The 84,679-nt window shown below is 61.7% G+C and carries 62 protein-coding genes, 4 tRNA genes and 1 riboswitch; of the genes, 20 read left to right on the forward strand and 46 right to left on the reverse strand.

Annotated elements, in window-relative coordinates; translation table 11 throughout:
* The first annotated feature begins 81 nt into the window (after positions 1-81).
* On the forward strand, positions 82-240 hold the full coding sequence (locus LPW39_RS23640; RefSeq protein ID WP_407928889.1) for a hypothetical protein: 159 nt from the start codon (positions 82-84) through the stop codon (positions 238-240).
* A gap of 413 nt (positions 241-653) precedes the next feature.
* Positions 654-2,654: a gamma-glutamyltransferase gene (gene ggt, locus LPW39_RS20315; protein WP_230779350.1), complete on the forward strand. Its 2,001-nt coding sequence runs from the start codon at positions 654-656 to the stop codon at positions 2,652-2,654.
* Positions 2,655-2,753: 99 nt separating this feature from the next.
* Here the strand turns inward: ggt and phnX are convergent, their stop codons facing one another.
* From phnX to LPW39_RS20340, 5 genes are all read right to left on the reverse strand, one after another.
* Positions 2,754-3,590, reverse strand: a complete 837-nt coding sequence (gene phnX / locus LPW39_RS20320; protein WP_230779352.1) for a phosphonoacetaldehyde hydrolase — start codon at positions 3,588-3,590, stop codon at positions 2,754-2,756.
* 84 nt (positions 3,591-3,674) lie between these two features.
* Positions 3,675-4,808, reverse strand: coding sequence for a TIGR03364 family FAD-dependent oxidoreductase (locus LPW39_RS20325; RefSeq protein WP_230779354.1), 1,134 nt, complete (start codon positions 4,806-4,808; stop codon positions 3,675-3,677).
* A 33-nt stretch (positions 4,809-4,841) separates the two neighbouring features.
* Positions 4,842-6,563: a putative 2-aminoethylphosphonate ABC transporter permease subunit gene (locus tag LPW39_RS20330; RefSeq protein ID WP_230779356.1), complete on the reverse strand. Its 1,722-nt coding sequence runs from the start codon at positions 6,561-6,563 to the stop codon at positions 4,842-4,844.
* Positions 6,564-6,644: 81 nt separating this feature from the next.
* Complete coding sequence (locus LPW39_RS20335; RefSeq protein ID WP_407928890.1) at positions 6,645-7,775, reverse strand: putative 2-aminoethylphosphonate ABC transporter ATP-binding protein; 1,131 nt, start codon at positions 7,773-7,775, stop codon at positions 6,645-6,647.
* A 101-nt stretch (positions 7,776-7,876) separates the two neighbouring features.
* Positions 7,877-8,911 carry a putative 2-aminoethylphosphonate ABC transporter substrate-binding protein gene (locus LPW39_RS20340; protein ID WP_230779358.1) on the reverse strand — a complete coding sequence of 345 codons (1,035 nt, stop codon included), beginning with the start codon at positions 8,909-8,911 and terminating at the stop codon, positions 7,877-7,879.
* 222 nt (positions 8,912-9,133) lie between these two features.
* Between LPW39_RS20340 and LPW39_RS20345 the strand changes: the two genes are divergently transcribed.
* Positions 9,134-9,580 (forward strand): ribonuclease HI family protein, encoded by a 447-nt coding sequence (locus LPW39_RS20345; RefSeq protein WP_230779360.1) that lies wholly within the window; start codon positions 9,134-9,136, stop codon positions 9,578-9,580.
* Positions 9,581-9,614: 34 nt separating this feature from the next.
* Here LPW39_RS20345 and LPW39_RS20350 read toward each other — a convergent pair whose 3' ends face one another.
* Positions 9,615-10,703, reverse strand: coding sequence for a DNA-binding protein (locus LPW39_RS20350; protein ID WP_230779363.1), 1,089 nt, complete (start codon positions 10,701-10,703; stop codon positions 9,615-9,617).
* Positions 10,704-10,896: 193 nt separating this feature from the next.
* On the opposite strand from LPW39_RS20350, the gene LPW39_RS20355 reads away from it, so the two are divergent.
* Positions 10,897-11,928, forward strand: coding sequence for a site-specific integrase (locus LPW39_RS20355; protein WP_407928887.1), 1,032 nt, complete (start codon positions 10,897-10,899; stop codon positions 11,926-11,928).
* 22 nt (positions 11,929-11,950) lie between these two features.
* Here LPW39_RS20355 and LPW39_RS20360 read toward each other — a convergent pair whose 3' ends face one another.
* From LPW39_RS20360 to LPW39_RS20385, 6 genes are all read right to left on the reverse strand, one after another.
* Positions 11,951-12,772, reverse strand: a complete 822-nt coding sequence (locus tag LPW39_RS20360) for a DUF1624 domain-containing protein (RefSeq protein ID WP_230779365.1) — start codon at positions 12,770-12,772, stop codon at positions 11,951-11,953.
* A 153-nt stretch (positions 12,773-12,925) separates the two neighbouring features.
* Positions 12,926-13,002: transfer RNA gene (locus tag LPW39_RS20365), tRNA-Pro, on the reverse strand.
* 163 nt (positions 13,003-13,165) lie between these two features.
* Positions 13,166-14,668, reverse strand: coding sequence for an efflux transporter outer membrane subunit (locus LPW39_RS20370; RefSeq protein WP_230779368.1), 1,503 nt, complete (start codon positions 14,666-14,668; stop codon positions 13,166-13,168).
* Positions 14,669-14,695: 27 nt separating this feature from the next.
* On the reverse strand, positions 14,696-17,941 hold the full coding sequence (locus LPW39_RS20375) for an efflux RND transporter permease subunit (protein WP_230779371.1): 3,246 nt from the start codon (positions 17,939-17,941) through the stop codon (positions 14,696-14,698).
* Positions 17,942-17,965: 24 nt separating this feature from the next.
* On the reverse strand, positions 17,966-19,216 hold the full coding sequence (locus tag LPW39_RS20380) for an efflux RND transporter periplasmic adaptor subunit (RefSeq protein WP_230779375.1): 1,251 nt from the start codon (positions 19,214-19,216) through the stop codon (positions 17,966-17,968).
* 381 nt (positions 19,217-19,597) lie between these two features.
* Entirely contained in the window at positions 19,598-20,449 is an 852-nt protein-coding gene (locus tag LPW39_RS20385; RefSeq protein ID WP_230779378.1) for an alpha/beta hydrolase, read from the reverse strand.
* Between the two features lie 173 nt (positions 20,450-20,622).
* Between LPW39_RS20385 and LPW39_RS20390 the strand changes: the two genes are divergently transcribed.
* Positions 20,623-21,537 (forward strand): LysR family transcriptional regulator, encoded by a 915-nt coding sequence (locus LPW39_RS20390; protein ID WP_230779381.1) that lies wholly within the window; start codon positions 20,623-20,625, stop codon positions 21,535-21,537.
* 13 nt (positions 21,538-21,550) lie between these two features.
* Here the strand turns inward: LPW39_RS20390 and LPW39_RS20395 are convergent, their stop codons facing one another.
* The 15 genes from LPW39_RS20395 to infA all read right to left on the reverse strand — a co-directional run bounded on the left by LPW39_RS20395 (position 21,551) and on the right by infA (position 39,754).
* Entirely contained in the window at positions 21,551-22,348 is a 798-nt protein-coding gene (locus LPW39_RS20395; protein ID WP_230779384.1) for a (2Fe-2S) ferredoxin domain-containing protein, read from the reverse strand.
* Positions 22,341-23,132: an ABC transporter ATP-binding protein gene (locus LPW39_RS20400; protein ID WP_230779387.1), complete on the reverse strand. Its 792-nt coding sequence runs from the start codon at positions 23,130-23,132 to the stop codon at positions 22,341-22,343. Before LPW39_RS20400 ends, LPW39_RS20395 begins: the two co-directional genes overlap by 8 nt.
* Entirely contained in the window at positions 23,129-24,262 is a 1,134-nt protein-coding gene (locus LPW39_RS20405; protein WP_230779390.1) for a FecCD family ABC transporter permease, read from the reverse strand. The genes LPW39_RS20400 and LPW39_RS20405 overlap by 4 nt, the downstream gene beginning before the upstream one ends.
* The gene (locus tag LPW39_RS20410) at positions 24,232-25,335 is read right to left on the reverse strand and encodes an ABC transporter substrate-binding protein (protein ID WP_230779394.1); all 1,104 of its coding nucleotides are present in this window, start codon (positions 25,333-25,335) and stop codon (positions 24,232-24,234) included. Before LPW39_RS20410 ends, LPW39_RS20405 begins: the two co-directional genes overlap by 31 nt.
* Before the next feature lie 13 nt (positions 25,336-25,348).
* Positions 25,349-27,379 (reverse strand): TonB-dependent receptor, encoded by a 2,031-nt coding sequence (locus tag LPW39_RS20415; protein ID WP_230779397.1) that lies wholly within the window; start codon positions 27,377-27,379, stop codon positions 25,349-25,351.
* A gap of 246 nt (positions 27,380-27,625) precedes the next feature.
* A riboswitch (cobalamin riboswitch) is annotated at positions 27,626-27,902 on the reverse strand.
* Positions 27,903-27,961: 59 nt separating this feature from the next.
* Positions 27,962-28,942: a LysR substrate-binding domain-containing protein gene (locus tag LPW39_RS20420; protein WP_230779400.1), complete on the reverse strand. Its 981-nt coding sequence runs from the start codon at positions 28,940-28,942 to the stop codon at positions 27,962-27,964.
* Between the two features lie 179 nt (positions 28,943-29,121).
* Positions 29,122-30,504 carry an MFS transporter gene (locus LPW39_RS20425; protein WP_230779402.1) on the reverse strand — a complete coding sequence of 461 codons (1,383 nt, stop codon included), beginning with the start codon at positions 30,502-30,504 and terminating at the stop codon, positions 29,122-29,124.
* 94 nt (positions 30,505-30,598) lie between these two features.
* On the reverse strand, positions 30,599-32,275 hold the full coding sequence (locus LPW39_RS20430) for a hydantoinase B/oxoprolinase family protein (protein ID WP_230779404.1): 1,677 nt from the start codon (positions 32,273-32,275) through the stop codon (positions 30,599-30,601).
* A 2-nt stretch (positions 32,276-32,277) separates the two neighbouring features.
* Entirely contained in the window at positions 32,278-34,380 is a 2,103-nt protein-coding gene (locus LPW39_RS20435) for a hydantoinase/oxoprolinase family protein (protein WP_230779406.1), read from the reverse strand.
* Positions 34,381-34,805: 425 nt separating this feature from the next.
* A complete protein-coding gene (gene yfaE / locus LPW39_RS20440) occupies positions 34,806-35,108 on the reverse strand; it encodes a class I ribonucleotide reductase maintenance protein YfaE (RefSeq protein ID WP_312988550.1) in 303 nt (100 codons plus the stop codon).
* Complete coding sequence (gene nrdB, locus LPW39_RS20445; RefSeq protein ID WP_230779408.1) at positions 35,105-36,238, reverse strand: class Ia ribonucleoside-diphosphate reductase subunit beta; 1,134 nt, start codon at positions 36,236-36,238, stop codon at positions 35,105-35,107. Before nrdB ends, yfaE begins: the two co-directional genes overlap by 4 nt.
* Before the next feature lie 14 nt (positions 36,239-36,252).
* Positions 36,253-38,514 (reverse strand): class 1a ribonucleoside-diphosphate reductase subunit alpha, encoded by a 2,262-nt coding sequence (nrdA, locus tag LPW39_RS20450; protein WP_407928888.1) that lies wholly within the window; start codon positions 38,512-38,514, stop codon positions 36,253-36,255.
* Positions 38,515-39,010: 496 nt separating this feature from the next.
* Positions 39,011-39,087: transfer RNA gene (locus tag LPW39_RS20455), tRNA-Pro, on the reverse strand.
* 262 nt (positions 39,088-39,349) lie between these two features.
* Positions 39,350-39,426, reverse strand: a tRNA-Pro gene (locus tag LPW39_RS20460).
* A 79-nt stretch (positions 39,427-39,505) separates the two neighbouring features.
* A complete protein-coding gene (infA, locus tag LPW39_RS20465; RefSeq protein ID WP_133856176.1) occupies positions 39,506-39,754 on the reverse strand; it encodes a translation initiation factor IF-1 in 249 nt (82 codons plus the stop codon).
* A gap of 471 nt (positions 39,755-40,225) precedes the next feature.
* Between infA and LPW39_RS20470 the strand changes: the two genes are divergently transcribed.
* Both LPW39_RS20470 and LPW39_RS20475 read left to right on the forward strand, forming a co-directional pair.
* Complete coding sequence (locus LPW39_RS20470) at positions 40,226-40,708, forward strand: EVE domain-containing protein (protein WP_230779412.1); 483 nt, start codon at positions 40,226-40,228, stop codon at positions 40,706-40,708.
* A gap of 139 nt (positions 40,709-40,847) precedes the next feature.
* Positions 40,848-41,162, forward strand: a complete 315-nt coding sequence (locus LPW39_RS20475; RefSeq protein WP_230779414.1) for a DUF2322 family protein — start codon at positions 40,848-40,850, stop codon at positions 41,160-41,162.
* Here the strand turns inward: LPW39_RS20475 and LPW39_RS20480 are convergent.
* The 3 genes from LPW39_RS20480 to LPW39_RS20490 form a co-directional block, all read right to left on the reverse strand.
* Positions 41,135-41,917 carry a glutamine amidotransferase gene (locus LPW39_RS20480; protein ID WP_230779416.1) on the reverse strand — a complete coding sequence of 261 codons (783 nt, stop codon included), beginning with the start codon at positions 41,915-41,917 and terminating at the stop codon, positions 41,135-41,137. The two genes, LPW39_RS20475 and LPW39_RS20480, sit on opposite strands and share 28 nt — an antisense overlap.
* Before the next feature lie 77 nt (positions 41,918-41,994).
* Positions 41,995-43,107 (reverse strand): YbdK family carboxylate-amine ligase, encoded by a 1,113-nt coding sequence (locus tag LPW39_RS20485; RefSeq protein ID WP_230779419.1) that lies wholly within the window; start codon positions 43,105-43,107, stop codon positions 41,995-41,997.
* Positions 43,097-44,380, reverse strand: a complete 1,284-nt coding sequence (locus tag LPW39_RS20490; RefSeq protein ID WP_230779423.1) for a cation:proton antiporter domain-containing protein — start codon at positions 44,378-44,380, stop codon at positions 43,097-43,099. The genes LPW39_RS20485 and LPW39_RS20490 overlap by 11 nt, the downstream gene beginning before the upstream one ends.
* Before the next feature lie 737 nt (positions 44,381-45,117).
* Between LPW39_RS20490 and panS the strand changes: the two genes are divergently transcribed.
* Complete coding sequence (gene panS, locus LPW39_RS20495; protein ID WP_230779426.1) at positions 45,118-46,071, forward strand: ketopantoate/pantoate/pantothenate transporter PanS; 954 nt, start codon at positions 45,118-45,120, stop codon at positions 46,069-46,071.
* Between the two features lie 23 nt (positions 46,072-46,094).
* Here the strand turns inward: panS and LPW39_RS20500 are convergent, their stop codons facing one another.
* The 5 genes from LPW39_RS20500 to LPW39_RS20520 all read right to left on the reverse strand — a co-directional run bounded on the left by LPW39_RS20500 (position 46,095) and on the right by LPW39_RS20520 (position 52,182).
* The gene (locus LPW39_RS20500) at positions 46,095-46,982 is read right to left on the reverse strand and encodes a TIGR03915 family putative DNA repair protein (protein ID WP_230779429.1); all 888 of its coding nucleotides are present in this window, start codon (positions 46,980-46,982) and stop codon (positions 46,095-46,097) included.
* An 11-nt stretch (positions 46,983-46,993) separates the two neighbouring features.
* Entirely contained in the window at positions 46,994-48,322 is a 1,329-nt protein-coding gene (locus LPW39_RS20505; RefSeq protein ID WP_230779432.1) for a putative DNA modification/repair radical SAM protein, read from the reverse strand.
* A gap of 196 nt (positions 48,323-48,518) precedes the next feature.
* Entirely contained in the window at positions 48,519-49,499 is a 981-nt protein-coding gene (locus LPW39_RS20510; protein ID WP_330166625.1) for a tripartite tricarboxylate transporter substrate binding protein, read from the reverse strand.
* A gap of 227 nt (positions 49,500-49,726) precedes the next feature.
* Positions 49,727-50,803: an aldo/keto reductase gene (locus LPW39_RS20515; RefSeq protein WP_230779435.1), complete on the reverse strand. Its 1,077-nt coding sequence runs from the start codon at positions 50,801-50,803 to the stop codon at positions 49,727-49,729.
* 443 nt (positions 50,804-51,246) lie between these two features.
* Positions 51,247-52,182, reverse strand: coding sequence for a tripartite tricarboxylate transporter substrate binding protein (locus LPW39_RS20520; protein ID WP_230779497.1), 936 nt, complete (start codon positions 52,180-52,182; stop codon positions 51,247-51,249).
* Between the two features lie 280 nt (positions 52,183-52,462).
* Between LPW39_RS20520 and LPW39_RS20525 the strand changes: the two genes are divergently transcribed.
* Positions 52,463-53,104 (forward strand): DUF2621 family protein, encoded by a 642-nt coding sequence (locus LPW39_RS20525; protein ID WP_230779438.1) that lies wholly within the window; start codon positions 52,463-52,465, stop codon positions 53,102-53,104.
* 50 nt (positions 53,105-53,154) lie between these two features.
* On the opposite strand, the gene LPW39_RS20530 is transcribed toward LPW39_RS20525, so the two are convergent.
* The 5 genes from LPW39_RS20530 to aceE all read right to left on the reverse strand — a co-directional run bounded on the left by LPW39_RS20530 (position 53,155) and on the right by aceE (position 63,384).
* Positions 53,155-53,334 (reverse strand): hypothetical protein, encoded by a 180-nt coding sequence (locus LPW39_RS20530; RefSeq protein WP_230779441.1) that lies wholly within the window; start codon positions 53,332-53,334, stop codon positions 53,155-53,157.
* 222 nt (positions 53,335-53,556) lie between these two features.
* A complete protein-coding gene (locus LPW39_RS20535) occupies positions 53,557-55,572 on the reverse strand; it encodes a S8 family peptidase (RefSeq protein ID WP_230779444.1) in 2,016 nt (671 codons plus the stop codon).
* Positions 55,573-57,108: 1,536 nt separating this feature from the next.
* Complete coding sequence (gene lpdA, locus LPW39_RS20540; RefSeq protein ID WP_230779447.1) at positions 57,109-58,953, reverse strand: dihydrolipoyl dehydrogenase; 1,845 nt, start codon at positions 58,951-58,953, stop codon at positions 57,109-57,111.
* 15 nt (positions 58,954-58,968) lie between these two features.
* A complete protein-coding gene (gene aceF / locus LPW39_RS20545) occupies positions 58,969-60,657 on the reverse strand; it encodes a dihydrolipoyllysine-residue acetyltransferase (RefSeq protein ID WP_230779450.1) in 1,689 nt (562 codons plus the stop codon).
* 21 nt (positions 60,658-60,678) lie between these two features.
* On the reverse strand, positions 60,679-63,384 hold the full coding sequence (gene aceE, locus LPW39_RS20550; RefSeq protein WP_133856162.1) for a pyruvate dehydrogenase (acetyl-transferring), homodimeric type: 2,706 nt from the start codon (positions 63,382-63,384) through the stop codon (positions 60,679-60,681).
* 277 nt (positions 63,385-63,661) lie between these two features.
* Here aceE and LPW39_RS20555 point away from each other — a divergent pair, with 277 nt between their 5' ends.
* The 5 genes from LPW39_RS20555 to LPW39_RS20575 all read left to right on the forward strand — a co-directional run bounded on the left by LPW39_RS20555 (position 63,662) and on the right by LPW39_RS20575 (position 70,813).
* Complete coding sequence (locus tag LPW39_RS20555) at positions 63,662-66,121, forward strand: PAS domain-containing sensor histidine kinase (protein WP_230779499.1); 2,460 nt, start codon at positions 63,662-63,664, stop codon at positions 66,119-66,121.
* Positions 66,122-66,157: 36 nt separating this feature from the next.
* Positions 66,158-66,790 carry a response regulator transcription factor gene (locus tag LPW39_RS20560; protein ID WP_133856160.1) on the forward strand — a complete coding sequence of 211 codons (633 nt, stop codon included), beginning with the start codon at positions 66,158-66,160 and terminating at the stop codon, positions 66,788-66,790.
* A 162-nt stretch (positions 66,791-66,952) separates the two neighbouring features.
* The gene (gene folD / locus LPW39_RS20565; RefSeq protein WP_230779452.1) at positions 66,953-67,801 is read left to right on the forward strand and encodes a bifunctional methylenetetrahydrofolate dehydrogenase/methenyltetrahydrofolate cyclohydrolase FolD; all 849 of its coding nucleotides are present in this window, start codon (positions 66,953-66,955) and stop codon (positions 67,799-67,801) included.
* Between the two features lie 188 nt (positions 67,802-67,989).
* A complete protein-coding gene (locus tag LPW39_RS20570) occupies positions 67,990-70,047 on the forward strand; it encodes a M3 family metallopeptidase (protein WP_230779456.1) in 2,058 nt (685 codons plus the stop codon).
* Between the two features lie 106 nt (positions 70,048-70,153).
* Entirely contained in the window at positions 70,154-70,813 is a 660-nt protein-coding gene (locus LPW39_RS20575) for a glutaredoxin domain-containing protein (RefSeq protein WP_230779459.1), read from the forward strand.
* Positions 70,814-70,891: 78 nt separating this feature from the next.
* Here LPW39_RS20575 and rpiA read toward each other — a convergent pair whose 3' ends face one another.
* Positions 70,892-71,563 (reverse strand): ribose-5-phosphate isomerase RpiA, encoded by a 672-nt coding sequence (gene rpiA / locus LPW39_RS20580; RefSeq protein ID WP_230779462.1) that lies wholly within the window; start codon positions 71,561-71,563, stop codon positions 70,892-70,894.
* Between the two features lie 54 nt (positions 71,564-71,617).
* Between rpiA and LPW39_RS20585 the strand changes: the two genes are divergently transcribed.
* Entirely contained in the window at positions 71,618-72,673 is a 1,056-nt protein-coding gene (locus tag LPW39_RS20585) for a quinone-dependent dihydroorotate dehydrogenase (protein ID WP_230779465.1), read from the forward strand.
* 85 nt (positions 72,674-72,758) lie between these two features.
* Here the strand turns inward: LPW39_RS20585 and bioB are convergent, their stop codons facing one another.
* From bioB to LPW39_RS20600, 3 genes are all read right to left on the reverse strand, one after another.
* Positions 72,759-73,787, reverse strand: coding sequence for a biotin synthase BioB (gene bioB, locus LPW39_RS20590; protein WP_230779468.1), 1,029 nt, complete (start codon positions 73,785-73,787; stop codon positions 72,759-72,761).
* 477 nt (positions 73,788-74,264) lie between these two features.
* A complete protein-coding gene (locus LPW39_RS20595; protein ID WP_230779471.1) occupies positions 74,265-74,720 on the reverse strand; it encodes a glyoxalase superfamily protein in 456 nt (151 codons plus the stop codon).
* On the reverse strand, positions 74,698-75,165 hold the full coding sequence (locus LPW39_RS20600; RefSeq protein WP_230779474.1) for a VOC family protein: 468 nt from the start codon (positions 75,163-75,165) through the stop codon (positions 74,698-74,700). The genes LPW39_RS20595 and LPW39_RS20600 overlap by 23 nt, the downstream gene beginning before the upstream one ends.
* Positions 75,166-75,572: 407 nt before the next feature.
* Between LPW39_RS20600 and LPW39_RS20605 the strand changes: the two genes are divergently transcribed.
* Together LPW39_RS20605 and LPW39_RS23540 are read left to right on the forward strand one after the other, a co-directional pair.
* Complete coding sequence (locus LPW39_RS20605) at positions 75,573-78,080, forward strand: EAL domain-containing protein (protein WP_230779478.1); 2,508 nt, start codon at positions 75,573-75,575, stop codon at positions 78,078-78,080.
* Positions 78,081-78,399: 319 nt separating this feature from the next.
* Positions 78,400-79,497, forward strand: coding sequence for a YncE family protein (locus tag LPW39_RS23540; protein WP_230779480.1), 1,098 nt, complete (start codon positions 78,400-78,402; stop codon positions 79,495-79,497).
* A gap of 107 nt (positions 79,498-79,604) precedes the next feature.
* Here LPW39_RS23540 and LPW39_RS20615 read toward each other — a convergent pair whose 3' ends face one another.
* Both LPW39_RS20615 and LPW39_RS20620 read right to left on the reverse strand, forming a co-directional pair.
* The gene (locus LPW39_RS20615; RefSeq protein ID WP_230779483.1) at positions 79,605-82,118 is read right to left on the reverse strand and encodes a YgiQ family radical SAM protein; all 2,514 of its coding nucleotides are present in this window, start codon (positions 82,116-82,118) and stop codon (positions 79,605-79,607) included.
* Between the two features lie 405 nt (positions 82,119-82,523).
* Positions 82,524-82,706 (reverse strand): hypothetical protein, encoded by a 183-nt coding sequence (locus LPW39_RS20620; RefSeq protein ID WP_021028080.1) that lies wholly within the window; start codon positions 82,704-82,706, stop codon positions 82,524-82,526.
* Positions 82,707-82,922: 216 nt separating this feature from the next.
* Here LPW39_RS20620 and LPW39_RS20625 point away from each other — a divergent pair, with 216 nt between their 5' ends.
* From LPW39_RS20625 to LPW39_RS20635, 3 genes are all read left to right on the forward strand, one after another.
* Positions 82,923-83,516 carry an IMPACT family protein gene (locus tag LPW39_RS20625; protein WP_230779486.1) on the forward strand — a complete coding sequence of 198 codons (594 nt, stop codon included), beginning with the start codon at positions 82,923-82,925 and terminating at the stop codon, positions 83,514-83,516.
* A gap of 205 nt (positions 83,517-83,721) precedes the next feature.
* Complete coding sequence (locus LPW39_RS20630; RefSeq protein ID WP_230779489.1) at positions 83,722-84,288, forward strand: GAF domain-containing protein; 567 nt, start codon at positions 83,722-83,724, stop codon at positions 84,286-84,288.
* Between the two features lie 77 nt (positions 84,289-84,365).
* A tRNA-Gly gene (locus LPW39_RS20635) sits at positions 84,366-84,439 on the forward strand.
* Positions 84,440-84,679: the final 240 nt, after the last annotated feature.

Here is an 84,679-nt window from a genome sequence, read left to right on the forward strand (position 1 = left end):
CCTTAGCCCGGTTCAATTCGAGGAGCGGCAACGTTTAAAGGGCTAGGCAAAGTGTCCGGGAAACTGGGGGAAGCCCAGGGCGTGCTTCACACCCTTGAAGAAATATTCGCCGAACACCTGAATCCGCTAAACATCCCAATCTTCGGTGGCGCACCATTCGGGCACGGACAGATGAATCGGCCCTGGCAGCTTGGTCGGGTCGCAACGATCTCGGAGTCCACACTGGTTTGGCCTGAATAGAGGCTATCAAAATTGTCTGCTTGAACGGGAACAATGCTATTCTGCAAGCGGCGCAGCCACCGGTGGCGCCGGCAGGCTACCGCTGGGTGCTGGTCAAGGATGACAAGTCGGGCGCTGACATACGGCTGGAGCGCTGAGAGACAGAGGCTGCGCCGGTCCAAGCTAGGAGGCACGGTTTGTAGCCACGATGGCTCCTCACCAGTACTTAGCTAATTGATACGATGTATATTATGTTAAGTCGTATTTCTACCTAGCCTGTACCTCTCGCCGAACAGAGGACCTCAAACCTGCCCTGCCACTTGGCAAGGCAGTCACTTTGTTGCCAAATCAAGGGTTAACCACGGCTTATCCAGCCTCTCGATGATTCGTTTTACTAAGACAATTTCCTGTCATTCGATCCAAGGAATAGTTATATGAAAAACGAAAAATCGCTGGGTGCCGTGCCGGCGCGCTACAGCATGGCCGCGTTGGCCGCCATCGTCGCGCTGACGATGACCGCTTGCGGCGGCTCCAGCCATAACGACCAGGACGATCTGGTGAGCACGGCTTGCGAGGCTGGCACGTCGGATGGTTCGGTGGTGGTGGGTTCTGGCCTGCCTGGCGATCCTTCGTTCCCTGAGCTGGCTTCGGGCTACCGCACCGGCAAGAAAGTGGTCGAAGGCCACAAGTACATGGTGGTGACGGCCAATCCTCTGGCTTCCAAGGCCGGTTGTGAAGTGCTGAAGTCCGGCGGCTCTGCCGTCGATGCAGCGGTAGCCGTGCAGATGGTGCTGGGTCTGGTGGAGCCCCAGTCCAGCGGTATTGGTGGCGGCGCCTTCATGCTGTACTACGATGCAGCGACTAAAAAAGTGACGGCTTATGACGGCCGCGAAACCGCCCCTGCGGCCGCGACGCCTGATTACCTGCGCTATATCGACAGCGGCACCCAGACCACGCCGCTGCCCAGCGCCCGTGCCAGCGGCCGCTCCATCGGCACGCCCGGCGCTGTGCGCATGCTGGACCTGGCCCACAAGGACCACGGCGCCAAGCCCTGGAAGGACCTGATCCAGCCGGGTATCGACCTGGCCACCAATGGCTTCAAGATCAGCGGCCGTATGTCGGATGCTTTGGCCGGTGCCAAGACCGCGCTGCAGGCGGATGCCGATGCGCTGGCCATTTATTTCAACGCGGACGGCTCGACCAAGGGCCTGGGTGAAACCTTCAAGAACCCTGCCTATGCCGCAACGTTGACGAAGATGGCGACTGGCGGTGCCGATGCTTTCTACACCGGATCGGTGGCTCAAGGCATTGTCGACAAGATCGCCGTGACCCAGAACGTGACCACCGGCGCGCCCATCACCCCCGGCGTGACCACGATGGCCGACCTGGCGGGTTACCAGGCCAAAAAGCGTGATGCAGTCTGCACCACCTACCGCGCCAAGTACGTGATCTGCGGCATGCCACCGCCCTCGTCCGGTGGTATTGCCGTGGCGCAGGCCATGGGCGTGCTGGAGAACTTTGACCTGGCCCCCCACAAGCCCACCGCGCTGGATCTGGAAGGCGGCAAGCCGACTGCCATGGGCGTGCACCTGGTGAGCGAAGCCGAGCGCATGGCCTATGCCGACCGCGACATGTATGTGGCCGACACCGACTTCACCCCCCTGCCCGGCCCGCTGTACAGCACCTTGCTGGACAAGAGCTACCTGAAGTCGCGCGCGGCGCTGATCTCGCCCACGCAGAGCATGGGCACTGCCAGCGCCGGCCAGTTTGGCAACACCCGTCTGGGCGTGGGCAAGGTGACCGAAGCCGGCACCACGCACATGACCATCGTCGATGGCAAGGGCAACGTGGTCAGCATGACCACGACGGTGGAAGCAGGCATGGGCTCCTACCACATGACCCAGGGCTTTATCCTGAACAACCAGCTGACCGATTTCTCTGCGGCCCCGGTGTCGGCCGATGGTCTGCCGATCGCCAACAAGGTGGAAGCGGGCAAGCGCCCTCGCAGCTCGATGGCGCCTACGCTGGTGTTTGACGCCACGGCTGATGGCCAACCCGGCGCGTTCAAGATGGCCACGGGCTCGCCCGGCGGTGCCACCATCATCCAGTTCGTGACCAAGACCCTGGTCGGCGCGCTGGACTGGGGCCTGGATGCCCAGCAAGCCACCAACCTGGTGAACTTTGGCGCCTCCAACAGCCGCACCACCAACCTGGGCGGTGAGCACCCCAACATCAACGCCACCAACGGCGGTGACAACGATCCGCTGGTGCTGGCACTGCGCGCCATGGGCCACACCGTGTCGGTCAATGCGCAATCCAGCGGCGTGGGCACCGTTATCCGCACCGCCAATGCGGCCGGCGAAGCCCGCCTGAGCGGTGGCGCCGATCCACGCCGTGAAGGTGTGGTGCTGGGCGATACCTACAAGGCCAAGTAAGCCTCGGGTTTCAGCAACATCAAAAAGCCGCTGCAGGTCGATGCCTGCAGCGGCTTTTTTTGTGCTCAGCGCCCTGCTCGGGCTTTATCGCTTATCGCATCAAGCAGCAGCTTGGGCAGGCAGCTCCTGGCGCTGCAGGTGCTGGTTGATCTGCTCGATCACCGGCAGAAGATCCGCCACGCTGTCGATCACATAATGGGCGCCGGCGCTGCGCAGCTGTTCGCTGGCGGTACTGCGGATGTCTGCTTGCTCATCCGAGCTCAGCGCCTGCCACTCGGGCAAGGACAGGCCATTGGCATTGCCGCTGACTGCCACACCGACCGTCCAGCAACCGGCGTTCAGGCCTTCGGCAATGCCGACGCCGGTGTCGTCTACCTTGACCACGGTCGAGGCTGGCCAGATGCCCAGGTCGGCAAAGCAGCGGTACATCATCAAAGGGCTGGGGCGGCCAGCGGTCAGGTCGCCGGCGCAGACGATGTTGTCGGGCGCATAGCCGGCGCGGGCCGCGATGGGTTCGAGCACATCCATGATCGGGCGGTTGTAGCCGGTGGTGCTGCCGATCTTGACACCGTCGAGGCGCAGGCGGTTGACCACTTCCAGCGCACCCGGGATGAAATCGGCAAAGTCACCGACCACGCGGGCGTTCATCGGCGTGAACACCTCGTAGAGATGGTCGATATCGCTGTTGGCGACCGGCTTGCCATAGCGGCTCTCCCACTGTGCTGCCACTTCGGGCAGTTGGCAGAGCGCCGCAATATGGTCCCATTTGGCTGAACCCATCGGGCCCCGGGCCTGGGCGATGCTGATCTCGATGCCGAAATCCTTGAACAGCTGCACAAAGGCGCCCATGGGGGCACGTGAGCCAAAGTCGACAATGGTGCCGGCCCAGTCAAAAACAACGGCTTGTACGCGTTGCGGGTTGTGAAAATTCGTCATGTTGTCCTCTGCCCGCTGGCCCGGCCAGGGCCATTTGGGGTATATCTATATAGAAGATGGGTCGTTCTTGAGGCCTGCGCGCCTTTACCAATTGGCAAAGGTGTCATGGGCCACGCCAAAACCGGTGCTGGCCCCCGTGCCGCTGGTGACGATGGCCACGCGGGTGGCGGCATCCGGTGCCTCGATAAAGCAGTCCGTCTGCGGGGCTGATGGGTAGATGCCCACCCAACGCTCGGTCACGCGGTAGTCGCCAATGTTCAAGGCCTCGCGCATGTGGCGCAGCATCAGCGCATCTACATCGTCCTGCGCAAACGGTTTGACGGAGGCGCCGTAGTGGTGCGAATCGCCCACCACCAGGCTGCCGTCGGCGCTCTGCACCACAATCAGGTGGATGCCTTGGGCAAGGCTTTCGCCCTCTTCCTGCTGTAACTGCTCCAGCAAGGCCTGCGCCTCGGGCAGCTTGCTGTAGCCGTGGTAGCGCACCAGGCTCAGGTCGCCCATCACCGATGCGTTCAGGCGCAGATCGCCAGCTGGCTGCACGCGCAGCATCTGCAGCTGGCACAGCTGCACCTGATGCTTGGCAAATAGTGCGCTGTAAAGGCCATAGATATCGGCATTGGTGCAGACCACCACCCGCTCGGCATGCAGTTGGCCATTGGCCGTCAGGACCTTGGGCGTGGCCACTTCCAGTACGGCTTCGCCAAAGCGGAACGTCACCTGCATCTGCTCGGCCAGCCAGCGGGTCAGCTGGGCAATCGCGTCGCGTGATTCAACACGCAGGTCAATGGGGCTGTGCAACACTCCCTTTGCCTGGTCCAGCCGCAGCTCGGGCGCATGGCGGGCAGCTTCTTCGGCCGTCCACAGGGCGCAGTTCACGCTCTGGGCCATGTCGGTCTGCATAAAGGCCTGCAGCACATCCAGCGCCTTGTCGCGCGTGGCCACCAGGTTCAGGCCCTGGTGCTGCACGGCAATGCCGGCCTTCGGGGCAAGCTCGGCCCAGACGTCGCGCGCATGGCGGGCGCGGCGCCAGGTGTCCCCTGCCCCCTGGCCGGTCACCGTCACAAAGCCGAAATTGCGGATCGAGGCGCTCACGCAGGCGGCATCGCGGTCCACCACGCAAACCTTCAGGCCCCGGCGTGCCGCTTCATAGGCATGGGCCAGGCCGACAATGCCAGCGCCCACCACGATCACATCAAAACTTGTGCTTCCTACCGTCATTCCTGTCTTTCCTTGTCCTATATCCACCTTCGATCAACGCTGCCGCCATGCCTGCGTGCGCTTGTTCAGCCACCAGCCCAGCGCCTGGTAGAGCACGGTCACCACGCAGCTGATCGCGGCAATCATCACGGCCATCGCGGCGGCGGCGGCCATGTCGCCGGCCTCGTCCAGGTTCAGGATGGCAACGGCGCCCAGCCGGGTCTCTGGTGAGTAGAGGAAGACGACGGCCGAGATCGTGGTCATCGCCGCCACAAAGAAGTAGCGCGACACCTCCAGCAAGGCCGGCAGGCACATGGGCAGGGTCACCTTCCACAAGGTGCGGTAGAACGGTACCTTGAGTGAGGCGCTGACCGATTCAAACTCGCCATCGATCGACTTGAGCGCTGTCACCAGGGTCATATGGCCGGTGGTGTAGTAGTGCATCACCGTGCACAGCACCATCAAGGGCATGGTCTGGTACAGAAAGTTCAGCGGGTTGCCGGGCGCGTTGAAAAAGAAGATGTAGCCCAGGCCCAGCACCAGGCCGGGCACGGCCATGGGCAGCATGGCCAGCATGCGCAGCACCGGGCGCAGCGCGGGCATGCCCTTGGTTTTTTCCAGCAGGTAGGCGCCCATGAAGACCACGATAGGCCCCGCTACGGCGGCGCTGGCGGCCATGGTCAGGCTGTTGAAGACAGCGGTATCGACGCCGGCATCGACCAGACCACTGGTGTAGTGGCTCAGGGTCAGGCCCAGCTGGTAAGGCCAGAACTGCACCAGCGAGGCAAAGATGGCCATGCCAAACATGGCCAGCATCAGCGCGGCCAGCGCCCAGCACAGCAGGCTGCAAAAACGGTCGGTCGCGGCATGGCGGCTGGGCTGCAGCACCACGGCGCGGGCGGTCAGCACGGCGGTCTGTTTTTTCTGCACCTGGCGGTCAATCGCATAGGTGATGACAGCCGGCAGCAACAGCAGCAAGGCCACGACGGCACCGCGCTGGAAATCCTGCTGGCCGATCACCAGCTTGAACACATCGGTGGCCAGCATGTTGAAATTGCCGCCGATCACCTTGGGGATGCCGAAATCGGTGATCACCAAGGTAAACACCACCAATGCGGCCGAGACCACGCCATAGCGCGCCGCCGGCAAGGTGACGGTGAAGAACTGGCGCGTGCGGCTGGCCCCGAGCGCAGTGGCGGCCTCGTACAGGCGCTGGTCACCCAGCGCAAGTGCGGTGATCAGAATCATCAGCGCATGCGGAAAGGTCGCAAAGCACTGGGCCAGCACAATGCCGGGCGCGCCGTAAATGGTGTCAAAACCCAGGCCATTGAGGACGGACTTGAGCACGCCCTGGTTGCCAAACCAGTAGATCAGCGAGATGGCGGACAGCAGCGAGGGTGCCAACAAAGGCAGCAGGCTGATGCTGCGCAGCAGACCCTTGGCGCGGATGCCCGAGCGGGTAATGGCATAGGCAAAGCCAAAGGCCAGCGGGATGACCACGGCGGTGACCACAAGCGAAACCCAGAGGCTGTTCCAGAGACTGCCCAGCAGCGCGGGCGACTGGAAATAGCGGACAAAGCGCATGAAGGCCGAGCCCTCTTCGCCCGAGGTGGGCGCAAAGGCCTGGCCCAGCAAGGCAGCCAGCGGTGCCAGCAGCCCCATCAACAACAGCGCCGTGATGGCAACCAGCGCCAGTTGCGCGATACGGTCAGTGGGCGCTGCGCGCAGGCCGGTGTGGCGGGGAAGCGCTGCAGGCGCTGAAACGGATAAGGTCATAGTGGTGTCGTAGGTCCCCAGGGTCTGGGGCATGGCCGCAAGCGGCCCCGGCCCCGGCGCTTGCCGGGGCCGGGGGAGCGCTCAGGCGGCCTGGGCAAAGATCTTCAGCTGCTGCGCATGGATGGAGAACTGCAACCAGCGGCCCGTCTGGATATCGAGCTGCAGGCATTGCGCAGGGCTCAGCTGCAGCTGCACATGGCGCTCGGGCAGGCGCTGCACATCCACGTGGACAATGCAGACCGCACCGAGAAACTCCAGCTGCTCCACCACGCCCGTCAGCACCGGCGAGCCATTGGGCGCGGGCGCGCTGGCAACAGGAGGCATGGCGGTACAGTCATGCACGCTGCAGTCTTCGGGCCGCAGATAGACATGCAGGCTTTGGCCCGGGGCAAGGCGCGGCGCCTGCGGGCAGTACAGCTTGTGGCCCGCCAGCGTGATGCCGCCATTGCCGGCGGCCAGCGCCTGCAGCTTGTTGGCCTTGCCGATGAATTCCGCCACAAACGGGGTGGCGGGGCGTTGGTAGATGTCGCGGGGCGTGCCCACCTGCTCGACCACGCCATGGTTCATCACCACCACGCGGTCGGCCATGGCCATCGCCTCCTCCTGGTCATGCGTGACCATGATGGTGGTGACATACAGGCGCTGCTGCAGCGCACGGATCTCGTTGCGCAGGTGCACGCGCACGGTCGCATCCAGGGCCGACAGCGGTTCATCGAGCAGCAGCAGCCCGGGCGACATGGCCAGCGCACGGGCCAGGGCCACGCGCTGCTGTTGGCCACCCGACAGTTGGGCCGGGTACTTGCCGCCACTGACCGACAGGCCCACGGTATCCAGCAGGCTTTGCACCTTCTGGGCCACCAGGGCCTTGGGTTGGCGCTGGCTGACCAGGCCATAGGCGACGTTGTCAGCCACCGTCAGATTGGGAAACAGCGCATACGACTGGAAGACGATCCCATAGTCCCGCTGCGAAGCGGGCAAGGCCGAGATGTTCTTGCCGTCCTGCCAGATCTCACCGCTGGTCTGGGCCTCCAGCCCCGCAATCGCGCGCAGCAAGGTGGTCTTGCCGCAGCCCGAAGGGCCCAGAAAGCACACCAGCTCGCCACGGCGAATCTGCAGGTGGATCGACCGCAACGCGGTAAAGCTGCCGTAGGACTTGTGCAGATGGCGGATCTCCAAAAAGGGCGCGCCGCCCTCTTCGTCGCCTTTGCGCAAGCCCGGCTCGGCGGACTCGAACGCATACGAGGTATCGCGCACGGCTACGGGCTGCGCCGCCTGGCCCTGCGCTGCTGGCAAACGCGCTGTCTCCCTGTCACTCACTTCTTGGCCTCGCTCTTGGCGTCGTAACGCTTGGTCCATTCGGCCAGCACGCGCTCGCGGCTGTCAGCCATCTTGGAGAAGTCCAGAGGAATCAGGCGCGACTCGTAGTCGGCAGGAATATTGGCCAGCTTGGGGGCCACGCCAGGCATGGCGGTCACGGCGAAGTTCTTGCCGTACAGCTCCATGGCTTCCTTGCTCATGGCCCAGTCCACCAGCTTTTGTGCAGCGTCGGCGTGCTTGGTGCCCTTGTAGATGCTGATGCCTTCCAGATCCCAGCCCAGGCCTTCCTTGGGGAACACCAGCTCGATCGGTGCGCCCTTGGCCTTGTTGGCGTGTGCGCGGTACTCGAACGAGATACCGGCCACGTATTCGCCTTGGGCGGCCATGTTGCAAGGCTTGGAGCCCGAGTGGGTGTACTGCGCAATGTTCTCGTGCAGGGCATCCATGTACTTCCAGCCGCCACCGTTGCCGTTGTCGTCGCCAAACAGCTGCAGCCAGGCGGCTACGTCAAAGTAACCCGTGCCGCTGGATGCGGGGTTGGGCATCACCACCTGGCCCTTGAACTCGGGCTTGGTCAGGTCTTGCCAGCTGGTGGGCATGGGGATGTTGCGCTTCTTCGCTTCCACCGTGTTGAAGCAGATGGTGGCGCCAAACACGTCCATACCCACCCAGTGGGGTGGGTTCTTGCTGTCGCGGTACTTGGCGGTGATCGCCTCCAGGCCCTTGGGCGCATAGGCTTGCAGCATGTCGTTCTTGTCGAAGATCGCCAGGCTCGATGCGGCCACGCCCATGATCACGTCGGCCTTGGGGTTGGCCTTTTCTGCCAGCAGCTTGGCGGTGATGACACCGGTGGAGTCACGCACCCACTTCAGCGCGATGTTGGGGTGGTTCTTGTTGAACGCCGTCTCATAAGCCTTGAGCTGGTCCATCTCGAGTGCCGTGTAGACCGTCAGTTCCGTTTTCTGGGCATGCACCAGGCCTGCGGCCACCATGGCGGCGGCTGCAGCCACCAGCTTCTTCCAATTCTTCATTGCAAACTCTCTCGCCGGGTTAATGGGATCGGGAGAGTATCTGGACCATTTATGACAAGCGCGTGGCGGATTCACGAATCTTGGATGACACATTCTGTCGTCGTATTGACGATCAATTTTGACTGTATCGCAGGCGCTACACGGGGCTGTTGATGCGCGATGGCGAGCGCAGCATTCCCGCTGGCGGGACGCTGGATTGGCCGCCACTTTATGCTGGGTCCCATGTCATCAGCCACCTGGATCGCCTATATCGACGGCAGCGCCCTGCCCAACCCCGGACGCATGCGCATTGGCGGCATCGCCTATGCACCCGATGGAGCCAGCCATCAGTTCAGCCAGGCGCTGCCCCATACCGGCTGCAACAACGAGGCCGAGGCGGTGGCGGCCATCCACGCCCTTACCTGGCTGCAAGGCATGGGAGCACGCGAGGTGCTGCTGCACACCGACAGCAGCATTCTGGCTGCGCAAATGGCAGAACCCGCCGCCAAACCGATTGCCCGCCTGGCTGCACTGTATGAACAGGCCCGCGCGCTGCGTGCCGGTTTTGCGCAGTTGGAGGTGCGCTGGGTACCACGCCACAAGAACACCATTGCCGATGCCTTGGCGCGGGGTGACGCCGTGCCGGGCGCTGATGCGGTGGATACATCGCCGCTAGTCAGCACCGTCTGATCAAGACCGCGTCTGCCCGCGCAGCGCAGACCCCTTAGTTCTTGCCCCGCAGGCGCGAGCCGGGCAGCTTGCGCAAAGGCCGCGCCGCCGGTTGCGTGCTGCGCATAGGTCGGCGGCTGCTGCCTGCCGCCGGGTCGGCAGCCGCGACAGCATCCCCTCCCCTGCCCGCGCTTTGTGCCCATTCCAGCTTGCACTGGGCTAACTCGCTCTCATGGCGGTGGGCTTGCAGGGCCAGAGCTTGCGCATGCGCCACTTCTGCAGTCTGCAGGCGGTGTAGCAGCTGCTGCACCTCGGTTTGAGCCTGCTGCAGCTGCACGGTTTGCTGCTCGCGTTGCTCCTGCAGCGCTTGCTTGTCCTGCTGCCATTGCGCTTCCAGCTTGGCCAGCTTTTCCTGCTCCGCGCGTTGGGCGGCCATGGCCTGCTTGGTGTCCTGGCGTGCACGGTCCAGGTCCTGCAGCGCCCGGTGCTGCTGCAGCTGGGTGCTGTGCTGCAGCTCGCGCAACTGCTCGGCATGGGCCATGTCCGCCTCATCACGGGCCTTGCGGTTGGCAAACAGCTCCTGCTCCAGCGCCTGCAGGCGCTGCTGCTGGGTGGCGGCGAACTGGTCTTTTTGCCGGCCGGCCTGCTCCAGGTCGGCCAGGCGCCCGCTTTGCATCTTGATCTGGGCATGGGCCACCGCCAGCGCCTGCTCGGTGGTGGCACGCTGCTGGGCCATCAGGGCGCGCTCCTGCTCCAGCGCTTGCTGGGCGTCTTCCAGCGCCTGCTGCTGCGCCTGCAGGTCCTCGCGCACGGGCTCCAGCAGTGCATCCGCTACTTGGGTCGCTTGCGCTTGCACCTGCTCCCAAACCTGCTGCAGCGCCTGTACCAGCAGGGGCGGCAAGCCGTTACCAGCGGCGCTATTGGCGTCGCCGGCCATGGCGTTTCCCCCTGCTCCCGCACCCAGGCGCGGGCCCAGGGTGGCAAACCAGGCTTCCAGCATGGGGCTCACGGTATTGGGCGAGCCCCGGCCAATCTTTTGGCGCACCCGCTCAATCGTGGGCCTTTTGCCCTCCAGCAGCAGCGCATCGGCCGCTTGCCAGACATCTTCTTTTTGCACGCTGCGCGTGGCACGCGAAATTTCCATTTTTTGAACCCTTTTCCGATTACCATCGATAAGAGATTGTTATCGCAAGTAATCTCCTTGTTGTATGTAATATATCATACATAGCATGTAATATTTAATCAATATGAAGTCTTACATTCCACTTTCTGCGCCTTTAGATACGGATTTGCTGCCTGCTGCGCTTCCCGGAGCCGCGCCACTGCAGCCAGAGCTGTTGTCCACGTCGGCCGAGGATGCTTTGCGCGCACTGCGGCTGGAGGCTGCTTCTGAAAACACCACCAGCAGCTACCAAAGTGCGCTGCGCTACTGGGCGGCCTGGTACTGGCTGCGCTATGGCCAAGCCATCGCCCTGCCCTTGCCGCCTAATGTGGTGCTGCAGTTTGTGGCGGACCATGGCGAGCACCTGACCGCACAGGGCGCGCAGTCGGGCCTGCCGCCCGCGCTGGATGCGCAGCTGGTGCAGCAAGGCTTCAAGGGAAAGCTGGGGCCACTGGCGCATTCCACCCTGGTGCACCGGATTGCCGTGCTCTCCAAGGCGCACAGCCACCAGGCCCTGCCCAACCCCTGCCACAGCTCGGAAGTGCGCGAGGCGCTGTCGCACCTGCGCAAGGCCTATGCGCGCCGGGGCATGCTGGAGCAAAAAAAGGCCGCCCTCACCCGCCCCTTGCTGGAGCAGTTGCTGGCCACCTGCGATGACAGCTTGAAAGGCCGGCGCGACCGCGCCTTGCTGTTGTTTGCCTGGGCCAGCGGTGGGCGGCGGAGATCCGAGGTGGCAGATGCGCGCATGGAATGGTTGCAAACCATGGGCCCAGGCCAGTACCTCTATGACCTGCGCCTATCCAAAACCAACCAGAGCGGTTCAGCCCGGCCAGAGAACTTCAAGCCCGTGGTGGGTGTGGCTGGTGCGGCACTGTCCCAGTGGCTGGAAGCCTCGGGCATTCGCGAAGGCGCCATATTTCGGCGCATTTTCAAGAACGGCCAGGTGGGCGATGCCGCTTTGAGCGCTCTGTCGGTCAACAACATCGTCAAGGAACGCTGTGCGCTGGCGGGGGTCGAGGGGGATTTTTCTGCGCACTCACTGCGCTCGGGCTTTGTGACCGAGGCCGGCCGGCAGAACATGGCCTTGGCCGACACGATGGCGATGACCGGCCACCAAAGTGCGGCAACGGTGCTGGGCTATTTCCGCGCTGAGGCGCCGTTGGCCAACAAGGCTGCGCGCCTGCTGGATGATCCGCAGGAGGAATGAGCTGGCAGCGCTGGCTTGGAGATCAATCCAGCGCCGTGGGCAGCAGCAAGACGAGCAGCATTAAGCTGCCCATCAGCACCAGCTGGTGCAGCATGTAATAAGGCAGGCTGTGGCGGCCCAACCAAGCGAGGCCACGGCTCAGTGCGTTTTGTGCAGGCTGGGCCAAATAAGCTGGCAGCCAGGCGCCTGACTTGGCGATTTGCTGGCGGCCCACCTGAAAGCCCAGCAGCATGACGCCCAACCAAGGCAGGAGCGGCACAAAATCCTCGGTGGCGGGCTTGCGCGTTACCAACCCCAGGGGGCTGAAGGGCTTGGTATTGAGAAGTTCTACCAACGAGGCGGGCAAGCCGCTCGCAACATATTGGTAGAGGCCTGGCGCGAGCAGGCAAAGCACCGCTATGGAAAACAGCACGCGGTCATTACAGCCCTGCATCAGCCGCAACAGCAGCAGCATCACCGCCATGCCATGCAGCACGCCAAAGTAGATATAGCTGTTGGGAAACACCAGATAGGAGCCCGCGCTGACCAGCAGCGCACAACCCGCCACCTGCGCCCAGCGCTTGCAAAACCGTGCAGCGCTGGTTTGCTTGCTGTGGGCAGCGGCTTGCGCCAAACCAGCGCATAGCAGGAACAGGCTGACGATGGCAGTGCGCTGCCAGGTCCAGACGGGGTTGTGGTAGAAATCCTGGCGCCAGAGCTGCAGGTAGCTGAGATCAAAGCAGAAGTGAAAAGCGGTCATCCAGACCATGGCCAGACCCCGCAGCACATCCAGACGGTCCCAGCGATCGCGCGGCGCGCGGGGCTCTGAATCGGCGTAGGTGACAGGGTGGAACTGGGTAGGCATAGATCAAACACGGGGGCTGCGCTATCGTGCCACAGCTGCGCGGTGGCCGCTGCCCGGCGTTGTTGGCAAGCAGCAATCCAGCCATCTGTTTTTTTAACAGGCGCAAGATATGAAAAAGCCTGTCGCACTCACATGCGACAGGCTTTTAAATAATGGTCGGAGCGGTGGGATTCGAACTCACGACCCTCTGCTCCCAAAGCAGATGCGCTACCAGGCTGCGCTACGCTCCGACTAAGCATCTATTGTAACCCGGTTTTGGACTGCGTTTGGAAGAATCAGAACGGGTCTTTCTATTCCGCTGCACAGACCGGGTTCCAGGCCGTGCGATTTGCACCACAGGCTTCAGGCGCGCCGCTGTCCACCGCGCCTGATTGGGCCTGGGGTGGCCGTCAATTAACCTGCTGCTTTCGGCTCTGCGCTGGCCGCCACCGGCGCACTCTCCCAGCTGCCGCCCAGTGCACGAATCAGCGCAATCGTGGCGGTGTACTGGGCGGTGCGTACCTGCAGCGCCTGGCGGCGGTTGCGCAGCTCGTTGCGGCGGGCGTCCAGCAGCTCCAGCTGGCTGACCAGGCCGTTGCGGTAGCGCACATCGGAGAGGTGGGTGGCCCGCTCGGCGGACTGCACGGCCTGGCCCAGCACGGTGGCCTGGCCTTGCAGCAGGCGCAGGCTGCTCAGCTGGTCTTCCACTTCGCGGAAGGCGCCCAGCACCTGGCCGCGTTGGGCGGCCACTGCCGCTTCCAGTCTGGCTTTGGCGCCCTCTTCCTGCGCTTCGCGCTGGCCGCCGTCAAACAGCGGCAGCGACAGCAGCGCGCCCAGGCCCCAGGAGCGGGCCGACCATTTGAACAGGTCGCCCAGGTCGGGCGATGCAAAGCCGCCATTGCCGGTCAGGGTGATGGCCGGGAACCAGGCTGCCTGCGCCACACCCACGCGGGCCTGGGCCGCCAGCACGCTGGCTTGCGCGGCAGACACATCGGGCCGGCGGGCCAGCACGGTGCCGGGAACGCCGGCCGGGATCACCGGCAGACGCACCTCGCCCTGGGCGGCGGGCAGCTTAAAGCCGGTGGCCACCTCGCCGACCAGCACCGCCAGCGCATTGCTCAAAGTGGCTTGCTGGCGTTCCAAGGCCAGGGCCTCGGATTCGGTGGCGGAGACCTCGCTTTGCATGCGCACCACTTCCAGCTCGGCGGCATCGCCGGCGTCAAAGCGGCGCTGGATCAGGCGCAAGGTGTCGCGGTAGGCGGACAGGCTTTGCTGCACCAACTGCTGCTCGGTTTGCAGCGCACGCAGCTGCAGATAGGTCTGCGCTACATCGGACTGCACCATCAGCCGCGTGCTTTGCAGCAAGGCGGCGCGTGCCTCGGCATCCAGTTGTGCAGCCTGGCTGGCCTGCGACAGGCGGCCAAACAGGTCCACCTCGTAAGACAGGTTGAGCCCGGCCGTCACCAAGGTCGCGGGCTGGAGCCCGTTGCTGGTGTTGGCTCCAGCCTGGCGCGCCGCTCCGCCAGAGACACCGACCTGCGGCATGCGCTGGGCATCGGCCGAGCGCAGCAGCGCCCGGGCCTCTGCCAGGCGGGCGGCCGCCGTCTGCACATCGGTATTGGCATCGGCCGCGCGCTCAACCAGGCGGGTCAGCTCGGCATCGCCAAAAGCGAGCCACCAGGCGCCACGGGGCTGGGCCTCGGCCGGGGCGGCCGTGGTCCAGGAGGCCTGGTCCTGCGGCGTGCTGAAGGCGGCTGGCACCGGCACGCCAGCGTTTTGCACCGGCGGTGGCAGCGCGGTAGCGCAACCGGCCAACAGCAGGGCCGCAGCCAGCGGTGTGAGCAGTTTCAAGCGCAGCGGTGCCAGCAATCGGCGCAGGCCCAGGGGCGCCTGGCCGGGTTGGGCGTTGAAAGACATCGTCGTTTCTTGCATGTTGTTCTTCTCTTATTCGTCATGTCCGCGAGCCGCGGCCAAGATGGGTTGGGCAGAGCCTGCGCCATGCACAGGTGCGGGCACCGGCGCCGTGATCGGGGCCACATGGGCGCCGTGTTGCTTGAGCGGGCGGTTGCCTGCCAGCTTGCGCAGCAGCACATAGAACACGGGGGTCAGGAACAGACCGAAGGCGGTCACACCAATCATCCCGGCGAACACGGCGATCCCCATGGCGCTGCGCATTTCTGCGCCGGCACCCTTGGACAGCACCAGCGGCAGCACACCCATGATGAAGGCCATCGAGGTCATCAGGATGGGGCGCAGACGCAGGCGGCTGGCCTCGATCGCGGCCTGGATCGGCGTGCGTCCGGCAAATTCCAGCTCACGGGCAAACTCCACAATCAGGATGGCGTTCTTCGCCGATAGCCCCACCAGCACCACCAAGCCAATCTGGGTGAAGACATTGTTGTCGCCATGCGAGAGCCAGACCCCGGTCATCGCCGCCAGCAGGCCCATCGGCACAATCAGCACAATGGCCAACGGCAGGGTCAGGCTTTCATACTGCGCAGCCAGCACCAGGAACACCAGCAAAATCGCGAGCGGGAAGACCAGCGCCGCCGAGTTGCCCGCCAGGATTTCCTGGTAGGTCAGCTCCGTCCATTCAAAGCCAATGCCCTGAGGCAAGGTCTCGCGAGCAATGCGCTCCACCGCTTCGCGGGCTTGGCCCGACGAGAAACCAGGGGCTGGGCCACCATTGACGTCGGCCGACAGGAAGCCGTTGTAGCGCATCGCACGCTCTGGGCCAAAGCTGGGTTCGAGCTTCATCAGCGCGGACAGCGGCACCATCTCACCGGTGGTCGAGCGCACCTTCAAGGCCCCCACGTCTTCAGCACGGGCACGGAAGCCCGCATCCGCCTGCACCCGCACACTGTAGGTGCGGCCAAACTTGTTGAAGTCATTGGCGTACAGGCTGCCCAGATAGATCTGCAGGGTCTCGAAAATATCGGTCACCGGCACACCCAGCTGGCGCGCCTTGGTGCGGTCGATATCGGCGTAGAGCTGCGGCACATTGACCTGCCAGCTCGAGAAGATGCCAGCCAGCTCCGGCGTCTGGTAAGCCTTGGCCATGAAGGCCTTGACCGCGCCATCCATCGCCTCGTAGCCGAGCGAGCCCCGGTCTTCAATCTGCAGCTTGAAGCCGCCTGTGGTGCCCAGGCCCGACACCGGTGGTGGCGGGAACATGGCGATAAAGGCGTCCTGGATCTGGCCAAAGGCCTGGTTCAGTTGGCCCGCCACAGCGCCACCGCTCTGGTCGGCGCGGGTCCGCTCGGCAAAGGGCTTGAGCGAGACGAACACGATGCCGGAGTTCGAGCTGTTGGTGAAGCCATTGATCGACAGGCCGGGGAAGGCGATGGCATCCTGCACATTGGGGTTCTCCTTGACGATATCGCCCATGCGCTTGATCACGTCCTCGGTGCGGTCCAGGGTCGCACCATCGGGCAGCTGGGCAAAGCCCACCAGGTACTGCTTGTCCTGCGCTGGCACAAAACCGCCGGGCACCATATGGAACAGGCCCCAGGTGGCGCCGACCAGCGCCAGGTAGACCACAAACATGCCGGCCTTGTGGCCAATCACGCGGCGCACGCCGCCACTGTAGGCTTCCGAGCCACGGTGGAACACGGCATTGAAGCGGCGGAAGAAGCCGCCCAGCACGCGGTCCATGCCACGGGTCAGCGCATCCTTGGGTTCGTCATGGCCCTTGAGCAGCAATGCAGCAAGTGCGGGCGACAGGGTCAGCGAGTTGATGGCCGAGATCACCGTGGAGATGGCAATCGTCACCGCAAACTGCTTGTAGAACTGGCCCGTCAGACCGCTGATAAAGGCCAGCGGCACAAACACGGCAACCAGCACCAGTGCAATCGCAATGATGGGGCCCGAGACCTCACGCATGGCCTGGTAGGTGGCCTCGCGCGGGCTCAGCCCGGCTTCAATGTTCCGCTCCACGTTCTCGACCACGACGATTGCATCATCGACGACGATACCGATGGCCAGCACCAGCCCGAACAGGCTGAGCGCATTGATGGAGAAGCCCAGCAGATGCAGCACCGCAAAGGTACCCACCACCGACACCGGCACCGCCAGCAGCGGAATGATCGACGCGCGCCAGGTCTGCAGAAACAGAATCACGACGATCACGACCAGCGCGATGGCTTCAAGCAAGGTGTGGATCACCGAGTCGATCGACGCCCGCACAAACTGGGTCGGGTCATAGGCAATGCGGAACTCCACGCCTTCTGGCATGTTCTTTTGCAGCTCGGCCATGGTGTTGCGCACGTTTTCCGAGATCTCCAGCGCGTTGGAGCCCGGGGCCTGGAACACGCCCATACCCACCGCAGCTTCGTTGTTCAGCAGCGAGCGCAGCGAATAATCAGCCGCGCCCAGCTCCAGGCGGGCAATGTCACGCAGGCGCGTCACCGCACCATCCGAGCCGGTCTTGACGATGATGTCGCCAAACTCCTCGGTGCTGGACAAGCGGCCTTGGGCATTGATCGACAACTGGGTATCCACGCCAGGCAGACCCGGCGATGCACCGACCACGCCGGCAGCGGCTTGCACGTTCTGGCCACGGATGGCGGCCACCACATCGCTGGCCGACAGGCCGCGTTGGGCGACCTTTTGTGGGTCCAGCCAGGCACGCATCGAGTAATCGCCACCGCCAAAGATCTGCACCTGGCCTACGCCCTGGATGCGCGCGAGGCGGTCCTTGACGTTGAGCACGGCGTAGTTGCGCAGGTAGTCGATGTCATAGCGGCCATTGGGTGAGACCATATGGACGACCATGGTGATGTCCGGCGAACTCTTGACCGTGGTCACGCCCAGGCGCCGCACTTCTTCGGGCAGGCGCGGCTCGGCCTGCGAGACGCGGTTCTGCACCAGCTGCTGCGCCTTGTCCGGGTCGGTGCCCAACTTGAAGGTCACGGTCAGGGTCATCACGCCATCGGTGGTGGCCTGGCTGCCCATATAGAGCATGCCTTCGACACCGTTGATGGACTCTTCGAGGGGCGTGGCCACGGTTTCGGCGATCACCTTGGGGTTGGCGCCGGGGTACTGGGCACGCACCACCACCGAGGGTGGCACCACCTCGGGGTACTCCGAGATGGGCAAGGCCCGCATGGCGATCAGCCCTGCCAGAAAGATCAGCAGCGACAGCACACCCGCAAATATCGGGCGGTCGATGAAAAATCGGGATAAATTCATACGCTTGGCTTTGTTGTTATCGGTTTAGGCGGCGGGTTTGGAGCCATCGTTGGCTGCCTGCTGCGCTTCACTCTTGAGCTCGGACTTGTTGGTCATGGGCACATCCTGCGGGGCCACCACGGCACCGGGGCGCACGCGCTGCAGGCCGTTGACCACAATGCGCTCGCCGGCCTTCAGGCCCGAGGTCACCAGGCGCAGGCCTTCAAACGGCGCACCCAGCTGCACTTCGCGGTACTCGGCCTTGTTGCCCTCGCCCACCACCAGCACAAACTTCTTGCTCTGGTCCGTGCCCACGGCACGCTCGTTGATCAGCAGGGCTTGCTGGCTGTGGGGCTGGCCCATGCGCACGCGGGCAAACTGGCCGGCCATCAGCGCGCCGTCGGCGTTGTCAAACACCGCACGCACCCGCACGGTGCCGCTGCGCGCATCCACCTGGTTGTCAATCAGCTGCAGGTGGCCCTTGTAAGGCGTGGCGCCGCTGGTGCCCACCCCCATCTGCACGGGAATGCTCTCGATCAGCGCACGGGCGCTCTTGCCCTGGCGCAGGCCTTGCAGCGCATTGGTCACGATCTGCTCGTCGGCATCAAAGCTGGCGTACATGGGGTTGACGGAGACCAAGGTCGTCAGCACTGGCGCGCCGGCACCGGCGCTGACCAGGTTGCCCACGGTCACATCGATGCGGCCCATCTTGCCGGCCACGGGCGCGCGCACCTGGGTGTAGCCCAGGTTGAGCTTGGCCGTTTGCAGTGCGGCCTGGGCAGCACGCAGGTTGGCGTCTGCTTCGCGGCGGGCGTTGGTACGCTCGTCCAGTTCCTTTTGTGCAATGGCGCGCTCTTCCCACAGACGGGCGGCACGTTCGGCTTCGCTTTGCGAATAGCCCATGCGTGCCTTGGCCGCCACCACCTGGGCTTCGGCACGGTCTACCTCAGCGGCGTAAGGTGCGGGATCGACCGTGAAAAGCAGATCACCCGCCTTGACCAGGGCGCCTTCCTTGAAGTGCACCGCCTGCAGCGCACCGGCTACACGGGGGCGCACATCGACGCGCTGCACGGCTTCGAGCCGGCCGGAGAATTCATCCCACAGCTGCACGTCCTGCTGCAGCACCTGCGCAACGGATACGGGCATCGCGGGCGGCGCGGCGGCCTCGGCCGGCGCACTCGCGTGCGAGCTTTGCAGGCCCACAGCCGTGCCGCCTGCAGCCACCACGGCAGCTGCCAGACCGATGGCCGTCCACCAGCGGCGTTGAGGGGAAGTCGAAGTTTTGTTGTTGCTCATGGCCAAGTCCTGATGTGTGCGTGAATAGTTTTTGAGGTTTCTTGCGGCAACGGCATGCCCCTGCGGCTACAAAAGCCGACAGAAAATCCGTGCCACAGTGGAGCCTCTGCAAAACTCCCTGCCTTGGTCTGAACGTGGTCTCGGGCGATCCGCTGCGTTGTCTTCCTTGTCAATAGCTACGGCTATTGACTGCAAAAGACGCCTTGCGGCTCATCCCGATCCACGTCCATCCCACTGGGCGAGGGTTTGGCAAAATCTCCACACGGCAATGCGTTGCGAGAAAGCGTTCTTTAAGGGTTGTGAAGGCGCAGCCGCCCGCCGCCGCTCCCCGGGCTTTACCGGAGAGTGGCGCAGCTCTTGCCTTGCGCTTCGTTCAGGGGATCAGGCTTGCGCCCGACATCGGGATGTCTCGAAGAAAAGTGCCAGTTGTTCCAGCACTGCCCCGGCACAGGGACAGGGCTCGGGAGCACGGGGCTCCAGCAATGCATCGGGCCACTGTTGCGCGACCTTGAATACATGCTGCTGCACCAGATGACCGGCTGCCTGCAGGCGGCTGGCATAGGCCAGTGCCTCGTCGTGCATCGGGTCTTTATCGCCCACCATGATGAGCGTTGCCGGTAGACCAGCCAGGCGCTGTGCCATCGCAGGCACCGCGTAGGGATGGACGCCGTCATAGGTGCAGCCCAGGAACTTGCTCCAGCCCTCGGCCCATTTGCATTCCGTCGCATCGCCATTGGCAGCGCGAAGCGATGCCGTGCCGGCGCAGGGATTGAGCATGGGTGAGAGCAGGATCTGCCCCGCCAGCGGCGGATGGCGTTGATCACGCGCCATCAGACACACGCCGGCAGCCAGGTTGGCGCCCGCCTCCTCACCAGCCACATACATCGGCGCACCTTTGCCGGCAAGGCGTGTGCGATGTTTGTAGCTCCACTGGAGCATTTCATATCCGATCTCCAATGGACGCGGAAATGGATGCTCAGGTGAGAGCGGGTATGCCACCGACACCACACGGGCCCCTGCTGTTGCCAGCAGACCCGCAACGGTGCAGCCACTGTCCAGATCGCCTTCGACAAAGGCGCCGCCATGAAAATGCAGCACCAGCGGCGAAGGCTCGCCGGACTTGCCTTTGCTACCGTACAGACGCACGGCCACCGACTCGCCCGACGCCGTCGGAGCGACGGTATCGATGAAGTCAGGAGCCGGTGAACTGGTTTTTACGGTGGTGTCAGACATAAGCTAGCCCAGTGGAAAGTAGGCATGAGTAAATGTAGTTGCGTTGCCGCAGCCGATCAATCCGCAAATTATGGCCGCACTATTTCCAAATCAGGAACAATGGCAGGATCTTTGGCATGTGAGAATCCACCTACGTTTGGCGCGCGCGTGCGCGACAGTGCAAGGAGAGGCAGATGGATCAGATACAGGCAATGCGGGTGTTCGCGCGGGTCGTGGAGTCGGGCACATTCACGCTCGCAGCCACCTCGCTGCAGCTGCCCAAGGCCAGTGTGACCAAGCATGTGCAGGCGCTGGAAGACCGGCTGCGGGTCAAGCTGCTCAACCGCACCACCCGCCGCGTGACGGTGACCACCGATGGCGCTGCCTACTACGACCGTGCCGTGCGGCTGCTGAGCGATTTTGACGAGCTAGAAGCCAGCATGAGCCAGGTGCGGGCAGCGCCACGCGGGCGCCTGCGTGTCGACGTCGGCACGTCGATCGCCCGGCTTCTGGTGATTCCGCAGCTGGCGACCTTTCAGGCGCGCTACCCCGACATCCAGATCGACCTGGGCGTGACCGACCGCACCGTGGACCTGATTGCCGACAACGTCGATTGCGTAGTGCGCGGCGGCGAGCTGCGCGACCAGTCATTGGTGGCACGCCGTGTCGGGAACGTGGAATTTTTGACGGTGGCCTCGCCCGCCTATTTGCGGCGCCAGGGCACGCCGCAGCATCCGCGCGACCTGGAAAACGGCCACAACAGTGTGATTTACTTCTCGCCAGTCACCCAGCGCCGCTATCCGCTGGAGTTCCAGCACAACGGTGAGAGCATCGAGATTGCCAACCCATCGACCTTGGCTATCAACGAGGCCAACGCCTACACCACCAGCTTGATCAGCGGCCAGGGTGTGGGCCAGATCACCAGCTACCAGGCGCGCGATTACCTCCAAAGCGGCCAGCTGGTGCAGATCCTGCCGGAATGGACCCAGCCGTTGCTGCCGGTATATGTTGTATACCCGCCCAACTCCCATTTGAGTGCCAAGGTGCGGGCCTTTGTCGATTGGGTGGTGGAGATTTTTGCGGCCGATCCCCTGCTGCAGTGCAAATAGCGCGGCGCTGCGCTTATTGATCCGATTCGCTGCAGGGCGGAAGTACCTGGAGCGTATGCACCCGGTGGGCCGCACAGGCCTCGCTGCCCTCCATATGGCTTTTGAGCACCGGCACCAGGCTGTCTTCATCGAGGTTGCCGTACCAGACGCCTTCGGGGTAGACGATCATCAGCGGCCCCTGGTTGCAGGGGTACTGGCAGCTGGTCTGCAGCAACTGCAGCTGCTGTTTGAGGGGCGCGCTTGCCTGCACCGCCTGGCTGAGCCGGGGCCATAGCGCTGCGGCACCCTTGGCCACGCAGCGCGGCCCCATGCACCACAGCACATGGCGCTGGTGGGCGGGCACCGTGCTCCAGGCCACCGGGTCGGTTTGCCAACCCTCTTCGCCCTCCTCGGCCACCACATCAGGCTGTACGGTGGCGAGTGCCAGGTGGTTCAGCAAGGCAGGCACCAGGCCATCCCACTGCAGCAGCGGCTGCGCAAATACCAGCCGGGGCCGGGCATGGCCGGGCTGGCTGGCCAGCCAGCGCCTGGCGACCTTATGCAGCCAGCGTCGCAGCGCGGGCTCGTCGGGCACCATCGTGGGCTGGATGACGATGGTCTGCAGCGCCAGATCGGCCGGCGCAAGGGCAGCGCTCAGGCTGTCAAGCGCCTCGGGCAAGGCCGGCTGGTTGCGGTCCACAAAGGCCAGTTGCATAGCCAGGTCGGGGTCTGCCTGCTGGCAGGCCTGCAGCAAGGCCTGCAATTCGTTCTTGGCAGCAGACCCCAGGCCACCCCGGCCCAGCAGCAACAAGGCATCAGGTTTTTTAGCCATGGGGCTTGTCCATCCAGTAGCTCACACGCGCCTTGTCTAGGCGCGGATGGCGGTCCACCTGCGCCTCGACCTGGAACACGCGTGCAATGGTTGCTGGCGTCAGCACCTGCTCGGGTGTGCCTTCGGCGTCGATGGCGCCGGCCTGCATCACATAGATGCGGTCACAGAACTGCGCGGCCAGGTTCAGGTCATGCACCACGATTAGCACGGTGCAGCCCGAGGCGCGCACCAGGCTGAGCAGCTCCAGCTGGAACTGGATGTCCAGGTGGTTGGTGGGCTCGTCCAGAAACAGCAGCTGCGGCTGCTGGGCCAGCGCACGGGCGAGCAGCACCCTTTGGCGCTCACCACCCGAGAGCGATGACAGCAGATGGTCGGCCAGGCGGCTGGCCCGCACCTGCGCCAGGCAGGCGCTGACGATGGCCTTGTCCTCGGCACTGTCGCGCGCCCAGCGCGACTGGTGTGGAAAGCGGCCCATCATCACCAGCTCCTGCACCGTGCAGTCAAAGCCCAGGCCCGTATCCTGGCCCAGCACCGCCGCCTGCTGCGCAAACTGCCGCGCGCTCATCTGCCAGATGTCGCGGCCCTGCAGCTGTATCTGGCCACCGGCCTCGGGCTGCAGCACACGGTAGAGCATGCGCATCAAGGTTGATTTACCGCAGCCATTGGGGCCCACCAGGCCGACACATTCGCCCTGCGCCACCTGCAGGCTGGCCTGGCGCACAATCTGCGTGGCCTGGGCGCCGTGGCCGGCGGTCCAGGACAGTTGCTTGGCCGTCAGCATCATGCGCTGCCTCCGGGGATCGCCGTGGTGCGGCGCCACAGCATCCAGATAAAGAAGGGCCCGCCAATGAGCGACGTGATGACGCCCACCGGCAGCTCGCTGGGCGAAAACCAGGTGCGGGCGGCCAGATCGACCAATACCAAAAAGCTTGCACCCATCAAGGCGCTGACGGGCAGAACGCGGCGGTGGTCACTGCCCACCAGCATGCGGGTGATGTGGGGAATGACCAGGCCGACAAAACCGATGGCACCGCTGACTGCCACCATGGTGCCCGTCAGCAAGGACACCACCACGAACAATTGCAGGCGCAGGCTGGCAGTGTTCAATCCCAGCGTGGCAGCGCCCTCGTCGCCAATCAACAAGGCATTGAGCTGGCGGGCGCAGAGCAGCAGCCACAGCAGGCCCAGGCCCAGTACGGCAGCGGGCAGGCCCAGCGCACTCCACTGGGTTGCTGCCAGGCTGCCCAGGGTCCAGGTCAGCAGCGCATTGGCCAGCTCGCGCTGGCCTGCCGTCAAGGTGATTAGGCTGGTCACACCCATTAGCATGTAGCCAATGGCCACACCGCTCAGGATCAGCCGGGTGGCATGCAGGCGCCCTTGCTGCTGGGCCAGCGCATAGACCAGCGCAGTGGCCAGCAACGCGCCAACAAAGGCGCCTGCGGTGATGGCATAGATACCTACCATCGCCAAACTGCCATAGGCCAGCACCGACACCGCCCCCACTGACGCGCCGGAGGACACACCGAGCATGTAGGGATCGGCCAGCGGGTTGCGCACCATCGCCTGCATCACCACGCCGACCACGGCCAAGCCGGCGCCCACCAGCGCTGCCAGCAGCACCCGGGGCATGCGCACCATCCAGACAATCTGGTAATGCTGCTGGCTGATGCCGCCCTGCCCTGCATCGGGCTGCCAGCCGCCGCCCAGCAACTGCTGGCTGACGACGGACCATACGGTGGAGGCATGCAGCGATGCCGAGCCCCAGGTGATGGCGGCCAGGCTGCTGGCCAGCAGCAAGACCAGCAGCAGCAACAGGCACAGCGCCAAGGACCAGGGCTTGCGCCGCTGGCGTTCATGCTGGCCGTCGCAGCCGGGCGCATGGCTCACTGCTTGGACTCCGCCGCTGGCAGCCATGGCACCGGGTCCACGGTGATGCGGCGATCCGGGTGCAAGGCAGCAGCCAGGCGCTGCGCCACGTTCACGTTGCGCGGCCCTGGCGTGGCCTCGGCATAGCTGATGACGAAAAAGCGCTGCTCGCGAATGGCCGACACCCCCGCCAGCTCCGGCTTGGCGCGCAGAAAATCGATCTTGCCCTGTGCGCTGGGCTGGCCGTAGTCGATGATGATGATCCACTCGGGGTCCCGAGTGATCACATCCTCCCAGTTGCCCTTGGGCCAGTTGCTGGCGATGTCGGCAAAGATATTGCTGCCGCCGGCCGCATCGATCATGGCCTGGGGCATGCCAAAGCCGCCCACCGTGGTGGGGATCTTCTCGCCACTGTCAAACACAAAGACGCGTGGTTGCTGGGTGTTGCCTTGCATCTGCGCAGCCAGCTGGTCGATCGAGGCCTGCAGCTTGGCCATCTGCGGCTGCGCCTGGGGCTCGATGTCAAAGATGCGCGCCACATTGCGCAGGTCCGCCAAGGTGTCGCCCAGCGCCACACGCTCGCGCTTTTGCACGTGGATGCAGGACTCGGACAGCACATAGCTGGCCACGCCATGCTGGGCCAGCAGCTCGGGCGTGATACCGCCAGGGCGGAACCCATAGCTCCAGCCGCCGAACACAAAGTCGGCGCGGGCCGCCAGCATGTTTTCCAGGTTCATGTCCTGCGACGAGAGCTTGGGCACCTGGGCCAGTTGGGCCAACACCTCGGGGCTGATCTCCTTGCGCGACGGTATCCCCGAGTAGCCGACCAGCTTGGGCCCCAGTCCCAGGAACAGGAACATCTCGGTGATGTTCACATCGTGCGTGATGGCGCGCTGCGGTACCCGGTCATAGCGCTGGGGCTGGCCGCAGACATCAATTACCAGCGGCACAGCCCGCAGGCCTGCGGGCGCGGCAGCCGCCGCGCTGGCGATGGGGACTGCTGCTGCCTGGGTTGGGCGGCTGGGCGGCTGCGGGCCGGCCGGCTGGTCACAGCCGGCCAGCACCAGGGCGGCGGCTGCCGCCAGCGCGCGCAGCGTGTGCCGGGAGGTGCTTGGTGTCATGCCTGTGCCTTGCTCAGAAACGCAGATGGGCCATCAGCTCAAAGCTGCGGCCGTTGCCCATCAGCCATTGCGAGCCGTAGGACGATGCAGCATAGCGCTTGTTGGTCAGATTGCGGCCCACCAAGTTCAAGGTGGTGCTGCGGTTCAGGTTCCAGCCCAGTACCGCATCGGCCAACGTGTAGGCAGGCAGCTGCGTAGTATTGGCATTGCTGGTGTAGCGGCTGGCGACATGGCGCAGGCCCAGCGATGCACGCCAGTCCCCCGTCTGGTAATGGGCCCAGGCATTGGCTGTGTAGCGTGGCACATTGGCGGGCTGGTTGCCGGCGCGGTCAATGGCGGTGGCGCCTTCGAGCAGCTCGTCAAACTGCGCATCCACATAGGCCAGGTTGCCCTCGAAGCGCCAGGACTGGGTCGCCCGCCAGCTACCCGCCAGCTCGATACCCTTGGACGACTGCTTGCCACCCTGGATCGACAGCGCTGGGCGGTCCGGATCGCGCGTGATGATGTCCTTCTTGCGGATGTCGAAGACCGCCAGGGTCCATTCGCCCTGGTCATTGGGCAGTTGCTGCTTGATGCCCACTTCCACCTGGCGGCCCTTGCTCAGGGTGAAGCCGGTTTGCGACTGGCTCAGCGACAGCAGGCTGGTGACCGGGTCATGGCCGGTGCTGACCTGGGCGTACACGCTGGTGTTCTGGTCCAGCTTGTGGGTCAGGCCCAGGCGCCAGGAGGTGCCGCCCAAGGTCTTGTCAAAACGGGCCTGGCTGAGCAGGTCCATGCGGTCAAAGTCATACAGGTCGCGGCGCACGCCGGCCATCAGCAGCCACTGCGTGCCCAGCTTCCAGGCGTCTTCGAGGTAGAAGGCGTTCTGGCGGATGCGCGAGGTCATGCGCGCCTTGTAGGGGTCCGGGCTGTTCCAGTAGCCACTGGTGCCACCGGTCAGCGGCACATCGGACTCGCCGGCATACGGGGAGTTGTTGAGGGCGGTGAACTTGGCCTGCGACACGTCCCAGCCCATCGCAAACTCGTGCTGGCCGGGCTTGAACACGGCGCCCAGGCGGTTGCCGCTTTGCTCCAGATCGTGGCCGATCTCCAGGTAATCGTAGCGGTGAACCGTGCGGGTGCCGGCATCGTAGTCGTAGCCTTCGATGTTCTTCCAGTGGCGGTCGGCCTTCATGTGGTAGGTCTCGTTGCGCAGCACCAGCGCGTCGCTGACGTTCCACTCGGCCTTGAGCTTGTAGCGCTCGTCCTTGTAGTGGATGTCGCTGTCGAGGACGTTGAAATTGCGGTCGCGCAGTGCCGCCACCGGCTTGCCATCAACGACCGGGGTGCCAAAGTAGCGCTCGGGCCGCTGATCGCTGACATCGGCCGTCAGGTCCAGGCGCAGGTCACTGTTGGCCTGCCAGCGGATGGCGCTCATCAGCTTCTTGCTGTCGCTGTTGCCCAGCTGGCGCTCGCCGTCCGTGCGATCACCGTAGACATCCAGGCGGTAGCTCAGGCTGTCGCTCAGTGCGCCGGTGGTGCCCAGGCCTGCACGGGCCGTGCCATGGGAGCCAGCGCCCAGCAACACTTCAGACGAGCTGGTGCGGCTGGGCTCCTTGCGTACCGCGTTGACGGTGGCGCCCATGGTGCCACTGCCATACATCAGCGATGCGGGTCCGCGCAGCACATCAAAACGCTCATAGCCCCAGCTGGAATTGGGATAGGCCACTGTGCCCGCAGCCACGCCCAGGGTCAGACCGTCTTCGGCCACGCCCACTGAGTTGACGCCGGTAAAGCCACGGCTGGAGAACGACAGGCCACCGTTGCCGGGCGTGCCGTTGACGCTCAGGCCCACGCTGCGGCCCACGGCGTCCACCACCTCGTAGTCGGCGCGCTCCTGGATCTGCACGGCCGAGACCGAGCTGACGCTGGCTGGCAGGTCCTGCAGCGGTACGGCCAGCTTGCTGGCCGAGGTGGATGGCAGCTGGAGCGCATTGGGCTCGCTGCGCTTGTCGGTCACCACCACTTCAGACAGCGATGCCTCTTGCGCATGGGCCACCGCCATGCCCAAGGCAGGCAAACACAAAACACAGGAGCTGCCAACCAGGCGCAAGGAGGAAGAGAGCCGTCCGGCTGCCAGGAGCCGGTTTTTCGGAAAAGGAACTGCAGTCATTTCAACAAAAGGCGCTAACTGCCTGATGCGGGGGCTGCACTGCACGCAGTGGCCCCAAGGACGGGGCTGCGCGCCGAACCGCCGTCCACACCCCGCAGACAGTTGAGAGAGCATCGCCCAGGCAAATAGCCCAGGACACACTACGACTATTCACAGGCCGGTCTCCGGGCTTACAGGCGGTGCGGCGGTGGCGCGCCGACCCAGCAGCCGGTCTTCCCAGGGCGCGGGCGTCTTGTTGCCTGGCAGGCAGTGACACTCTCTCAACCCCAGTGACTGGGCCCGCGTGGGAGCGGGCCGCGTCGGCTACTTTTTCCTGTCTACCGTTGCGGGGGCAGCCAAGGCATGGGGGAGCGCACTCCCGACCTTGTTCCCGTTTCACTTGTGCAATACAAGCACCTGTAGATAGGCTTTTTTCAAAGCGCAGCCAGTGTACCAGCCGCCAGCCGTTACGGCGCCATTCCGTAACGGCCTGTGTCAGCTCGGCGATACAGCGCTGGCCTCAATAGTGGATCCGCCCTGCGGCAGGCGCGAGGTGTAGCCAATAAAGTCGCTGCTGGCGAGTTTGTCCAGCAGCCATTGCCGAAAGCTCGCCTGGATCGGTCGCTCGCCCGCGCCCCGGCGGGTGTAGAGGTGGAACTTGGGTGTTCGGTCCATCGGCAGTTGGCGCAGCAGCTCTGGCCCAAAGGGCGCGAGCAGCTTGCCGCTGTGGATGTAGCTGAGCGCATCGACATAGGACAGCAGGCCCACGCCCTGCCCGCTGAGAACGGCCTGCAGCATCGCATCATGCGTGTGCAGCAGCATGGGGCTGACATGCTTGTCGCCCGGCTGCAGGCCCAGCATGGCATAGATGTCCCGCCACAGGCTGTTGTGCGTCAGCGGGGATATCAAGCGGTGGTGTGCCAGATCCTGCGCGGTCTCCACCGGGTGCTCGGCCAGCAGCTGGGGTGTGGCGACGATGACCTTGAGGTCTTCGAGCAGCGGCGTTTCATCGAGATGGTCCACCCCGCCGTAGCCCCAGACGATGGCGGCATCCAGATCGCTGGTATCGAAGGACGGCAGCTCCACGCCGATGGAGATGCGCAGATCGAGTGCCGGGTAGTCCTTGGTGAACGAGGGCAGCGAGCGGATCAGGTACTGGGTCGCAAAGTAAGGGCTGACCTGGATATGGAACTGCGCATCGTTGTGGTGGGCGCGCACCGCCTCCAGGCCCTGGCTCAGCGCATCCAGGCCCTGCTCCACATAGTGGTACAGGGTTTGGGCCTCGGCACTGGCCAGCAGGCCACGGGTACCGCGCTCGAACAGCTGCACCTCCAACGCGCTCTCCAACTGCTTGAGTTGCTGGCTGGCGGCCTGCGGGGTCAGGCACAGTTCATCAGCCGCCTTGCGGATGGAGCCGTGGCGGTAGACGGACTCGAACACGCGCAGCGGCTGCAGGGGCGGTAGCTTGTATTTCATGGAGCTGCGCTGGGCAGGAAGGAGGATGGCCCAGGCTGCCGGTGATTATAGGTCGCAGCCCGGCGCCCAGCGAGCCGGCACGCCAGCGTTCTTGTCTGCTGCGCCCTGCTCTGTCGGCGCACAAAAACGCATCCGGACGGGATGCGTTCGGGGTGCAGAGCGCTCCGCAGCGCATGGGCTTACTGCACAGGATCACCATGCATCGGCAGACCGGTACGGTCGCGGCTGCTGACCAGGGCGATGAGGCCGATGATCGCTGCGCCGATCAGGTAGTAGGCAGGTACGACAGGGTTGCCGGTGCGGGCGATCAGCCAGGAGTTGATCATCGGCGCGGTGCCGGCGAACATGGCCACGGCCACGTTGTAGCTCAGCGCCATGCCCTTGAAGCGCACGCTGGTGTGGAACATCGACGGGATGATCGAGTAGATGCTGCCCAGCAGCATGGCCAGACAGAAGTTCAGCACCATCAAGGACGAGATCTTGGCGGCGGTGCTGCCTTCGAGCAGCAGGTGAAAGCACGGCACGGCCAGCACCGCGATGGCCAGGCTGGCGGCGGTCATCATGGTCTTGCGGCTGAGCTTGTCGGCCAGCATGCCCATAAGAGGGATCATGACCACCAGAAAGAGCTGTGGGCCCAGGGACAGCTTGAGGCCGGTGGCCACATCCACATGCAGCGCGCTGACAAAGTAGGTCGGGATGTAGGTGACGACGGTGAACAAGGTGACATTGGTCACGATGATGATGCCGGCCGACTGGAACAGCTCCTTCTTGTGGGTGGCGAACAGCACCTTCCAGCTCGCCTGGGCCAGTGCATCATGCTGCTGCTTCATTGCGACAAAGGTGGGGGTTTCTTCCAGGTACTTGCGGATATAGAGGCCAATGGCGCCCAGTGGCAGTGCGATCAGAAACGGAATGCGCCAGGCCCAGTCCAGGATCTGGTCGGCGCTGAAGAACACCGTCAGGATGGCCGAGACCGAGGCACCAAAGAAGAAGCCGGCCATGCAACCCACCTCGACCCAGCTGGTGAGCAAGGTGCGGTTGCGGTCCCGGCAGTATTCGGCCACAAAGATCGCAGCGCCACTGGCCTCGCCCCCGGCGGACAGGCCCTGCATCAGGCGCAGCACGATCAGCAGCAGGGGCGCGGCGATGCCGATGCTGGCATAGCCGGGCAGCACCCCGATCAGGAAGGTGGAGATGGCCATCATGATGATGGTGATGGTCAGCACGCGTTTTCGGCCGTACTTGTCGCCCAGCGAGCCAAAGAAGATGCCGCCGATGGGCCGGGCAAAAAAGGCAATGGCAAAGGCCGCCCAGGATGCGGTGACCTGCATCGTGGGCGAGCTGCTGGCAAAGAAGACCTTGCCCAGCACTGCAGCCAGGTAGCCGTAGACGGAAAACTCGAACCATTCGACAAAGCTGCCGACCACCGAGGCCAGCACCACGCGGTTGAGCTCCTTGGACTGCACCGTGCGCGGCGCGACCGTTGATGAGGGGGACGGCCAGTCCGAAAGGCTGGCACTGGGGGCGGCAAAGCCATCTGCCGTGGGATTTTGTGTGCGCATCGGGAATCCTTGGTGTCCTGCTGTGGGAGAAAAAGAAAAGCGGGCCAGCGCGCTGGAAAGGCCAGCGGCAGCGCCGCTGGCCAGCTTCAGGCGATCAGGCCGGGGTCCGTGGTGCCGCCTGGGCGTAATCGGCCTGGGCTTGCTCGGCGCTGATGTAGCCATAGGCCACATCGCGCTGTACCAGCGCTGCCGGGCGCTGGGCCGCATCGCCGTTGCCGCCGCCGCCGGGCAGGTCCAGAATCAGACGGCGCCCGGCCGGGATCTGCTGCTTGCCCTTGCCGCGCAACGTGGTGCCGTCGTCCAGCGAGACCTGGCCCAGCGCGCCACTTTGGCCGCCGTTGTGGCCCCGGGCCGCAAAATGGACGCGGTCAAACATGGCGTTCAGGTCAAACTCGAAGCCCTCGGCCGAGCCCACCTCGATGCGCTGGCCCAGGCCGCCCCGCCAGCGGCCGGCGCCGCCCGAGTTGGGGCGCAGCTCCTTGCGCCAGATGATGATGGGGCCGATGCTCTCGGTCACCTCGACCGACATGGCCTGCACCCCGCTGGGGAAGGCGGTGGCGCTCAGGCCATCGCTGGAGGGGCGCGCACCGGTGCCGCCGGTATTGAACATCAGGATCTCGTGCTGCTGGTTGCGGGTGGCCTGGGTGATGCCCTTGAAGCGCATCTGCAGGTTCCACAGCGAGCTGGCCCCTTCGGCCGGGATCTCGCCCTGGCAAATGGGTTGCAGCGCGCCCAGCACTACATCAGGGATCAGGTGGCCGATGACATGGCGCACGGACACCGGGCGCGGGCGGTGGGCATTGAGGATGCAGTCCTCGGGCGCGCTGATCTCAAAGGGCTCCAGCGAGCCCCAGTTGTTGGGGATCTCTGGCGCAATCGCGCATTTGAGCGCATAGGAGGCATAGGCCTTGGTGTAGGTCAGCGGCACATTGATGCCGTAGCGGCTGGGGTCCGAGGTGCCGGCAAAGTCGGCGCGCAGCTTGTCGGCCGCAATCTCCACCGCCACCACCAGCTCGATGGGCTTTTCATAGCCGTCCACGGTCATCGCATAGCGCTGGGTACCATCGGGCAACGCGGCGATGCGCTCGCGGGTGGCGCGCTGGCTGTTCTCAAAGATGAAACCGGCCAGGTCTTCCAGGTCACGCAGTTCAAACTCGGCCAGCATGCCCTTGAGGCGGCGCATGCCGGTGGCATTGCAGACCGCCAGCGAATGGAAGTCACCAATCACCTGGTCGCGCTCGCGCACGTTGTTGCGCAGGATCTCGATCAGGTCCTCATTCAGCGCGCCGGCGCGGAAGAACTTCATCGGCGGAATGCACAGGCCCTCCTCGTAGACATCGCTGCCATCCGGGCCAAAGCCGCGCCCGCCGATGTCCACCACGTGGGCGGTGGCGGCAAAGTAGCCGATGTGCTCGCTGTGGCCGTCGCGGCCATAAAACACCGGGGTGACGACGGTGATGTCGTGCAGGTGGCCGGTGCCCAGCCAGGGGTCATTGGTGACCAGCACATCGCCATCTTGCAGGGTGCTGCGCTCAAAGCGCTTGGCAAAATGCGCGACCGACTCGGCCATCGAGTTCACATGGCCAGGGGTGCCGGTGACGGCCTGGGCCATCATGCGGCCCTGCTTGTCGAACACGCCGGCCGACAAGTCGCCCGCCTCCCGCACGCTGGTGCAAAAGGCGGTGCGAATCAAGGTGACCGCCTGCTCTTCCACCACCGAGATGAGGCGGTTCCACATGATTTGGTAATGAACGTCTGTATTGTTTGCCATGATCACACTCCGCTGTCCATGCGTTCCACCAGCATGCAGTCATCCGACTGCAGCACGACCTTGAAGCCGGGGCTGACATAGGTCGAGGTTTCCTTTTCCACGATCACCACCGGGCCGGGCACGGCCTGGCCCCGGGGCAGGCCCAGGCGCTCATAGATGTCGCAGGCATAGAACTGGCCTTGTTTGCCGTCAAATACCTCGCGGCGATCCAGCACCGTGCCGGCCCCCTTTTGGGGCGTACCGCCCTGCTGCAACGCAGTCTGGGCCGGCGGCAAGGTCTTTGAACGCAAGGACAGTGCCCAGCTCACCACCTCGATATCGAGGCCGTCGATCGCGTGGCCGAACAAAGCCACATAGTTCTGCACAAAGGCCGCGTTGAGCGCTGGAACGCTGTCCGGCCCAAAGTGCTGCACGGGCACCGAGACGGGAATCTCCCAACCCTGGCCGCAGTAGCGCATGAAGGCGCGCAGTTCCTTGACGGTCTCGCCGCCGTAGCCGGTGTCTTGCAAGAAGGCGCTCACCTCGACTTCCATCTCGCGCAGCATCTGGTTGACGGCCTCGCCATCGAACTGGCTCATGCGCATCACCGAGCTGCGCAGCGACTCATAGGCAAAGGGCGCCCGCAAGAAGCCGATGGCCGAGCCCACGCCGGCGCCGGTCGGGATCAGCAGGCGCTGGATGCCGAGCTTTTCACACAGCCGTACCGCATGCAGCGGCGCCGCGCCGCCGTAGGCGATCATCGTGTAGGCCTCCAGGTCCTGGCCGGATTCCACCGCATGCATGCGCGCGGCATTGGCCATGTTTTCGTCCACCACCTCGGCCACTGCATAGGCGGCGCGCACTGCATCCAGGCCCTGGGCCTGGCCCACATGGGCGGCCATGGCTTTTTCGGCAGCGGGCATATCCAGCCGCATGCTGCCGCCGGCAAAACGGGCTGGGTCCAGCTTGTGCAGCAGCAGATCGGCATCGGTCACCGTCGGGCGTGCGCCGCCCCGGCCGTAGCTGGCCGGTCCGGGCTCGGAGCCGGCGCTCTCGGGTCCCACACGCACCTGGCGCATATCGTCCACATGCGCGATGGAGCCGCCGCCCGCACCGATCTCGATCATCTCGATGACCGGGATCGAGATCGGCATGCCGCTGCCCTTTTTGAAGCGGTAGCTGCGCGCGACTTCAAACACCCGCGCCGTCTTGGGCACATGCTGGTCGATGAGGCAGATCTTGGCGGTGGTGCCGCCCATGTCGAAGGAGACGACCTTGTCCTGCCCATACTTGGCCGCAAAATCGCTGGCATAGATGGCGCCTCCGGCTGGGCCGGATTCGAGCAGGCGCACCGGGAATTCGGCAGCATTGGCCAGCGACATCAGCCCGCCGCCCGAGTGGATCAGGTAGAGCGGACAGTGCATGCCTTCTGCCACCAGCGCCTGGGCCAGGCGCTGCAGGTAGGAGGACATCAGCGGCTTCACATAGGCATTGGCGCAGACGGTGTTGAAGCGCTCGAACTCGCGGATCTGGGGCGAGACCTCGCTGGAAATGGACACCGACAGCTGCGGCAGCGCCTGGGCAATCAGCGCGCGCACGCGCTTTTCATGGGCCGGGTTCTTGTAGCTGTGCATCAAACCCACGGCCACGCTTTCGTACTCGCCCCGGCGCAGCTGCGCAATCACGTCCTGCATCTGTGCCTCATCAAGCGGCTGCAGCTCCTGGCCCTTGGCATCGAGCCGGCCCCGCACGGTATAGCGGTGGTTGCGGGCGATCAGCGGCGCGGGCAGCTGGATGGCCAGGTCGTACTGCTCAAAGCGGCCTTCGTTGCGCATCTCGATCACATCGCGAAAACCTTCGCTGGTGATGAAGGCGGTCCTGGCGCCGCGCCGCTCGATCAGCGAATTGGTGGCTAAGGTGGTGCCGTGGATCACCGTGCCGATTTGCGATGGCGCAATCCCGGCCTGGGCTGCCGCCTGTTTCAGGCCGGTGACGATGGCGCGCTCAGGTTTTTCATAGTCCGTCAGGACCTTCTCGCTGAACAGGACGCCATCGACCTCCAGTGCGATATCTGTGAAAGTGCCGCCGATGTCTGCCCCGGCGCGTATGACTTGGCTTTTTGCCATCTGGTATCTCCGAATCATGCAAGCTGTGTGGATCAGAAGCTCTGATCTGGCAGCGATGATCAAGTGATCGCCCAATCGGCGCAAACAAGAAATTCGAGGGCGGGCACAAGCCAGGCTTCGCGGGTAAAAACCATTACGCGCTAACCCGGTAGCCATGCACGGCCACAGTGCATGGAGGACTGGTTTTTGGCAGCCCATGCACCAGGGCTGCGCGCTGCCGCACCATGCGGCGGCGGCTTGCACCAAAGCCGGGTGGACGGGTGCTCGAAACTCGCCACGGCAGGCTTGTGTAAAGCTTGCAAGGACCGCGAATAAGTGAGGCTATCGGCACGCCAGGCCTTTGCGATGGACCGTTTTCAGGCACCGGATGCAGACAAAAAAAGCCCCAAGCAAAGCTTGGGGCCTGTGCGCAGAGCAGCAGCCGATTACAAATCCAGGGCCAACTGGCTTTTGTCGTCGGCACTGGTTTCCACCTGCCGCAGGCTGCACTCCACCTTGATGGGGGTCTTGACCACGCAGCAGCAGGGAACCACCTCATTGGGCCCGACAAAGGCCAGCGGCTCCTGGGTGTAGACGACTTCGCCCTCCACCAAGGTGAGGCGGCAGCTGCCGCAATAGCCACCACGGCACTGGTACTCCACATCGTGGCCAGTGCGCTCCAGCGCTTCGAGCAGGGTCTCCCCTGGCAGCACGCGTATGAGGGTGTCCGTGGTGCTGACCGTGGTCACAACTCGATTCCGCTCAGGTCATCCAGCGAGACTTCGGCGTTGATCTGGCCCACCAGGTAGGAGCTCAGTTCCACCTCTTGCGGGGCCACCTGCACGGTGTCGGACGACAGCCAGGTGTTGATCCAGGGGATCGGGTTGCTCTTAGCGTTCTCGAACGCGGGCTTGAGACCGATCGCCGACATGCGGATGTTGGTGATGTACTCCACGTACTGGCTCAGAATGTCCTTGTTCAGGCCGATCATCGAGCCGTCGCGGAACAGGTACTCAGCCCACTGTTTTTCCTGCAAGGCCGCGGTCTTGAACATCTCAAAGCATTCCTGCTCGGTCTCTTTGGCGATCTTGGCAAAGTCCGGATCGTCCTGGCCCGAGCGCATGATGTTGAGCAAGTGCTGGGTACCGGTCAGGTGCAGCGCCTCATCACGGGCAATCAGGCGGATGATCTTGGCATTGCCTTCCATCAGCTTGCGCTCGGCAAACGCGAAGGAACAGGCAAAGCTCACATAAAAGCGGATGGCCTCCAGAATGTTCACATTCATCAGGCACAGGTACATCTTCTTCTTGAGCTGGTACACATCGATCTCGTGCACCACGCCATTGATCATGTGGCTGCCCGCGCCCAGTTGGGCATGCAGCATGGCATCACGGATCAGGTCGTCGTAGTAGGACGAGATATCGCCCGCGCGCAGCTTGATGCTCTCGTTGCGCATGATGTCGTCAAAGATCACCGAGGGATCGTTGACGATATTGCGCAGGATGTGCGTGTAGGAGCGCGAGTGGATGGTCTCGGAAAACGCCCAGGTCTCTATCCAGGTCTCCAGCTCCGGCAGCGACACCAGCGGCAGGAAGGCCATGTTGGGGCTGCGCCCCTGGATGGAGTCCAACAGCGTCTGGTACTTCAGGTTGCTGATGAAGATGTGCTTTTCGTGGTCGGGCAGGTTCTGGTAGTCGATCCGGTCCTGCGTGATGTCCACTTCCTCAGGGCGCCAGAAAAACGAGAGCTGCTTTTCGATCAGCTTCTCGAAGATCGGGTACTTCTGCTGGTCGTAGCGGGCGACATTGACCGGATTGCCAAAGAACATCGGTTCCTTGAGCTGGTCATTGTCGACCTTGGAGAAGGTGCTGTATGCCATTGCCTTCTCTCCGCTTAGATCTTGCAGGCGCCGCTGGCGCAGTCGTCTTCTGCAGCCGCGCCCTGCATGTCTTCGGCACCGTCACGGGTGTTGTGGTAGTACAGGGTCTTGACACCAAACTTGTAGGCCTGCAGCAGGTCCTTGAGCAGTTGCTGCATCGGCACCTTGCCATCGGCAAAGCGCTGTGGGTCGTAGTTGGTGTTGGCCGAGATGGACTGGTCGACAAACTTCTGCATCAGGCCCACGAGCTTGAGGTAGCCATCGTTGTTGGGCATTTGCCAGAGCAGCTCGTACTGGCCCTTCAGGCGATCGATCTCCGGCACCACCTGGCGCAGGATGCCATCCTTGGACTGCTTGACCGACACAAAGCCACGTGGAGGCTCGATGCCATTGGTCGCGTTGGCGATCTGGCTGGAGGTCTCCGAAGGCATCAGCGCGGTCAGGGTCGAGTTGCGCAGACCGTGGGTCTTGATCTCGGTGCGCAGCGTTTCCCAGTCGAGGTGCAGGGGCTCGTCGGTCAGGCCGTCGATGTCCTTCTTGTAGGTATCGATCGGAAGGATGCCGGCGGCGTAGTTGGTTTCGGCAAAGGCGGTGCAAGGACCGAATTCACGCGACAGCTGCACCGATGCCTTGAGCAGGTAGTACTGGATGGCTTCGAAGGTGCGGTGGGTCAGGCCATTGGCCGAACCATCGGAGTAGCGCACGCCGTTCTTGGCCAGGTAGTAGGCGTAGTTGATCACGCCCACGCCCAGCGAGCGGCGCTTTTCGGTCGCAATGCGGGCAGCAGCCACCGGGTAGTCCTGGTAGTCCAGCAGTGCATCGAGCGCACGCACGATCAGGTCGGCCAGCTCCTCGAGCTCGTCGGTCGATTCCAGCGCGCCCAGGTTGAAGGCGGACAAGGTGCAGAGCGCGATTTCGCCGTTCTCGTCCTTGATGTCTTCGAGCGGGTTGGTCGGCAGCAGAATTTCCATGCACAGGTTCGACTGGCGCACGGGAGCGACGGCCGGGTTGAACGGGCTGTGCGTGTTGCAGTGGTCCACGTTCTGGATGTAGATACGGCCGGTGCTGGCGCGCTCTTGCATCATCAGCGAGAACAGCTCCACTGCTGGCAGGGTGCGCTTGCGGATGGATTCATCGCTCTCGTACTTGACGTACAGCTCTTCGAACTTGTTCTGGTCGGCAAAAAAGGCCTCGTACAGACCGGGCACATCATGGGGCGAGAACAGGCTGATGTTCTGGCCCTTGATCAGGCGCTGGTAGAGCATGCGGTTGATCTGGATACCGTAGTCCAGATGGCGGATGCGGTTCTCTTCCACACCACGGTTGTTTTTCAGCACGAGCAGCGACTCGGCTTCCAGGTGCCACAGCGGGTAGAACAAGGTGGCGGCACCACCGCGCACGCCGCCCTGCGAGCAGGACTTGACGGCCGACTGGAACATCTTGAAGAAAGGCAGGCAGCCGGTGTGCTGCGCTTCGCCGCCACGGATCTCGCTGCCCAGCGCGCGGATGCGGCCACCGTTGATGCCGATACCGGCGCGCTGCGACACGTACTTGACGATGGCGCTGGTGGTGGCATTGATGCTGTCGAGGCTGTCGTCGCACTCGATCAGCACGCAGGAGCTGAACTGGCGCAGCGGCGTGCGCACGCCCGACATGATGGGCGTGGGCAGCGAAATCTTGAAGCGCGAGACGGCATCATAGAAGCGCTTGATGTACTGCAAACGGCGGTCGGCCGGGTACTTGGCAAACAGGCTCATCGCAACCAGCACGTACAGGATCTGCGGGCTTTCGTAGATGCGCTTGGTCACCCGGTTCTGCACCAGGTACTTGCCTTCGAGCTGCTTCACGGCGGCGTAGGAGAAGTCCATATCGCGCCAGTGGTCGATGAAACCATTGATCTCGTCGTACTCTTCGCGGCTGTAATCGGCCAGCAGATGGGGGTCGTACTTCTTGAGCTCGGTGAGCTTTTGCACATGCTCGTACAGATGCGGCGGCTCGAACTGGCCGAACGCAATCTTGCGCAGGTGGAAGATGGCCAGGCGCGCTGCGACGTACTGGTAGTCGGGCGCGTCTTCGGAGATCAGGTCGGCGGCGGACTTGATGATGGTTTCATGGATCGCATCGGTGCGGATGCCGTCATAGAACTGGATATGCGACTGCAGCTCGATCTGCGAGACCGACACATTGCTCAGGCCTTTGGCCGCCCAGTCAATCACTCGGTGGATTTTGTCCAGGTCGATGGGTTCAACGCGACCGTCACGCTTGGTGACTCTCATAGTGCTTGTCTGGTTCATTTGCGATGTTTCTAATGGGATAAAAAACGCAGGACCACGGGCGCAAGACGCAGCTATCCCGCGCCAAAACGCGCCCGGCATCGCAGGCGCGCAGTGGCTGGAGGAAGACCAGCATCGGATAACCAGTGGGGGAAGCGGTGGACACTACATATGGTGTCTATGGCATTGAGTGTACGCTACCTGTAGCGTTCCTGGCAGCAAAAAAGCAGGCCCAATTTCTGCTAGGCAAGGCCCTTTTCAGCGAAGAATGCAGCAAAATCAACGTGCATCGGCTCGGAAAATATATGTATCCAGCCGGATACATTCCCCGCCCTGCGCAAGGGCATCGCCAAGCCATGTTGACGGCGATCGCCATCTGATTAATGGCTTGGGCGATAGCGCCATGGACCCACTTTGATGGTGGGGCGCAGCTGGCGTTTTTGGAACTGCCCAAACGAAAAACCTGCTGCACTTGCGTGCAACAGGCTTTCAATAGGGATGGTCGGAGCGGTGGGATTCGAACTCACGACCCTCTGCTCCCAAAGCAGATGCGCTACCAGGCTGCGCTACGCTCCGACTAAGCCGCTATTGTATATCGAGCCGCAGTCCCTTCTGGCGAAAATTGATTACTTTGACAACTTTTTAGCGGATCGGACGGTTGGCAGGCAGCCGCCCTGCCCGCTGCGCAGCATGGGCCTCGGCGCTGCACCCAGCGCCCCACCTTGGCCGGACTGTCAACCAGCGTTGCCAGCGCTTTAACAATACAAGCCGTATCGAATCGCGGATCAGCAAAACAAAAAACCTGCTGCATTTGCATGCAACAGGTTTTTAAATGGAATGGTCGGAGCGGCGGGATTCGAACTCGCGACCCTCTGCTCCCAAAGCAGATGCGCTACCAGGCTGCGCTACGCTCCGACTAAGCCGTTATTGTAACCAGGGTTTTGGCAGCTGAATTTCGTATTTGACGATTTTTTTACAGCGGCCACCCATGCGGTTAACGTTGGGTAGGTGCCGGGCCACGGCCAGGCAGGTGACGGAAAGTGATGCGGCCCTTGCTCAGATCGTAAGGCGACATCTCCAGCGACACCTTGTCACCGGCCAGAATGCGAATGTGGTGCTTGCGCATTTTGCCGCCCGTGTAGGCAATCAGCTCGTGGCCGTTGTCCAGCTTCACGCGAAAGCGCGAATCCGGCAGCACTTCGGTCACGGAGCCTTGCATCTCAATCAGTTCTTCTTTAGCCATATAAGTCGACGAATCCTTGTCTAGTGGTGCATGAACGAAACCGGTTCGCCATGCTGTTCTCTGTGCCACCAACAAGCGGTGGCTCTCTCCATGGTTCGGGATGGTCTTGTGGGCGCTCGCCCTCCCAAGGGGCAAGCGGCCAGCAAGGCAACTCAGCGAAGCGGCTATCAGCTGGCCCGCCAAGGGGCTCCAACAACCAGCATCCCGCACATTATTTACAGCGCAGCTGCCAGAGGCAGCCAGCGCCGTCAAGCCACAAAAGCTTGCAAAGCTCTCTATTGTACTATGTTGCTGCTGTTTACGCTTGGGCTGTCTCGTATAAACGCCGTCTGGCACAAGCACTGCCGCAGAGCTGTGCTTCCATAAACAGAGCGGCGCATCGTTTAGCATCAGCAGCATGCGCGCTCAGGTCTGCGCCGCGCCACCGGATTGCCCCGCCCTCCTTTGAACAGGTTCTTACCTCCAAGCACCATGAACGCTGCATCCACCCGCTACTGGCTGATGAAAAACGAGCCGGATGAATTCTCCATCGACCGCGCGCTCAGCGCCCCCGATGCCACGATTGCCTGGGACGGCGTGCGCAATTACCAGGCGCGCAACTTCATGCGCGACGACATGCAGGTGGGCGATGGTGTGCTGTACTGGCATTCGAGCTGCGCCGAGCCCGGCATTTACGGTATTGCCCGCATTGCGGGCCATCTGCGGCCCGATGCCAGCCAGTTTGACCCGGACTCCAAGTACTACGACCCCAAGTCCAAACCTGAGGCCCCGCGCTGGCTGATGCTGGATGTGCAGGCGCTGCGCAAGATCAAGCCCATCTCGGTGGCTGCACTGCGCCAGTACCCCGAGCTGGAAGACATGCGCGTGCTGCAAAAAGGCAATCGCTTGTCGATCACACCGGTGGATGCCCGGCATTGGGACTTCATCATGGGCCTGGTGAAGGCACAGCGCTGACGATGGCTGTGGGCGGCAGGATGACTGCCCTGCCCCCTTCGCAGCAAGGCTTTGCTGCATAATACAAAACCCGTGAGCTGCCCATGCAATAAGCACCGGCAGCTATTTTTTTGATACCACTTCTGCGCCCAGAAACCCCATGGCATTTGCTGACAACCTCCAATCCCTGCCTTCCATTGACCATATCGCCGAGCTGCAACTGATCGATGCCGATGGCCAGGTCGCAGCCACCATTCCGAATGCCCCCGGCAAGGCGGGTTCGGCCAAGGTCTACAACGCACTGGCCGCCAAGCATGGCGGCATCAATGTGGCAGCGGCTGAAGAAGGCCTGCAGATTTTTGCAGAGCACACGGAAGACGCCAAGGCCAACCCCGGCGCGCATCCCAATATCGACCGCCTGCTGGAGGTGATCGCCTCCGGCAAGGGCTATACCGTCAAGATCGTCTCGGCCTGAGGCAGTTGGGCCGCTGGCTGCAGCGGCGCAGTGGCTGGCTGGGCGGCATAAGCGGCCACAAAGCGCTGCAGCATCTGCTGCGGCACAGGGGTATCCATCAGCTGCTCCAGCATGGCCGCCGGGTCAAAGCCTTCAGCTTGCAGCACCTGTGCGCGCAGCTGGATGCAGGCGGCGGCCACCGTTTGGCTGAACTCCGGATGGAACTGGGTGGATACCGCATGGGGCCCATAGCGCACCACCTGGTGCGGGTCATGGGCCGATCTGGCGAGCACCCGGGCGGCGGGCGGCAGCTCCAACACGGTCTGCATATGGGTCAGGTTGGCTTTGAAATGCGGGCCTGAGCCAGCGAGCAAGGCTTCCTCCTCGGCGCCGGGTAGCAGCGCAATATCCAGGCAACCCATCTCGCGGCCTTGCGGGTGGTAGTCCACCTTGCCACCGAGCGCATGGGCCATCAGCTGGTGGCCGTAGCAAATGCCAAACAGCGGCATCTCGCGGGCCATCGCCTCCCGTATCCATTGGGCGGTCGCCTCGCTCCAGGGCAGCAGATCCGTCACCATCGCCCAGGAGCCGGTGATGATCGCCGCGCTGTGCGCGTCATGCGGCGGCAAGGGCTCGCCCTCGAACACCCGCACCACCTTGAACGCGGGCCCAGCGGCGAGCACGGCGGAGAACCACAGTGGCAAATCGCCGACCTGGGCACGGATATCGTCAGGCGGCGTGCCGACCTGGATGAGCAGCAGAGATTTTTCAGACACGGGTAAAGGCAAAAAAGGCTGACCCTGCACTGTAATGCAGGCCAGCCCAGGATGGCTTTCAACCCGGCGGATTTACCTCAATACCGGAAACGCAGGGTCGACTGCCGTACCACCTCGGGCAGCTGCTGGGCCTGGGCATAGGCCTCGCGCAGGCGGCTGGCGTCGTTGACCCCTTCGTTGACGGTCTTGCGCAGCTGCAGCAAGGCCTCCTTGCTGTTGTCCGGCACATAGGACTGGATGCGCTGCAAGGTCAGCAGAATGTGCTCCCGCAAACCAAAGGATTCGCTGCTTGCCGGGTCCACATAGGCGCCTTCCAGCCCAAATCGGCAGGCCTGGAAGCGGTTGTAGGTGTAGACTAGGTAGTCGTCCTCGCTGGGCTCGAACGGCTCCTCGGCCAGGAACCAGGCCCCCAGCGCCTGCACATAGGCGGCCAGCGCAACGGCGCGTTCGATGGACAGCGGGGTGTCAAACACGCGCACCTCCACGGTGCCAAACTCGGGCTTGGGGCGGATATCCCAGTAGAAATCCTTCATGCTGTGGATCACGCCAGTGGCGGTCATCTTCTCGTAGTAGCGCTCAAAGTCCTCCCAGTGCAGCGCAAACGGCGCCCGGCCAGACAGCGGAAACGCAAACACCGAGTTCAGCCGCGCCGAATCGAAAGCCGTGTCCTGCCCTTGCACAAAGGGGCTGGAGGCCGATAGCGCAATAAAGTGCGGGATATAGCGCGAGAGCCGGTGCAGCATCATCAAGGCCGCATCGGCCCCCGGGCAGCCCACATGCACATGCTGGCCAAAGATCGTGAATTGCTTGGTCAGGTAGCCATACAGCGCAGTGATCTCTTTGAAACGCGGCTTGTTGTAGATGCGCTGCTGGTGCCACTGCTGGAACGGGTGGGTTCCCCCGCCGGCCAGCGCAATATTGAGCTTGTCGGCAGCCTTGACCAGGGCGTCGCGCGTGACGGTCAGCTGCTGGTAGGCGTCCTGCGCATCGGTGCAGATGCCGGTCGATATCTCGATCATGCTGGTGGTGACCTCGGGCACGATCGAGCCCGGCACCTGCGCGTTTTTCAGCAGGGCCAGCATATCGGGGGCGTAAGGGGTCAGGTCATAGTGGTTGGTGTTGACCAGTTGCAGCTCCAGCTCCACCCCCAGAGTCAATGCCTGGGATGTTTGGAAAGCTTCAAGCGTCATGGCGTTTCTCCTTGCTGGTGAGGGCAGACAGACCGATTCCGCGGTGGGCCTCGCCACTGCGCCAGAGGGCCAGCGAGGCCAACAGCACACCGATCACCTCACACAGCACAATCATTGGCAGCGCAATCGACGATACGCTGATGGCGACATCCGGGTTGGTGGTGGCCCATTGCGCCACCTGGGCCGAGGCAATCAGCAGTGCCAGGCCCGAGCTGGGCGATTGCGCGCAGGCGACTGGCCACTGGCGCAGCCAGCCAATACCGGTGCCTGCGCCCAGCAGCATGACCCCGCCCATCTTGCCCAGCAGTCGCGCCAGGCTGGCTGCCGCCACCACGCTGATCAGCGCTGCGCTCGGCGCCATCTGGCCGGCCATGCTGGCCACCAGCACAAACATCAGCAGATTGAGCATGGTGTTGCCCGCCATGAACGCCGAAGGCCAGATCATTGGCTTGGGACTGAGGTTGCGCAGCATAACGCCGGCCAATACAAAGGCCAGCGCTGCAGAGCCACCCATGCGTTCGGCCAGTAGACTGGCAGCCACCAGTACCGCAAGCATGTACAGCGCGGTGGAGTCGCTGCGCGACGAGGTCCAGCGCAACACCGGCCACAAGGCGGCGGTAGTCAGCAGCGCCCACAATAGCGTCAGGCCCAGGTTCCACAACAGATGCCCCATGCCGGCTGCAGTCAGCGTCAAGCCTGATTGGGCATCTGTGCCAGCCACCGGCGACCATGCGACGGTGACAACCAGGCCCAGCACCAGTGCATATACGCAGCTGAGCGTCGCCATCAGCACACTGCGGTCGGTGACGGCCCCGCTGGAGCGCAGATCCGAGGAGATTCGCAGAAGAACGGACGGTGAGGCAGCCATAGCGATCACGCCAACACCCAGCGACACCGCCCAGCCCATGCCGAGCAGTTGCAGCGTGCCCGTGACCAGCACGAGGGCTGCCAGCGATTCGACCAGGCTTTGCAGCAGTAAAAATGGCTGCCGTAACAACCATTTCAAAGAGATCTGCGAAGCGGCAATCAGCATGCTGGTGCCTACTGCCGTGTGCAGCAGCACCTGGGTATTGCCCTGCAGCGGCCAGGGCAGATCGCCAAACCCGAGCCAGCCGGCCAGCAGACCGACGACCGTGTAACCCAGCATGCGGGGAAAGCCGGTGAGCCGAAAAACCATATGGCCGGCCAGCGCGGCGGCCGCTACCAGCACGCACCAGCTCATCAACGGGCCAACACTGTGTTCAAGCCAGCCGCCAACTTGCGGCAAGGGCATTGAGGATGCTGCATGGGGTGGCATAACTGCACCTTCCTCCCAAAAAAATGTGTCCAGCGTGCATGGACGCATGGCACCGAGTTAGAGATGGCTCTGGCAGCGCGTCGCAGCGGCATTTCCAGAGCAGGAGATGCATTGCCACCAGTGACACTGTCACGGTGTTGCATTAATGCATCAGATCGTTAACCAATCTCAACGACTCTACCGGATGATCTGCAGATTGCAGCGGCGGCCTGCGTCCAAAGGTTACAAAATGCCTGCAGTCCTACAATAAAAACTGCAGTGGCCAAACCTTGCGCAGCGCCGCACCGGCGCTAAATGCGGCCCACGCATGGGACCAACATTGCTATGCAGAACGTAGCAGGCTTCGGGTACAAAAAATGCCAACTTTGCGTGCGGCAGGGCCTGCGCCTGCAACAGGCATTGCGCTGACAGACACCCGCCTGCGGATATCCGAGTGTGCTGTGTTGCCACCGCAGCCTTCCCCCAACCGGTTGCAATCGTAACTTTATGATGGCAGGCCTGATGCGGCCCGCCACAAGCATCCGGCGCTTGCCCGCTACCACCTGTAGCCTGCATTCATCGCAGCGCTGTCGCACTGGCCGCTATCCCTGGCCCGGCACAGCGCCACCTCCGCCGCATCGCATCAGCTCCCTCCCCGTTCTTCTCCCACGGGCGTTGCACCGGCCCTGGCCGAAAGCGCAGCGCCCAGGCTTTGCTTTGGTCTGGATACTTCCGTGCTTGCTTTGTTGACCCGTCTTTTTCCCGTCTGGGCGGCTGTGATGGCGCTGATCGCCTACAGCGCGCCGTCAGCCTTCCTGGGCTTCAAGCCCCATATCGCCCAGCTGCTGATGCTGATCATGTTTGCGATGGGCGTGACCCTGCGCATCAGCGATTTCAGCCGCGTGCTGCAGCGCCCTGCCCCGATTGCAGCCGGTCTGTTTCTGCACTACCTCATCATGCCGCTGGCCGCCTGGCTGATTGCCAAGGCGTTGAACATGCCGCCCGAGCTGACGGCAGGCATGGTGCTGGTGGGCAGCGTCGCCAGCGGTACCTCGTCAAATGTGATGATTTTTCTGTCCAAGGGCGATGTGGCGCTGTCGGTGACGATCAGTGCGCTGTCGACCCTGGTAGGCATTGTGGCCACGCCGCTGCTGGCGCGCCTGTATATCTCGGCGTCGATCGATGTGCCGGTCAGCGCGCTGTTGATGGAGATAGCGCAAATCGTGCTGCTGCCCATTGGCCTGGGCCTGCTGCTGAACCATTTCTGGCATGTGCAGATCAAGCGCGTGGAGCGCCTGCTGCCGCTGGTATCGATGGTGGCGATCCTGTTGGTGCTGTCCACCGTGGTGGCCTTGAGCCGTGACCGCATTGCCACCGTAGGTGGCGTCGTGGTGGCGGGCGTGATTGCGCACAACCTGATCGGCTACCTGGGTGGTTACTGGGGCGGTCGCTTGCTGGGCTTTGACAAATCAGTCTGCCGCACCCTGGCGATCGAAGTGGGTATGCAGAACTCGGGCCTGGCAGCCAGCCTGGGCGCCAAGTTCTTCAGCCCCATGGCAGCGCTGCCGGGAGCCATCTTCTCGGTCTGGCACAACATCTCAGGCTCTCTGCTGGCCGGTTACTGGTCCAGCCGCCCCACGGGCACGGCCAACGACCATGTGCGCCGCGAAGACGTGTCACTGCACTGATCTTGCCGAGCAGCGCGCCTGGTCTAGGTGCGCTCAGCCGCTGGCTGCGCCGCCAGCATATGCCCGGTGCGGCTGCGCGCACCTGCTACCAGGCCGCTGATCAGCTGGGTCTCGGGCAAGTTCTTCCAGTAGCGGCGCGGCATCTCGCGCAGCATGGCCTGCTCCTTGAGGCGCGCCGGGTTGAAGGTGGACTGGTAATAGGCCAGCCATAGCGCTTCACCCGCATCCGGGCCCGGCGCCTGGGCCGCCGTGGCGCCAGGGCCCCATTGCAGGCATTCCTGGTCCCAGAGCACGCTGCAGTCCGGCGTCAGAATCGCCCAGCGCATATTGCTGAAGCGCTCCATGAAAAAGCCCGAGGCGGCGCGAACGATGTGGTGCTCGGGCTCAAACCAGGCCACATGCAGCGGGTTGCCGTTTTCGTCCTGTGCGGGCCGGAAGCGCACAAAGGCATGCATCTTGTGGATCTCTCGCCGCACTGCGTGCGCCAGGCGTTCGATATCGCGCCAATCGGCATCGAGCGCATCGCCCGCCAGGCTAGGCATGCACTGAACCCGCCACAGCCAGCGGTAGCACAGCATGAAGCGCCCCGGATTGCGGTGGCAGCAGGCATTGCGCAGCACGGCTAGCTGGGGTTTGCGGATGTGCACCGGCTGGCCCGGGCAGATGGCCAAACGGTCCAGCGCATCGGGGGTGATGGCGCGAACTGGCGCATCGGTCGACACGCCCTTGGCTGCGACATCCGCAAACAAATCAGCATCCTCGGCCTGGGTTGCTAATTCATCCGACCAGCGCCAGTGCACCACCTCGGGCGCTGCGCCCAGGGCCAGCAACACCCGCGCGGCCTGGCGAAAGCCGGCAAAGTCATCGGGTGCTTCCAACATCACCGTCAAGCTGTCGTTCTCTGCTTGCATGCCTGGCCTCCTCAAAACAAGGCGATCTGCGCCGCAGCCGCCAGCTGCATGCCGCTGTGCCGGCGCTGCACAGCCCCCTGCCCCATCTGGGCCAGCAGCTGTTGGCGTAAGCTGGGGCTGTCGAGCATGGCCAGCGGCGGGTGGTAGTCGTCGAGCTCGACAAAAGGCAGCACCTTGCTGGTGGCGACGCGCAGCTGCTGCAGATCGGCCAGCCGCAGCCGGCGCACCCTGCGCGCGGCCAGCAGGCGCTCGACACTGCCGACGCCCAAACCCGGCACCCGCAGCAGCCAGGCCTTGGCCGCGCGGTTCAAATCCACCGGAAAATGCTGGCGCTGCGACAGCGCCCAAGCGAGCTTGGGGTCCAGCTCCAGATCAAGCATGCCGCCGCTCGCTGGCGCAGTGATTTCTGCCGGGCTGAAGCCGTAGAAGCGCATCAGCCAATCGGCCTGGTAGAGCCGGTGCTCGCGGATCAGCGGCGGCGCCTGCAGCGGCAGATCGGACGAGGCATCGGGGATGGGGCTGAAGGCCGAGTAGTAGACCCGGCGCAGGCGCTGGCCGGTGTAGAGCGCGCTGCTGGTGAGCAGAATGGTCGCGTCATTGGCGCTGTCGGCGCCGACAATCATCTGCGTGCTCTGCCCGGCCGGCGCATAGCTGGGCGCTGCGGCCCGGGCCGCCTGCCGCTGGCGGGGCAGCGATACCAGCTTGCTGCCCTGCTGGTCCTGCTTCTGCTGCCGGGCGACCTCAATATGTTCTGCCACCTGGTGCATGGCCGAGGCAATGCCTACAGCATCCTTCTCTGGTGCCAATTGCTGCAGGCCCTGCTGCGTGGGCAGTTCGATATTGATGCTGAGCCGGTCCGCATAGCGGCCCGCCAAGGCCAGCAACTCCGAGGACGCATCCGGAATCGTCTTAAGGTGGATGTAGCCGCGAAAATCATGGTCCTCGCGCAGGCTGCGCGCCACCTCGACCAGCTGCTCCATCGTGTAATCCGACGACTGGATGATGCCGCTGGACAGAAACAGGCCTTCTATACAGTTGCGGCGGTAGAAGTCCAGAGTGAGCCCCACCACCTCGGCGGCGCTGAAGCGGGCGCGCTGCACATTGGAGCTTTTGCGGTTGATGCAGTAGCGGCAGTCGTAGATGCAGAAGTTCGTCAGCAGAATCTTCAGCAGCGAGACGCAGCGGCCATCGGGCGTATAGCTGTGGCAGATGCCCATGCCCTCGGTCGAGCCCATTCCCTTGCCGCCCAGGGAGTTGCGGGGCTTGCTGCCGCTGGACGCGCAGCTGGCATCGTATTTGGCGGCGTCGGCCAGGATCTGGAGTTTGGCGAGGGTTTGCATAAATACTGTGTATATGTACAGTATTCTAGCAAAACCTGCCTAGCTCCGCCAGTGCAGCCGCGATTTGGGGAAACGCCCCTTTGACTGGGCTGGCTGCGCGAGTACGGTAAGAGTGCTTTTTTACAAATACTGTATATAAATACAGCTTTCTTCAAAACCGATACCGTCGCTGCGCCATTCGGCCATCAAAGCTGAATCAAGCCTGTGGGCCCAGCTTGGCCAGCACAGCCTTCTCCTTGATAGTGGACTCGGCAGCAAACTTCTTGTAGTCGGCGCTGTTCATGTAGATGGGCAGCATCTCAAAGCGCTGCAGCATGGCCTGGTAGCTGTCCATCTCCATCGCCTGCTTGAAGGCAGCGTGTAAAGCGGCTTGCACATCGGCGTGCATGCCCTTGGGGCCCACCAGGCCAAAGGGCGAATACTGCGTGGTGGGCAGGCCCAGCTCGATCAAGGTGGGGGTATTGGGCAAGGTGGGCAGGCGCTTTTCGGTCCAGACGTTCAGCGCGACCATGCGGCCCTGGTCCACATAGGGGATCACGGCACTGGTGTCGGCCGCGACCATGACCTCACCTGCCATTGTGGCGCGCATCAGCTCGGAAGAGCCCTTGTAGGGCACATGCACGACATCCAGGCCCAGCTGCTGCGCAATGATGGCCGAGGTGACATGCGGCGAGGTGTAGGTACCAGTATTGCCAAGCGTAAGCTTGCCAGGATTGGCCTTGGCCCAGGCCACCACATCCTGCCAGCTCTTGAGGCCGGACTGGGTGCTGGCCACCATGCAGAAGGCATAGCCAGTGACATTGATGATGTAGCTCAGGTCCTCCACCGGGTTCCACTTCAAACCGGTGGTAAAAGGCAGACGCATCACACTCATCGGCAGCTGCGCAATGGTGTAGCCATCGGCCACGGTGTTCTGCAGCTGGGTTGCAGGCAGCGAGCCAGCTGCACCAGGGCGGTTTTCCACCACAATCGGCTGGCCCAGCACCTTGGCGGCGTTGTCGGCCAGCTGGCGCATCGTCAGATCGGTCGGCCCACCGGCGGGAAAAGCCACCACCAGCTTGATCGCCCGGCTGGGAAAGGTTTTGCTGGCATGGGCCAGCGATGCACCAGCCCCCATCCAGGCACCAGCCGCCGAGGCGGCCCCAGCTTGCAGCATGCTTCTGCGCGTCAACACCATGTCTTTGTCTCCATTTCGGTCTATAGGCGACAAAGAGTGTAGAAAAGCGCCGCCAGGCGCCGCGACGCCTGGGCGACATGGTGGCAAAACCGTAAGGGTTCTATCCGCGCCCATGCTGCAGCACGGTTTACCAGCAGAGGAAACGCAGGGTGCTGCGACGCACGGAGTTGCCAGGTTTGACGTCAATCAGACGCGCCGGAAGCGCCTTTGCCCACCGAGCAAACGTCTTAGCCTCGCGATTGCCGTTTCGCAATAGCCCGAGCGATAGTCCCGGCATAATTTTTTCCGGGGTACTGAGGCGTCTTGCCTATATCGTTGAACCCCGGAACAGTTTCCATATATTCCACCATTTTTTGACGCATTGCCTGGTCTGGCAAAGGACCCCTCAAGGCGCTGATATTTTCCAGCGCATGGATGGGATTGGATGTTGACGGAATGGCGCAGTGGACAGCGGGGTGAGAAATCACCCATTTCAGGAAAAACTGCGACCAATTGTCTGGAGCAATATGCCTTGCAAAATCGGGAACAGGACGCCCTTCGACGATTTTGTGAAGACGTGCTTTCTCAAGCGGCATATTGACATGCACCGCTACACCCTTTTCCATCGCCAGCGGCAGCAAGCGCTTTTCTGCTTCTCGGTTGAAAATGGAGTAATTCAGCTGCACAACATCAACGGCACCTCTTTCCATCCACGTCGCCAAAACCGAGTGATAGATATTATCGTTATGTGAAACACCGATCTGACGGATACGCCCTTCCTTTTTCCAGGCAATGAGCAGTGGGATAATCGAAATATCAGCGGTGAGGCTGTGGCAATGCATCAGATCAATTTGCTCGCGCCAGAGCCGCGCCTGGGACTGGGCAAGACTGCGCTCCGCATGGCTGTCATCGGCAAAATGCTCTCCGGTGGCCCATACTTTGTCGGACAGAAAAGCCTGGTCTCCAATGCCCAACTCCGAGAGGATATTACCAACCGTGTACTGTGCCGACCCGTAAAGCGGGGATGTATCGATAACGCGTGCACCGCCATCCCAATAGGTTCTGACCACCTGTTTCAAATGGTCGCGACTTGCGCCCGGGACAAGATCAAACGTGAAGAAGGTGCCCAGCCCGATCAGCGGTAGTGCTACGCCGCCCTTCGGATGTTCCCGCATATGGATATCGGAACGGGCAGCCGTGCCGGTTGTTCGGTTGCTGCCTGCGGCTGTTGTGGCCAAGGCTGCGGACGCAAGGCCGGTTATCCCTTGCAGCAAGCCTCTGCGGCTCATAGACCATGAATCCGGCGTCATATTGAATTTTTCCATAACAAGTTCCTGAAGTTTGGTGGAAAGTCCCAAATTAACTCTTTCACGAAGAAGTTATTTGCTGAGAGATTTTGGACTTCTACATAAACACGCAGTGGTTTAAACTGTTATTTATTTTTTTCAACTTACGCAACAATTAATGACCTAGAATTGCAACCTGATCTTAAACATCCGCATGCCAGATGCATCCAGGCTGCAGTTTCATACATCCTAGCATGTTTTTCCGGCAGTTTAATCTTTGTACATCTCATTGCTTATATATCTGATTTAACAAAAAAGCCATATCAAAATATGGCCGGGATATAGACTTATCTATTTAACTTTGGATCTTCAGCACCTGCGGAGAGCAACTTTCAAAACCTGCAAAAGGAAAAGTCTGCAAAGAGCTCTCGGGAGGCTCTTGCAGACTTGATTGGCAACGCTTTACAGGGCGGAGTTAAACGTCAATCAACAGTGGCGCCAGATTGCTTGACGGCCTTGCCCCACTCCACCATTTCGCTGGCGACAAAGCGGTCCATCTCCGGGCCGCTGGTCGGTGCAGGCTCGGAGCCCCGGTCGCGGATGAATTTCTGCATCTCTGGGGTGCTGAGGATGGACACCGTTTCCTGGGTCAGCTTGTCGACAATGGCTTTGGGCGTCCCCTTGGGGGCCATCAGCCCGAGCCAGCCCACGGCCTCAAAGCCCTTGAACTCGGGCAAGCCAGATTCAGCAATCGTGGGCACCTGGGGTAACTGGCTGGAACGTGTGGCCGAGGTCACGCCCAGCGGCACAGCCTTGCCAGCCTGGATGTTGGCCAAGGCCGCAGTGACTGAATCCACCATCAGCGGCACCTGGTTGCCCAGAAAATCCGCCTGGGCCGGACCGCTGCCTTTGTAGGGAATATGTTCGATCTGCAGCGCCGCGCGAGCCTTGACCATCTCCGCGCTCAAATGCTGGGTGCCGCCAATGCCAGCGCTGGCGTAGCTCAGCTTGCCGGGCTCGTCGCGGGCCTTGCTCACCAGGTCGTTCATGCTTTTGATACCGCTGGCCGGATTGGCCAGAAAGACCAGCGGTACCTTGGCGATCAAGCTGATGCCGACCAGGTCGACGCGGGGATCGAAGTTCACCTTTTTGTACAAGGTCTGGTTCACGGCCATCGCGCTGCCTGCGACCAGCAAGGTATAGCCGTCGGCGGCACTGCGCGCAACCTGCTCGGAGCCAATATTGCTGCCCGCGCCGGCTTTGTTCTCAACTACCAACGGCTGACCGAGCCTTTGGCCCAGCTTGTCAGCCAATGCGCGTGCAAAGATATCGGTGGCCTGGCCTGGTGGGAACGGCACGATCAGCTTGATGGGCTTGTCTGGATAGGCGGCGATGGCCGGTTTGGCTGCAATGGCCATGCTAGCGGCAATGGCCAATGCGGCAGCAGAAGTGAGCGCATGGGGGATCATGGGGTGGGTCTCCTGAGGGTCTGCAGCGGCGTTGGCGAGAAGTGCCGATGCGCTGCGCGAGCTATGTCTTGTCGGGATCTTCGCGCATCCGGACGCAAAGGGGCAGTCTCGGCTGTCCCCAAGACAACTGCCGAATTCTTTGCGTGACTGCAATGCATCGGCAATCAGCGCTAATGGCAGGCGCGGCAAAAAGCTATCATCAATCCTGTTTTTTTTACCTCTGTATGCCATGTTTTTCGGAATCAGCCACCTTGTCCTTCCCTGCAGCGATCTGGAAAAGGCCACGCAGCTCTGGCGCGATGTAATCGGCTTCAGCGCTGCGCGCAGCGGCGAAGGCTATGTCGATATAGACACCGGCAGCGCCATGCTGCGCCTGCTGCAAGTGCCCAAGGTGGAGTCGCAGACGAGCCTGCGCCTGCAGGTGGCCGATGTAGCCCAGGCCTACCAAAGCCTGTTGGCAGCAGGCAGCACCTCACGCTACCCGCCGATGCGCACCCCTGAATTGGAAGAGATGGCCTGCGTGGGCGATGCCGATGGCCATGCCATCGTGCTGTGGCGTGCCTTGACAGAAGACGAATGGGGTTTTGTGCCCGAGCTGCCAAAGCAAGGCGAATGGACCGCCGATGCCGAGGAGCTGCTGCAACGCCTGCTCGCCCATGTGCCGGCATTCTTCCGCATGCTGGCCCGGCGCAAAACCACCCGCGTGATCGAGCAACTGGCGCAAGAGGCACGCAGCCCCGTGACCCGCGAATGGGTCATCAAAGGCTATATCACCGCATCGGCCAAGGTCACGCGCTTTCGCCTGGTGGAGCCGCTGCGCACTGAAGGTATCGACCCGGATGACTACCGGGCGGAGTTTGATTACGAATGAGAGGCAGGCTGCGCCTTGCCTGCGATACGCATGGGCGCCTGGTGTTCAGTTCAAGCTGCAACCAATTGTTGGACGGTCTCAGCACAGCGCTGCTCGATCAAGCTGCATACCAGCTCGACGACTGCATGCCGGGAAAAACCATGCTGCGAGGCGCTCTGTAGTTGCCGCGCCGCAGCAGGCAGGCTTTGCGCAAGCGCGAGGATGCGCTTTTTGGTCGCAGCCTTGGCCAAGCCGGCATCCTCTGCGAACTGCTCTTAATGGCGCCCGCGCAGCGTGCTAAATCGGTATTCGCCGCCCAACTTCATGCCGATCTTGTGCGTAGGATGGAGATTAACAGATGTTAAAAGCTGGGCTTTATGCAATCGAGAGCCCAGCCGCGTCGGACATGCTAACAGAAATGTCCAAATTCTCCTTGCTCCTCTAATGCGGTCATTGCGAATTTACTGTTGAATTTAATTTCCCAGCCTTATTCTCAAGTAGTCATAGTCATTGAACGTGACAATGCCATTAGGAAAGAAATCGTCCATAAATTGGGTAGCACTATCAACTGAAACACTGGAATCCAATGCCGACCTCACTAGAGCGTAGGCCCCGGCGATGTGCGGCGCAGCAAAAGAGGTTCCAGTGCCGCTGAAAAGTTGATTATTGACTGAGAAAACTAAATCAACACCAGGCGCCAACCACATAGACGAGCTTGATTGAGTTCCGTAATTCATGGGATTTGCAATATTAGCCCCAAAAAAACGTGAGCCAGTGTCTTTATGGGTAGAAGATGCTTTAATAACATTGGAGAAACATGATGGTGCATTGATCGCGTTATCGTAACCATTATTCCCAGTTGAGACAATCACCGGAACATTATATATAAACTTCAAAGTGGCAATGGCATTGACAGCATCTTGGTGTAAATGATCACAACTAGAGTTGTAGGCAACACCATCTCCTTGGCTTATATTGACGACTATCTTTCTGTTAGCAGACTGATTTGCTACTTCATTAAGGGCTTTGACCATATCCACATAAAACATTCTAGGGGAATATGTAGCGTCGCTGGCATTCACCTTATGAAGTGTACCTACATTAATGGCGAATACATTGGAACCGTACGATACTCCCTTATACGCCGGATGGGCTGCAGCATTACCAAGAGCAATGGACGCTACGCTATCTCCGTGACTACATGCACCTTCATCGATAGCCAGACCGCCACCTGTTACAGGCCGTCCAATTCCGCAGGGATTGCTGTAGCCTCCAGTTCTACCGGACACTGCCCCATGCATCGCGCCTGTCGAGTCCATATTTCGGCACCTTGACACCTTTCTTTCAGCAGGATTGTGGGTGTTAAAGCAAGCCTGCAAATAATCTCGACCGTCGTATTGAGGTTGTGTGAGCGTGGCTCCCGTATCAAGAATTGCAATCCAGGCATTATTACCCGTATTGGATGCCCAAGTCTGTGCCAGATTCATCCCTCCGGGTCCACTCGATGTACTCACATTCATCTGCGGGCTGAAAGAAGAATTTTTTTCATAAATTCTATCAATCCTGGGATCTCCCTTGTTAATTAGCGACATGAGTTCACTTCTATCCAGACCTATGATTGCTAAATTAGAGCCTTGCATGACCGTGAGCTCTTTTATCTTCTCAGGAAATATCTCACTAAATATGCTTGCAAACAATTCCTTGGAAATTTTATCTTGCTTCAAGAAGGCGTCTTTGCTATAGAATTTTTTTACATCATTTATATCAGGCGGCGATTTTATTTTAATAAAATATGACCGCACCTCAGCATATTTATCGTCTATCAAAATATCTACATTGTGAATAATATTCACATTACTGGAATCTTCTTTATCATCAATTACTGCATAATTTGGATCATTTTTTATCTTTGAAGCAGTAGCTTCATCAGCAAGTACTACCTTATAGCTTATTAAACTATTCTCATCAGGGGCTTCATCTAAGGGCTCAACCGAATACTCACTTTCAATCGCACGCTCAACCTTCTCCGTCAGCGTGTCGTCCTTATTTTTTATAAAGATGACCTCGCCTGATTCCGACAAAGTCCACAGCGGAAGTGATGACCTCTGAGCGACTTTTATTTTTAATCGATTGTCTTGATTAGTCGAATTTTTAACCGAGAGTTTCTCATAGTCCTCACGGGGGGCGATATAGCCAATATGACTAATAGTGTCAAGCTTGTAGAGTACATCAATATCTTTCGCAGGCAAGTTGATATCAATGCTTTTGCTGTCTTTATTAAAAGAGCCTTTTTGTCCAAGCACCGCCTCCACTTCTGAAATCGCATCGGTACTTTCAGAGTTTGCAGAAATGGATAGCCTTATAGCCAGATTTCGCTCTGGCGTATATTTGAAATTTGCAATGTATTCTTTCACGCTATAAATGTTGTTAGGAGCAGCTTCTGATATGCCGCAAACCAACACAGAAAGCAAAGCAATCTTCGTTTTCATAAATACTCCAATCTTCATATGGTTAAATGAAACGGGAGACACTCACAGCCCGTCGAAAGCTAATGATTTTATTATTCAAATGAATAGATAAGCCACGCAGCTCTCAAGAAGCCTATGACACTTTTATGAAAACCTATTTGGTATAAATGCTGATTATTATAAATAATATGTAATAAGCAACAACTAATGTTTTCGCCTCAATTTACGTAACCAGTCAGAGAATAAATTCTCAATAAATTTCAAGGTAAAATTGAATCAAAAGGGTGCGCTAGTGCACAATCCTGTAGATCGCATAAGACTTGTAATGAATTTGTCCCTCACTGGCAATGCAAAAAGGTAGCATTTCTCGCTGAGACTAGAGTGAGATGCAATATTAAAATATAATTAGTGATAATAAGATAATTTTCAGAGTTATCTCTGAATAGAAGCAGATCCGCCGTTCATTCTGTTTCTTTTTCTACACGGCATAATTACCTGTAGAAACAGATTGAATTTAAGATTGTTCATTCAACCGTCAATGAGTGCAGATGACGTTGTGCCGAAAATTGCTTTTGTTGGGATCCGAATTAGCGAGTCCGGCTCGGGTTTCCAAGGCCATTCGATGGCAGTTGAAGATTTTTCATCTGAAACGCGGCGTCCTAAGACCACGAACTGCGTCATGATCCGCCTTGGACATGTCCCGCTTGATCGTCCGCTATCGATGCGCCCCACTGCATCTGGCTATGAACCTGTATACCGCTATGCTGCTGTCGCCGACAATTGCCCCTGTGAACCTTCTGAGGACTATGTCCCATTTCAAGGGAATCGCGAGCTAAGTAATGGAAAGTTTTTGGCTGCGCGAGTCATGCGCCTTGCTGTCTATATGATTGAATGCAGTTTCTCTTTATGTCACTACTCGCACGCTCAGGCATGCCTGAAAGCTCCAACTGGCCGCCTAACGCATCGACCACATGGAGCACGTTTTTAAGACGTACTGTGGGCTGCCAGACTCCAAGTCAACGACAAACCGCGAGCCCACTCCCTGCCCACCCCCGCTACCAGCGCCAATGCTTGCTGGGTAAGCCCCAGTCGTTTGCACACTAGGCGCAGCGCTGTGGCCAGTTGTTCTGCATTCTGGATAGAGGACATGCTGTGTAGGTTTAAAAATTCCCGATCGGGAATTTATCACCCCTTCTGGGATAAAAAATACAGCTTTATTCCCGATCAGGAATATTTGCTACATGGAGTTCGCTAAATACAAAAAAAGATCCCGATCGGGATCTTTTCTCAAGCATGTAAACGAATATCGTCAAAGTCGGCTGGAACCAGGGACCCAATTTGGTACATGCATGGCTTTGTGGTTCACCCAAATTGCCAACTCTGAAATAATTTCAACTTATTGTTTTTATTAAACAAATTCAATAAGACTCTGCGAATATTGCTAACTTAATTGCCAACTTCTAAGCATCTCCAAAAAAGTAGGCAAGGCTGCTGGCTCCAATGAAAAAAGACAGCCCAAAGGCTGTCTTTTACAGAGTGGCTCAAGACCAGCTGGTCTTACTTGCGCGCGGGCGGCACATCGGTGCAAGTGCCATGGGCCACTTCTGCGGCCATGCCAATGCTTTCGCCCAAGGTCGGGTGCGGGTGGATGGTCTTGCCGATGTCCACGGTGTCTGCACCCATCTCGATGGCCAGCGCGATCTCACCGATCATGTCGCCGGCGTGCGTGCCGACCATGCCGCCGCCGAGGATCTTGCCGTGGCCATGGGCTTCGGGCGAGTCGTCGAACAGCAGCTTGGTGAAGCCTTCGTCGCGGCCATTGGCAATGGCGCGGCCCGAGGCCGCCCAGGGGAACAGGCCCTTCTTGACCTTGATGCCTTGGGCCTTGGCCTGGTCTTCGGTGAGACCCACCCATGCCACTTCGGGATCGGTGTAGGCCACCGATGGGATCACGCGGGCATTGAAAGCGGCAGCAGCCAGCTCCTTGTTGCCTTGCAGTTCGCCAGCGATGACTTCAGCGGCCACATGCGCTTCGTGCACGGCCTTGTGTGCCAGCATGGGCTGGCCCACGATGTCGCCGATCGCGAAGATGTTGGGCACATTGGTGCGCATCTGGATGTCGACATTGATGAAGCCACGGTCCGTCACGGACACGCCTGCAGCTTCTGCGCCGATCTTCTTGCCATTGGGCGTGCGGCCCACGGCTTGCAGCACCAGGTCGTACACCTGGGGTTCGGGCACGGTCACGCCGTCCTTGGCAGGCTCGAACGAGACCTTGATGCCTTCGGGCGTTGCTTCGGCAGCCACGGTCTTGGTGTTGACCATGATGTTGTCAAAGCGTGGCGCGTTCATCTTTTGCCAGACCTTGACCAGATCGCGGTCAGCGCCTTGCATCAGGCCATCCATCATCTCGACCACATCCAGGCGAGCGCCCAGGGTGCTGTAGACGGTGCCCATTTCCAGGCCGATGATGCCGCCGCCCAGGATCAGCATGCGCTTGGGCACCGCCTTCAGGTCCAAAGCGCCGGTGGAATCGACCACGCGTTCGTCCTTGGGCATGAAGGGCAGATGCACTGCCTGCGAGCCCGCAGCGATGATGGCCTTCTTGAACTGCACCACCTTCTTGCCGCCGGTCTTCTCCTGGCCATCGCCCGAGGTTTCCTGCACTTCGATGTGGTTGGCGCTGACGAAGTTGCCATAACCGCGCACGATCGTGACCTTGCGCATCTTGGCCATCTGGCCCAGACCGCCGGTGAGCTTGCCGATGACCTTTTCCTTGTGTGCGCGCAGCTGGTCGATATTGACCTCTGGCGCGGCAAACTTGACGCCGGCGACTTCCAGGTGCTTGACCTCGTCCATCACGGCCGCCACGTGCAGCAGGGCCTTCGATGGAATGCAACCCACGTTCAGGCAGACGCCGCCCAAGGTCTTGTAACGCTCGATCAGCACCACTTTGAGGCCCAGATCGGCCGCGCGGAATGCCGCAGAGTAGCCGCCAGGGCCGCCGCCCAGCACGACCACGTCACAGTCTTCATCGACCTGGCCGCTGTAGTTGCTGGCCACCGGGGCCGGCGCAGCGGCTTGCGCTGCGGGAGCCGGCGCAGCTGCTGCCGGAGCCGGTGCGGGCGACGAGGCTGCCGGTGCAGGTGCTGGGGCAGCGCCCTCCGCCGCTTCCAGCGACAGGATCACCGATCCTTCGGCGACCTTGTCACCGATCTTGATCTTGAGTTCCTTGACGACGCCGGCATGGCTCGACGGGATTTCCATCGAGGCCTTGTCCGATTCGACGGTGATCAGCGACTGGTCCTTGGCGACGGTGTCGCCAGGCTTCACGAGCAGCTCGATCACGCCCACTTCAGCGAAATCACCAATGTCGGGGACTTTGATATCTACGATTGCCATAGTGTGCGTCTCCGATTACAGGATGATGCGGCGGTAGTCCGCCAGCACCTGGCCCAGGTAGGCATTGAAGCGTGCGGCCGAGGCGCCGTCGATGACGCGGTGGTCGTACGACAGGCTCAGCGGCAGCATCAGGCGTGGCACAAACTGCTTGCCGTCCCAGACCGGCTTCATCGCCGACTTGGACAGGCCCAGGATGGCTACTTCAGGGGCGTTCACGATAGGCGTGAAGTGCGTGCCACCAATGCCGCCCAGCGACGAGATGGAGATGCAGCCGCCTTGCATGTCGGCCGCGCCCAGCTTGCCGTCGCGCGCCTTCTTGGCCAGCTCGCCCATTTCTGCGCTGATCTGGATGATGCCCTTCTTGTCGGCATCCTTGAGCACCGGCACCACCAGGCCATTGGGCGTGTCTGCCGCAAAGCCGATGTTGAAGTACTGCTTGTAGACCAGGGTGTCGCCATCCAGGCTGGTGTTGAACTCAGGGAACTTCTTGAGTGCAGACACCAGCGCCTTGATCACGAAGGCCAGCATGGTGACCTTGACGCCGCTCTTCTCGTTTTCCTTGTTCGTGGAGACGCGGAAGGCTTCGAGCTCGGTGATGTCGGCCTCGTCATTGTTGGTGACGTGCGGGATCATCACCCAGTTGCGGTGCAGGTTGGCGCCCGAGATCTTCTTGATGCGCGACAGGTCCTTGCGCTCGACCGTGCCGAACTTGCTGAAATCGACCTTGGGCCATGGCAGCAGATCCAGACCTGCGCCGGAGCCACCACCGGCAGGCGCCTTGGCCGCCTGGGCCTTGGTCTGCACGGCACCAGCCATCACCTGCTTGGTGAAGGCCTGCACGTCGTCGGCGGTAATACGGCCCTTGTTGCCCGAGCCCTTGACCTCTTCCAGCGGCACGCCCAGCTCACGCGCAAACTTGCGCACCGATGGCGATGCATAAGGCAAGGCGCCCGATGGCGGTACGGTGGGGTTGTGGGCCGGCACGGCTGCAGCCGGCGCAGCGGCGACAGGTGCTGCTGCAGGAGCAGGTGCGCTGGCGGCTGGGGCAGGCGCAGCAGCAGCGGGGGCTTGTGCAGCCGGTGCGGATACTGGCGCTGCAGCGGTGCTGCCCTCCAGAATGGCGACCAGATCGCCAACATTGATGGTGTCGCCAATCTTGACCTTGAGCTCCTTCACCACGCCAGCGGCGGGCGATGGAATTTCCATCGAGGCCTTGTCGGATTCGACGGTGAACAGCGACTGCTCTGCGGTGACGGTATCGCCCACCTTGACCAGCAGCTCGATCACGGCCACGTCCTTGAAGTCTCCGATATCGGGGACCTTCACTTCGACCGGGCCCGAGGCCGCAGGCGCAGCAGCAGCCTGGGGTGCAGGCGTCGGTGCAGCTGCAGGAGCGGGTGCTGCAGCAGCCGGTGCCGCGGCGGCCGTTGCCGGTGCTTGCGCAGCGGGTGCGGAAGCCGCTGCATCCGCCGCTTCGAGCTTGATGATGACCGAGCCTTCGGCCACCTTGTCGCCAATCTTGACGACGATTTCCTTGACTACGCCAGCGTGGCTGGACGGGATTTCCATCGAGGCCTTGTCGGACTCGACGGTGATCAGCGACTGGTCCTTGGTGACGGTGTCACCGGGCTTGACGAGCAACTCGATCACGCCCACTTCTGCGAAGTCGCCAATATCGGGGACTTGAATGTCAATCAATGCCATTGTGGTGTCTCCTGGTGCTATTTAGGCGTACAGCGGGTTGATCTTGTCGGCATTGATGCCGTACTTGGCAATCGCATCGGCGACCTTCTGGGCGGGCAGCTTGCCGTCTTCGGCCAGCGCCTTGAGGGCGGCAACCACGATGTAGTGGCGGTCGATCTCGAAGTGCTCGCGCAGCTTGCGGCGGAAGTCCGAGCGGCCAAAGCCGTCGGTGCCCAGCACCTTGTAGGTGCGGCCAGCGGGGATGAAGGGACGAATCTGCTCGGCGTAGGACTTCATGTAGTCGGTCGAAGCGATCACCGGGCCAGTGCTGTTGCCCAGCTCGGCGGTCACAAACGGCACCTTGGCGGTTTCCAGCGGGTGCAGCAGGTTCCAGCGGTCAGCATCCTGGCCGTCGCGGGTCAGTTCGTTGAACGATGGGCAGCTCCAGACGTCGGCGGTCACGCCCCAGTCGGCAGCCAGCAGCTCTTGCGCAAAGAAGGATTCGCGCAGGATGGTGCCCGAGCCCAGCAGTTGCACGCGCAGGTCACCGGCGCCACCGGCCTTGCACAGGTACATGCCCTTGAGGATCTTTTCCTCGGTGCCGGGCGTCAGGCCAGGCATGGCATAGTTTTCGTTCAGCAGGGTCAGGTAGTAAAAGATGTTTTCCTGGTTCTGCACCATGCGGCGCAGGCCTTCATGCATGATCACCGCCACTTCGTGCGAGAAGGTCGGGTCGTAGCTGATGCAATTGGGGATGGTGCCGGCCAGGATGTGGCTGTGACCGTCTTCGTGCTGCAGACCTTCGCCGTTCAAGGTGGTGCGGCCCGAGGTGCCGCCCAGCAAGAAGCCGCGCGCCTGCAGGTCGCCCGCAGCCCAGGCCAGATCGCCAATGCGCTGGAATCCGAACATCGAGTAATAGATGTAGAACGGAATCATGATGCGGTTGCTGTGGCTGTAGCTGGTTGCCGCTGCAATCCAGCTGGACATGCCGCCCGCTTCGTTGATGCCTTCCTGCAGGATCTGACCCTTGGTGTCTTCCTTGTAGTACATCACCTGGTCTTTGTCGACCGGGGTGTATTGCTGGCCATGCGGGTTGTAGATACCGATCTGGCGGAACAGGCCTTCCATACCGAAGGTACGGGCCTCGTCGACCAGGATGGGCACGACGCGGGGGCCGATTTCCTTGTCACGCAGCAGCTGGGTGAGGAAACGCACATAGGCTTGCGTGGTCGAGATTTCACGGCCTTCGGGCGTAGCTTCGAGCACGGCCTTGAAGGTCTCCAGCGGAGGCACGGTGAACTGCTCGTCAGCCTTTTCGCGGCGCTTGGGCAGGTAGCCGCCCAAGGCCTTGCGGCGCTCGTGCAGGTACTTCATTTCCGGGGTGTCGTCCGCTGGCTTGTAGAAAGGCAGGTCGGCGATCTGGCTGTCCGGGATCGGGATGTTGAAACGGTCGCGGAAGGCCTTGATGTCCTCATCGGCCAGCTTCTTGGTCTGGTGGACGTTGTTCTTGCCCTCACCGACCTTGCCCATGCCAAAGCCCTTGACGGTCTTGACCAGCAACACGGTCGGCTGACCTTGGTGGTTTTGTGCGGCGTGGAAGGCGGCGTAAACCTTTTGCGAATCGTGGCCACCGCGCTGCAGGTTCCAGATCTCGTCGTCGCTCATGTGCTCGACCATCTTCAAGGTACGTGGATCGCGGCCAAAGAAGTTCTTGCGCACATAAGCACCATCGTTGGCCTTGAAAGCCTGGTAGTCGCCGTCGTTGCACTCCATCATGATCTTGCGCAGTGCGCCATCATGGTCCTTGGCCAGCAAGGCATCCCAGCCCTTGCCCCAGATCAGTTTGATCACGTTCCAGCCGGAGCCACGGAACTCGCCTTCGAGTTCCTGGATGATCTTGCCATTGCCGCGCACCGGGCCGTCCAGGCGCTGCAGGTTGCAGTTGATCACGAAAATCAGGTTGTCGAGGTTCTCACGCGCGGCCAGGCCGATCGCGCCCAGGGATTCGACTTCGTCCATTTCACCGTCGCCGCAGAACACCCAGACCTTGCGGTTTTCGGTGTTGGCAATGCCGCGGGCATGCAGGTACTTCAGGAAGCGCGCCTGGTAGATCGCCATGATGGGGCCCAGGCCCATGGACACGGTGGGGAACTGCCAGAAATCGGGCATCAGCTTGGGGTGGGGGTAGCTGGACAGACCCTTGCCATCCACTTCCTGGCGGAAGTTGAGCAGTTGCTCTTCGCTGATACGGCCTTCCAGGTAGGCGCGGGCATAGATGCCGGGCGATACGTGGCCTTGGATGTAGAGGCAGTCACCGCCGTGGTTGTCGCTCTCGGCGTGCCAGAAATGGTTGAAGCCAGCACCAAACATGCTGGCCAACGACGCGAAGGAGCCGATGTGGCCTCCCAGGTCGCCGCCTTCTGGCGGGTGAATGCGGTTGGCCTTGACCACCATGGCCATGGCGTTCCAGCGCATGTAGGCGCGCAGGCGCTGTTCGATCTCGAGGTTGCCGGGGCTGCGGGCTTCCTGCTCGGTCTCGATGGTGTTGACGTAACCGGTCTTGGCGGAGAAAGGCAGATCGACGCTGTTCTGGCGCGCGTGCTCGAGCAGCTGCTCGATCAGCGAATGGGCGTACTCGGCGCCTTCGCGGTCGATCACAGCGGACAGCGCGTCCATCCATTCTCGGGTTTCTTGGCCGTCTGTGCGGGTGGGGCCGTTGACGGCTTTTTGTTCGGATGGTTCGGACATGCTGGCGTCTCCTTCAAGTGATCTGCTATGAATGACTGTGCCAGAGTTTCTCACATTTTTTGAAGATTTCAAATAGCGGTCTTCATTTTCATATTATGGGAAATTGCTGCAAACGCACAATCCACGGGCACTGCAGCAGGACGCCTTAGGGGACAAGGCGAACGATTTGTCCAGCATCAGGGCATGGCTGCCCTGCCCTCGTCTACACTCATCGACCATGAATTCGACCGAGCGCCCCGCCACCCCGCCCCCGAACAGCCGACCCCGTTTGGTGCAGATGTGGCAAACCTGGTGGCGCGGATTGTCACCTTCGAGACAAGACCGTTATGCGGCCATTGCGCCGTTGGTAGCAGTGGTAATGTTTTTCATCGCCATCGTGGCGGCCTTTTGGTACTTGCGCAGCGAAGAGTTGGAGCGCGAACGCGAGGCCATGCGCCGGGATGTGGAATATGCCCAGCAGCGCATTCGGCTGCGCCTGTCCGAGCGCCAGGAGCAGCTGATGCGCCTGGCCCGCGACGTGGGCAACCAAGACGTGGACAAGAACGGCTTCAATGACCGTGCCGACACGCTGATCAGCCAGTATGCCGAGTTGCAAGCACTGACTTGGATCGATACCGCGCGTCAGGTGCGCGCCACCCAGTTCGGCCCCAGCGTGGCGGCCGAGAACCTGCTCACCCTGGATGAGGTGATCCAGAAAAAGGAACTGCTGGAGCTGTTTGAGATGGCGCGCGACCTGCAGCAGCCGGTCTTCTCGCAACCGCTGGCCACCAGCGATACAGCACCCATGCTGCTGCTGGAGGTGCCGATCAGCCAAAAGGGCCGCTTCGGCGGCGTGCTGCTGGCCGAGTTCTCGATTGAGAACCTGCTGCGCTACGGTACACCCACAGAGATCCTGGCGCGTTACGCGGTGACCATGCAGGATGGCAAGGGCACCACCTTGGCCGGCACCCCGCTCACGCCCCGCGTCGTGGCCCAGCGCCTGCTGCCTTGGCGCGCGGTGCCCAATGAGTTTGATATGCCGGTGGCACCCGTTGGCAACAGCTTGAAGCTACGCGCCCAGGGTTACCACACTTCGCTGGGCTTGGTCAGCAATGGCCTGTTCTGGCTGGTGGGGGTGCTGAGCTTCATGACGGCCTGGCTCCTGGTGGCCACCTGGCGCCATACGCGCAAGCGCATCCGCGCGCAAGAGGCACTGCAGGGCGAGACCAATTTCCGCCGGGCGATGGAAAACAGTGTGCTGACCGGCATGCGCGCGCTCGATCTGCAAGGCCGCATCTCCTATGTGAATGCCGCCTTCTGCCAGATGACCGGCTGGAGCGAAGAAGAGCTGGTGGGCAAGCTCCCCCCCTACCCTTATTGGCCCGAGGGCGACCAAAGCACCTACCACGACATGCTGATCGACGAGATGAGCGGCAAGGTGTTTCCGGGTGGCTTCCAGATGCGGGTCAAGCGCAAGAACGGCACCATGTTCGAGGCGCGGCTCTATGTCTCGCCGCTGATCGACGGCCATGGCCGCCAGACAGGTTGGATGACCTCGATGACCGACATCACCGAGCCCAACCGCATCCGCGAGCAGCTGTCTGCCTCCTACGAACGCTTCACCATCGTGCTGGAGGCGCTGGACGCTTCGGTGTCGGTGGCGCCGCTGGGCAGTGCCGAGCTGCTGTTTGCCAACAAGCTCTACCGGCAGTGGTTTGGCTCGCAAACGGTGGGCCATTTGCAGCTGGTGGCCCAAGCCGGCGTGCTGCCCAGCAGCAGCAATGCCAGCACCAGCATGGACGACGAGGACGGGCTGATGGGCCTGCCCAGCGACCAGATCACCACCGCCGTCAGCGGCAACGCCGAGATCTATATCCCCGAGCTGGGCAAATGGCTGGAAGTGCGCTCGCGCTACCTCAACTGGGTGGACGGGCGCCTGGCCCAGATGGTCATTGCCACAGACATTACCCCGCGCCGCGAGGCTGAAGAGCAAGCCGCGCGCCAGGCCGAAAAAGCCGCCACCGTGAGCCGCCTGGTGACCATGGGCGAGATGGCGTCGAGCGTCGCGCATGAGCTGAACCAGCCGCTCTCGGCCATCAGCAACTACTGCTCGGGCATGATCACCCGCGTCAAGAACGGCAGCCTCAGTGAAGAGGCTCTACTTGGCGCGCTGGAAAAGACGGCCCACCAGGCGCAGCGCGCCGGGCAGGTGATCCACCGTATCCGCTCGTTTGTCAAACGCAGCGAACCCAACCGTGAGCTGGCCGATGTCAGCGACATCGTCAGCGAGGCGGTGGAGCTGGGCTCGATTGAGCTCAAACGCCACAATGTGCGGCTTTCGCACCACGTTGCTGCGCGCCTGCCCAAGGTGAAGGTGGACAGCATCCTAATCGAGCAGGTGCTCATCAACCTGATGAAGAACGGCGCCGAATCCATTGCCAATGCAGAGCGTCCGGCCCACCAGCGCATGGTGGAACTGCGCGTCGTGCCTCGCAAGATCGACGCCACGGATGTGATAGAGTTTTCCGTTCAAGATACGGGGCGCGGCCTGTCACCTGAAGCATTGGAGCGACTGTTCCAGGCCTTCTTCTCCACCAAGAGCGAAGGCATGGGAATTGGTCTCAATTTGTGTCGCAGCATTGTGGAATCTCACCACGGCCGGATGCAGGCGGAGAACCTCTACAATGGGACGGAGGTGACAGGTTGTAATTTCAGCTTCTGGATTCCGGTGGCCACGCCGGCGGAGTCTGCTGAATAGCCAGCGCTATACCAATACTGATAGAAGGAATTGTGCATGAGCTTGATCCCGAAAAAGGGCACGGTCTACGTAGTCGATGACGATGAAGCGGTTCGTGACTCGCTTCAATGGTTGCTGGAGGGCAAAGATTACCGTGTACGCTGCTTTGATTCAGCCGAATCCTTCTTGGCTCGCTACGACGCCCGCGAAGTGGCTTGCCTGATTGTCGATATCCGCATGGGTGGCATGAGCGGCCTGGAACTGCAGGACCGCCTGATCGAAAACAAGTCGCCCCTGCCCATCGTCTTCATCACCGGCCACGGCGATGTGCCGATGGCTGTGGACACGATGAAAAAAGGCGCAATGGATTTCATCCAGAAGCCTTTTGACGAAGCGCAGCTCGACACCTTGGTGGAGCGCATGCTCGACCAGGCACGTGATGCCTTTGCTGGCCACCAGCAAGCTGCCAGCCGCGATGCCCTGCTGGCCAAGCTCACCGGCCGCGAGTCGCAGGTGCTCGAACGCATTGTGGCCGGCCGCCTGAACAAGCAGATCGCCGATGACCTGGGCATCAGCATCAAGACCGTCGAAGCGCACCGCGCCAACATCATGGAAAAACTGGGCGCCAATACCGTGGCTGATCTGCTCAAGATTGCCCTGGGATCGAATGCGGCCGCCAAGGCAACGTGATAAATTAGCGGCCTTCGCGCCCTAAGGACGACGTTCCAATAACGCTTCTCAAAGCGCAATGCGCCGGTACCGGCTTCGGTACGGCGCATTTTTCAATTCCGCGCGCCATGCTGGGGGCTCGCCCGGCTGCTGGACCACGCGCAACCCTTTTTGGATGACCACATGACTGCTCAATTGATCGATGGCAAGGCCCTCTCCCAGCAACTGCGTGCCGATGTCAAGGCGCGCGCCGACCAGCTCAAGGCCCGGGGCATCGTTCCGGGTCTGGCTGTCATTCTGGTGGGCGACAACCAGGCCAGCCAGGTCTATGTGCGCAACAAGGTCAAGTCCTGCGAAGAATGCGGCTTTCACTCGGTGCTGGAGAAGTACGACGCCAGCATGACCGAGGCCGAGCTGCTGGCCCGCGTCGAAGCGCTGAACAACGACCCGAGCATCCATGGCATCCTGGTGCAGCTGCCGCTGCCCAAGCACATCGATGACCACAAGGTCATCGAAGCCATCTCGCCCAAGAAGGATGTGGACGGCTTCCATATGGCCAGCGCCGGCGCGCTGATGGTCGGTGAAGTGGGCTTCAAGGCCTGCACGCCCTACGGCTGCATGAAGATGCTCGAATCCATTGGCATGAAGGACCTGCGCGGCAAGCATGCCGTGGTCATTGGTCGCTCCAACATCGTGGGCAAGCCCATGGCCATGATGCTGCTGGCAGCGAACGCCACTGTCACCATCACCCACAGCGGCACGGCCGACCTGGCTGCGATGACCCGCCAGGCCGACATCATCGTGGCGGCCGTCGGCAAGCTCAATGTGCTGACCGCCGACATGGTCAAGCCCGGCGCTGTGGTGATCGATGTGGGCATGAACCGCAATGCCGAAGGCAAGCTCTGCGGCGATGTGGATTTTGACGGCGTCAAGGAAGTGGCTGGCTACATCACCCCCGTGCCCGGCGGTGTGGGCCCGATGACCATCACCATGCTGATGGTCAATACGCTGGAGTCGGCCGAGCGCGCCTGATCTCCGCAAAATCGCCTCGATTCCGCGCCGATTTATCGCTGCGGTAAAACTATGAAAACGATAGCTGTTGGCATCCGCCTTGCCGGTGCCAGCGGCTTTTTTTTGTGCTTAAATGACAGGCAACACGATTATGTTCCAAGTGCCAATAAGGCATTGATTGCGGGGCGCCAGGCCCCATATACAGCACCATGACCAATCCATTGCTCGACTTCAGCGGCCTGCCCCGCTTTGACCAGGTCCAACCTGAACATATCGCCCCCGCCATCGACCAGCTACTGGCCGACAGTGAAGCGGCCCTCAAGACGGTAACGGCGCCCGAGTTCCCGGCGCAATGGAACGAGATCGCCAAGGTGCTCGATGTCAGCACCGAAAAGCTGGGCCGTGCCTGGGGCATGGTCGGCCACCTCAACTCTGTGGCTGACACGCCTGCACTGCGCGCCGCCTACAACGCCGAGATGCCCAAGGTCACCGCCTTCTGGACGCAGCTGGGCGCAGACGAGGCGCTGTATGCCAAATACAAAGCCATTGACCCGGCAAGCCTGAACAGCGAACAAAAACAGGCCTGGGACAACGCAATGCGCAATTTTGTGCTCGGTGGTGCCGAGCTGCAAGGCGAGGCCCGCGAGACCTATGCCCAACTGCAGGAAAAAAGCGCCATCGCCTGCCAAAAATACAGCGAAAACGCGATGGATGCCACCGACCAGTTTGCCTACTATGCCGAACTGGACGAGCTGGCTGGCGTGCCGCAAGACGTCATCCAGGCCGCCCGCGCTGCGGCCGAGGCCGAAGGCAAGCCCGGATACAAGCTGACCTTGAAGATCCCCAGCTACCTGCCGGTAATGCAGTTTGCCAAGAGCAGCACCTTGCGCGAAAAGCTCTACCGCGCCTACACCACGCGGGCCAGCGAGTTTGGCGATAGCAAGCTGGACAACACGCCCTTGATGGTCGAGATCCTGAAAATGCGCGAGCAGGAAGCGCATCTGCTGGGCTACCCCAGTTTTGGCGAGCTGTCAGTGGCACCCAAGATGGCGCAGTCGTCTGCCCAGGTGATGGAATTTTTGCAAGAGCTGGCCAGCAAGGCCAAGCCCTATGGCCAAAAGGATGTGCAGGACCTGCGCGACTATGCCCGTACCGAGCTGGGCCTGGACAACCCGCAGGCCTGGGACTGGGGCTACATCGGCGAACACCTGAAAGAGGCGCGCTACGCCTTCAGCGAGCAGGAGCTCAAGCAGTACTTCCCGGCGCCCAAGGTGCTGGCCGGTCTGTTCCGCATTGTCGAGACACTGTTCGGCGTACAGATCAAGGGCGACCTGGCTCCCGTCTGGAACCAGGACGTGGCCTTCTACCGCATTGAGCGCGACGGCGAGCTGGTCGGCCAGTTCTACCTCGACCCGCCTGCCCGCAATGGCAAGCGCGGAGGTGCCTGGATGGACGATGTGCGCACCCGCTGGCTGCGCCCGGACAACGGCCAGTTGCAAACCCCGATCGCGCACCTGGTCTGCAATTTTGCGGCTGGCGTGGATGGCAAGCCGCCGCTGCTGACCCATGACGACGTGATCACCCTCTTCCACGAAACCGGCCATGGCCTGCACCACATGCTCACGCAGGTCAATGAACGCGATGTCTCCGGCATCGGCGGTGTGGAATGGGATGCCGTAGAGCTGCCCAGCCAGTTCATGGAGAACTTCTGCTGGGAATGGGAAGTGCTGCGCCATATGACAGCCCATGTCGACACCGGGGAGCCGCTGCCACGCGCCCTCTACGACAAGATGATTGCCGCCAAGAACTTCCAATCGGGCATGCAGACCCTGCGCCAGATCGAGTTCTCGCTGTTTGACATGCGCATCCACACCGAGCTGTCGGGCGATGGCATCAATGCGGACGCCATTTACGGCGTGATGCGCGATGTGCGCCGCCAGGTCGCCGTGCTGGACCAGCCAGACTTCAACCGCATGCCCAATACCTTCACCCACATCTTTGCGGGGGGCTATGCAGCCGGTTACTACAGCTACAAGTGGGCTGAGGTGCTGTCCGCCGATGCCTTTGCCAGCTTTGAAGAGGCAGCGAATAAGCGCGGCAGCAGCGATGTGGTAGACCCCGAGGTGGGCCAGCGCTACCTGCATGCCATTCTGGAAGCGGGTGGCAGCCGCCCCGCCATGGAATCGTTTAAGGCCTTCCGTGGCCGCGAGCCGCAGCTCGACGCACTGCTGCGCCACCAAGGCATGGCCGAGCCGCTGACGGCCTAAGCGGCGCAGGGCTGCCGGGCGCCCAAGCAATGCCCGGCAGGGCCAGCGCAAGCCTTGGCGCTGCGCGGGCATAATGGCGCTACAACAGCTATAGAGAGGGATAGGCATGAAGACAAAGGCTTTGGGCAGCTTGCTCGTTGGCACCGCCATCGCCTGCGCTGCCGGCTGGGCAAGCGCACAAACGGTGTACCGCATTGTGGGCCCTGATGGTCGGGTCACTTTCTCGGACCGCGCACCCACCTCCGACACGCCGAGCCAATCGGTCTCGACCGGCGTCGTGACTGAGCCTGCCGGCACCCGGCTTAATGACTTGCCGCTTGAGGTCAAGCAAGCCGCCACCAAGTACCCCATGACGCTCTATTCCAGCAAGGACTGCGGCGCTTGCGACACCGCTCGCCGTTATTTGCTAACCCGTGGGGTGCCTTTCTCGGAGAAGACCGTGACCTCCAACGAAGAGATCCAGGCGCTGCGCAGGCTCAACCCGGAAGGCTCCATTCCCTTTGCCACCTTGGGCGGCCAGCACTTGGCGGGCTTCAATGAGAACGACTGGAGCGCCTATCTGGATGCCGCCGGCTACCCAGCCCAGTCCAAGCTTCCTTCCAGCTACCGCCCTGCCCCCGCGCAGCCGATGATCCCCAAGGTGATTGCACCGGCGGCGGCCCCATCTGCACAACCTGCGGAACCTGGCAGTGCACCGGCATCGGGCAATCCAGGTGTGGAGCCGGACCGCGTGACGCCGAACAACCCGACCGGCATTGTTTTCTAAGCGAAAACAGTCCTCGCATCAAAAAAAAGCCCGACCAGCTATCAGCCGGTCGGGCGATTTTTTTGGGGTTTGGCGGTTTTAGAACTCGAGCGTTTCCACGCCTTGCTCCGTTCCCAGCAGGCAAACTGCCGCCTTCTGGTGCGCAAACACGCCCACCGTGATCACACCAGGCCACTGGTTCACTTCCGATTCAAAAGCGGCAGGGTCGGCAATCGCCAGACCGGTGACATCAAGGATGTGCTGGCCGTTGTCGGTGACCAGGGGCTGGCCGTCCTTGAGGCGCAACGTGGCCTGGCCACCCTTGGCTGCGAAGCGGCGGGCGATCTGGGTGGCAGCCATGGGAATGACTTCGACCGGCAGCGGAAACGCACCCAAGGTTTGTACCTGCTTGGACGCATCAGCGATGCAGATGAAGCGGTCGGCCAGGGCAGCGACGATCTTCTCGCGCGTCAGCGCAGCGCCGCCGCCCTTGACCATGAATCCCTGGTGGTCGATTTCATCGGCGCCATCGATGTAGACTGCGAGGCGCTCGACCTCGTTCGCATCGAACACCTTGATGCCCAGCGCCTGGAGGCGCTCGGTGCTGGCCACGGAGCTGGATACTGCGCCCGGAATCTGGTCCTTGATGGTGGCCAGTGCATCAATGAACTTGTTCACGGTGGAGCCAGTGCCCACGCCTACGATTTCTCCGGCAACCACATACTGCAGGGCTGCGCGGCCAACCTCGGCCTTTAATTCGTCTTGTGTCATGGTAGTGCGATCAGATCAGCGAAAATACGGATAACGCCTTGATTATCCCATCCCATGTCCCTGATCCCCTATTCCCTCTCCCGCGCCGTTCTCTTTGGCATGCAGCCCGAAGCTGCCCACGACTTCACGATGGACATGCTGGCCAAGGGCCAGAACACGCCGCTGGCCTGCGCCTGGCGCCAAAGCCGGGTCAATGACCCCATCAGCTTGGCGGGTCTGCAGTTCCCCAACCGGGTGGGCATGGCGGCGGGTCTGGACAAGAATGCGCGCGCCATTGATGGCCTGGGCGCCATGGGTTTTGGCTTTGTCGAGGTGGGTACGGTCACGCCGCTGGCGCAGCCCGGCAACCCCAAGCCGCGCATGTTCCGCATCCCGGAGCGTGATGCGCTGATCAACCGCCTGGGCTTTAACAACGAAGGCCTGGCAGCCTTTGTGGCCAATGTGAAAAAGGCCCAGTTCCGCAAGCAGCCATCGCCGCTGCTGCTGGGCCTCAACATTGGCAAGAATGCGGCCACGCCGATGGAAAATGCCACCAGCGACTACCTGGCTTGCCTCGATGGCGTCTACCCCCATGCGGACTACATCACGGTCAACATCAGCTCGCCCAACACCAAGAACCTGCGCGCCTTGCAAAGCGATGCGGCGCTCGACGCGCTGCTGAGCGCGCTGGTGCTGCGCCGCGCGCAGCTGGCGCGCGAGCACGGAAAGTACAAGCCCGTGTTCTTGAAGATCGCCCCCGATCTGACGGAAGAACAGGTCAACGTGATCGCCAACAGCCTCAAAGCCCATGGCATGGATGGCGTGATCGCCACCAACACCACCATCAGCCGCGATGCGGTGCAAGGCCTGCAGCATGCAGAGGAAACCGGTGGCCTCTCCGGCCGTCCGGTGTTTGAGGCCAGCAATGCCGTGGTGCGCCAGTTGCGTGCCGCCCTGGGCCCACAGTTCCCGATCATTGGCGTGGGCGGCATCCTGAGTGGTGCCGATGCGGTCGAAAAGATCAAGGCCGGCGCCGATGTGGTGCAGATCTACACCGGCCTGATCTACCGGGGCCCTGGCCTCGTCACAGAGATTGCGCAGGCGCTGAAAGCGCAAGGCGGTCGCCGCTGATTCAGCCATAGCAACCAGCACCAGGCCAGCATGCGCTGGCCTTTTTAGTGCTTGCTTGCTGCGCTGCAGCGCCCAGGCGCGTCGCTCAGGCCGCAGTTTTCAAGCTCGCAAGTCCCAGCTTGGCCAGCAGCTTGGCATCGCTGTCGGCCTCCGGGTTGCCGGTCACCAGCAACTTGTCGCCATAAAAGATGGAATTGGCCCCCGCCATGAAGCACAGCGTCTGCACCGCCTCGCCCAGCTGCTGGCGGCCGGCAGACAGGCGTATGCGGGCCTTGGGCATGACGATGCGGGCAACCGCGATCACCCGCACAAAATCCAGTGGGTCCACCGGCTCGCTGTCGGCCAGCGGCGTGCCGGGCACGCGCACCAGACTGTTGATGGGCACCGACTCCGGATAGGGCTGCATATTGGCCAGTTGGGCCAGCAAAGCGGCACGGTCGACCGGCGTCTCGCCCATACCGACGATGCCGCCGCAGCAGACCCGGATGCCTGCCGCACGGACATGGGCCAGCGTATCGAGCCGCTCCTGGTACTGCCGGGTGCTGACGACATCGCGGTAATAAGCGGGGCCGGTGTCCAGGTTGTGGTTGTAGTAGTCCAGCCCGGCATCGCTCAGCGCCTGGGCCTGGTGAGGCGCCAACATGCCCAGCGTCGCACAGCTTTCCAGCCCCAGGGCCTTGACGGCTGCGATCATTGCGCTGATCTGGGCGATATCCCTGTCCTTGGGTGCGCGCCAGGCCGCACCCATGCAAAAGCGGCTGGCACCCGCTGCCTTGGCCGCTTGCGCCGCGCGCACCACCTCCGCCACATCCATCAGCTTGTCAGCCTTGACTCCCGTGTCGTAGGCCGCCGACTGCGGGCAATAACCGCAGTTCTCCGGGCATCCACCCGTCTTGACGGATAGCAGGGTCGCCAGCTCGATATCAGCCGCTGGCCAGTGCGCATGGTGCACCGTCTGCGCATGGAACATCAAGGCCATAAAGGGCATATCAAACAGCGCTTGGACTTGGGCTGCAGGCCAGGGCTCTGCCGCCGTCGGCTGATCGGTCACCGCTACTTGGGGATGCCAATGCAGAGCGGATGTAGTCGTGCCAGGGTTATGGGGGGTGGACATGGGGAACCTCCTCGATCGCTGCCCGGTGCGAGATGCCCGGGCATGGCACTTATTGTGTCCAGATCCCATGTGCAGCCAAGCGGTGCCCTGGGTCCTCTTCAAGCCTGGTTTGGCAGCTTTGCTGTGCTCTCAATTTAGGGCGCTGTTGCGGGCATGTTGCATACAAGAAGCCAGTACATTGCTGCAACTTTCGGCATTTCATCGGCAACCGCCCTCTTTCTGGGCTCAATAGATGGCCAAACAATGTGCACAACGCGGGCAATTAGCAGCAAATGATGGGTTTCCAATGCCTTCGAGCGCCCAGCTTGGCCACTGCGATGCGCTAGTAGGCTATCCGGTCAAAAACCACTGGCACTATTTGGGAGTTTATTGACGCCAGCACCCCGTTTTAGCCCCAGCGGTGCTGAGGGTCTTTGCAGCCATCGGGCATAAAAAAAGCCGCAACGGCGTGCGGCTGTGGCTGGGTTTGCAGGGCGCTTAGCTGCCTGCGCCCTCTGGCGTTTCTGGCAGTTCTTCAAAAAACACCAGATGGTTGCCAAAGGGGTCGGCAATGCGCATCTCCAGCATGCCCCAGGGCATGCGCTCCAGCCCTGGCTTGGCATAGCGGTAGTTCTTGGCCAGCAGGCTTTGCTGGTAGGCCTCCAGTTGCGGCCAGGCAATGCGCACCGTGCTGCCGGGGCAGGCGTCGCCATGGTGCTCGCTCACATGCAGCACGCAGGCCAGTCCCGCAGCGTTGCGCAGGCTGAGCTGTTGGTAGAGCGGAAAGTCATCGCCAAAGCGGTGTGTCCAGTCCTGGGCAAAGCCCAGAAACTCCTGGTAGAACTCGGCAGCGCGCTGGGCATCAAAGCTGCGCAGCACCGGGATCACGCAAGGCTGAAAGCTGGGGATATCGGCCATCGCAGCGTTCTCCTCAACCGAGGGCGGCAATGACATCAGCCGGCGCTTGCACCAGCTCGATTAGCACGCCCTCGCCCGCGATGGGGAACTCGTCATTGCTCTTGGGATGCAGAAAGCAGATGTCATGGCCCGCAGCGCCTGGGCGAATGCCGCCTGGCGCAAAACGCACGCCCTGGGCAGTGAGCCATTCGACAGCCTTGGGCAGGTCGTCAATCCACAGGCCGATGTGGTTGAGCGGCGTGGCATGCACGGCGGGCTTTTTGTCGATATCCAGCGGCTGCATGATGTCCACCTCGACCGCGAACGCGCCCTTGCCCATCGCCAGAATGTCTTCGTCGACGTTTTCGCGCTCGCTGCGGAAGGTGCCTGTTTGTGACAGGCCCAGCATGTCCACCCAGAGTTTTTTCATGCGGTCTTTGTCAGTGCCGCCGATGGCCACTTGCTGGATTCCCAAAACCTTGAACGGACGCTGTGCTGACATGCTGTATAGGCTCCTTGTGTTAGATGGTGAGCGGCTTGCGCTGCAACAGCCATTGTGCCAAGGCTTGGCCCCATTTGCGGTAGAACGTGCGACGGACATATGCGGCATAAAGCGCTTGCGCATCTGTATGAATTGATCGACATTGCTTACATATTGCAGCCAAAACCACTTCAGAAAAGTGCCCGGTGTTTACCCTAAATAACTACAATTGAAAGGAGTCAAACACCAAATAGAGTATTACTATACTTGAATGGCTTTTTGACTCCGCAGTTTTCCCCGCCCCCGCACCCCACCACCATGTTTGCCACCCCGCTCTGCTTGATGCACCGATCGCTTGCCCAGCCGGCAGCGCGGAAGACATGCCAACGATCCCTCGCGGGACTGCCATGCCGCGATTAAGTCCGCCCATGCCCGCAGTGCCAGCCAGCGAAGCCAAGCCTGCGCGCAGCTTTGCCGTACCCAAGCGCAAGCGCAGTTTGCTGCTCAGCATCTGGCCCTTTGTGGCGTTAGCCATTGTGCAGACGGTACTGGCCATCTCTAGCCTCCATATTCTGGGGGCTATGCGGGCTTTCAGCTCAGGCGAGAGCCAGTGGAGCAAGGGCCAAAAGGACGCCACCTATGCACTGGCGCGCTATGCCGTGAGCGGCGACCCTGCTGCCTATGAGCAGTTTCACCAAGGCCTGCACATTCCGATGAGCGACATGCAGGCGCGCCTGATGCTCGAAGACCGGGGCTATGCCGCCCGGCCCCAGGCCGCCTTGCTGCTGCTGCAAGGCCACAATGAGCCCGAAGAAATCAATGCTCTGATATGGCTGACGGTGTATTTCAAGAACACCGACTCCATAGGCCAGCTGCTGGCGCGCTGGGAAGACGCCGATGAACCCCTGCAGGAGCTGCAGACCCTGGCTGGCGATATCTATTCCTGCCTCCAAACGGCGCCGCCTACCCCAGAGCAAAAACAGAGCTGGCTGGCACAGATCAACGGGCTGCAGGTGCAGCTGTCCGAGGCTGAGCGGGCCTTTAACAAGGTGCTGGGCGATACCTCGCGGGCGATGAACAAATGGCTGTGGTCCATCAATATCGGCATTGCGCTGGCCATGCTGAGCCTGCTGATGGGCCATACTTGGCGCCTGCAACGCAAAACAGCCCGCGCGGAAGATGCGCTCGATCTGGTCAGCGAGCGCGCATCCACCACCTTGGCCGCCATTGGCGAAGCCGTGATCACCACCGATGCGGCCGGCCATGTGATGTACATGAACCGTGCCGCAGAAGAGCTGCTGGGAGAGAGCCTGGAGCAGCTGGTCACGACGGAGCTGGTCCAGCATATCCATGCCCCGCCCTCTTTTGCTGGCAGCGACAGAGACACGGCTATTCCGCTGGTGCAAACGGCCATCTCCGATGCATTGCAAGGACGTGAGCACCCGCGCGACACGATCTTCCGTCTCTATGACGCGCAGTACCATGTGCGCGAGGTCAGACTGGCATTCACCCCCATTGGCGACGATACCGGCACCACCGAGGCTGTGTTTGTGCTGCACGATGTGAGCCAGGAGCAAAGCTATATCCGTGAACTGGCCTGGCAGGCGACCCATGACCAGTTGACCGGCCTGGTCAACCGCTATGAGTTCGAGCGCCTGCTCGGCGTGTTGTTGGCGCAGACCAAGGATGCCCGCACGCCAGCTACCCACCACGCGATCATGTACCTGGACCTGGACCAGTTCAAGGTCATCAACGACACAGCCGGGCATATCGCGGGCGACGCCATGTTGCGCGCGATGAGTGCCATGCTGCAGCGCTGCCTGCGCAGCGGGGACACACTGGCCCGTGTAGGCGGCGATGAGTTTGCCATCTTGCTGACGCAGTGCTCCTTTGATGAAGCCAAGCGTATTGCCGAGCAGATCCGCGATGCAGCGCAGAATGTGCGCATCCAATGGGGCGAGCGCAGCCTGAGTGCGGGCATCAGCATCGGCCTGGTCAAGCTGGCGGCGCCCCTGGCTTCCGTGGAAGAAGTGCTGCGCGTGGCTGACATGGCCAGCTACGGCGCCAAGCAGCGCGGCCGCAACAATGTCTACGCCTACGATCCCGGCGTGGACCAGGAAATTGCCCGCTATGTCGGCGAAATGGAATGGGTGGAGCGCATCAAGGCCGCCCTCGAAGGCGGGCATTTCTGCCTCTATTCCCAGTCAATTGTGGCGCTGAGCCCTGCTGCCGACGACATTGCCGGCGGAGGCCAGCATATCGAGGTGCAAATCCGCATGCGCCTGCCCGATGGCAACATCATCAGTCCGGTGTTGTTCATTCCCGCTGCCGAGCGCTACGGTCTGATGCCGATGGTGGACCGCTGGGTGGTCAAGCAGACCTTGCAAACCCTGGCACACCTGCAAAAAACCGCGCAAACGCCTGCTATTTCCTGCTGCGCCATCAACCTGTCGGGTACCTCGCTGGGGGACGAGCGCCTGCTCGATTTCTTGCAGGCGCAGATTGCGTTCTATGGCGTGGATCCGCGCACGCTGTGCTTCGAGATCACCGAGACTGCTGCCATTACCCACCTGCCCAATGCCATCCGCCTGGTCAAGGCCTTGAAAGCCATGGGTTGCCGCTTCTCGATGGATGATTTTGGCGCAGGGGTTTCGTCATTCGGCTCCCTAAAGAACCTGCCTGTGGACTTTCTCAAGATCGATGGCGCCATCGTCGCCGACATGCTCAATGAGCCGGCACACCGTGCAATGGTTGACGCCATCAACCACCTGGGACATGCACTGGGCATGACGACGATCGCCGAGTTTGCCTCCACCCCCGACATTGTCGACACCTTGCGTGATATGGGCATTGACTACGCGCAGGGCTATGCGGTAGGCCGCCCGCAACCCTTCTCCGACGCCGTCGCTACCCCGGCTTCCGACCAAGTGCACTGAGTGCACACCAGACAGCTTCGCGGCTGCATCCCCCGGCCTTCCGCACCACCGTGTTGCATGCAGACACGGTAGATGCATTCTGCATCCCTCACCTATCACAACGGCATGCAGACCTACGCCGAGAGCAGATTGTCTCTGTGGGTGGTAGCGCAGCAAATTGCGAACAATCTTGAGCCTAGGCGTACGCGTATTGGCTTTCTCTAATTTGTCATGTATATTAATATAATTAATCAATTACATAATCATAATCGTGTCAGTCAATCTGAGAGGATGCCTGGAGGCCTGTCGGCGCTTGACCTGTGCCCTGGCTTTTTGCAGCGTGGCCGGGCTAGTCCCAGCCGCGCCGCTGGCGTATGTGGTCAACCGGGATGAGAACCTTGTTTCGGTGGTCGATGTGACCAGCCAGCGTACGGTTACCACGATCCCTGCCGGCATGGCCATGCCGCAGGAGATTGCCATCAGCCCGGATGGCTGCCTCGCCTATCTCTCCAGCGTGTGGTCCGCCACCATCGGCGTACTTGATCTGGGCAAGAACAAGTTGCTGACAGGAATTCCTATGAACCATGTCAGCAACGATGTGGTGTTCAGTCCCAGCGGTGGACTGGCCTATGTAGATACCAACACTCCCGGCGGCGGCGCGATTGCCGTCATTGACACTGCCACCCATCAGATCATGCGTACCTTCCCTGTCAGCCCCCAAAACACCCGCGGCATGGCCATCCACCCGGATGGTTCACGCCTGTACTCGCTCGAGCAACACAGCGACCCCGACACCGGAAAAGTCGCGGTGATCGACCCCGGCAGTGGCGAAGTGCTGAAACACATCAGCGTTGGGACGGATGCCAGCGATATCAAGGTGCAACCCTCTGGTAGTTTGGCCTATGTTGTGAACCGGGAGTCACGCCAGGCGCGTGGCAGCGTCAGCGTGATTGATACCCGCGCCAAGACGGTTGTGGCAACAGTCGCCGTCGGCAAGCACCCCAGCCGAGTCGCTTTTCATCCAGCAGGTACACAGGCCTATGTCACCAACAGCGGGGACGGCACCGTGTCTGTCATCGACACGGCCAGCCATGCAGTGGTGGGAGTCATTCCTGTGGAGCAGACCCCGCAGCATGTGGTGTTCGATCCCGTGGGGACGCATGCCTATGTCAGCGATCCAAGGACGAACCGCCTGTCCATCATCGATACCAGTACCCACGAGGTACGCGGCTCGGTGACTGTGGGCAGTGCGCCCTGGGGCGTTGCATTGGCCAGCAGTGCCCGCAAGGCGGCTGCCAAGCTGGATGCCAATGGCTTGGAAGCCGGCAGCGTGGTGGCTGGCAAACCCATTCCGATCAGCGGCGTCTGGGCGGGTCTGTTGCTCGTGGTGGCGGGCATCACGGCGCTGCACCGCCATGGCCAAAGACTGATGGGCTAAAAGCCCAAGGGCGGGGCCTCCCGCGCCGATTCAGCCACCAAAAACAAAGGCGCCAAGCGTAAACTTGGCGCCTTTTTTGGCGATCTCAGCGCGGCAATGCGCCAGGCTTAGCGGCCGCTCTTGCGCGCGGGGCCAGACTTCTTGGCCGCAGCAGGCTTGCCTGCGCCGGCACGCACACCTGCACGGGGAGGCAGACCGGTGTGCTGGGTCAGCAACTGGCCCGGCTTGGGCTGCGCACTGCGGAAGCGCACATCGCCCTTGGGCTCTTGCTGCTCCTGCGGGCGGCGCGGTGCCATCGCCACGGCCTTGCCATCCTTGTTGGTGGTGTAGCCCAGGCCGGTGCCACCCTTGGAGGCGGTGCTGTTCTTCTTGCGCGCACTCTGGTAGCTGCCGTCCACCAGCGGTTGGAAGGTCGGGATGAGGTGCTGTTTGCCGTTGCCGATCAGGTCCGAGCGGCCCATGGTCTTGAGCGCCTCGCGCAGCAGCGGCCAGTTGTTCGGGTCGTGGTAGCGCAAAAAGGCCTTGTGCAGACGACGGCGCTTTTCACCGCGCACGATGTCCACACGCTCTTCGGCCTCGTCGCGCATCTGGCGGCGCACCTTGGTGAGCGTATTGCGGCCGCTGTGGTACATGGCCGTGGCCGTGGCCATCGGGCTGGGGTAGAAGGTCTGCACCTGGTCGGCGCGGAAGCCATTCTTCTTCAACCAGATCGCCAGGTTCATCATGTCCTCATCGCTGGTGCCCGGGTGGGCGGCGATGAAGTAGGGAATCAGAAACTGCTTCTTGCCCGCCTCTTCGCTGAATTTTTCAAACAGCTGCTTGAAGCGGTCATAGCTGCCAATGCCCGGCTTCATCATCTTGTTCAGCGGTCCTGCCTCGGTGTGCTCAGGGGCAATCTTCAGGTAGCCGCCCACATGGTGCTGCACCAGCTCCTTGATGTATTCGGGCGACTTGACGGCCAGGTCATAGCGCAGACCCGAGCCTATCAGGATCTTCTTGATGCCGGGCAGCTTGCGCGCGCGGCGGTAGATCTTGATCAGCGGACCGTGGTCGGTGTGCAAGTTCGGGCAGATGCCCGGGAACACGCAGCTGGGCTTGCGGCAGGCCGCCTCGATCTGCGGGCTTTTGCAACCCAGGCGGTACATGTTGGCCGTGGGGCCACCGAGGTCGGAGATGGTGCCGGTGAAGCCCTTGACCTTGTCGCGGATGTCTTCGAGTTCCTGGATGATGGAATCTTCCGAACGGCTCTGGATGATGCGGCCTTCATGCTCGGTGATCGAGCAGAAGGTGCAGCCGCCAAAGCAGCCTCGCATGATGTTGACCGAGGTGCGGATCATCTCCCAGGCGGGGATCTTGGTCGCGCCTTCGTGGCTGCCCGTCTCGTCGGCATAGACGGGGTGTGGGCTGCGCGCATAGGGCAGACCAAACACCCAGTCCATTTCGGCGGTGGTCAGCGGAATGGGTGGCGGGTTCATCCACACATCGCGGGCCGTAGTGCCTTCGCCATGGGCCTGCACCAGTGCGCGTGCGTTGCCGGGGTTGGTCTCGAGGTGCAGCACGCGGTTGGCGTGGGCGTAGAGAATCGGGTCGCTCTTGACCTCTTCAAAGCTGGGCAGGCGCAACACGGTACGGTCGCGCGCCGGCATCTTGGACTTGTGGCGCAGCGACAGGTTGGGCACAAACTGCAGCGGCTGCACATTCGACAGCGTGGACGCGCTGGTGCTGGCAGCGCCTGCAGGCGTGCCACAGGCCGCCGCAGCCGGCGCTGCATCAGCGCCCTGCTTTTCCGCGTCTTCCTTCGCGCAGCTCTGGCCTTGGGCCTCTGCCTGCTCGCTGGTCGTCATGTAGGGGTTGATGTGGGGCTCGACCTCACCGGGCTCGTCGACGGTGGTGGAGTCCACCTCGAACCAGCCCTCTTCCGATGCACGGCGGAAAAACGAGGTACCACGCACATCGGTGATGTTCTCCACCGGCTCGCGCGCGGCGATGCGGTGGGCTACTTCCACCAGCGCACGTTCGGCATTGCCGTAGAGCAAGATGTCGCACTTGCTGTCCACTACGATGGAGCGGCGCACCTTGTCGCTCCAGTAGTCATAGTGGGCAATGCGGCGCAGCGAACCTTCGATGCCGCCCAGCACAATGGGCACATCCTTATAGGCTTCACGGCAGCGCTGGCTGTAGACGATGGCCGCGCGGTCCGGGCGCTTGCCACCCACGTCGCCAGGGGTGTAGGCGTCGTCGGAGCGGATCTTGCGGTCAGCCGTATAACGGTTGATCATCGAATCCATGTTGCCCGCCGTCACTCCCCAGAACAGGTTGGGCTTGCCCAGCGTCTTGAAGGCATCGGCACTTTGCCAATCCGGCTGCGCAATGATGCCCACGCGAAAGCCCTGGGCTTCCAGCACGCGGCCAATGACGGCCATGCCAAAACTGGGGTGGTCCACATACGCGTCACCGGTGACCAGGATGATGTCGCAGCTGTCCCAGCCCAGCTGGTCCATCTCGGCACGGCTCATCGGCAGAAATGGCGCCGGGCCAAAGCGCTTGGCCCAGTACGGCTTGTAGCTGGTCAGCGGCTTGGCAGCACGTTCAAAAAAAGAAACATCAATCGGGGCAGACATGGGCAACAACAGTCGTGGAGTAATGCACGCGGGGCTCGGTGCCAGCGGTGGCAGGGTCCGATATTCTAAAAAAATAGCCCGTAGCGCGCATTTGTACGGGTATTGATGCTATGTATTTGGAAGCATCTGCGGGGGCAAAGCCCCAGTTAAGACCAGGGCGGTCAAGGCATTGCAGCGCGGCTCCAGACCAAGGCAATCGCTGGCCCCTAACTGGCGAGACCATAACCTTCAAGGCAAGGGGCGCTAAACCCACATTTTTTGCGCTGCATCAAATAGCCTGCCATTGTCGCATGGCTGAGCAATGGACCGCAAATAAAAAAGGCAGCCCAAGCTGCCTATGGCGTTGATGCGATGCGAGTTTCGTCAGTCAACCGGTACCGAAATCTGGCGCTCTTGTTCAGCGCCTTACCACTCGCCACCTTCGCGAACGCGTTGGGCCAAATCCACGTAGCTGCCATCGTCATTGGCACTGGGGGTGGTTGGCAGTGCTGCCAGCACCTCCGTCACATAGGCGGGCGTCTCCAAACCTGCACGTCCGAACCCATGGTTGTTCAAGGAATCCAAATTGGTTTGCAGTTGGTGTTGCATGGTCGCTCCCGGGTAATGTGTCAGTCGGTGGTATGAAATGGTTCTTGGAAAAATCGGGGTAGACTCGCGCCTGGCTGCGCCTGAGGTCTCCACTGCGGTCAGCCACTCCATCACTGGAGCGCTCCCGCCATTGAAACAATGATATGTGTCTAACGCATGACATCTAGGCGACGTTGACGCATCACAGTGTAAGCAAACGTCTTCTCCACGCAACGCATGCCCTACACCCTGGCCCAGGCCGTTCATAGCGAACTGGTCATCAAGAAAAGCCGCTTCATCGGCTGCGTTCAGCCGGTGCAGGACCGCGCACAGGCGCTGGTCATCGTTCAAAGTCTGCGCGAGCAACACCCCGGTGCCAACCATGTCTGCTGGGCGCTGATGGCGGGCGGGCAGTCTGCCGCCGTCGATGATGGCGAGCCCAGCGGCACTGCCGGCCGCCCCATGCTGGATGTTTTGCGCCACCAGCAGATCGAAGGCGCTCTGGCCACCGTGGTGCGCTACTTTGGCGGCGTCAAGCTGGGCGCTGGCGGCCTCGTCCGCGCCTATACCGATGCCATTGCCCAGGCCATGTTGAAGGCCGAAAAAGTTGAGCGCCAGGCGATGACCCGCCTGCAATGCCGTCTACCCTACGCGCTGGAAGGTGGCATGCGGCGCGAGGTCAGCAGCGCCCATGCGCAGTTGCTTAACGTGAGCCATGGCGACGATGTGCTCGCAGAGATTGAGTTGGTCGCATCGCAGGCGCCCGACTTCATCGCCAGAATGAACGAGCTCGGCCAGGGCCGCCTGACCTGGATTGACGAGCCCGCTTGAATCCGCTCGACCGCAGCCAGCACCGCGTTTGCGCTCGGTTCCATGTAAAAGAGTAATTCAATCCTGTGCCCAACATGCATGCGCTTTTCAGTGCCGTTATCATCAAACGCGACCGGGATGCGCTAGCGGGTAGCGCATGGAAATAGCGAGACTAACTATGGCCATTCATTTATGGGATTACGCACCTGACGCGCTGGAAGTATCGATGAGCGAACTGCTGGTGGCCACGGCCGAAGGCGCCGACGACCTGATCGACCAGAACGTGAAAGAGGTACTGCACGGCCTGCGCGAGCATCTGAAAATGGACGTCATCTTTGTTTCTGAGATCCGCAATGGCCAGCGCACCTTCAAGCATGTGGACCACAGCGCTGATAAAGCCTTGATCGCAACCGGGGGCGGCTCCTCACTGGAGCAGTCCTTCTGCCAATGCGTGCTCGACGGCCGCCTGCCGCCGCTGGTGCACGATGCTGCACAACACACAGAGTCCGCGAAACTCCCGGCCACGCCCTTCCGCGGCGGCGCCCATTTGAGTACGCCCATCATCCTTGCCGATGGTCAGATCTACGGCACCCTGTGCTGCTTCAGCACCGAGCCCGATCCTACGCTGCGCGAGACCGATCTGCAGAAGCTGGCCGTCGTTGCCAAACACACGGCCAAGCGCATTGATGTGCGCCGCGAGTCTGAGCGTGATGCCGAGCTGGAAAACTGGAAGCTGCAGCCGCTGGATGAGAAAAAGCAGGGTTGGCAGTTCCCTACCAAGAAGGGAAACTGAGCGGCCAACGCTGTTGTAGCCAATGCAGCAGCGCCGCAGTAGGCGTGGCTGCTTCTCAGGCTAGAATGGATAGATTCGCGGGTGTCGTTCAGTGGTAGGACTCTTGCTTCCCAAGCAAATAATGTGGGTTCGATTCCCATCACCCGCTCCAGACAAAACAAAACGCGCCTCGAAAGGCGCGTCAGATTGTTGATAAACCCCCGTTTTTTCAAACGGGGGTTTTTTCTTGCCGCTATGCGAAGCGATACGCAGGCCCAGGCAGCTGCGCGCCGCCAAACTTTTGCTTTGCGTGGTGCGCTTGCTCGCGACGCTCGTAGCCTCTCATAGCCGCTTTTAAAAGCCGTAAAAGCCGCGCCAGCAGCAGCGCGATCTTCTTCATGTTCTGCGCGCA

Origin of the sequence: Comamonas koreensis, assembly GCF_021026195.1 — a bacterium.
GTDB lineage: Bacteria > Pseudomonadota > Gammaproteobacteria > Burkholderiales > Burkholderiaceae_C > Comamonas > Comamonas koreensis.

Bases quoted from the DNA above. Each gene is read 5' to 3' on its own strand.
- ggt (WP_230779350.1), top strand. From the start codon at position 654: ATGAAAAACGAAAAATCGCTGGGTGCCGTGCCGGCGCGCTACAGCATG.
- phnX (WP_230779352.1), bottom strand. From the start codon at position 3,590: ATGACGAATTTTCACAACCCGCAACGCGTACAAGCCGTTGTTTTTGAC.
- LPW39_RS20325 (WP_230779354.1), bottom strand. From the start codon at position 4,808: ATGACGGTAGGAAGCACAAGTTTTGATGTGATCGTGGTGGGCGCTGGC.
- LPW39_RS20330 (WP_230779356.1), bottom strand. From the start codon at position 6,563: ATGACCTTATCCGTTTCAGCGCCTGCAGCGCTTCCCCGCCACACCGGC.
- LPW39_RS20340 (WP_230779358.1), bottom strand. From the start codon at position 8,911: ATGAAGAATTGGAAGAAGCTGGTGGCTGCAGCCGCCGCCATGGTGGCC.
- LPW39_RS20345 (WP_230779360.1), top strand. From the start codon at position 9,134: ATGTCATCAGCCACCTGGATCGCCTATATCGACGGCAGCGCCCTGCCC.
- LPW39_RS20350 (WP_230779363.1), bottom strand. From the start codon at position 10,703: ATGGAAATTTCGCGTGCCACGCGCAGCGTGCAAAAAGAAGATGTCTGG.
- LPW39_RS20360 (WP_230779365.1), bottom strand. From the start codon at position 12,772: ATGCCTACCCAGTTCCACCCTGTCACCTACGCCGATTCAGAGCCCCGC.
- LPW39_RS20370 (WP_230779368.1), bottom strand. From the start codon at position 14,668: ATGTCTTTCAACGCCCAACCCGGCCAGGCGCCCCTGGGCCTGCGCCGA.
- LPW39_RS20375 (WP_230779371.1), bottom strand. From the start codon at position 17,941: ATGAATTTATCCCGATTTTTCATCGACCGCCCGATATTTGCGGGTGTG.
- LPW39_RS20380 (WP_230779375.1), bottom strand. From the start codon at position 19,216: ATGAGCAACAACAAAACTTCGACTTCCCCTCAACGCCGCTGGTGGACG.
- LPW39_RS20385 (WP_230779378.1), bottom strand. From the start codon at position 20,449: ATGTCTGACACCACCGTAAAAACCAGTTCACCGGCTCCTGACTTCATC.
- LPW39_RS20390 (WP_230779381.1), top strand. From the start codon at position 20,623: ATGGATCAGATACAGGCAATGCGGGTGTTCGCGCGGGTCGTGGAGTCG.
- LPW39_RS20395 (WP_230779384.1), bottom strand. From the start codon at position 22,348: ATGGCTAAAAAACCTGATGCCTTGTTGCTGCTGGGCCGGGGTGGCCTG.
- LPW39_RS20400 (WP_230779387.1), bottom strand. From the start codon at position 23,132: ATGATGCTGACGGCCAAGCAACTGTCCTGGACCGCCGGCCACGGCGCC.
- LPW39_RS20405 (WP_230779390.1), bottom strand. From the start codon at position 24,262: ATGGCTGCCAGCGGCGGAGTCCAAGCAGTGAGCCATGCGCCCGGCTGC.
- LPW39_RS20410 (WP_230779394.1), bottom strand. From the start codon at position 25,335: ATGACACCAAGCACCTCCCGGCACACGCTGCGCGCGCTGGCGGCAGCC.
- LPW39_RS20415 (WP_230779397.1), bottom strand. From the start codon at position 27,379: ATGGCGGTGGCCCATGCGCAAGAGGCATCGCTGTCTGAAGTGGTGGTG.
- LPW39_RS20420 (WP_230779400.1), bottom strand. From the start codon at position 28,942: ATGAAATACAAGCTACCGCCCCTGCAGCCGCTGCGCGTGTTCGAGTCC.
- LPW39_RS20425 (WP_230779402.1), bottom strand. From the start codon at position 30,504: ATGCGCACACAAAATCCCACGGCAGATGGCTTTGCCGCCCCCAGTGCC.
- LPW39_RS20430 (WP_230779404.1), bottom strand. From the start codon at position 32,275: ATGGCAAACAATACAGACGTTCATTACCAAATCATGTGGAACCGCCTC.
- LPW39_RS20435 (WP_230779406.1), bottom strand. From the start codon at position 34,380: ATGGCAAAAAGCCAAGTCATACGCGCCGGGGCAGACATCGGCGGCACT.
- nrdB (WP_230779408.1), bottom strand. From the start codon at position 36,238: ATGGCATACAGCACCTTCTCCAAGGTCGACAATGACCAGCTCAAGGAA.
- nrdA (WP_407928888.1), bottom strand. From the start codon at position 38,514: ATGAGAGTCACCAAGCGTGACGGTCGCGTTGAACCCATCGACCTGGAC.
- infA (WP_133856176.1), bottom strand. From the start codon at position 39,754: ATGGCTAAAGAAGAACTGATTGAGATGCAAGGCTCCGTGACCGAAGTG.
- LPW39_RS20470 (WP_230779412.1), top strand. From the start codon at position 40,226: ATGAACGCTGCATCCACCCGCTACTGGCTGATGAAAAACGAGCCGGAT.
- LPW39_RS20475 (WP_230779414.1), top strand. From the start codon at position 40,848: ATGGCATTTGCTGACAACCTCCAATCCCTGCCTTCCATTGACCATATC.
- LPW39_RS20485 (WP_230779419.1), bottom strand. From the start codon at position 43,107: ATGACGCTTGAAGCTTTCCAAACATCCCAGGCATTGACTCTGGGGGTG.
- LPW39_RS20490 (WP_230779423.1), bottom strand. From the start codon at position 44,380: ATGCCCTTGCCGCAAGTTGGCGGCTGGCTTGAACACAGTGTTGGCCCG.
- LPW39_RS20500 (WP_230779429.1), bottom strand. From the start codon at position 46,982: ATGCAAGCAGAGAACGACAGCTTGACGGTGATGTTGGAAGCACCCGAT.
- LPW39_RS20505 (WP_230779432.1), bottom strand. From the start codon at position 48,322: ATGCAAACCCTCGCCAAACTCCAGATCCTGGCCGACGCCGCCAAATAC.
- LPW39_RS20510 (WP_330166625.1), bottom strand. From the start codon at position 49,499: ATGGTGTTGACGCGCAGAAGCATGCTGCAAGCTGGGGCCGCCTCGGCG.
- LPW39_RS20515 (WP_230779435.1), bottom strand. From the start codon at position 50,803: ATGGAAAAATTCAATATGACGCCGGATTCATGGTCTATGAGCCGCAGA.
- LPW39_RS20520 (WP_230779497.1), bottom strand. From the start codon at position 52,182: ATGGCCATTGCAGCCAAACCGGCCATCGCCGCCTATCCAGACAAGCCC.
- LPW39_RS20525 (WP_230779438.1), top strand. From the start codon at position 52,463: ATGTTTTTCGGAATCAGCCACCTTGTCCTTCCCTGCAGCGATCTGGAA.
- LPW39_RS20535 (WP_230779444.1), bottom strand. From the start codon at position 55,572: ATGAAAACGAAGATTGCTTTGCTTTCTGTGTTGGTTTGCGGCATATCA.
- lpdA (WP_230779447.1), bottom strand. From the start codon at position 58,953: ATGGCAATCGTAGATATCAAAGTCCCCGACATTGGTGATTTCGCTGAA.
- aceF (WP_230779450.1), bottom strand. From the start codon at position 60,657: ATGGCATTGATTGACATTCAAGTCCCCGATATTGGCGACTTCGCAGAA.
- aceE (WP_133856162.1), bottom strand. From the start codon at position 63,384: ATGTCCGAACCATCCGAACAAAAAGCCGTCAACGGCCCCACCCGCACA.
- LPW39_RS20555 (WP_230779499.1), top strand. From the start codon at position 63,662: ATGTGGCAAACCTGGTGGCGCGGATTGTCACCTTCGAGACAAGACCGT.
- LPW39_RS20560 (WP_133856160.1), top strand. From the start codon at position 66,158: ATGAGCTTGATCCCGAAAAAGGGCACGGTCTACGTAGTCGATGACGAT.
- folD (WP_230779452.1), top strand. From the start codon at position 66,953: ATGACTGCTCAATTGATCGATGGCAAGGCCCTCTCCCAGCAACTGCGT.
- LPW39_RS20570 (WP_230779456.1), top strand. From the start codon at position 67,990: ATGACCAATCCATTGCTCGACTTCAGCGGCCTGCCCCGCTTTGACCAG.
- LPW39_RS20575 (WP_230779459.1), top strand. From the start codon at position 70,154: ATGAAGACAAAGGCTTTGGGCAGCTTGCTCGTTGGCACCGCCATCGCC.
- rpiA (WP_230779462.1), bottom strand. From the start codon at position 71,563: ATGACACAAGACGAATTAAAGGCCGAGGTTGGCCGCGCAGCCCTGCAG.
- LPW39_RS20585 (WP_230779465.1), top strand. From the start codon at position 71,618: ATGTCCCTGATCCCCTATTCCCTCTCCCGCGCCGTTCTCTTTGGCATG.
- bioB (WP_230779468.1), bottom strand. From the start codon at position 73,787: ATGTCCACCCCCCATAACCCTGGCACGACTACATCCGCTCTGCATTGG.
- LPW39_RS20595 (WP_230779471.1), bottom strand. From the start codon at position 74,720: ATGTCATTGCCGCCCTCGGTTGAGGAGAACGCTGCGATGGCCGATATC.
- LPW39_RS20600 (WP_230779474.1), bottom strand. From the start codon at position 75,165: ATGTCAGCACAGCGTCCGTTCAAGGTTTTGGGAATCCAGCAAGTGGCC.
- LPW39_RS20605 (WP_230779478.1), top strand. From the start codon at position 75,573: ATGCCCGCAGTGCCAGCCAGCGAAGCCAAGCCTGCGCGCAGCTTTGCC.
- LPW39_RS20615 (WP_230779483.1), bottom strand. From the start codon at position 82,118: ATGTCTGCCCCGATTGATGTTTCTTTTTTTGAACGTGCTGCCAAGCCG.
- LPW39_RS20620 (WP_021028080.1), bottom strand. From the start codon at position 82,706: ATGCAACACCAACTGCAAACCAATTTGGATTCCTTGAACAACCATGGG.
- LPW39_RS20625 (WP_230779486.1), top strand. From the start codon at position 82,923: ATGCCCTACACCCTGGCCCAGGCCGTTCATAGCGAACTGGTCATCAAG.
- LPW39_RS20630 (WP_230779489.1), top strand. From the start codon at position 83,722: ATGAGCGAACTGCTGGTGGCCACGGCCGAAGGCGCCGACGACCTGATC.